The organism is Lysinibacillus sp. FSL M8-0355 (assembly GCF_038008985.1).
Lineage (GTDB): Bacteria > Bacillota > Bacilli > Bacillales_A > Planococcaceae > Lysinibacillus > Lysinibacillus fusiformis_D.
In genome coordinates, this window is record NZ_JBBPAI010000001.1 from 2133845 (window position 1) to 2249187 (window position 115343).

127 protein-coding genes, 3 pseudogenes and 2 riboswitches (2 of these 132 running past the window's edge) are annotated in these 115343 nt (G+C 37.1%); of the genes and pseudogenes, 106 read left to right on the top strand and 24 right to left on the bottom strand.

Annotated elements, in window-relative coordinates:
- From MKY46_RS10375 to MKY46_RS10430, 12 genes and pseudogenes are all read left to right on the top strand, one after another.
- Positions 1-420, top strand: the 3' portion of a protein-coding gene (locus MKY46_RS10375) for a HAMP domain-containing sensor histidine kinase (protein WP_080717069.1). 1026 nt of this gene lie to the left of the window's left edge; the window shows 420 of its 1446 coding nt (coding positions 1027-1446); its start codon lies beyond the left edge, outside the window; the stop codon is at positions 418-420.
- Positions 421-515: 95 nt separating this feature from the next.
- Positions 516-2252, top strand: a complete 1737-nt coding sequence (locus MKY46_RS10380; protein ID WP_340834113.1) for a methyl-accepting chemotaxis protein — start codon at positions 516-518, stop codon at positions 2250-2252.
- Positions 2253-2504: 252 nt separating this feature from the next.
- Positions 2505-3581 (top strand): EAL domain-containing protein, encoded by a 1077-nt coding sequence (locus MKY46_RS10385; protein WP_036122537.1) that lies wholly within the window; start codon positions 2505-2507, stop codon positions 3579-3581.
- Positions 3582-4213: 632 nt separating this feature from the next.
- A pseudogene (gene rpmG / locus MKY46_RS10390) lies at positions 4214-4362 on the top strand (50S ribosomal protein L33).
- A gap of 151 nt (positions 4363-4513) precedes the next feature.
- Positions 4514-4657: pseudogene (locus MKY46_RS10395) on the top strand (GTP-binding protein); the annotation flags it as partial.
- A 634-nt stretch (positions 4658-5291) separates the two neighbouring features.
- Positions 5292-6893, top strand: coding sequence for a nickel ABC transporter substrate-binding protein (gene nikA / locus MKY46_RS10400; RefSeq protein ID WP_036122534.1), 1602 nt, complete (start codon positions 5292-5294; stop codon positions 6891-6893).
- 5 nt (positions 6894-6898) lie between these two features.
- Complete coding sequence (gene nikB / locus MKY46_RS10405; protein WP_036122530.1) at positions 6899-7837, top strand: nickel ABC transporter permease; 939 nt, start codon at positions 6899-6901, stop codon at positions 7835-7837.
- Positions 7837-8643: an ABC transporter permease gene (locus tag MKY46_RS10410; RefSeq protein ID WP_036122528.1), complete on the top strand. Its 807-nt coding sequence runs from the start codon at positions 7837-7839 to the stop codon at positions 8641-8643. The genes nikB and MKY46_RS10410 overlap by 1 nt, the downstream gene beginning before the upstream one ends.
- A gap of 16 nt (positions 8644-8659) precedes the next feature.
- The gene (locus tag MKY46_RS10415) at positions 8660-9520 is read left to right on the top strand and encodes an ABC transporter ATP-binding protein (RefSeq protein ID WP_036122525.1); all 861 of its coding nucleotides are present in this window, start codon (positions 8660-8662) and stop codon (positions 9518-9520) included.
- Complete coding sequence (locus MKY46_RS10420) at positions 9517-10332, top strand: ABC transporter ATP-binding protein (protein ID WP_051891653.1); 816 nt, start codon at positions 9517-9519, stop codon at positions 10330-10332. Before MKY46_RS10415 ends, MKY46_RS10420 begins: the two co-directional genes overlap by 4 nt.
- Positions 10329-11534, top strand: a complete 1206-nt coding sequence (gene cntE / locus MKY46_RS10425) for a staphylopine family metallophore export MFS transporter CntE (protein ID WP_051891652.1) — start codon at positions 10329-10331, stop codon at positions 11532-11534. The genes MKY46_RS10420 and cntE overlap by 4 nt, the downstream gene beginning before the upstream one ends.
- Positions 11535-11986: 452 nt before the next feature.
- Positions 11987-12595: a YpjP family protein gene (locus tag MKY46_RS10430; protein WP_036122522.1), complete on the top strand. Its 609-nt coding sequence runs from the start codon at positions 11987-11989 to the stop codon at positions 12593-12595.
- 198 nt (positions 12596-12793) lie between these two features.
- Here MKY46_RS10430 and MKY46_RS10435 read toward each other — a convergent pair whose 3' ends face one another.
- The gene (locus MKY46_RS10435) at positions 12794-13243 is read right to left on the bottom strand and encodes a DinB family protein (protein WP_036122517.1); all 450 of its coding nucleotides are present in this window, start codon (positions 13241-13243) and stop codon (positions 12794-12796) included.
- Positions 13244-13889: 646 nt separating this feature from the next.
- Positions 13890-14558 (bottom strand): hypothetical protein, encoded by a 669-nt coding sequence (locus tag MKY46_RS10440; protein ID WP_230593818.1) that lies wholly within the window; start codon positions 14556-14558, stop codon positions 13890-13892.
- Positions 14559-15625: 1067 nt separating this feature from the next.
- Between MKY46_RS10440 and MKY46_RS10445 the strand changes: the two genes are divergently transcribed.
- Positions 15626-16150 carry a hypothetical protein gene (locus tag MKY46_RS10445; RefSeq protein ID WP_036122515.1) on the top strand — a complete coding sequence of 175 codons (525 nt, stop codon included), beginning with the start codon at positions 15626-15628 and terminating at the stop codon, positions 16148-16150.
- Between the two features lie 129 nt (positions 16151-16279).
- Here MKY46_RS10445 and MKY46_RS10450 read toward each other — a convergent pair.
- Together MKY46_RS10450 and MKY46_RS10455 are read right to left on the bottom strand one after the other, a co-directional pair.
- Positions 16280-16435 (bottom strand): annotated as a pseudogene (locus tag MKY46_RS10450) (alpha/beta fold hydrolase); the annotation flags it as partial.
- Positions 16436-16961: 526 nt separating this feature from the next.
- The gene (locus tag MKY46_RS10455; RefSeq protein WP_036122512.1) at positions 16962-17360 is read right to left on the bottom strand and encodes a hypothetical protein; all 399 of its coding nucleotides are present in this window, start codon (positions 17358-17360) and stop codon (positions 16962-16964) included.
- Positions 17361-18026: 666 nt separating this feature from the next.
- On the opposite strand from MKY46_RS10455, the gene MKY46_RS10460 reads away from it, so the two are divergent.
- The 5 genes from MKY46_RS10460 (at position 18027) to MKY46_RS10480 (ending at position 23659) form a co-directional block, all read left to right on the top strand.
- A complete protein-coding gene (locus MKY46_RS10460; RefSeq protein WP_089932218.1) occupies positions 18027-18920 on the top strand; it encodes a TetR/AcrR family transcriptional regulator in 894 nt (297 codons plus the stop codon).
- A 541-nt stretch (positions 18921-19461) separates the two neighbouring features.
- Positions 19462-19908 carry an HTH domain-containing protein gene (locus MKY46_RS10465; RefSeq protein ID WP_340834119.1) on the top strand — a complete coding sequence of 149 codons (447 nt, stop codon included), beginning with the start codon at positions 19462-19464 and terminating at the stop codon, positions 19906-19908.
- A 310-nt stretch (positions 19909-20218) separates the two neighbouring features.
- A complete protein-coding gene (locus tag MKY46_RS10470) occupies positions 20219-21535 on the top strand; it encodes a spore germination protein (RefSeq protein WP_340834121.1) in 1317 nt (438 codons plus the stop codon).
- The gene (locus tag MKY46_RS10475; RefSeq protein ID WP_340834124.1) at positions 21532-22623 is read left to right on the top strand and encodes a GerAB/ArcD/ProY family transporter; all 1092 of its coding nucleotides are present in this window, start codon (positions 21532-21534) and stop codon (positions 22621-22623) included. The genes MKY46_RS10470 and MKY46_RS10475 overlap by 4 nt, the downstream gene beginning before the upstream one ends.
- Positions 22601-23659, top strand: a complete 1059-nt coding sequence (locus MKY46_RS10480; RefSeq protein ID WP_340834126.1) for a Ger(x)C family spore germination protein — start codon at positions 22601-22603, stop codon at positions 23657-23659. Before MKY46_RS10475 ends, MKY46_RS10480 begins: the two co-directional genes overlap by 23 nt.
- A gap of 65 nt (positions 23660-23724) precedes the next feature.
- On the opposite strand, the gene MKY46_RS10485 is transcribed toward MKY46_RS10480, so the two are convergent.
- The 4 genes from MKY46_RS10485 to MKY46_RS10500 all read right to left on the bottom strand — a co-directional run bounded on the left by MKY46_RS10485 (position 23725) and on the right by MKY46_RS10500 (position 26617).
- Complete coding sequence (locus MKY46_RS10485) at positions 23725-24378, bottom strand: FusB/FusC family EF-G-binding protein (protein ID WP_340834129.1); 654 nt, start codon at positions 24376-24378, stop codon at positions 23725-23727.
- 243 nt (positions 24379-24621) lie between these two features.
- Positions 24622-25806 (bottom strand): tyrosine-type recombinase/integrase, encoded by a 1185-nt coding sequence (locus MKY46_RS10490; protein ID WP_249645745.1) that lies wholly within the window; start codon positions 25804-25806, stop codon positions 24622-24624.
- Between the two features lie 105 nt (positions 25807-25911).
- Positions 25912-26100 (bottom strand): hypothetical protein, encoded by a 189-nt coding sequence (locus MKY46_RS10495; protein WP_340808919.1) that lies wholly within the window; start codon positions 26098-26100, stop codon positions 25912-25914.
- Positions 26101-26119: 19 nt separating this feature from the next.
- Positions 26120-26617, bottom strand: a complete 498-nt coding sequence (locus MKY46_RS10500) for a helix-turn-helix domain-containing protein (RefSeq protein WP_058843121.1) — start codon at positions 26615-26617, stop codon at positions 26120-26122.
- Between the two features lie 193 nt (positions 26618-26810).
- On the opposite strand from MKY46_RS10500, the gene MKY46_RS10505 reads away from it, so the two are divergent.
- The 3 genes from MKY46_RS10505 (at position 26811) to MKY46_RS10515 (ending at position 27704) form a co-directional block, all read left to right on the top strand.
- Positions 26811-26984 carry a hypothetical protein gene (locus tag MKY46_RS10505; protein ID WP_157492948.1) on the top strand — a complete coding sequence of 58 codons (174 nt, stop codon included), beginning with the start codon at positions 26811-26813 and terminating at the stop codon, positions 26982-26984.
- 158 nt (positions 26985-27142) lie between these two features.
- A complete protein-coding gene (locus tag MKY46_RS10510; RefSeq protein ID WP_058843122.1) occupies positions 27143-27373 on the top strand; it encodes a helix-turn-helix transcriptional regulator in 231 nt (76 codons plus the stop codon).
- Between the two features lie 115 nt (positions 27374-27488).
- Complete coding sequence (locus MKY46_RS10515; protein WP_249645744.1) at positions 27489-27704, top strand: hypothetical protein; 216 nt, start codon at positions 27489-27491, stop codon at positions 27702-27704.
- Here MKY46_RS10515 and MKY46_RS10520 read toward each other — a convergent pair.
- Positions 27690-28037, bottom strand: coding sequence for a hypothetical protein (locus MKY46_RS10520; protein ID WP_058843124.1), 348 nt, complete (start codon positions 28035-28037; stop codon positions 27690-27692). The genes MKY46_RS10515 and MKY46_RS10520 overlap by 15 nt on opposite strands.
- Positions 28038-28175: 138 nt before the next feature.
- Between MKY46_RS10520 and MKY46_RS10525 the strand changes: the two genes are divergently transcribed.
- From MKY46_RS10525 to MKY46_RS10780, 52 genes are all read left to right on the top strand, one after another.
- On the top strand, positions 28176-28532 hold the full coding sequence (locus MKY46_RS10525) for a hypothetical protein (protein ID WP_340808920.1): 357 nt from the start codon (positions 28176-28178) through the stop codon (positions 28530-28532).
- Positions 28533-28566: 34 nt separating this feature from the next.
- Positions 28567-28917, top strand: a complete 351-nt coding sequence (locus MKY46_RS10530) for a hypothetical protein (RefSeq protein WP_340808921.1) — start codon at positions 28567-28569, stop codon at positions 28915-28917.
- A 287-nt stretch (positions 28918-29204) separates the two neighbouring features.
- Positions 29205-29372 carry a DUF6906 family protein gene (locus MKY46_RS10535; RefSeq protein ID WP_157492949.1) on the top strand — a complete coding sequence of 56 codons (168 nt, stop codon included), beginning with the start codon at positions 29205-29207 and terminating at the stop codon, positions 29370-29372.
- A 238-nt stretch (positions 29373-29610) separates the two neighbouring features.
- Positions 29611-30522, top strand: a complete 912-nt coding sequence (locus tag MKY46_RS10540; protein WP_340808922.1) for a rolling circle replication-associated protein — start codon at positions 29611-29613, stop codon at positions 30520-30522.
- Positions 30519-31274 (top strand): ParA family protein, encoded by a 756-nt coding sequence (locus MKY46_RS10545; RefSeq protein ID WP_340808923.1) that lies wholly within the window; start codon positions 30519-30521, stop codon positions 31272-31274. The genes MKY46_RS10540 and MKY46_RS10545 overlap by 4 nt, the downstream gene beginning before the upstream one ends.
- A 44-nt stretch (positions 31275-31318) precedes the next feature.
- On the top strand, positions 31319-32287 hold the full coding sequence (locus MKY46_RS10550; protein WP_340808924.1) for a ParB/RepB/Spo0J family partition protein: 969 nt from the start codon (positions 31319-31321) through the stop codon (positions 32285-32287).
- Positions 32288-32345: 58 nt separating this feature from the next.
- Positions 32346-32585, top strand: a complete 240-nt coding sequence (locus tag MKY46_RS10555) for a hypothetical protein (RefSeq protein ID WP_058843130.1) — start codon at positions 32346-32348, stop codon at positions 32583-32585.
- A gap of 32 nt (positions 32586-32617) precedes the next feature.
- Positions 32618-33157, top strand: coding sequence for a Holliday junction resolvase RecU (locus MKY46_RS10560; protein ID WP_340808925.1), 540 nt, complete (start codon positions 32618-32620; stop codon positions 33155-33157).
- 208 nt (positions 33158-33365) lie between these two features.
- Positions 33366-33680, top strand: a complete 315-nt coding sequence (locus MKY46_RS10565) for a hypothetical protein (RefSeq protein ID WP_340808926.1) — start codon at positions 33366-33368, stop codon at positions 33678-33680.
- A gap of 117 nt (positions 33681-33797) precedes the next feature.
- A complete protein-coding gene (locus MKY46_RS10570; RefSeq protein WP_340808927.1) occupies positions 33798-34379 on the top strand; it encodes a hypothetical protein in 582 nt (193 codons plus the stop codon).
- 24 nt (positions 34380-34403) lie between these two features.
- Positions 34404-34634, top strand: coding sequence for a hypothetical protein (locus tag MKY46_RS10575; RefSeq protein ID WP_340808928.1), 231 nt, complete (start codon positions 34404-34406; stop codon positions 34632-34634).
- Positions 34631-34921, top strand: a complete 291-nt coding sequence (locus tag MKY46_RS10580; RefSeq protein ID WP_340808929.1) for a hypothetical protein — start codon at positions 34631-34633, stop codon at positions 34919-34921. The genes MKY46_RS10575 and MKY46_RS10580 overlap by 4 nt, the downstream gene beginning before the upstream one ends.
- Before the next feature lie 28 nt (positions 34922-34949).
- Complete coding sequence (locus MKY46_RS10585; protein ID WP_340808930.1) at positions 34950-35144, top strand: hypothetical protein; 195 nt, start codon at positions 34950-34952, stop codon at positions 35142-35144.
- Positions 35145-35186: 42 nt separating this feature from the next.
- Complete coding sequence (locus tag MKY46_RS10590) at positions 35187-35909, top strand: phosphoadenosine phosphosulfate reductase domain-containing protein (RefSeq protein WP_340808931.1); 723 nt, start codon at positions 35187-35189, stop codon at positions 35907-35909.
- A gap of 42 nt (positions 35910-35951) precedes the next feature.
- Positions 35952-36233: a hypothetical protein gene (locus MKY46_RS10595; RefSeq protein ID WP_340808932.1), complete on the top strand. Its 282-nt coding sequence runs from the start codon at positions 35952-35954 to the stop codon at positions 36231-36233.
- Complete coding sequence (locus tag MKY46_RS10600) at positions 36230-36550, top strand: hypothetical protein (protein ID WP_340808933.1); 321 nt, start codon at positions 36230-36232, stop codon at positions 36548-36550. Before MKY46_RS10595 ends, MKY46_RS10600 begins: the two co-directional genes overlap by 4 nt.
- A gap of 65 nt (positions 36551-36615) precedes the next feature.
- Positions 36616-36900, top strand: coding sequence for a hypothetical protein (locus tag MKY46_RS10605; RefSeq protein ID WP_340808934.1), 285 nt, complete (start codon positions 36616-36618; stop codon positions 36898-36900).
- Between the two features lie 57 nt (positions 36901-36957).
- On the top strand, positions 36958-37683 hold the full coding sequence (locus MKY46_RS10610; protein WP_340808935.1) for a hypothetical protein: 726 nt from the start codon (positions 36958-36960) through the stop codon (positions 37681-37683).
- Positions 37684-37735: 52 nt separating this feature from the next.
- On the top strand, positions 37736-37924 hold the full coding sequence (locus tag MKY46_RS10615; protein WP_249645730.1) for a hypothetical protein: 189 nt from the start codon (positions 37736-37738) through the stop codon (positions 37922-37924).
- A gap of 173 nt (positions 37925-38097) precedes the next feature.
- A complete protein-coding gene (locus tag MKY46_RS10620; RefSeq protein ID WP_249645729.1) occupies positions 38098-38304 on the top strand; it encodes a hypothetical protein in 207 nt (68 codons plus the stop codon).
- A gap of 53 nt (positions 38305-38357) precedes the next feature.
- Complete coding sequence (locus MKY46_RS10625) at positions 38358-39362, top strand: DNA cytosine methyltransferase (protein WP_249645728.1); 1005 nt, start codon at positions 38358-38360, stop codon at positions 39360-39362.
- Positions 39363-39414: 52 nt separating this feature from the next.
- Complete coding sequence (locus MKY46_RS10630; RefSeq protein ID WP_249645727.1) at positions 39415-39843, top strand: ASCH domain-containing protein; 429 nt, start codon at positions 39415-39417, stop codon at positions 39841-39843.
- A gap of 35 nt (positions 39844-39878) precedes the next feature.
- Positions 39879-40133, top strand: coding sequence for a hypothetical protein (locus tag MKY46_RS10635; protein ID WP_340808937.1), 255 nt, complete (start codon positions 39879-39881; stop codon positions 40131-40133).
- A gap of 265 nt (positions 40134-40398) precedes the next feature.
- Positions 40399-40947 carry a hypothetical protein gene (locus tag MKY46_RS10640; protein ID WP_340808939.1) on the top strand — a complete coding sequence of 183 codons (549 nt, stop codon included), beginning with the start codon at positions 40399-40401 and terminating at the stop codon, positions 40945-40947.
- Positions 40948-41299: 352 nt separating this feature from the next.
- The gene (locus tag MKY46_RS10645; RefSeq protein WP_340808940.1) at positions 41300-41530 is read left to right on the top strand and encodes a DUF2829 domain-containing protein; all 231 of its coding nucleotides are present in this window, start codon (positions 41300-41302) and stop codon (positions 41528-41530) included.
- A 20-nt stretch (positions 41531-41550) separates the two neighbouring features.
- Positions 41551-41754: an Acb2/Tad1 domain-containing protein gene (locus MKY46_RS10650; RefSeq protein ID WP_340809807.1), complete on the top strand. Its 204-nt coding sequence runs from the start codon at positions 41551-41553 to the stop codon at positions 41752-41754.
- Positions 41755-41792: 38 nt separating this feature from the next.
- Positions 41793-42263 carry a WDGH domain-containing protein gene (locus MKY46_RS10655; RefSeq protein WP_340808941.1) on the top strand — a complete coding sequence of 157 codons (471 nt, stop codon included), beginning with the start codon at positions 41793-41795 and terminating at the stop codon, positions 42261-42263.
- Between the two features lie 142 nt (positions 42264-42405).
- Positions 42406-42690, top strand: coding sequence for a hypothetical protein (locus tag MKY46_RS10660; protein WP_340808942.1), 285 nt, complete (start codon positions 42406-42408; stop codon positions 42688-42690).
- Between the two features lie 123 nt (positions 42691-42813).
- Positions 42814-43401, top strand: coding sequence for a helix-turn-helix domain-containing protein (locus MKY46_RS10665; RefSeq protein WP_340808943.1), 588 nt, complete (start codon positions 42814-42816; stop codon positions 43399-43401).
- Positions 43402-43407: 6 nt separating this feature from the next.
- Positions 43408-44769 (top strand): phage terminase large subunit, encoded by a 1362-nt coding sequence (locus MKY46_RS10670; protein WP_340808944.1) that lies wholly within the window; start codon positions 43408-43410, stop codon positions 44767-44769.
- Between the two features lie 32 nt (positions 44770-44801).
- Positions 44802-45218 carry a hypothetical protein gene (locus tag MKY46_RS10675; RefSeq protein ID WP_340808945.1) on the top strand — a complete coding sequence of 139 codons (417 nt, stop codon included), beginning with the start codon at positions 44802-44804 and terminating at the stop codon, positions 45216-45218.
- A gap of 251 nt (positions 45219-45469) precedes the next feature.
- Complete coding sequence (locus tag MKY46_RS10680) at positions 45470-45715, top strand: hypothetical protein (RefSeq protein WP_340834132.1); 246 nt, start codon at positions 45470-45472, stop codon at positions 45713-45715.
- Positions 45716-45718: 3 nt separating this feature from the next.
- Entirely contained in the window at positions 45719-47791 is a 2073-nt protein-coding gene (locus MKY46_RS10685; protein WP_340808947.1) for a portal protein, read from the top strand.
- Entirely contained in the window at positions 47788-48864 is a 1077-nt protein-coding gene (locus MKY46_RS10690) for a hypothetical protein (RefSeq protein WP_249645718.1), read from the top strand. Before MKY46_RS10685 ends, MKY46_RS10690 begins: the two co-directional genes overlap by 4 nt.
- 19 nt (positions 48865-48883) lie before the next feature.
- Positions 48884-50038, top strand: a complete 1155-nt coding sequence (locus MKY46_RS10695; protein ID WP_249645717.1) for a phage major capsid protein — start codon at positions 48884-48886, stop codon at positions 50036-50038.
- 145 nt (positions 50039-50183) lie between these two features.
- Complete coding sequence (locus tag MKY46_RS10700; RefSeq protein ID WP_340808948.1) at positions 50184-50759, top strand: recombinase family protein; 576 nt, start codon at positions 50184-50186, stop codon at positions 50757-50759.
- Between the two features lie 58 nt (positions 50760-50817).
- A complete protein-coding gene (locus tag MKY46_RS10705; RefSeq protein WP_340808949.1) occupies positions 50818-51234 on the top strand; it encodes a hypothetical protein in 417 nt (138 codons plus the stop codon).
- Positions 51235-51249: 15 nt separating this feature from the next.
- Positions 51250-51825, top strand: a complete 576-nt coding sequence (locus MKY46_RS10710) for a phage adaptor protein (RefSeq protein ID WP_249645714.1) — start codon at positions 51250-51252, stop codon at positions 51823-51825.
- A gap of 9 nt (positions 51826-51834) precedes the next feature.
- Entirely contained in the window at positions 51835-54657 is a 2823-nt protein-coding gene (locus MKY46_RS10715; RefSeq protein ID WP_340834133.1) for a hypothetical protein, read from the top strand.
- A gap of 88 nt (positions 54658-54745) precedes the next feature.
- Entirely contained in the window at positions 54746-56074 is a 1329-nt protein-coding gene (locus MKY46_RS10720) for a hypothetical protein (RefSeq protein ID WP_340808951.1), read from the top strand.
- 24 nt (positions 56075-56098) lie between these two features.
- Positions 56099-56410, top strand: coding sequence for a hypothetical protein (locus MKY46_RS10725; protein ID WP_340808952.1), 312 nt, complete (start codon positions 56099-56101; stop codon positions 56408-56410).
- A complete protein-coding gene (locus MKY46_RS10730; RefSeq protein ID WP_249645710.1) occupies positions 56410-56574 on the top strand; it encodes a hypothetical protein in 165 nt (54 codons plus the stop codon). The genes MKY46_RS10725 and MKY46_RS10730 overlap by 1 nt, the downstream gene beginning before the upstream one ends.
- Positions 56575-56876: 302 nt before the next feature.
- Positions 56877-57458 (top strand): phage adaptor protein, encoded by a 582-nt coding sequence (locus tag MKY46_RS10735; protein ID WP_340834135.1) that lies wholly within the window; start codon positions 56877-56879, stop codon positions 57456-57458.
- A complete protein-coding gene (locus MKY46_RS10740; RefSeq protein ID WP_340808954.1) occupies positions 57451-58872 on the top strand; it encodes a hypothetical protein in 1422 nt (473 codons plus the stop codon). The genes MKY46_RS10735 and MKY46_RS10740 overlap by 8 nt, the downstream gene beginning before the upstream one ends.
- A 1-nt stretch (position 58873) precedes the next feature.
- Positions 58874-59920 (top strand): hypothetical protein, encoded by a 1047-nt coding sequence (locus tag MKY46_RS10745; RefSeq protein WP_340808955.1) that lies wholly within the window; start codon positions 58874-58876, stop codon positions 59918-59920.
- A 15-nt stretch (positions 59921-59935) separates the two neighbouring features.
- On the top strand, positions 59936-60379 hold the full coding sequence (locus MKY46_RS10750) for a hypothetical protein (RefSeq protein ID WP_340808956.1): 444 nt from the start codon (positions 59936-59938) through the stop codon (positions 60377-60379).
- A 71-nt stretch (positions 60380-60450) separates the two neighbouring features.
- Entirely contained in the window at positions 60451-62118 is a 1668-nt protein-coding gene (locus tag MKY46_RS10755; RefSeq protein ID WP_340808957.1) for a hypothetical protein, read from the top strand.
- Positions 62099-62725, top strand: a complete 627-nt coding sequence (locus tag MKY46_RS10760; protein WP_340809809.1) for a VgrG-related protein — start codon at positions 62099-62101, stop codon at positions 62723-62725. The genes MKY46_RS10755 and MKY46_RS10760 overlap by 20 nt, the downstream gene beginning before the upstream one ends.
- 39 nt (positions 62726-62764) lie before the next feature.
- On the top strand, positions 62765-69973 hold the full coding sequence (locus tag MKY46_RS10765; RefSeq protein WP_340808958.1) for an LPD38 domain-containing protein: 7209 nt from the start codon (positions 62765-62767) through the stop codon (positions 69971-69973).
- Between the two features lie 146 nt (positions 69974-70119).
- Positions 70120-70395, top strand: coding sequence for a hypothetical protein (locus tag MKY46_RS10770; protein ID WP_249645702.1), 276 nt, complete (start codon positions 70120-70122; stop codon positions 70393-70395).
- Positions 70396-70397: 2 nt separating this feature from the next.
- Positions 70398-70658, top strand: a complete 261-nt coding sequence (locus tag MKY46_RS10775) for a phage holin (protein ID WP_249645701.1) — start codon at positions 70398-70400, stop codon at positions 70656-70658.
- On the top strand, positions 70658-71377 hold the full coding sequence (locus tag MKY46_RS10780) for a peptidoglycan recognition protein family protein (RefSeq protein WP_249645700.1): 720 nt from the start codon (positions 70658-70660) through the stop codon (positions 71375-71377). Before MKY46_RS10775 ends, MKY46_RS10780 begins: the two co-directional genes overlap by 1 nt.
- Before the next feature lie 320 nt (positions 71378-71697).
- Here MKY46_RS10780 and MKY46_RS10785 read toward each other — a convergent pair whose 3' ends face one another.
- Together MKY46_RS10785 and MKY46_RS10790 are read right to left on the bottom strand one after the other, a co-directional pair.
- The gene (locus MKY46_RS10785; protein ID WP_249645699.1) at positions 71698-71904 is read right to left on the bottom strand and encodes a helix-turn-helix domain-containing protein; all 207 of its coding nucleotides are present in this window, start codon (positions 71902-71904) and stop codon (positions 71698-71700) included.
- Between the two features lie 90 nt (positions 71905-71994).
- Entirely contained in the window at positions 71995-72243 is a 249-nt protein-coding gene (locus MKY46_RS10790) for a hypothetical protein (RefSeq protein ID WP_249645698.1), read from the bottom strand.
- 178 nt (positions 72244-72421) lie between these two features.
- Between MKY46_RS10790 and MKY46_RS10795 the strand changes: the two genes are divergently transcribed.
- A complete protein-coding gene (locus MKY46_RS10795) occupies positions 72422-73135 on the top strand; it encodes a hypothetical protein (protein WP_249645697.1) in 714 nt (237 codons plus the stop codon).
- A gap of 456 nt (positions 73136-73591) precedes the next feature.
- Here MKY46_RS10795 and MKY46_RS10800 read toward each other — a convergent pair whose 3' ends face one another.
- Entirely contained in the window at positions 73592-74146 is a 555-nt protein-coding gene (locus MKY46_RS10800) for a hypothetical protein (protein WP_249645696.1), read from the bottom strand.
- A 462-nt stretch (positions 74147-74608) separates the two neighbouring features.
- Here MKY46_RS10800 and MKY46_RS10805 point away from each other — a divergent pair, with 462 nt between their 5' ends.
- Positions 74609-75247: a class I SAM-dependent methyltransferase gene (locus MKY46_RS10805; protein WP_340834137.1), complete on the top strand. Its 639-nt coding sequence runs from the start codon at positions 74609-74611 to the stop codon at positions 75245-75247.
- Here the strand turns inward: MKY46_RS10805 and MKY46_RS10810 are convergent.
- The gene (locus MKY46_RS10810) at positions 75237-75482 is read right to left on the bottom strand and encodes a hypothetical protein (RefSeq protein ID WP_340834140.1); all 246 of its coding nucleotides are present in this window, start codon (positions 75480-75482) and stop codon (positions 75237-75239) included. The genes MKY46_RS10805 and MKY46_RS10810 overlap by 11 nt on opposite strands.
- Before the next feature lie 392 nt (positions 75483-75874).
- On the opposite strand from MKY46_RS10810, the gene MKY46_RS10815 reads away from it, so the two are divergent.
- The 8 genes from MKY46_RS10815 (at position 75875) to thrS (ending at position 82043) form a co-directional block, all read left to right on the top strand.
- Positions 75875-76273: a MarR family winged helix-turn-helix transcriptional regulator gene (locus tag MKY46_RS10815; RefSeq protein ID WP_089932212.1), complete on the top strand. Its 399-nt coding sequence runs from the start codon at positions 75875-75877 to the stop codon at positions 76271-76273.
- Positions 76273-76620 carry a DUF3147 family protein gene (locus MKY46_RS10820; RefSeq protein ID WP_036122492.1) on the top strand — a complete coding sequence of 116 codons (348 nt, stop codon included), beginning with the start codon at positions 76273-76275 and terminating at the stop codon, positions 76618-76620. Before MKY46_RS10815 ends, MKY46_RS10820 begins: the two co-directional genes overlap by 1 nt.
- Positions 76621-76635: 15 nt before the next feature.
- Positions 76636-77121, top strand: a complete 486-nt coding sequence (locus MKY46_RS10825) for a GNAT family N-acetyltransferase (protein ID WP_058843178.1) — start codon at positions 76636-76638, stop codon at positions 77119-77121.
- Positions 77122-77169: 48 nt separating this feature from the next.
- Positions 77170-77634, top strand: a complete 465-nt coding sequence (locus MKY46_RS10830) for a hypothetical protein (protein ID WP_340834141.1) — start codon at positions 77170-77172, stop codon at positions 77632-77634.
- A 134-nt stretch (positions 77635-77768) separates the two neighbouring features.
- Positions 77769-78275: a hypothetical protein gene (locus tag MKY46_RS10835; RefSeq protein ID WP_340834143.1), complete on the top strand. Its 507-nt coding sequence runs from the start codon at positions 77769-77771 to the stop codon at positions 78273-78275.
- A gap of 121 nt (positions 78276-78396) precedes the next feature.
- Positions 78397-78729, top strand: a complete 333-nt coding sequence (locus tag MKY46_RS10840) for a hypothetical protein (protein ID WP_340834145.1) — start codon at positions 78397-78399, stop codon at positions 78727-78729.
- Between the two features lie 276 nt (positions 78730-79005).
- Entirely contained in the window at positions 79006-79365 is a 360-nt protein-coding gene (locus tag MKY46_RS10845; protein ID WP_340834147.1) for a hypothetical protein, read from the top strand.
- A gap of 761 nt (positions 79366-80126) precedes the next feature.
- A complete protein-coding gene (gene thrS / locus MKY46_RS10850) occupies positions 80127-82043 on the top strand; it encodes a threonine--tRNA ligase (protein WP_036122474.1) in 1917 nt (638 codons plus the stop codon).
- Between the two features lie 129 nt (positions 82044-82172).
- On the opposite strand, the gene MKY46_RS10855 is transcribed toward thrS, so the two are convergent.
- Together MKY46_RS10855 and MKY46_RS10860 are read right to left on the bottom strand one after the other, a co-directional pair.
- Positions 82173-82643, bottom strand: coding sequence for a hypothetical protein (locus MKY46_RS10855; protein WP_036122471.1), 471 nt, complete (start codon positions 82641-82643; stop codon positions 82173-82175).
- A gap of 174 nt (positions 82644-82817) precedes the next feature.
- Positions 82818-82988: an aspartyl-phosphate phosphatase Spo0E family protein gene (locus MKY46_RS10860; protein WP_036122469.1), complete on the bottom strand. Its 171-nt coding sequence runs from the start codon at positions 82986-82988 to the stop codon at positions 82818-82820.
- 902 nt (positions 82989-83890) lie between these two features.
- On the opposite strand from MKY46_RS10860, the gene MKY46_RS10865 reads away from it, so the two are divergent.
- The 3 genes from MKY46_RS10865 to MKY46_RS10875 are packed head-to-tail and all read left to right on the top strand — an operon-like array spanning position 83891 to position 85391.
- Entirely contained in the window at positions 83891-84478 is a 588-nt protein-coding gene (locus MKY46_RS10865; RefSeq protein WP_036122466.1) for an SMI1/KNR4 family protein, read from the top strand.
- A complete protein-coding gene (locus tag MKY46_RS10870; protein WP_051891650.1) occupies positions 84475-84963 on the top strand; it encodes a GNAT family N-acetyltransferase in 489 nt (162 codons plus the stop codon). The genes MKY46_RS10865 and MKY46_RS10870 overlap by 4 nt, the downstream gene beginning before the upstream one ends.
- Positions 84960-85391, top strand: a complete 432-nt coding sequence (locus tag MKY46_RS10875; RefSeq protein ID WP_036122463.1) for a GNAT family N-acetyltransferase — start codon at positions 84960-84962, stop codon at positions 85389-85391. Before MKY46_RS10870 ends, MKY46_RS10875 begins: the two co-directional genes overlap by 4 nt.
- Before the next feature lie 14 nt (positions 85392-85405).
- Here MKY46_RS10875 and MKY46_RS10880 read toward each other — a convergent pair whose 3' ends face one another.
- Positions 85406-86143: a class I SAM-dependent DNA methyltransferase gene (locus tag MKY46_RS10880; RefSeq protein WP_036122460.1), complete on the bottom strand. Its 738-nt coding sequence runs from the start codon at positions 86141-86143 to the stop codon at positions 85406-85408.
- A gap of 530 nt (positions 86144-86673) precedes the next feature.
- On the opposite strand from MKY46_RS10880, the gene ccsB reads away from it, so the two are divergent.
- Positions 86674-87843 carry a c-type cytochrome biogenesis protein CcsB gene (gene ccsB / locus MKY46_RS10885; protein WP_058843189.1) on the top strand — a complete coding sequence of 390 codons (1170 nt, stop codon included), beginning with the start codon at positions 86674-86676 and terminating at the stop codon, positions 87841-87843.
- Between the two features lie 381 nt (positions 87844-88224).
- On the opposite strand, the gene MKY46_RS10890 is transcribed toward ccsB, so the two are convergent.
- From MKY46_RS10890 to MKY46_RS10900, 3 genes are all read right to left on the bottom strand, one after another.
- Positions 88225-88425 (bottom strand): cold-shock protein, encoded by a 201-nt coding sequence (locus MKY46_RS10890; RefSeq protein WP_036122451.1) that lies wholly within the window; start codon positions 88423-88425, stop codon positions 88225-88227.
- Positions 88426-88653: 228 nt separating this feature from the next.
- Entirely contained in the window at positions 88654-89280 is a 627-nt protein-coding gene (locus MKY46_RS10895; RefSeq protein WP_036122449.1) for a response regulator transcription factor, read from the bottom strand.
- Complete coding sequence (locus tag MKY46_RS10900) at positions 89255-91453, bottom strand: ATP-binding protein (protein WP_036122447.1); 2199 nt, start codon at positions 91451-91453, stop codon at positions 89255-89257. Before MKY46_RS10900 ends, MKY46_RS10895 begins: the two co-directional genes overlap by 26 nt.
- Positions 91454-91642: 189 nt before the next feature.
- Here MKY46_RS10900 and MKY46_RS10905 point away from each other — a divergent pair, with 189 nt between their 5' ends.
- The 12 genes from MKY46_RS10905 (at position 91643) to MKY46_RS10960 (ending at position 102269) form a co-directional block, all read left to right on the top strand.
- Positions 91643-92560: a hypothetical protein gene (locus MKY46_RS10905; RefSeq protein WP_036122444.1), complete on the top strand. Its 918-nt coding sequence runs from the start codon at positions 91643-91645 to the stop codon at positions 92558-92560.
- Positions 92561-92649: 89 nt separating this feature from the next.
- A complete protein-coding gene (locus tag MKY46_RS10910; RefSeq protein WP_036122437.1) occupies positions 92650-93627 on the top strand; it encodes a thymidylate synthase in 978 nt (325 codons plus the stop codon).
- Positions 93628-93714: 87 nt separating this feature from the next.
- The gene (locus MKY46_RS10915) at positions 93715-93993 is read left to right on the top strand and encodes a hypothetical protein (RefSeq protein WP_231744951.1); all 279 of its coding nucleotides are present in this window, start codon (positions 93715-93717) and stop codon (positions 93991-93993) included.
- Between the two features lie 44 nt (positions 93994-94037).
- Positions 94038-94244 carry a hypothetical protein gene (locus MKY46_RS10920; protein ID WP_036122432.1) on the top strand — a complete coding sequence of 69 codons (207 nt, stop codon included), beginning with the start codon at positions 94038-94040 and terminating at the stop codon, positions 94242-94244.
- A 106-nt stretch (positions 94245-94350) separates the two neighbouring features.
- A complete protein-coding gene (locus tag MKY46_RS10925; protein WP_101966627.1) occupies positions 94351-94764 on the top strand; it encodes an Rrf2 family transcriptional regulator in 414 nt (137 codons plus the stop codon).
- A gap of 70 nt (positions 94765-94834) precedes the next feature.
- Complete coding sequence (locus tag MKY46_RS10930; protein ID WP_036122408.1) at positions 94835-95464, top strand: NAD(P)-dependent oxidoreductase; 630 nt, start codon at positions 94835-94837, stop codon at positions 95462-95464.
- A gap of 151 nt (positions 95465-95615) precedes the next feature.
- Positions 95616-97037: an aspartate ammonia-lyase gene (gene aspA / locus MKY46_RS10935; RefSeq protein WP_369802710.1), complete on the top strand. Its 1422-nt coding sequence runs from the start codon at positions 95616-95618 to the stop codon at positions 97035-97037.
- A 174-nt stretch (positions 97038-97211) separates the two neighbouring features.
- Positions 97212-98456, top strand: coding sequence for a methyl-accepting chemotaxis protein (locus tag MKY46_RS10940; RefSeq protein WP_036122401.1), 1245 nt, complete (start codon positions 97212-97214; stop codon positions 98454-98456).
- 602 nt (positions 98457-99058) lie between these two features.
- Positions 99059-99439: a PH domain-containing protein gene (locus tag MKY46_RS10945; protein ID WP_036122398.1), complete on the top strand. Its 381-nt coding sequence runs from the start codon at positions 99059-99061 to the stop codon at positions 99437-99439.
- A gap of 217 nt (positions 99440-99656) precedes the next feature.
- Complete coding sequence (locus tag MKY46_RS10950) at positions 99657-100130, top strand: 8-oxo-dGTP diphosphatase (RefSeq protein WP_051891649.1); 474 nt, start codon at positions 99657-99659, stop codon at positions 100128-100130.
- Between the two features lie 244 nt (positions 100131-100374).
- A complete protein-coding gene (locus MKY46_RS10955) occupies positions 100375-100812 on the top strand; it encodes a GNAT family N-acetyltransferase (protein WP_340834159.1) in 438 nt (145 codons plus the stop codon).
- 322 nt (positions 100813-101134) lie between these two features.
- Positions 101135-101318, top strand: a riboswitch (cobalamin riboswitch).
- Positions 101319-101546: 228 nt separating this feature from the next.
- The gene (locus MKY46_RS10960) at positions 101547-102269 is read left to right on the top strand and encodes a hypothetical protein (RefSeq protein ID WP_340834161.1); all 723 of its coding nucleotides are present in this window, start codon (positions 101547-101549) and stop codon (positions 102267-102269) included.
- A gap of 37 nt (positions 102270-102306) precedes the next feature.
- Here MKY46_RS10960 and MKY46_RS10965 read toward each other — a convergent pair whose 3' ends face one another.
- The gene (locus tag MKY46_RS10965) at positions 102307-102906 is read right to left on the bottom strand and encodes a hypothetical protein (protein ID WP_340834162.1); all 600 of its coding nucleotides are present in this window, start codon (positions 102904-102906) and stop codon (positions 102307-102309) included.
- A 76-nt stretch (positions 102907-102982) separates the two neighbouring features.
- Positions 102983-104920 carry a translation factor GTPase family protein gene (locus tag MKY46_RS10970; RefSeq protein ID WP_340834165.1) on the bottom strand — a complete coding sequence of 646 codons (1938 nt, stop codon included), beginning with the start codon at positions 104918-104920 and terminating at the stop codon, positions 102983-102985.
- A 182-nt stretch (positions 104921-105102) separates the two neighbouring features.
- Positions 105103-105289, top strand: a riboswitch (cobalamin riboswitch).
- Positions 105290-105452: 163 nt separating this feature from the next.
- Between MKY46_RS10970 and MKY46_RS10975 the strand changes: the two genes are divergently transcribed.
- The 3 genes from MKY46_RS10975 (at position 105453) to MKY46_RS10985 (ending at position 109233) form a co-directional block, all read left to right on the top strand.
- Positions 105453-106445: an ABC transporter substrate-binding protein gene (locus MKY46_RS10975; protein WP_036122387.1), complete on the top strand. Its 993-nt coding sequence runs from the start codon at positions 105453-105455 to the stop codon at positions 106443-106445.
- A 50-nt stretch (positions 106446-106495) separates the two neighbouring features.
- On the top strand, positions 106496-107173 hold the full coding sequence (locus tag MKY46_RS10980) for a precorrin-3B methylase (protein ID WP_340834167.1): 678 nt from the start codon (positions 106496-106498) through the stop codon (positions 107171-107173).
- Positions 107174-107244: 71 nt separating this feature from the next.
- Positions 107245-109233, top strand: a complete 1989-nt coding sequence (locus MKY46_RS10985; RefSeq protein WP_340834169.1) for a S9 family peptidase — start codon at positions 107245-107247, stop codon at positions 109231-109233.
- A gap of 97 nt (positions 109234-109330) precedes the next feature.
- Here the strand turns inward: MKY46_RS10985 and MKY46_RS10990 are convergent, their stop codons facing one another.
- A complete protein-coding gene (locus tag MKY46_RS10990) occupies positions 109331-110527 on the bottom strand; it encodes a class I SAM-dependent rRNA methyltransferase (RefSeq protein WP_340834173.1) in 1197 nt (398 codons plus the stop codon).
- Between the two features lie 62 nt (positions 110528-110589).
- The gene (locus tag MKY46_RS10995) at positions 110590-111507 is read right to left on the bottom strand and encodes an alpha/beta hydrolase (protein WP_340834175.1); all 918 of its coding nucleotides are present in this window, start codon (positions 111505-111507) and stop codon (positions 110590-110592) included.
- A gap of 161 nt (positions 111508-111668) precedes the next feature.
- Here MKY46_RS10995 and MKY46_RS11000 point away from each other — a divergent pair, with 161 nt between their 5' ends.
- Together MKY46_RS11000 and MKY46_RS11005 are read left to right on the top strand one after the other, a co-directional pair.
- Entirely contained in the window at positions 111669-112145 is a 477-nt protein-coding gene (locus tag MKY46_RS11000) for a dihydrofolate reductase (RefSeq protein ID WP_036126163.1), read from the top strand.
- Between the two features lie 87 nt (positions 112146-112232).
- Positions 112233-112697: an HIT family protein gene (locus MKY46_RS11005; protein ID WP_340834177.1), complete on the top strand. Its 465-nt coding sequence runs from the start codon at positions 112233-112235 to the stop codon at positions 112695-112697.
- Between the two features lie 13 nt (positions 112698-112710).
- Here the strand turns inward: MKY46_RS11005 and trhA are convergent, their stop codons facing one another.
- Complete coding sequence (gene trhA / locus MKY46_RS11010) at positions 112711-113346, bottom strand: PAQR family membrane homeostasis protein TrhA (protein WP_036126159.1); 636 nt, start codon at positions 113344-113346, stop codon at positions 112711-112713.
- A 275-nt stretch (positions 113347-113621) separates the two neighbouring features.
- Here trhA and MKY46_RS11015 point away from each other — a divergent pair, with 275 nt between their 5' ends.
- A complete protein-coding gene (locus MKY46_RS11015; protein WP_036126157.1) occupies positions 113622-114464 on the top strand; it encodes a DegV family protein in 843 nt (280 codons plus the stop codon).
- A 433-nt stretch (positions 114465-114897) separates the two neighbouring features.
- On the top strand, positions 114898-115343 hold the 5' portion of the coding sequence (locus MKY46_RS11020; RefSeq protein WP_230593921.1) for a GDSL-type esterase/lipase family protein. Its footprint extends 484 nt past the window's final position; 446 of the gene's 930 nt are visible here — the first part of the coding sequence; its start codon is at positions 114898-114900; the stop codon falls past the right edge of the window.

Below are 115343 nucleotides of genomic sequence, written 5' to 3' on the forward strand. Positions count from 1 at the left end.
ACGAAGGACCTCGCTTTTTTTGCATCTCAGAAAAATATTAGAATCATTAACAAAATCCCACCAGATAATTACGTATTTACAGACAGTGATTTATTAGAAAAAGCATTAAAAAATATTATCCATAATGCAATTATGTATTCACCACAGGGAGAAACTGTATATTTAGCATTGACGGAGGATTCAAAACAAAACCAGATTCAAATCCAAATCATTAATACAGGTGTACAAATAAAAGCAGACGAACTACAACAATTGTTTCAGCCTTTTTATAGAATCGAAAAATCAAGAAATAGGAACACTGGTGGAAGTGGCTTAGGCTTATATATTGTCAAACAAATATTTCAATCACTCTCTATTAACTATTCCGTGAATAATATGGAGAATGGTATTCAATTTTTAGTGACATTTCCTGAAAGGTAAATAATTGTTACGAAGGGCAGCTCAAATTTTAGAACCGAATGAAACAGGAATCTTGATTCATTAAGTTAAACATGAAGATGGGAGATAGATAGATAATGAAGATCAGGGCAAAGTTAATTGTGATTACATTAAGCCTCTTATTCATTCCAAGCTTAATTATCGGCGTAAGCAGTTATTATTCTGCTAAAGAGCACTTGGATGATATGGGAGAAAAAATGCTGAAAAATAATGTTGAAATGGCACTTCAGTTAATTGATTCAATGAATTATGCCGTTCAAACGGGAGAAATATCGTTAGAGGATGCTCAAGAAAAAGTAAAACAACATTTAATTGGGGATTTACATAGTGATGGTACTCGTGAAATAACTACTCATGTTGATTTAGGCGAGGACGGCTATTTTGCTATTTACGGATTAGATGGTCAAAGAATAGCCCATCCTTTCTCAGAAGGGAAAAATGCTTGGGAGAGCGTTGATAGTAACGGAATTTATATGATACAAGATATGATAAAAGCAGCAGAAAAGGGTGGGGGTTTTACATATTACGCTAGAGCATTACCGAACCAACCTGATACAGAAGAAGACAAAATAGCCTATAGCGCTTTAGATCCGAACTGGGGTTGGGTGGTAAGTGCTAGTAGCTTCATGGCATCATTTAATCATGGCGTTCAGTTAATTCAACATACGATTATGGTTACACTTGCTAGTAGTGTTGTTATAGGTTTAATCGTTATATTTTTATTTTCAAGACATTTAGCAATTCCAGTTCAGATGGTCACTGATAGTGTTCAAAAGATTGCTAATCAAGATTTAACCTTTAAGCATCTAAAAGTTCAAAATAAAGATGAGTTAGGTCATTTAGCGACAGGAATTAATACGATGACTACAAATTTAAGAGGTATGATTGAATCCGTTTCAAGTTCAGCCGAACATGTGGCAGCTACATCTGAACAACTCACTGCGAGTAGTGAACAAACAAGCATGGCTTCAGATGAAATTACTAAGGCTATTCAAGAAATTTCTACAGGGCAAGAAAAGCAACTGGCTGGTATGGAGGAAGCAAATCATTCAGTTTTACAGATATCATCAAGCATCACAGAAATTACGAAAAATATTAAAGAATTAAGCGATCTATCCATTGAAACTTCTAAGGTTTCTCTTTATGGTAATGAAGTCATTACACAGACAGTGGAACAAATGAATCAAATTAATAGACAGAACATCGTGACGACTGAAGCAATGCAATTGCTTGAAAGTAAATCACAAGAGATTGGTGAGATTATTAATGTCATTACTAGCATTGCAGCTCAAACCAATTTACTAGCTTTAAACGCAGCAATTGAAGCAGCACGAGCAGGAGAACAAGGGAAAGGATTTGCTGTTGTTGCAGATGAAGTGAGGAAATTAGCAGAGGAATCAGGCAATGCAGCTAACAACATTTCTGCTTTAATAGGTGATATTCAAATGAATACACAAAATACAGTACAAACTGTTAATGAAGGAAAAATGGTAGTGGAAAAGGGGATAGATCATGTTGCGAATGCGGGGAAAACATTTGAAGAAATCGCATTTGATGTAGACATGATTAACAATAAACTAGCATCTGTCTCTACTGAAATTCAAGATATTAGTGCGAATACAGACATTCTTGTAAATGAAATATGGAAAGTAAAAGATGTTAGCAATCAGTCATCAAGCTATACACAACAAGTCGTAGCGGCAGCGGAAGAACAATCTGCTACGATGATTGAGATGACATTTGCATCCCGTTCTTTAGCAGAGATGTCACAGGAGCTTCAAAATTTAGTATCAAATTTTAAAACAGATGAATAAATAACGATGGTAAAGGCAGCCATTTAAACTAAATATAGTGAGCTAGCAAATTTCTTGAAGTGGTGATTTGTTAGCTCTTTTTTGTGCAAGTAAAAGAGCTAAATTATCCATTTTTAACCAATTGTTAGTACTCCACATAAACTTCACATTCAATACACGCTAACTACAGATTCACTTTATAAAATATATTATATGTATAGTAATTTTTTGATAATAATTGGAGGTTGAAACTACCCAATTGGAGGAATTAGGATGGAGACTGGGATAACAAAATTTGAATCAAATCGTAAGTTTGTATTGACGAGTATTGAAAATAAAAAATCTTTCGCATTAGTATATATTACAATCATAAGTTGGCATAATGTAGATACTTTTAATTGCATAGATGAGGTTAAGAGAGAATTAGCAATCTATCAAACAGAGGTTGAATGTTACAGAGTATTTGATAAGGAATATATAGTAGTCTGTAATGTTCAGTCGCAGGCTCTTTCCATTATTAATGATTTATCACATATTGATTATGTAAGGACACAATATCTATATGTACAAGATAGAAGACTTCCAGCGTTAAATTACGTTAGACAAGTCTATTCGCAAAATAAGGATAGTTATGCTGTAAAAGCACCCATTTCACAGGAATGTTTACTATCGAAAGAGTTTGAAATCGTTTTCCAACCCATATTGCACAATGATGGGCAATTATCCTTTGAAGCACTAAGCAGGTGGAAATGCGAAGAACTAGGTTCCATATCACCAGGTGTTTTTATTCCGATGTTAGATAATGAGAGTTTGATAAAGTTAACTAAGAATATTATTAATAAAGCTGTTGATTTGTTGAAAAGATATAATGAAATAGTTTATGTCTCGATTAATTTAACCGCTTCATTAATCAATGATATCACTTGGCTAATGGAGCATTTGGATGACATTAATTTTACGAACAATAAACGAATTGCTTTTGAATTAACGGAGGAAACCCTAATGGGAATCGAGGCGAGAGAAAATTTAAAAATTATTCGTGAACGTGGTCATATTTTATTAATTGATGATTTTGGTTCTGGCTATTCCAATTTTCAATATATTTCGCTGTTTCCTCTAGATGGCGTGAAATTAGATAGATTGTTTATTGAGGGCAACTCAAATAAAAAGGTAGTTGCATTGCTTACAAAATTTATCAAAACACTAGATTTAAAAGTGATTATAGAAGGAGTAGAAAGCGTTGAGCAGCTTAATTCCTTATCAGAGGCCGAATATGATTCAATACAGGGCTATTACGTATCTAAACCCCTCACTATAAATGAATTGATGCTATTTATGAATGCTTACTAGATAGACAATGAAGCAAAAAGGGAACTCCAGTGTAACTGCACATATAGGATTAACTTGTAAGACAAAATACACCTTAAAAGGAAATGAAATATTATAAAAAGAACATGAGATTGGTTGCTACTACTTTTGATACTATATTTTCTGCATTTGCAGCAAAGTCCCCAACTCAAATTATTGGAAGTAGTGAATTTGTGGTAGATCAAGTGAGTAACCAGCTAACGCTAATGAGATTTCAAAAGAGAAGGTACAAGTCATTTTTAACTAAGCAGAAGCAGAGACATTAACGAAAGAGGAGGCGATAAAACAACTAGGGCGCTTTTCTGAAATAAGAAAACTCCTTTCTCAAATAACGTAAACAATTCTAATATTTTTGTGTATTTATGATGAGAAAAGCGTAAGTTAATAAAATAACCTTTTTATTTATGAGGTTATTTTAAGGGATTTATCAAAATCTATATGGATTGTTAGCTTATCATTCAAATAAGTGACTGATCTAAAATTAATAAGAAACATCTATCAATTCCAATAAGAATTGATAAATTTTATGAAATATGAAATTAGATCCCTTGACGAAGTAATTATAATGAACTGCCACTCAAAGCGTAATCATTACTAATTATGAAGTGTTAGAAATGAGAGTCAATATTACTTTAGCATGTACAGAAACAGGAGATAAAAATTGTATTACGACTAAAAATAAACGAAATAACCCAGAACGATTAGAATTAAAAAAGTATTCTCCCCGATTAAAACGTGTACGTTTCGCCGAGAAACTAAATAATAAAGTAAAAACGCTTTTAGAAAGATTCGTCAGTAATTTTCGAGTCTTCTAAAAGTGTTTTTAATTTTAAAAAATACTTGCAATATGATTAGAAATATGATTAACTAAAATATGTTTCAAATCGTAATGATTACTATTTATTAGTTTTAACATGGATAAAATCACAGTTACATCATTAAGTGGTTATTTAGGGGCTGGTAAAACAACAATACTTAATAATTTGTTATCGAATACAAAAGATTTAAAAATGGCAGTCATTGTAAATGATATGAGTGAAATTAACATTGATGCCGATTACTTTTAGATAGCATTCATCTTACTTTTATATCCCTCATATCATTAAGCTTTGGAATCGTGTGAGATCCATGTAGAATCCTCTGTTATTAAGACTATGAACTGCTTCCCATTGTAAAATACCCATTTTAAAATAGAGTAATTTTTCTATATTTACATTTAGCTTAATAGTGAAATAACAGTCTAAGAGAGGTACATAAAAAGATTATGAAATAGAAATAAAATAAAGTTCCCAGTAGTATTGCGAGAAATGTTATGAAGGAATTTGGCCTAAAGGTAATACTTATTGAAAAGAGGCAGTCAAATCATGAATAGAAGATACTAATTGAAATGTCTAATGGGCCTATTTGTTTGTTTTTTGGAAGATTAATAAATGAAATACAGAAACATAAAGACTTTGGGTGTTTGGAGTAGAATGAAAATAAATAAAAAAATATTGATAATAGTAATCATTACTATTTATAATGGTGGAGCGACCTGTTCAAAGCGTAATCATTACTTTTTGTGAATTTGAAGGAGGGAGGAATAAATAACATTATTTATAAAAAGAAATCAGATTAGAAATTACTTCTTTTTGTGTGGATTGATTTTAGCATCAATTAAATGGAATAACTATGAATTTAAGGAGACTAAACATGTTAAAGAGAAAATATTTTTTATTTATCCCATTATTTGTTTTACTTTTTTTAGTAGCTTGTAGCGATGATACAGCACCCAATGCTGGTGAAGAAAGTAGTGTTAATAAAAATACATTGAAAATGTCTTGGCCGTCAGATATAGGAGAGGCGAACCCTCATTTATATTCACCAAACGAAATGTTTGCACAGGCGCTGCTATATGATCCATTAGTTGCTTATGGAAATGATGGGACAATATCTCCAGGATTAGCTGAGAATTGGGATATTTCTGAGGATGGTAAGGAATATACATTTCATTTGCGAGAAGGAGTAGTATATTCTGATGGTTCTATGTTAACAGCAGATAACGTTAAACGTAATTTTGAGACAGTTATCGGAAATAGTTTAGCGCATAGTTGGTTAGAGGTAGTAACAGTTATTGATGAAGTTGAAGTAATTGATGAGTTAACAATAAAGGTCTCATTAAAAGAATCATATTATCCGTTTTTACAGGAGTTGGCTTTAATTCGTCCATTACGTATGTTAGGTGACGCTGGATTTCCAGACAGTGGCAATACAGCAGATGGAATCAAGAAACCAATTGGTACAGGGCCATGGATTTTAAATGAAGCAGATGAAAATCATGCTGTATTTACGAGAAATGAAAATTATTGGGGAGAAAAACCCTCGATTGAAAAAGTAGAAGTGAAATATATTGCTGATTCACAGATGCGTATGATGGCTTTAGAAAATGGTGAAATTGATTTAATTTTCGGAAGTTCCCAACTTACTCCAATTGAGTTTACCACATTGAGACAGAATGACGAGTATTTGACTGAAGTTTCAGACCCTCTATCAACTCGTATATTATCTCTTAATACCACTTTTGGTGTAACTAAATATAAAGAGGTACGATTGGCGCTTCAACATGCACTAGATCGACAAACTATTATTGATCATATTTTAAGTGGTATGGAGCAAGAGGCACACTCTTTATTTTCACCAGGATTCCCATATAGTGATATTGAAATTGAAGAATATAATTTTGATGTAGAAAAATCTAAAAAAATTCTAGATAAAGCTGGCTGGATAGTTGATGGAAAAACTGGGATTCGTTCAAAGAATGGTGAAAAGCTTGAATTACTAATGGCTTACAATTCAAGCGACCAAATTCATAAAGCAATATACGAGTATTTACAAGGAGCTTGGAAAGAAGTTGGTGCGGATGTGAAATTGGTAGCCGAGGATAATCAAGTGTATTATGCGCGAACAAAAGCAGGTGAATACAACATAGTAATGAATGATACTTGGGGCGCACCTTATGATCCTCATATGTATATACGTACTATGACAGGAGAGCAACAAATTGGTAACTATTCCATTATGGGAACAGATTCGAGTGACAAACTTATAGAGGAAATTACACGTGTTATTAGATCTACAGATGTAACTGAGCGGGCTTCATTATATGAAAGTATAATTCAAACAATTCAGCAAGAGGCTATCTTTATGCCAATTTCATATAAGCAAAATTATCTTGTGGCAAATGATGTATTCAAAAAAATCAAATTCTCTCCTCAACAATTTGAGGTACCAATAAATTTATATGAGATGAAGTGATAATAATGGCAAAGTACTTTTTAAACCGCTTTTTTAGTATGACTATAGCAATGATTGGTTTAACGTTAATTGCATTTTCACTCATGCGTATTATGCCTGGTGATCCGATAGAGTCATATTATATGGCAAACCATATTCCAGTAACAGATGAAATACTAGAGCAAGCAAGAGAGGAGCAAGGGTTGGATAAGCCCTTGCTCACACAATATGTAACATGGCTTGGTGGAGTATTAAAATTAGACTTTGGAACTTCATATATGAATGGAAACGCAGTTAGTGAGGAATTATTGTCCTATTTTGGTGTTACAACTCAGTTGGCGCTCGTAGCTTTTCTATTAATATTAGTTATTTCTATTCCTCTTGGAATTTTTAGTGCAGTAAAAAAGGGCTCTGCTTTTGATAATCTAACAAGAATGACTATATTTTTCATTGCCTCGATGCCTAGTTTTTGGCTAGGTTTCGTTCTGATTTATGTTGTAGCTTTTAAGCTTAATCTTCTTCCACTTATGGGATGGGGAAATTTAGATGCAATCATTTTACCAGCATTAACTTTAGCTTTGGCCAATGTACCATTTTACATTCGTATGATTCGTACAAATATGATTGAGCAAATGGATAAGCCTTTTATAACGTTTGCACGTGCTAGAGGTATAAGTGAGTCAGCCATTATTCGTAAGCATATTTTTAAAGCTACATTGACACCATTTATAACTTCACTTGCGATGACATTAGGGGTACTTATTGGTGGGGCTGCAATAGTTGAAATTATTTTTTCTATACCCGGCATGGGCCGTTATATTGTTACTGCAATAACAGCGAGAGATTATAACGTAATGCAAGGTTTCATTATGATTATTGGTTTCTTCTACATTATCATTAATTTTTTAGCGGATATAATATGTGCGTTTATTGATCCGAGAATTCGATTAAAGGAGGAATTGTGATGAGAAAAAAATGGGCATTTTACTGTAGTACGTTTCTTGTAAGCATCCTATTTTTTGTTGCGATATTTGGGCCATTGCTTATGCCAAATGATCCTCATTTACCGAATATGGCCATGAAGCTACAAGGTTTTTCAATACAATATCCTCTTGGGACAGATCATTTAGGACGTTGCGTTTTATCAAGGTTAATCGAAGGTGCGAGAGTGTCGTTATTTGTTGCACTCATTGTACTACTAGTCACGCTACTAATTAGTATGGTCGTTGGTATAACTGCAGGCTATGTTGGAGGTTGGATTGATTTAGTCTTAATGCGTCTATGCGATATTTTGCTCGCAATTCCAAATTTTATTTTTGCGCTTATTATTGTTGGTGCACTTGGAGCAGGGATGGGAAATCTAGTAATTGCAATTGTCATTGTAATTTGGGTCGGCTTTGCACGAGTTATACGGAATATGGTTGTGAGTTTAAAAGAAACGAATTATGTGGTTTATGCCAAAATTTGCGGTGTCCCGACTTTGAAAATTATGTGGCGTCATATCGTACCGTTTGTATTTCCGCAAATGCTTTTACTAAAGCTAATCGGTTTAGGTTCAACGATATTAATGATTTCAGAGTTGTCTTTTTTAGGACTTGGGATAACGCCTCCAACAGCTGAATGGGGCATGATGATTAGTGAGAGTAAAACATACTTAATGATAAAACCTGAGTTAATGATCATTCCAGGTGTAATGCTTTCAATAACTGTATTGACTTTTAATGCATTTGGTGATTCGTTAAGAGATTTACTTAATCCAAAATCAGTGTGAGAAGAGGTGAAATAATATGTTAGAGATTAGAAATTTAACTGTATTTATCCATGATAAACAGGTGCTAAATCAAGTGAGCTTATCAGTTCCGAAAGGCAAGGTTGTTGGAATTATTGGGGAGAGTGGTAGCGGAAAATCTGTATTATGTTCGACGATTTTAAATCTTTACCGTAAAGAGCGATCTGCAAAGGGAAGTATTGAATTTGATGGAAAGAGTTTGCTTTCGATAGAGGAGAGAAAAATGCGTGAGGTGCGAGGAAAGGAAATTGGGCTCATTATGCAAAATCCAATGTCCATGTTTAATCCAATTGTGTCGATTGGTGGACATTTCATTGAAACGCTTCAAGCACATACAAAAATGTCTAAAAAGGAAGCAATTGAGAAAGCAAAGGAGCAGCTCGCACTTTTTCAATTAGGTAATGTAGAGATCTTAAACAAATATCCAAATGAACTAAGCGGAGGAATGCTTCAGCGTATCATGATTGCCATTGCAGCAAGCCTTGAGCCAAAGCTATTACTTGCTGATGAACCTACCACAGCACTAGATACTATGACACAACTTGAAATATTAAAGGAATTAAAAAAACTTCATGAGAAAACGGCAATGTCGATGTTGATTGTATCGCACGATTTAGGTGTTATTGCAAATTTAGCAGAAGAAATAGTTGTAATGAGAAGAGGGATTGTAGTTGAGCAAGGTCCCACTTCCCATATTTTATTGCACCCGATTCATCCTTACACTCAAACGCTTGTTGCAGCACGAGATGAGCATAGTAAGTTAGAAGAGCTTGCTGATAAGTATGAAGGTTCAGTATCAGGAGAGCTTGTCTTATATGATCAGAACCACTGGGTGAGAATGGAGGGGACAAACAGATGATCCAAGTACAGCAAGTATCTAAAAGCTATAGTCAATCACGATTTTTTAGGAAGAAAAATTCGATGGTAAAGGCAGTAGAAAATGTGTCGCTTAATATAAAAGAAGGCAGTTGCTTTACGTTGCTAGGACAAAGCGGTTCTGGAAAAAGTACGCTTGGTAAAATGATACTTGGAATTGAAAAGCCAGATGATGGTGTGATTTTATTTAATGGGATAAATGTACATAAAACAACTATAAATGAACGAAAACGATTGCAACAATCGTTACAAGTGGTATTTCAAGATTGTCATAGTGCAGTAAATCCTAAGCTTAAAATCAGAGACATTATTGTGGAACCAATACTAGTATATGAAAAGCTAGATATAAATCAAATAGAGGATCGTGTAGGAAAGTTACTAAAAATGGTTGGTCTGTCAGAAGAGGATATGATGAAATATCCTCAGCAATTCAGTGGCGGACAATTACAGCGAATTACAATTGCACGTGCGATTTCCACACAACCTCGATTGATTGTTTTAGATGAATCAGTAAATAGTTTGGATGTCTTGGTGCAAATTAGTATTTTAAAACTACTCAAACGATTACAGCACGAGTTAAAACTAACTTACTTTTTTATCACCCATGACATACATGTAGCTCGACTTTTGGCAGATGAAATCGCGATTATGCATAAAGGAAGAATTGTGGAACAACTACTGATAGATGAGTTAGAGAATGCAAAACATGTGGCCACAAAAGTATTATTGGATTCACAACTTAAAATCGATTCTATTCACCACCAATTGGACCTAAAAGAGGAGTTGGAATTATGAAAGTAAGTCCATTATCTTTTAGCATGCTACAAAACTACGGCTTGGCAATTTTTTATTTTACGGCTAATTCTGTATTAACTGTCATATTCCCTTTGCAGGCAGCTAATCACGGAATGAAAGAGGCAGAAATCGGTCTGATGATGGGAATCTATATGTTTGTTTGTATGGTGTTACGTCCATGGGCTGGTCAAATGGTATCAAAATACAGTGTCCATACAGTAATGAAATATTTATTACTAGGGCATGTAGCAGCACTCCTTTTGTATGTATCGCTTGGTGTTGAAAGTCTTTATGTTGTGCGCATTTTGCAAGGAATCGTGACGGCATTTTTCTCCATGTCGATGCAAATGGGTATCACGGAGACTTTACGAGATGAAGATAGAGGACAAGGTATGGCAATGTATTCTTTATCAAGTGTCATGCCAGGGTTATATGGACCAGCATTAGCAATGGTTATCTGGGTTCAAGGAGATGTATCTTGGCTATTAATTTTTATTACCTGCTTAGCTTTTGCACCTCTTATGTTTTTCATTAGATCACCATTACCGAAAGTAAAAAAAGAAAATGTATCGTTCACCTTGGAGGATATGAGAAAAGGAATGAAATTAGCTCGTGCGCATAAAGGGTTAATCGTTTCTTCGGGGGTAATGCTTATAGGTGCAAGTATATTTGGGGCAATCTCGACATTTTTACCTCTGTACTTTTTAACTACAAATACAGGGAATGTTGGGCTTTATTTATTTCTGCAGGCTCTAGTTGTTGTAGGGAGTAGATTTATTTTTAGAAAATATATTCCATCTGATGGAAAGTGGCATCCAGGTTTCATAACCCTTATATTGAGTAGCTCTATTATTGGGACAACGATGCTAGCGGCACTTCCTCTTATCGGATCGTTTGTCTATATTAGTGTTTTATTTAATGGAATAGCAGCAGCGATGTTATATCCTACATTAACCACATACATTTCTTTTGCAATTCCGGAGTCACATAAACATGTATTATTAGGGTTATTTTTAGCATCGTATGACTTAGGTTTTTCTTTAGGTGGGATGGTAATGGGTATTATCGTACAATTTGGTTCATATCCAATGATGTTTTCTGCATGTTCAGTAATTGGTTTATTGGCAATTATATATAATTTAACTGCTAGTGGAGAATATACTAACTTAGAACATTGTGATGCCCTTCAAAGGTCCAAGTAAAGAAGTCAATGAGAATGTCCAAAATACCTTCATTTTTAGCGTGACTTCGCTTCAACATCATTATATTTAATTTAAGATTGATTAGGAACTGATATTTTTTAGGATGGTTGAAAGAATGAATGATCAGATGGGTGCTATTTAAGGGCCATACCTAGTAAAGAAAAATGAAAAACCCCAAAAGACTGCATATAACAGGCTTTTAGGGCTTTGTAGGGTACATATTACAAAATAAAAAAATTAGTCCGTGAAGCATAAAGATGATAAGTAACCTAACATTAATAAAAGACCAATACCCATTACGATGCTCATGATTTGTACCTCCTTTAAAAAACCGACACATTATTCATAAATATTGTACAATGAATTATAGAAATATGAAACCTTTTAATGGCGAGAACGTATATAATAATAGGAGAATTACCAATTTGTACATAAAGAGTAGGTGACAAAAAATGAAAACGTGGGTTAAAAAAAGTATAGTTATCATGGTTGCGTTTTTAACATTTGGTTTAATAACGCCTACACATGAAATTTGGGAAGCATTTGATCACAATCCTTCGAACCGTGCATCCATCGGCCCTGAACCGAGGACAAGCACTGCTGTTGCTGCTGAGCATGATGATTATCAAGACGAACAGATACAAATTCAAGAAGAAGAGATCGATTATAATGCCTTACTCCTAGATGCAGCAAGAGAGCAATCGTACATAAAATTTGGCACAAAAGTCGGTCCGAAAATTAGCAATGAATTCGACAGCATCATCTTCCCAAAAATGGAGGAAGCAATTGCGATGACAGTGGCTAATCTTGGCGATCAAAGCGCTGCATCATTAACAATCTCTGAAAAGCCAAGTGGTCATTATGGTGAAAAAATTTTCAATGTCATTAACAATGAAACCGGAGCAGATGTAATCCGTTTCCATGTGCGTACAGAAAAAAGACCACAGGAAGGCTACTACTATAACTTCCACTATCACAGTGCCGAGGACGAATTCATGGTACACCACAACCTTGGCGATATCTATTGGGAAAAAAACACACCACCGAAGTGGTTGTCATAAAAGATGTGAAACACTCGTTTACAATGCGAGTGTTTTTTTATTTGGAAACATTGATATATCAACGTTTGTAGTAAATGTTTTTGTCATAGTCTTTTAGAGATATACAGAGTGGGGGGAGGTAATGAAATATATGTACCCTAAAATCATCATTTTTTGATTTCCTTAGATTTAAATGAATCTAAAGTGATGATTTCATCGTTAAAATAATGGCTTTTGAAATCCATTAATGCGGGCGATAAGCGAGATTTGTCCAACATGATATGCTTCATGCGTATACACATGATTAAACAGCCAATTTAGTGTAGGTACTGAAGGTGGCATCCATCCATCTGAAAATTTAAGAATTTCGACTAATTTATTGAGTTGCGAATCTTCTAATGTATGTAATATGTCATCAGTATAGTCTCTAATTTGAATATAGCTATATAATATATCTTTAGGTGAACAAGCATCGTTAAGATTTAAAATACAACTTTTTTTAAGTCCAATTTCATTCACCCAATAGTCTTCGCTACTTGATATATGAGAAATTATCCAAGCTAGATTATTTGGATAGAAATCTGGTTTCTTAAACCAAAATTCCTCATCAAGATTGTTTAGGTAAGGTATCAAAATTTTTCTAAGATCATTACGATATGGAAGCAGCAAATAAATACATCCTTTCACTTATTAATATGTTTATTATAAATGAATTGATAAGAAGGGTTTTTAGAAATTATAAAAATACTTTATTTCATAGTTCAAGAAGTATATGGCTGGAGAATTAAATATTTGGAATGATCAATCGAAAGAAAATGTGACATAGTGAGGTGTAAATAATTGGACGAAAGATTGACTGAGAAATCAGTAGGTGATTTTAAATACGACTGAAAAACTTTAAACATAAATCGAATGAATTCAATGATTATGATACTTTCTTTGCTTATTGCAAAGCTGTTAAAAGGTTGGGAGAATTAGAAGGTGCAAATGAGTCAAAACTAATTAAAGAATGGTGCAAAGATGATGGAGATGTCTCTGGTGGAGTTTCTCTATAGTAGAACCACCGTATGGTAGAACACCTTTAGACAGCGACGTCTCTAATTAAGTTACGCATTCTAGGAGAATTGTGTTGCCAATAGGAGTAAATGAATTTGAATAGTTTAATGTCGCACTTTGAGGATGAAGGATAGCAAATGGAACATTATTATAAAAACCAGCACTCTGTTTTATTGGCACTATTTAGAACTCTATATAAAAAAATCCCCACTAATACGTTTTAAACGTCCTTAGAAGGGATTTTACATTTATTAAATTATTAGTGGATTAGACATACCATAACATGAGAACCTAAACAACTAGCACAAGCAACAGCACCTACAACATTTCCACCAAATATTACTGACGCACATGCAGCACTACATATTTGTTTTGTTAGTTCAGGGGCATCATACCAATAGTTTTTTAAGCATTCCCATGAATCACTCCAATAACCTGCTTTAGCACTATTAGTTGATAAAAGGGAAACTTCTGAATTTTCATCGAAATAAACTTGTTTATCAATTACCTTATTTGTACTTGCTTCAAGAGTCATACCAAGCATGTCTTCGTTATTTAATGTTGCATAAGTAACATTGATTTCATCATTCTCTACATCTAGAGTTGATCTCATTATGATAAATTCACCGACTTCACCAGTTGTTTTATCATAAGTAGTCAGTAATCGTATATCAAAACTTTCATTGTTCTTTTTATAAGGAATCATCAAACCATCTTTATTCTTACCGTAATCCATATATTCAGTATTTTGCCAATCAAAGTCTTCTCTACTGTATTCACTATGTGTGAACTTCTCTGCAATATCTAAATTCTCTTTTACTTCATTTACGACTACTAAGTTATTAAGAAAACCATTCTTTTCAATTTGCAAAGGTGCTTGTTGTGAACAACTATTACAATCATTATGTTCATTTGTTTCTTTAGCCAAAGCACCTAAATTTACAGATAGGGGTTGAAATGCTAAAAGTATAATCATTACAAAAAGGATTAATTTTTACTTCATTTACTACTCCTTCTAACTTTAAATTTACTTTTTGAAAAATTTGTACCACGGCGTACCTATAAAGAAAACAGCAAACAATAGGATGAGAAAATCATAGGTTTGTATCCCATCTGAAAAAAGGATTAGTAATACGGCTATCAATGCCAATACTCTAAGTAGGACTGATTTTTTCATTTAAGACCCCCATTCTTTTCTGATATTTCGGGAACAGTTTATACACATAAACCATTCATAGAAAATTTTAACATTAAAAATGAATGTTTTCCATATAAATTCCAAATGTTTTTCTTTTATATTATGAAGTTTATTCTCCTCTATTAAATATGTGTAACATAAAGTTTCTGTTTTACATAAGCAGGTAGTAAATTAGAATAGTAAAATTAAAAGTAGACAAGAAGAGTCAAAGTCTAGTTTTTTGAGAAAAGGAGTGTTTTTATTAGAATTTAAGATTTAATAGAGTGATAGATGTCAAAGGATTATTAAAATAAAGTAGATTGTTTCTACATGTGTAAACATCTCTGAAAAAAAGTAGAAAAAAGAGCATACATACCAATTTGAAAAATTAAAGCAGTTGACTTTTCAGAGTATGTTTATGCTCAGAAAGGACAAAAATTAGCAGTTAATAATGAATCTACAGGTCAATTTAACTTTATTACTCAATTGGTAGATTCTAATAATAATATAGGAGATGAAGTATATTTCACTGATACTCAATATAGGACTGTACCAAGTTCTGGTAATTACAGGGTGAAAGTATATTGTAGTGATACATCAATAAAGGAAAGATGTACTGGAAGAGGTTCAGTCTCCCAATAAATATAAAGAGTAAGGATTTAAGTTCAAGTGTTAGTGAACTTAGATCCTTTTTCAATTATATTTTGTAATACAGCTAAATAATTCATACTTTTATTGAAATACTAAATATCGAAGGGAGATTTATTGAAAACAGTTCAGAGATTAATGCTTTATTTTATTGATTGGGGTGTAGCAAAATGGTTAAAAAAGTTTGTAATATTTTATTTATAATTAGTTGCATTTTTATTTTTACCTTTAGTGTTAATGTTTATGCAAATACTCAATCGTCCTCTTTAGTGGATAAATATTCTGAAGGAGGATATAAATCCCTTGACAGTGCTGTTCATGCGTTTGAAAAATACTACAAAACTGAAGTAAAGTTACCAACAATTCCTTCTACCATTTCATTTACACACAAATTCGGTAAATTTTATGTAGATTCTGAATATAATCTGAATACCACTTTAAACTTAATTTTTGTAAATGAACATATAAAAGAGAATATATTTAAAATTGATATTCGGTCTTTAAAACATAAATTGGACTTTGAAGGTGAAAGTTATCCACTCAAAGATGGTAGTAAAGGAGTTTATTTTGAACATCAAATATATACGTTCTTTGTCTTTGAAAAAAATAATTTGCAGTATATGTTCGGCATTCATAAAAAAGGTGCCGATTCCATCAAACCAGAGTTACTTGTTGAAATGGCAAATTCAATTTAGCTTTAAATAAAAACCAGGGACTACTTGTGTACCTGGTTTTTTGAGGAATATCTACATCGTTTATTATCGAACATAACATTACTTCATTTGGTTATTTTTGGTATAAAACTATTCGTTTTAAGTAGAATCAAAAGGCTCAATCATTACAACTTTGTAAAATGGCGATAACTCTTCTACTAGCGGCTTAAAATCAAGTGCTGGTGTTCCTGTCCCAAAACCTGGTAGTAGCACGACTGTTTCTGTGCCTTGTCCTTGAATCAAAACATTCATATTTTTTCCATCCACTAATTTTTCTATCTTTTGAAAATTAATTCTTGATAGTCCTCCAAATGTTCAGTAATGGATAATGGATTAAACTACTATATGAATTTTGAGCGTCTAATTTGTAATAACAGTATACTTAGTCTTCATCTGGTTTGAGAATTAGTGTAAACGGAGGGGGAGGGAGGTTTACTTTAAATGCTGCATCATACCTAATGTTTAAATTCGGTTGAAGCTGCCTCTGTTGGAATTGCTAATGCTTAAGGTTTGCTAGCTGAATTTCAGGTTTGGCTACTTTAAATCAAGACACTTCACCACAATTTTTGCAAAACAACAAAATAAGTCGGGAGCCCGAAGCAATTAAAGATCTTATAGGTCTAACATTTCTATCGCAAGATAATTTTCATGACCAAGCTAACCAGTTGCAAAAGAGTTACTACTACAAGCTCTACAGATTTTCCATAATATCACCTCATTGGGTATAACGTGAAAAAAGCTATAGCTTTTGCAAAGGCTACAGCTTGAAGTCTTACAAACTCATCGCATTCTCCTAACTTTCAAAACTACCTAAAACCATAAAATCTACAATAACGCCACTTACTGGATTTTCTGAACCTAATACACTAATTCCTAATACTGTGACACCACTAATATTTGTAATATTAGCAGAGACATATTTTCCAGTACTATTCTTTTCTCTCATTTGTACTCTTGGTCTTGCATTGATCGATGAATTTGTAGAATATACGCTTGCCACGGCATAGTCAATCGTTGATAATAGTGGATTGCCATTAGCTAATGCATTGTCTGTAAAATAAAACGTAGCTATACCATTTGCGTCTGATGTAGCTTGCCCATAAACAATGCGCCTTTCTTTTTTGGGATTCGACTCTCCCGCTTTAAACACATGCAATAATGTTGGTGCTAGTGTGATGAATTCAATACTCATAGCCTTACCCCTTGTTATATTTTGGCATTATTACTATACTATGAATTTTTTATTCGTTTATTACTTCTTCACTGTCCTTGATGATTCTTGTTTAGAGAGGAAGTTGAAAGAAATGATTGAGTGAACTACTTTGAACAGAATGTGCATTTAAAAATATTTAGTATTACAGGTGGTGAGCCAATGATGAGTAAAAAATCTGTCTAAAATTAAAAAGCTGTAGCGTTGTTACACGCTACAGCTCAAATCGGTTAATGCTCTTTGTTGGTTTAGTCATATAACATTATAACATACTGGAGAGCAAAATGGTGTTAAAAGGATAACAGGTAGCTACTACAGATCATTTATGGGTGATAATAGTAGCTATATTCATGCAAAGATAGCCATGTACGAAATCAAGAGGGATGCAAGTAATCAAGTGTTAATTACAGCAGCTTATTTAGTGGTCAAAATTATAAAATGAAGGCATACGAGCAAGCGATTGCAGAGTACAACAGATGCATCCATGATTCCACTTGCTTAACTCATACTGTTGGAGTCAGTGCCTTGATTTCTCAAATTGTCTCCTAGTAGCATTCATGTTAGAGCTTATGCTAGATTTTGAGAAATTTTGTTTTACTAGTATAATTGGAATATATTCGTTATTGTGTTTTGAGATGGGAGAAATGTATGAAAGATCGTAAGCAAGTGGTCATCGAAGCAACATTGCAATTATTTACTGAAAAAGGGTATCAGCACACATCGGTTCAAGATATTTTAGATAAAGCCAATATTTCAAAGGGGACATTTTATAACTATTTTTCATCCAAAAATGAATGTCTTTCAGCTGTGCTCGAACAAAATCGTCTAGAAAGAAATGTTTTAAAAGAGGAAATTCTAGTCGGCAAGAAAATAGATGATATAGAAGTTTTAGTTGAACAATTAATCGCTTCCTTAAGGATTAAAGAAAAATATAACTTAATGCCTTTATTTCGAGAAATCTCTTTTTTGCATGATGAAGAGTTGCAAAAAATTCTTGCTGAACACCGTTTTTATGAAATCACATGGCTAAAAAATAGATTTTATGATATTTATGGGGAGGATGGAAAGCCCTATTATTATGAGTGTGCAATCATATTTTTTGGTACGTTCCAGTATATATCCTTTTATTGGAATTTAGCAACCAAGACAACAATTGATATAAAAAAGGTAGTCTACAGATCGATAAAGTATGTAGAAAGTTTTCTTCCAGAAATGATTGAGAGTGGAGAAATATTATTAGAGCCAAATGATATGTATTTGCTTGAAATGGATTCAGCGTACAAGCCGATCACAAACGATCAAATTCAAAAGAAACTAGAACTGTTTTATAAAAAAATATCGACGGTTGAGCTTCAGCAAAAATCAACGGAACTAACGACGTTGCTTTTGGATGAAATGAGTAGAGAAAAGCCGCGCATAAGCGTTTTAGAACTCATTATCCAACCATTTCGTAGTTCTTTTTCTGACACAATTTATAAATATGAAGCGGAAGAAATCGCTAATCTTTGCTGGCTTTATATGAAAAGTCCAAACAAAGCATAATGACCAGACCAGCTTTTTCTCATAAAGTTGGTCTTTTTCGTCTATCCATGGCCAAATTAATAGGGCGTTGCAATTACTAATTCAGGAAATATTATTTGCATTTTACATTACAGCTTTATGTAGAAAGGTCGTGATGAAAGTAAGGGGATTATGGTTAACCACAATAAAAGTATTGTTAGAATTAATAAGAATTGTTTTGATTTTTCTCATTTTTGGATGCTTGTTGTGGGGAGGCGTAAGGCTTATTTATACTACTTTACGAATAAATGTCGATGGTACTTACGGAGGCTGGCTAGGAGGAATCGCCATATATTTTTTATTGTTTGTCCTCTATCGTAATAAACTACAATTTTCAGGTTTTTATGATGACCCAAAGCAACAAAAACTACCTAGAAAAATAACTTACATTTTAGTTACTGGCTCTATTTTTCTATTAATACTTCCGCTGTTGCTCTCGATTAAATAGCGTCTTGATTTTATGCATTGCCCCACTTTTACGTGGTATATAATGGATATGACTAAAAGTAAAGGAGTTAGGACGATGCCAGAATTTAAGAAGAGGGCAGAAGTATCTTTTGTCACGAATATATCCCCATTTGATTACCTGAAAGAACAAATACAAGAAGTAGCTGAAAAATTTAATTTCAATCATCTTCAGCTTTCCAAAATAGTTGATTTACCGATAAATGAGCTGGAAAGTTTGCTAAATGGTAAGGGGAATATTACGACTGACCAGCAGGAAATAATAGAGCATAAATTAGCCAAGTTATGTTTTGGTTTTCAAGGTTTTGATGCAAAAGAAAGAGCAACATTGCTCTTGAATGATCTCGTTAAGGATTACATGTTTTCAACAGCAAGTATCGCAAAAATAATTCATGTAGAAGAAAAGGAACTCAACGATTTTAGACAAGCACAAGTAATGGATAGAGAGGCAGAATTGAAAATATGTGTGAATGTGATTCTGCTACATTTTGTTTTACATTACTAATAAGCCCACATCGCCTTTACACGGGAATTGCCAGAAGAGATATAGAAGGATATTATTATCCATTTCATTATGACGAAATGCAAAATGGTGTATTGACAGACAAACTTTGTATACGGATTAGCGGATGATATTTATAGATCGAAATCCTAACCGTTACTCGCGATGACAACCACTCCTTGAAGAGTGGTTTTTTGTTGTTTCCGACCTAATAGGCGCTTTCTGTATATTGAATGTAGCAATAAGTTTTTGTATAAAAATATCGTTTAACTCTCAAAATAAAAGAAAATTTGATTGATCGTGGGGTACTCTAATGAAGAATATGATGATGGAACTGAGCTCTAAGTTTGCAGATCATGATGATTTTTTCGTGGAGGAGGAGCTAATAGATCAAACAACCATCTATCTTATGGGATTTAAAACATTGATTGATTTTGCCAAGTCCAATCTATACATTCGGCAAATGGCTGCTTCATCTGCCTCAGTAGGGGAGCTTTTTACAAACCTTAGTGATCAACTTGATATGGATATTGAACAAATTGTCAATGCTGTGTTGGAGGGGAAATTGATCGTCTTATCTCAAGGAGGACGCCAAAATGCGATAGTTGATCCTATTTCCATCAATTTAACAAGAAGTATTGAAGAACCGAAAAATGAAAGCCCTATTCAAGCTTCTATGGATGCATTTGTTGAAGATATTCATGTAAATGTTGGACTTATTCGAAAAAGGCTGAAAACGGTAAGGCTCTCTCATTGTACCTTTCAAGTGGGCGAGCTAGAAAAACGTAATTTGTCCATGTTATATATCAATGGAAGAGCATCAAGTGATCTTATTGAAAAAGTCAATCAGCAGTTAAAAGAAATTGACACGGATATTGAATCCATTGATGATTTGAACAAGCATTTTGGTGTTCGGAGAGGGAGTCCTGTTAGCCATTTTTTCCCGACAGAAGTGCCGATACAAGCCATTCATGCATTAAAAAAGAATAGAATTGTCCTTTTTTTAGATAATTACCCTTTCGCCCTAGTTTTTCCACATCTATTGCCAGATATGTTTAGTATTGTGAATGATCGAAATTTCCCGTATGTGCTATCATTTATGCTTCGCGTTCTTCGGGTCGTAGGCGCTATACTGACACTCATTCTGCCTGCATTGTATGTCGCGTTAGTATCTGTCAATCCTGAGATATTCAAATTTGATCTTGCATTATTTGTGGCAAAAAGCAGAGAAGGGATTCCTGTTCCTGCTTTGCTTGAAACGATCATCATGGTCGTATTAATTGATTTAATATTGGAAGCGATTGTAAGACTGCCGAAAAGTATTGGACCGACCATTTCAATGGTAGGAGGCGTTATATTAGGCCAAGCAATGGTTGAAGCAAAATTAGTCAGTACCTTATTAGTAATTGTCATTACAGCCATTGTTATTTCAAGCTCGGTCGTAGCAGGTATTCAAAATTCGTTATACATTCGTTTATTAAAATATCCTATTTTAATTTTAGCATCTATTTTCGGCATTCTTGGTATATTTACTGGTTTAGCACTTACTGGCATTTATTTGGCGGGTTTAACTTCATTTCATATTCCGTATACGACATTTCGCTTGAAAAGAGAAGGAGATACTAAGTGACCCATAGGTTTCAAATTGGTATAGTTTTTTTTATTATCCATTTAAGCTTTGGTTTTCTGCTTTACCCTGATCTTATCTATTCGTTGACAGATGCGGGGCATTGGTTAGTCATTTTGTGTCAGGGTGTATTGCAATTAATATTAATTTCACTCTACATTAAAGGTTTGAATTTTTTTCCTAATCAAGATATTATTGATATTTATTTGAAAATGGGCCGTTTGGTTGCATGCATCATCCTGCTACCATTTGTCCTGAATTTAACGGTACTTGTTGCGCTTAATATCCGTACCTATACAGAGGTAATTAATTCCTTATTTTTATTACGAACACCGCATTGGCCAATAGCCTTATTGCTTTATTTTATATCGGCTTATACGGCTACAAAAGGCTTAGGGACAATATTGCGATCTTCCGTATTTATTTTTTTTATGATTACTCCTTTCATACTGTTTATCATTGTCTCTTCTATAGTAAATTTTGATTTTCATAATGGATTCCCAATACAAAATTCATCGTTTGAGTTCTTACTAGATATCCATTTTTACTATCTCATTGGATTTTCAGCATTTTTATTTTTAGGATTCATGGTTTCTAAAAAACCATTGGTATTTCGAGATATTTTTATAGCCTGGTTTTCTGTCATCATGGTTTACTTAGCCTTTGTTTATATACCACTTTTTATTTTTGGACAAGAAACAGTTGTTACCATGTCCTTACCCTTTGTAGTAGCGATGGACTCGGTTGATATTCGTTGGCTCGCTTTTAACCGCCAAACGATGTTCTTTGGTATTTCTTCAATTGGCTTTATGTTAATTTTTAATGCTGTGATGCTTTGGATGATTAGTCAAATTATGCAGAAATTATTCAGCAGGCTTCACGTAAAATCAGCATGGTGGATTATGATCTTTTCACTTATTGGATATACTGCAGGATTATTTATTCCGAATCAGGTTTGGACAAATACATTGATTTTGTTAAATAGAGGGGCTCAAGTTTATTTTATGCTTATGATCCCTGTAACGGTATATATCTATGGCGTTGTGATAAAGAGAAAGGTGACGAACGATGAAAGAAAATCATCCTTGTAGCATGCTCATTATATGTATGTTTTTGCTATTACCTTTTCTTGGCGGATGCTGGGATGTAAAAGATATCGATAAAAGATTACTACCTTTGGTTATAGGTATTGCTAAGGAGAATGAGGACTATCATGTGACGCTGCAAATCCCCATTACACAAAAGGAAAATGAAGTATCAAGAATTGTAACAGGCAAAGCTGATACGGTTTTAAAGGTGCTAGGGGAAGTTCGTACAAACTCTGAAGAAGCAGTGGATTACTCCCATATAGAATTAATTGTCATTCAAAGCAACTTGGCTGCCGATCAAGCGGAATTAAGGGAGCTCATAAAATTTTTAATGGATTCGGAAGAAATCCCTTCGAGAGCATTGTTAACCATAACTGATGATAAAATCGACAAAGTCCTTTCCAACATTAACGATAAATTAGGGGTGAATGCGACTTCCATTTACAATTACTTTAACAAAGGGGCAGGGTGGGCACCTGAGATAACAAGTATTCATATTTGGGAAGTATACCGAAGTCTATTTTCTTATACAAAAGATATTACAGTTCCAGTTGTTCGTGCTGGAAATGATACAGTGTTAGTCTATGAAGGCTCTATGGTGTTGAAAAATGGTGAATTAATGGCAAGAATTAATTCAGATGAAAGCCAGCTAAGTAAGCTATTTCAAAACGCGAATGCAAAGGGGAAAATCGAAAGCCTTGATTTAGCGAGTATTATGGTGGTCAACAGTTCCCTTAAAAATAAAGCCTCTTTGAAGAACAATAAACCCGTTGTGGCAAGTCATTTAAAATTAAAAATCGATATTTTAGAGAGAAAAAAAGATGTGTCAAATGACCAAATTACGAAAGAGCTAACAAAGCTTATGGAAAAACGGTTTTATGATATGTTTGAACAAGCCCAAGCAAATGGGGTGGAGATTTTCGGATTTGGACAACTCTTTCGTGATCAGCTCTCCTATCAAGGACTAAGGAACTGGAGAGAAGGCTTTTATCCTTACTTGAAGGTGGATTTTCAGGTGAATGTGAGTGTAGACTCATAGCTATCTTGTGGCATAAGGAAGGGCAGAAATGTTGCTGGCACAACACTTCTGCCCTTAATCAATCGCTATTTTTTCGTAATGCGCTCAAAAAATTCGACGGTTTTATTCATATCTGTAATATGTTCATTGCACGTCTTACTATCCGCACAAATGTAATTGCTATGGGAGGTAAATGTGCCAACGACCTGTCCTTTGATCGAGGTAGTAAACAAGCCAACATCTGCATGGCGATTACAGATGGCGCAAATGCCACGTACAGTGCTGTTGGCAAATGTGCCTTTAATACCTGCTAGCTGTCCATTTTGATCAAGGACGACGTATTTTCGATGTGTGCCAGGGTCATCCCATGCAAGATAACAAATTTGCTGAAAATCGAGTGCTTCTAGATTTGGCAGCTTTAGCTTTTTCTCCTTTTTAAATAAGGTTTTAAGCGTACTGGCTGTCACTGGCTTGAACGGGATGACATATGGCTTTAATTGTTCTAAAAAGGCATCCCCTTGCGCCCGATCTGTTATAGCAAAAAGTTGTTCAATCAGCTTTGTTTCCGTTGCTGATAACTCTAATTTTGTCGTTACCTCTGTATCCACAAGGCCCCGAACGGCTAGGATGACGTTTTTATCGTTCGTTGTCGTAAGAGCATGTAAAATTTTATTTAATTGCTGTTCTAGTAAATGATAATTAGCGACCGTTAAAAACGGCTGAATTGTTTGTTGTTCCATTTGAAATCTCTCCTGTTTAGTAGGCTATTTTATAAACTTTTGGCCTAAAGAGATCATTCAATTTTAGGTTATTTGTATAACTTAATCTAGACCTCTTTGACCTAAAGAAGACGTTCTAGAGCAAGCATTACAAGTGAATGCTATCATTTCGATCCCTCCTTTAAAGGAAACGTTGATTTATATGGGTTTTATATGAGGTTTTATAATAGGTTGAATTAAACAGGCGACCAATAAGCGACCAATCTACATTAATTTGTTAAATATCTTCAAATCTTTGGCTTTATCTTCATCAGTCAGGTGACCATAAGTGCCTATAGACATATTAACATGTGAATGTCCCAATTGCTCTTGTATTGTTTTGAAATTTACTCCCTTTACAATGGCATAAGATGCAAAGGTGTGTCGCAGGCCATGCAAATTTATATCTTTCAAATCGTTCAATTTAACAAACTTTGACCAAGCTCTGGATAACGAATTGGGGAGTACGGGGTAACCGAAATTGTTAGTATATAATAAGTCCATTTCGGTCTCATCTTCGGTAATAGCAGGACACCATTCATTTTTTCTCTGCTTATCTAATTTTTGTAATCTATGATGAATGGCATATTCTTTAATTTCACACATGAACAATTCAGGTACGATAATTGTGCGAGATTTTTTATTTTTGGGTGGACCAAAGGAAAATGTTTTATTTTTTTCGTTATAGTGCAATTGTTTGTTAATAAAGAGTTTGTTATGCTCGTAATCTATGGAATCGTGCGTTAGTCCTGCAATTTCGGAGCGTCTTAAACCTAACATAAAAGCTAATTTAAATGCTAAGCGATGTTTTGGATTAGCATTGTGCAATTTTTCGAGTAGCAACGCTAAATCTTTTTCATCATAGTGTTTTAATTCACGCTCTTTTTTTTCATTTTGAGGTAACTGTATCGTTTCCGTAGGATTTTCACCGATTAATTTCATATTTAATGCAAATGAAAATATGCTTTTTAATACAATATATTTGTTTTTGAAATTTTTGTTACCTGCATCTAGTTCGTGTTTGAAGTATTTTTCGATGTTAAGTGGTGTTATTTTGTCTAAAATGTGCTTTTCAAAATACGGATATATGGATTTATCGATGATCTTTTTATATTCTGTCTGAGTACGTGGGGCTAATTTACTCAAATGTAAATCTTCCCATAATTCTTTAATGAATCGCCCAACTGTCATCCCTTTAACAATGTTATTGTTCTTTTTCAAATTTTCGCGGGCTTCAATTTCAGCTTCTTTAATAGCATTTTTAATAGCTCTAGTAGATAAGCTTTTTAATCGAACAGTTTTATAATCCCTTATACGTTCCCCGGTTGTTTCGTCATACCCTAATTCAATAGTTATTTTAATACCTGGCTCTCCCTTTTTATTAGGAGGCAATTCAACGTAACTAGACATATTAATTCACCTCATATTAAACCTCATATTTAAAGAAAGAGAGCAAAACCCAGTGAGTTTGCTCTAAATTATTTATTTTCCTCAACAATTAAGTATTCAAAATTTTCAATCTAAATCTAATAGTAATTTCAAATTATTTATTTCCACTTCTTCTGTAATAGTTTTACTAGGAGAAGTGGCATCAAAATCTTTGAATTTATCTTGGCTTTTTATTAAAGATTCAAGAAAGTTAAGTACATAGTCTTTGTTGTTCGGAGTTAGCTGGTTAAATAAATGGAACAATCTATCATTCATCTCTAATTTTACACACCTCTCATCCTATTAAGCCTTTTCTTTGCCCTTGTGAAGCTGATGATGTTCTCGCTTTTTTCTCAGCTTCCAATTCACGACGATAGCTTTCTACTTCTGCCTCAATCTCGTCTTCAACAGTTGTAGAAGCAGTTTCAGCATGCTTGTTAAATATTCCACTGAATAGCCCCATGAGTTCACTGCGTGTTTCGGGCGGTAACTCCATATAACCTCTCATAATATCAATCTCCAACTCTGAAAGGTTATATTCTTTGGCCTTTTCATCTAAAGAGAAAGTTTCCTCCTGTACAAACATCTCGCCTTCGCCAGTACGTAACCATCTTTCAGAAACGCTAAATTCATTACAAATGATTGTTATAGTTCGATCTGTTACAACCCGCAAGTCCTTTTCCATTTTAGAAATATTACTGTTCGTCATTTTTATTTTGTCGCCAAAAGCGACTAAAGATAAACCTAGTTCATTTCTTAACATTTTAATTCGTGTACCTATGGTTGTATTCATTTTCCAATCTTCACCTCCTCTAATTGCATTTTACATATATTTTCGTCCTATGGCAACTTTAAAAAGAGAAATATATTGACTAAGGACGAATATATGTATTATTATGTGTTCATAGGACGAAAACGAGTGAAGATATTGGTTCTTTAACAGTTATTACGGTAGGCTAGCAATTTTTTTGAAAGGAGTGAGGTAAATGAATGTGATCTATGACATCAAAGATGAAGCGGTTTTCGACAATTTAGCAACCAAATTGGAGGACATGACTGAGCAAGAAAAACAAGCTTTCATGATGTTGCTTCAGGGGTATCAAGCTGGTATTCGGGTGGGTTTGCGCATTGCAAAAGGGAATCAAGAAGAGCCAGCTTAGAAAAAATTTATGGCTGTTTTAAATTTCAGAGGATAAATAGTGCATGTCGAGTCTGTAGTAGAAGGAAATAATTTAGTTTAATCCTTAACAATAGTAACTATTAATTTCTTTGATGCTACAGACAAGACATGAACACATCAATTGATGGAGGGAAGAGCATGGAAACGGAGAGCATGAGAACTGTTAGAGGCGTAAAAGCAATTGTGGAATACCTAGCAAGTGTTAATTGTCCGATGGGGAAATCAACTGTAGACAAGCTAATACGGACTAAGGAAATTCCGCACATGCGTTTTAGTGAACGGGTTATAGTTTTTAACCTAGATAAAATAGATGAATGGCTAAAAGGTGCAGATAATCAATCAGAATCAGACCAACAAAAGTTGGGTTGAACCTTATTACAAACAAGTGAATGCGCTGTGATACCAAGTCAATGACGGTATAGTCGTAACTTATAGCTGATGTGACGGTAGCAACGTTAATCCATTTTGAAGGTGGTGAGAGTGAATGACTTTAAAAGAAATGTACGAAATAGGGAAAGTAGAACGGGCTGAGATGCAGGAAATGAATGAGCAATTCATGCAATATAGAAAAGCTCACTCATTGGGTGAAATGAGTGAGCAGGAATACGAAAACAAACGCAACGCACACATAAAGAAAGCAAGAGAGTTGATGAGGCAGATTTCTAGGAAGGAAGCAGAAATGCGCCTAAACACCCACTAGAAAATCATCAAGTTTTCTTCCTATTTTTTTAAAAGAAGCATGCATTTTGTCAATGGTTTCTTCATCATCATAAGCACTAATCTTGTAAGTTATTAATTCGGTGTGAAAAAAATGGGTGGCACTATTTAGTGCAAGTAGTTCATCTTTTTCGAAAGTGTAATTTTCGGCTTCGAATTTAAATTTAGCTAATGTCGTGTTACTTCTGGTACGTCTTTCATCAGATTCGCTACAAGAATATAAATGGCAATTCTTGATAGCCCAATCAAGAGCGGTATTTACTAGTGTTTTATCGTAGTCATTCAAGTCTTTAAAGATGCTAGATGCGTTTATCACTGTATATCACCTCACTTTCTAGGTGAATTATACCAAATATTTGAAGTGTTGTGATACCTAACCGACGAAGGTATAGTCGTAACTTATAGCTGATATGACGGTAGCAACGTCAAACCATTCAAAAGGAGGTGAACCAATATGTCAAATGAAGTGACACTTGAAGCGATTAGAGCATTTGCCAATAAAGTAAATGAGAGTCAACAAACAATGAAAACACTATTTGAGTTAGAAATGAAAATGTATCTTTTTAGTACTACTTCTGAGTATCACAATTTGCGTGAAGTGTTAAATAAAGACGCTAAAGCTCTTGGTATATCTGCGATTCGTCAGAGCAAGTGTGGACTGATGGTTACTTTAACAACACAAGTTTTTGAAAGTTTAAATTTAGAAGTCACTAATACAAAAGATTCGGGCATTTTTATATATTGTGAATCTGATGTAGGTGGCATGGTTTTGAATACTTATAGACTTCAATTAACTATTAAAGGGATTTAAACATCAAAATTTATTTAACATTGGAGGAATGGAAATGCTCAATCAATTACAGCAAGCGTACAACGAAGGATTGAAAAACTTGGTATTCGTGGATTTTTCGAATAAGAAGGTTGCTGGTGAAATGAAGAAATCTGAGTTGGAACTTGCAAATCAAAAGGCATGTTGTGAGGATGTCATGCAAGCCATTGCATTATTAATACGTAAAGGGGATTTTGATTCCGTTCGTGAGCGATTGGGAGCTTTAGAAAAAAGCGTTGATTATATGGAACAGTTGGAGAATCACATAAAAGAACAGCGTCGAAGTAGATTCTATGAAATTGCTAATAGTTTAAGTGAGCAAGGTTGGTCTGCGAAAGTGGTGAAATCCAATGCGAATCAAAATTAGAGCATGGAGAAATATGACGGTGAAACAACGTATTAATTGTTTAAGGTATGTTTCCAATAAAAAACTGCTCAATCGTTGGAGCGATCAAGCAGCTTAAATATACTGATTTATTTAGTCGTGAAAACAGTATATCAAGAAACGGTGCGAGTGTCTACTCGCTTCCGTCAAGCAGTCTATAAATCTATAAAATTCCCCTTTAGGTGCAACAAAAGATGCCCTAAACATTTATAGGCTGCTTGATGGGACAAGTTTTCAACCATCAAAAGAATAATGGAAGGAGCATTGTTATGAGAATAAAACGTCCACGAAAATTCACTCGTGAGGAAAAAATGTATCTCAGCAGTATTCGGCTCAATTGTAATAACTGGCTGTTTGTGTCTGCGGACAAGCAGTATTGGCAAATCAAAAATAGAGAAAAGGGGCACATCAAAAAAGTGCCAGCACCGACAAAATAAAAAAAGTTGCTAAACGCTGGAACGATTAGCAACTTGGTAAAAATTGACGCGCCCACGACAGCGCAACACGTTAATTGACTGATGAAAAGTGTATGTGAAAAGCATACCACGCACATATAAAACAGTCAATTAACGTCCTTGTATGGAGTATTAAGTTTACGACCACGAAGAGAAAAAGTGGAGTGACTCTAACAAACATACTAGGGGCTATAAAGGATTGACTGGGGGATAGAGGCATATGAAGGGTGCTCCGTTTAATGCGCTTAATAAAAGAATCGACATAGAAGATTATGAAGAAATATTCACGGTAGATGAAGATACAATTGAAGATCGCATAGAAAACTTACGTGACAAGCAAATAGTTAAATGTCGAAGAAAGACAATTAAGAGCGGAAATATACTTGAATGTGAAATCTATCCTATTCGTTTGGATATGGGTAAGTGGGAGCGTGGAAAAAAGAAGCAAGATGGCAGAAGTAGCATGGCGCAAAAGAATTTGAATATGAAAAATGCTGTAAAGCACTTTGTAAGATTAGTGAATAGAAACTTCACTCCTGAAGATATTTTTTTGCATCTTACGTATGACAATTTTAATTTGCCTGAAAGTTACGAGCAAGCAAAAAAAGATGTAACAAATTATATACGTCGTATCAAGCGTTATATGCAAAAGATGGGATTAGGAGAGCTTAAATACATCTATGTTATAGAGTTTGCTGATACGGAAGGAAAAAAGGTAAGGGTACATGCCCACATCATAATGAATTTCAGCGACCGCACTATAGCAGAGGAATTATGGGCTAGAGGACGTGCTAATTCACGACAGTTGCAACCGAATGAAAGTGGATTAAAAGGGATTGCTCAATACATGATGAAGCAACAGCGCAAAGACAGCACAAAACGTTATACACCTTCTCGCAATTTGAAACAACCAATTATCACAATAGCAAACAACAAAGTAACAAGAAAACGTGCGGAACGTATTGCACTAAATCAGAATACTGCTCATGAAACATTTGAAAAAATGTATCCAGGTTATCAATTCAATGAAATCAAAGTTAAATATAGTCCTTTTACTTCGGGTGTCTATATATATGTGGAGATGATACGAATTGATAACCCAGTAACAACAAAAAGGAGATTAGATATATGAAAATAATCAGCATTATCAACCTAAAAGGTGGAGTAGCAAAAACAGTTTCAGCTATCAATATAGCTTATACATTAGTAGCGGTGCATGGTAAGCGTGTCTTACTAATCGACAATGACAAACAGGGCAACACGTCAAAATTTTTCGGGCTGTATGACCCATACGGCATAGGACTTGCAGAGTTATTAACAGATAAAAAAGTAGATGTGGATAATGTCATTTTGCAAACAGCTTATGAAGGTCTAGACATAATTACGGCTAACATGAATTTGTTACGTGCAAATAAGGAAATCTTGATGGATTCAGTCCGTCCGCAGCAAACTAGGCTGCGTAAAAAATTGAAAAAAGTAAGAGATCAATACGATTATTGCATCATTGATAATGCTCCCGATCTCAATTTAACGGTTGTCAATGCATTAGTAGCTACTGACGATGTACTAGCACCGATCAAAATAGATCAATTTAGCTTCGATGGATTAAATGAAATCTTAGAACAGATTGACGAAGTAAGCGAGTTTAATAGTGCCATCTGTTTCAAAGGGTGCTTTGTCACAATGTATCAGCGGAGTAGTGTTAACGAGCAAGGGACAGCATTGTTAGAGCAACAGGGTTATCCAATTTTTGCAACACGTATTAGAAAAACGGTAAAGGTTGATGAAATGACCTTTGCTGGAAAGCCGTTGTTAGAGTATGCGAAGCGGTCAACAGCTTGCTTAGATTATGTAGCCCTGGTGAATGAATACTTAGATATGTGACACATTCGGACACATGTTACATCTTTTAAGAAAGGAGTGCGCAAATGTCGAAATTCAATCTATCACAACTTATGAGCAAGGAATCACAGAAGCAAAGTGTAGCGTTTAAGGTTGACCATATTCCAATTGAAAAGCTGTTTCCGTCAGAAATGAATAAGTACGTAGTAAAGGACGTAACGGAGCTTAAAGCTAGCATTGAACTTCATGGTCTACAACAAAATTTAGTGGTGCGTGAGGTTGAAGGTGGTTACGAGATTATAAGTGGTCATAGACGTTTTAAAGCCATGCAAGAGCTTTATGAGGAAGGTAACGAGGAATTTAAACGTATACCTTGCAAAATACAAAAATCTGTAGACGACATACAAGCTGAATTGCAATTAATTATGGCAAATTCTACAGCTCGTGAATTAACAGATTACGAGAAAACGTATCAAGCTGCCAGACTAAAAGAATTGCTAAGTGAACTGAAGAAAAGTGGTGTTTCGTTCTCTGGAAGAAAGCGAGACATTATTGCACAGCTTATGAACGTTTCCCCTACGCAAATTGCTCGAATGGACAGTATTAACAATAAGCTAATTCCTGAATTGAAGGAAGAATTTAGCAATGAAAAAATTAATTTTACCACAGCATATGAAACATCAAGACTGCCAGAAGAACAGCAGCAAGAAGCGGTTAAGGAATTTAAAGAAGGTAAACCTTTAACGCCAGCTATTGCAAAAGAGATGCAGCAAGAAGTCGTTGAGTCGGAGCAAAAGGAAAAACCAATGACCCATGAATTAGACAGCTATACACTACAATTTGAAGCGATAAAAGCAGGATTAAAAACTTATATGTATGGCTTTAATAATCAAAGTTTTCGAGTGGGAGACAAATTGAAAATAAATGAATTTGACTTTGACAATCAAGTGTACACAGGTAGTTTTGTTGAGGTAAGAGTCACTTATCTTCAGGAAGGTGGCGATGATGGCATTCCAGAGGATTATGTCATCATGAGCATTAAAAAAATTAGATAACAAAATGCGGTTCATTTATTGGACCGCATTCAATTGGTCTTGTAAGGAGCGTTATGCTATGTCAATTGTGCAATTAAGCATGTTTGAATGCGATACAAATATTCAACGTAACGACTATGTTTATAGGCAATTAGAGGCGTTACAAATTGATGGCACATTGCAATTTGGGGATATACGTGTAAGTCGCAATGAAAAATTCTATGTCGTAGCTAAAGAAGCGGAATTTGAAGAAGTTTTTAACGTTTATAAAATTCAAAAATGCTATGAATTTATCAATGAAAAATTAATGAATAAATAAATATAGAAAATCAAGTGAGGGGTTGAGGCGCAATGAGAAAACAAAAGCAATCTTATTCACGTAGCCATGCGAACAGAGGAAAAGTGTTCGAAAATTTAATTGACGGGACAAACAATCAATATCGTAATAACAACTTTGCTGACGTCCGTAAAGTGCCAACGCCAGTGAGGATTGTTGAGGCAGAAGGAAAAAATGTTGAGGGTAAATTTGGTAGTGCGTCATGGGTGGATTATAGCGGTGTGTACAAAGGGCAAGCCATCATATTTGATGCAAAGGAAATCCGTCGTGGCACTAATTTCCCTTTGAAAAACTTAACTAAAAAGCAATATGAGCAATTACGTTCTTGGCATTTTAACGGTGGTAAATCATTTTTATTAATTTGCTTCTGGCTAGAAGGAAAAAACGAACCTGAAATTTATCTGCTTAAATTTGAGCAATTAGAAACTGCTTGGGTAGCTGCGGAACAAGGTGGTGCAAAATCCATACCACTTCAATTTTTCCGAGATCATTGTACTCGAATCAGATCAGGGATATATACAGTTCATTATTTAGAAGCGGTAGGGGTTGATTAATAATGGCTGAATATTGGAGCGCTAAACAAGGATGTTATATCAAGTGTCCAGTGAAGGATTGCAACCACATAGGCATTGTTATTACTGAAGCTCATTGTCGTATGGAACATGGAATGACTCGTGAAGAAATACGGAAAGAGTATGGGTTGCCACACAATGTATCCAGACGTAAAGCAAATTCAAAAAAATAAAAAGGGTGGGCTAAATAATGTTAGAGGTTATAAAAAAACGTATAGTCGTAACTCGAAAAGCTCATACGTGTTTTGGCTGTGAAAATGAAATAGAAAAAGGTAAAAGTGCGGTTTACGTTAATGCCAAAGAAGATGAGCTGCGTACACAATTTCATTTGCATGAGAAATGCAACAAAATGATTATGAAAGATTTATGGTTTGCTGGTGGCGGTCTTTACCGTGGTTGTATTAAAGATGCTAGAAAGAGATCAGAAGATGCGAACGGAATTAAATTTTCTCCTGATGAAGAATTACCATTTCCAATGAAATTCAATAAAAGGGCGGAGGCGTAAGGAATGAAATTTAAAAAATGGTTCTTGTCGATGCCTCTAGAAAAAAGGTTGTATTTAATCAGTAATGCAATTAATGCAGTCGGAATTTTCAAAAGAAGCGGAAGGGACTGAAGAAAAATGGAAACTACAGGGGAAACGATTGTTCACCAAATGCACTTTCATTATGAGCCTCTTGTATTAACTAAGTTGCTTATGGAAATCCATATTGAAAAATTCTTCGATTCTACAGAAGGGAAACGTAAATCTAAAGCTCATAGATTCGCCAACTTTGAATTTTTGAGAACAATGACAGATGGGGAATTAGAATCTATTCTACATGTCTTTGTAGAAAAAGAAGGTTATGAAGAAATAACATTTAAAGACACTGAACATGATTTTAATTCGATATACGAAATTGTTTATGGATTACAACGTTTTAAAGACTTAGAAAACGATTTCATCAAAAAAGGATATGCAGGGAAAGGTGTGTTCGATGAAAAGGATAAGAAATTTTATCCTTGTAGCTTTGCAGGGCATTGGGCAACCATTACCGCAGTTATAGAAGCGCAATATCCTCACTTATTTAACGCATTCAGTGAAATGTCTATTTTTAATAACAAAGACAGTTTTGAAGGATTTACAAGAAAAGATATTGATGACTTCATATTGTCCAACTTCATTTTGATCGGTGAGACAAGGCAATTATCGAATTACTTGTAGGTTATATATTCAGGAGGAAGTGTTATGGATAATCCTGTTTTAGTCTTTAAGGGCGAGAAAATCGAGGTAAGGAAAATATTTAATTGTCTTTTTAAACACGAAATAACTGAGGAATTAATACGTGTTTGGTATCAAGATTTTGACGGCTACCTCGTTTATGAAAAATGTCTTGATAGTCTGCGGAAGAAAAGAAAAATTACATTTGGTGAATTATTCAGAGACTACGAAAGAGTTTGGGAGGATGAGTGTACGTGAAGATTGTCGTATCAAAAGAGCAATTTGAACAGGTACGCCAAGTTGAAAAGGTGCTAGGGGTAAAAATAGCTTTAGCACCTGAAGAACAGCAGCTACGTGTCGTTGATAATGTAGGAGGGCAATGGGGAGTTTATCAAGTGCTACGTTGTTACAGAGGCGCAATGAATTACTTTGCCGAAGTGAGATTGATTGAGCCAGCTAAATCGGAACAAGAAGCGGTTATGAAATTCATGGCAAATCAACACAAAATGGCGAAAGAAGGAAAATTAAAAGTCGTGCTTTATTGAAAGAAAATATACAGGAAGGATGAAGAAAATGGATATAAAACAAGCGAAAGAAATTATTAAATATAATTATCCACCAGAGAAATACACAATGCTTAGAGAAGCTTTAGATTGGCTACTTAAAGAAGCTGAGACACTAAACAAAATTAAAGTTGAAGCTGAAGAATTATATGCTGAAGAGATTGATCTATCAGATTTCGGTGAGCGAGTATCGAACATCATTTAATAAATATTTGAACCAAAATGTGCAGTAAGTGAGGTGAAAGAATTGAAAACAGTAGCATGGTTTAGCGGTGGGGTAAGTAGTTTCATTTCGATTTATCTTTTAAAAGATGAAATTGACGAAATTTACTATCTGGATGTTAAAGAACAACATGAAGACACGTACCGATTTTTAAAAGATTGCGAGAAAGCTCTTGGACGGAAATTCACAATATTGAAAAACGAAAAAACGTATAGCGCTATGGAGATTATACGTAAACGTAGATATATTAATGGGCCATCTGGAGCACCTTGTACGGGCGAGTTAAAAAGGAAAGTAAGACAGCATTGGGAGCAAACACAGGATGAATTATTACGCTATGTATGGGGCTATGACAGCGAAGAAAAACATCGTGCGGAACGATTACTACAAACAACGCCAGAGCATGAGCATGTATTTCCGTTGATTGACGCCATGTTAACAAAAGAAGAGGTGCATGGAATGTTGGACAAGTTAGGCATTAAGCGTCCCATTATGTATGACTTAGGTTTTAGAAATAATAACTGCGTAGGTTGCGTCAAGGGGGGCATGGGTTACTGGAACATGATTCGGAAGCATTTCCCGGATCGGTTTATTGCAATGGCTCAATTAGAGCGCGAAATAGGAGCAACTTGCATTAAAGGCATGTATTTAGACGAGTTAGAGCCTAATAGAGGACGCATGGAAGATGAAATAATGGGCGAATGTGGCATCTTGTGCGAACTTGCTTATAGCGCAGTATGTGACTAAGCACAATGAGTATAATTTGCAGTGAAACAAGGGAGGGCAATAATGAATTTTAAATCAGAATATGAAGCTTATACTTATATGTTGATTAAAAGGGACGAATTGAAAAAGCAATTAGACAACACCGATATGCAGATGGCTTTTCTCTTAATGAATATTAGAGAAGGTAATTTCAAAGATTTGGATAGTAAAAAAGGTGCTATACAAGAATTAAATTATTTGATTAATTCTTCTGGAAAAGTAAGTGATATGGCTGCTGAATTGAGCGGTATGGCTCTAAATCTTTTTAATGACTTATTAAGCACTGAAAAGGGGTGCGGAAAATGAACATTGAAGCAATACATCAAAATGCAGAGATAACAAGTACATCGGTATGCGGTAGACACTTCAATCGTGTGGCGATAAGTTATGACGAATTTGCATTTTTAACAGAATTAACAGGTGCAGAAAATCCGTATAAGGGTTATGGGGCTGATCTTATAGAGATGGATTATCATGGTGAATTTATACCATTAATTGAAAATGCACGTGATGCAGCTTTCTACAGAGAAGAACAAAAACTAATTGAGCATGATGAAATAACAGCTTGGAAAGCGGCGAATGGCTTATTCAATGATGAAGAAGAAAATTACTACCACGGTTGATTTATCAGATTTTTATATGTTCCTCAGCTGATAAATATCAGAAATTCACAAAGGAGAGAAGGGAAATGAAAAACGCTACAGTCACAATTAACTACGTAAGTTTCCAATCTATCATGGAGAAGGCAGATAAATACGATGAGTTAGTTAGAACCAAAGAAGACGTTTTAAATAAGAATGATAGTTTTATCGACGTCTTATGCACTTGTCTTGAAAAAGCGAACGAACAAAAGGTTTCTGCAAATAAACAATATTTCATTGCAGAAGGTATTAAAGCAATCTGTGACCGTTTTGATTTTGATTTGAAGAGTGAATATGGAGAATTGGATGAAGGGAAAGCTCCCAAGAAGTAATAAACGAAGCGTATTTCAAATGAGTGTAACAGAAAGAAAATATACAGAGGTGATACCGTGAAAGAATCCGATTTATTTGAACCGTTAAAGATGTTCTTGCACCAAGAAATGGGGTGTCAGCAAGTATATGCTGAGGTCAACGATATAGATGCCGTAGGTAAACATGGAAATGTTTTTATTGGAGTAGAAATGAAAACTTCGCTAAATTTCAAAGTGATTGAACAGGCAATAAGTCGGAAGAGTCTAGTCGATTATGTATTTATTCTTGTACCAGAACCGAAAAATCAACATCATCGCAAATTTATCTTAGATTGGATCAAGGGATTAGGTATCGGGTTAATGTATTATAATGCAAATCCGAGAACCATAACAGAAACTAACGGTGTGAAAATAGTTCATTGGGGAAAGAGACAGCGACGTTCAAAGTATTTCCATATTGCAGATTGTATCAACGATGAAATTCATTTGATGAATATAGGTGGTTCTAAGGGTGGAGAAACAATAACGGAATATAAGCTCACAATCGAGAAAATAAAAGAATGCTTATATTTTCATCGTACAGGGTTGACTATTGATGAGCTTCTGGATAACGTGCAAACTCATTACGCTAATCCTAAACCGTCCACAATGGCTACGTTGAGAGCAAAATGGAATGAAGATTGGCTAGAAATTTTCACAGAAGATAAAAAACTAAAATATCGCATGAAAGAATCTTACCGTGAAGGCTACTGGGAGGAACATAAAGAACGACGTGCAGAAATTCGGGCTAGGAATCGTTCTTAATATTTTATAATGTTCGTTTCGGAAGGAATATTGAATAGGAAGGGTGAAATGAATGTCGCAAACTTTATCAATAAATCACGGTGAATATGATTTTACTAGATTTGAACAGGCAGTAAAGACTCTACAAGAAGAATACGGTTATGAAGGTCTCGCTTGGGATATGGTTGTAGCAAGTGATGACATTGAAATATTAGCGGATTTTTTAGAAGCGGATGGGTTACATGTTGAATTGGAGGGGTGAATGACATTGAGTATCAATGAGCTAATTAAATTACTGCAAGAATCCAGTCTATCGAATAAGGATAGAGAAATGGATATTTGTATAAACGTTCAACATGATAAAGAAATAGAACTTGTAATGATAGATCAATTTTCTGTTCGTATTCAATCCTAGAAAGATATTGTACTGGAGGGTTGCAATTTATGTGTGAAAAAGTTTGCTGGACTTGCGGTCATTTTGCCTTTGGGTGCTTTGCAACAGGTGAATTCAACAATACGGTTAAGGTAGATGACACATGTGATAAGTGGTGTCCAGAAGGTACAGAAGGCACTATAACAGACTATGGTTATGATGATGGAAAAAATGAAGAGTGGTTAAAAGATGATATGTCTAATCTTTAGTTGAAAGAAAATGCGTATCACAAAGAAATGTGTTCTTTTAAGGAAGTGGTGGGGTGATTAAATTATTATCACTATTTGGTGGTATTGGTGCTGATATTAAGGCATTAAAGAATCTAGGAATAAAAGTTAAAACAATTGATTATGTGGAGTGGAAGGATAATAGAGTAAAGGCATATAACGCTATGAATCCATTTAGATACACTCCGCAAGATGTTAGAGGCTGGAACTTAAAACCTGATATTTTAGTACATGGATCACCTTGCCAAGATAATAGCGCAGCAAATCTAAACGATGATAAAGGTCGTTCAAAGTTGATGCTTGAAACGATTCGGATCATTCGTGAAATGGGTGAATGGCGACCAAAAGTTGTTATTTGGGAAAATGTACGAGGTGCGTTGTTTAAAAAGAAACGACCAATCTTCAATGAGTATTTGCGTGACATGGAATCATTAGGATATACAAATTCATATCAGGTATCGAATGCAATGGATAGAGGTATTCCTCAAACAAGAGAGCGAGTATTTTGTATAAGTATTTTAGGGAATAATGCTTTTGATTTTAATAAGGTTAAAAAGAAACCATTAAGACCAATGAGTGAATTTAAACAACTTGATAGCGAAATTGAGAACATTGAAAAATATGTGGTTAATGCTCCGTCAATGTTAAGAAGATTAGAAGATTTAGCAAGCTCTGAGGAAATTGAGCGTAATAAAACAAAATTCCGATATGTAAAAACAATTATTGATGTCTGCAATACCATTACAGAGCGTCCTGATCGTTGCCCTAGTGCTGGTGTGTTTAAAATGGCTGATGGTCGTTATAGATACCCAACTGAGCGAGAGTGGTGGAGATTGATGGGATTTGATGACGAGGATTTTGATTTGATGCTAAAAGAATTTCCGCAAAAAGAAAATTGTCGTAGCGCTACACTATATGCGTTAGCAGGAAACAGCATAGTTGTACAAGAGTTAGAGGCGATATTTGAAGTCATTCTGAATGAGGATTATGCTACTGATTTGATTACTGATACAAGTGGTCAATTACAATTGATTTGCTGAATGTATTCTGAATGTATTGAGGATATTAATCATGAACAGGAGGTCATAAGTTTTGAAAGCCGTCACTATTAAACAACCTTGGGCTACATTAATAGCGTTAGGTGTAAAGAAATTCGAAACACGATCATGGCAAACTAAACATCGTGGACAAATTGCAATACATGCAGGTAAGTCAATTGATAAAGATGCATGTAACGAATACTGGATTAAATCAACTTTAGTTGAACACGGTATTAAATCCTTCGAGGAATTGCCTACTGGGGTGGTGATAGCTGTAGCTGATTTAATTGATTGCTATAAAGTCAAAGCTACAGTAGGTTTCGTATCTGTCTTATCTAAAGGAAAAGCATTGGATGGGTTAGAGGTGGCTTTTGGTGACTATACAGAAGGACGTTACGCATGGGAGCTTGCTAACTTACAAGTATTATCCGAACCGATAGCAGCTAAAGGGAAACTAAGTTTATGGGAATGGCAAACATAAATAGGAGCGGTTCATAAGTCAGGAGGAATGATGAGGTGAAAGCAATACGTAAGGAAATAAGAAGCCGTAGAGCGAAATTGATTAATCAGCAAGACCATGTTTTCTACTTTGGATGCAAAGGATGTCCCAAACGTAGAGCATATAAACCATCTCAAAAATGCAGGGGTTGCAAAGTGTATAAGCAGTTAAGAAGCATAGGTAAAGAATTAGAGCAGATTAGTAAAGCTCGTAGATGGTCGAAGAAAAACCCACAAAATTCAAAAAGAGAGTGTGAAAAAGATGGAAGATGAAAATCTGACGAGAGAAGAAATGCTAGCATATCTTACAGCATTCGGACGATTAGTGCCAGAATACTATGAGAAACTAGATGACGAGAAATTAAAAAGGGAATATGAAGAAACAAGAAGTGCGTAAAAAAAGAGCAGCAGATACACACCTACTACTCAGCCAAATTATACAAGGTAATTATAGCATAAAAAAGAAAGTGTTGTAGTTACCTTGATATGCAAATGAAATATAGGTCGAAAATTTGAACACTTCATAGGAGGTAAAGCTATGGCAGAACAAAAGACAGCGGTTTTAACAACTGAGCATATTGAGGTGATTTCTAGGGCTGCGGCAGTAGTAGCAATCGAACAATACAAATTAGAGGCACAAAAAGAAGAAAAACAAAGACATGACCGTCGATTACGTAACGTAAAGCTGTTATTACGTAATTACCGTAGTTTCGTAAAACTTGTTGCTGACGTACAAAATGACATTGTGAAGTTAGACCGCAAACTCATAATTGATGAACTAGACACGGATGATTTCGCTGTAGAAGCAATAAAACGTTCTAAAAGACGAACACTAGCCATAATTAAATTTCTTGATCGAATGTTAAATGTTTATAAAGAGATGTGCGAAGAAGCAGTATTAGATGAAGAAGTGAGGCGATATGATACCATTTACCATTTATACCTTGCTCCTGTTAAAAAAACACATGCAGAAATTGGTGAAATTCAGTTTTTAACCGAAAGAACTGTTTATAATGATGTGAAAAAAGCCTATGAGGACTTGACAGTATTGATTTTCGGGGTGGATGGTTTACGATTTCGACTCTGATATGTCGTTTCAAAAACACTTCATATTATTTTCATTATTAACAATGTATGATGATAGTGTAAGACTAATGTGTATATCTGGTAGCGGAGGAAATTAGTATTTTTATAACTGAAAGGGGTGGTTATCATGTGAAATATAACAATGCCTTTTTGTACAGACAAACTTACTACTGTTAAAGTGCACGGAAATGCACCTAAACACAAGCTATCGTTGCAAAATAACATGGTGTCGCTCTACCGTGAGTCGGAAATGAGCACTCGACAATTGAATATTTTACCGCAGTAGACAAGCCTTATCCCTAGCACGGTAAGGCTTTTTGTTATTTTTAAAATTAGAAGCGGAGGTAAATACAATGGATTTTGGTCAAGCAATTGAAGCTTTAAAGTCGGGCAAGAAAGTAGCTCGAAGTGGTTGGAATGGTAAGGGAATGTGGTTAAAGCTTATTCCATCTGGTAACGCCACGTTTCAGAGTTATCCTATGCAGGATTGTATTGGTATGAAAACGGCCGATAACTTAATGCAACCAGGTTGGCAAGCTTCACAAGCAGATATGTTAGCGGAGGATTGGGAGGTAGTTGAATAATGCCAGAGCAAAAAAAATCTATTAATCCGCAATTTGAAAATAGCTTTATGTACCATGCTCCAAAGGAAGGGCAACCAGAAAAGTATGAAGCAATTCGTGAAAAAATGAAGGAACTAGCATATTTGATTGACGATCTATGCCCAAACAGTCGTGAAAAATCAGTTGCCATGACTAATTTAGAAACTGCAATGTTTTGGGCAAATGCTTCAATCGCTCGCAATTAAAGCATATTGCAAGAAGCTTTAGAAAGGAGGAATAAGAGGTGTTCAAACAATTATTTTGTTCACATGACTTCCGTTGGGATTCTAATGCATTTGGTGATGCTATTAACGCTTGTAATGGGAAGAGAACTATTTTGAAATGCTCTAAATGTGGTAAATATAGAGCAATCAATCAAATGTTAGTTCTAGCACTAAATGCACCTGAGTATACGTCAGACGGTTATCATTCTTTTGAAGAATTATATCTTCATCGGATGGTCTTATTTGCAGCTATATGTAAGAAAAATAAATCAATTTGCTGGAAATCTAAAAAGCATCATGATGATACTATGTACGACAATTATTTTATTGTGGGAATAGATACTCCAAATGGTCAGTTTACGTATCATTATCATCTAAAACATTGGAATATGTTTGATGTGAAAGAACTAGATAACGCACCTGTTTGGGATGGTCATACCAGTGATGATGTTATACGTCTTTTACACTTAGTTGATTATTTTGAGGGTTAGTTTAGCCATTCTATGCGAGTGGCTTTTTTCTTTTTATTTTGGAAAGTGAGTATCTGGCAAGGCTTACCCCCTTTTCCTTGCTAAACGGTACTTGCTTTTGAAAATAAAATTTATGTATCCAATTAGAGAGGCGTGAAAAGGAATGAAGTATCGGAAAAAGCCAGTAGTCATAGAAGCGATGCGGTTAGAGAATAATTATAATTCGATTGTAAATGTTGTAGAGTGGGTTGAAAATATTGACATGAGTACAAGTGTCATTGGAATGAATGCGACAGTCGCAAATATTCAAGATCATGGTTTTTTCATCAATACGCTAGAAGGTAAGATGAGAGCGGATTTTGGTGATTACATCGTAAAAGGTGTAGCAGGTGAATTTTATCCTTGTAAACCTGATATTTTTGAAAAGACATATGAAGCTGTTGAATAACGTTGTTGTGAGAGTAATTGAGACGGACGATGTATCACCTACACGTTCCTCAATTGCTCTCATTGTTGTTTGATGGATAGAAAAAAGAGCAAATAGCGTAAAGAGGGTGATGCCATTGGGAAAATGAATAAGGCTAAGACCAGAGGTAAATACACTGAATGGCTTACAAAAGAAGGTTTATTGAAGATTGAAGGTTGGGCTAGGAATGGCTTAACAGATGAACAAATAGCCCATAATATGGGAATTAGTCGTTCCACATTAAATGAATGGAAAAGGAAGTATTCGGACATATCGGACACCCTTAAAAGAGGTAAGGAAGTCGTTGATATAATGGTAGAAAATTCCTTATTGAAGCGGGCTTTAGGTTACGAATACTTGGAGCGAAAATTTGCTCAGGTGGAGATGGCGGCGGAAGAACACTATGTAAGAAAACAAATTGCTGTTAATCAATACAAGCTAGATCACCCAGAAGCGACATTGGAAGAAATAAAGCTTGTTGAAATGAGTGTATCGAAATTTAAAAGTGTGTTGGTAGAGGAAAAAACGAAAGAAGTAGCACCTGACGTAACTGCTCAAATTTTCTGGTTAAAGAACCGCAAGCCTGACGATTGGCGAGATAAGCAACAAAATGAAATTACGGGTGCTGGTGGCGGTCCAGTGGATGTATTGTTTAACATTCCTAGACCTCCTAAAAAGGGTGAGAAGGGGTGATGAAGGATGACGCAAACCATAACCATTGATTATGAACCAAACGAAAAACAAGCCCTGTTTCATGCGTCTGACGCAGACCAGCTAGTATACGGTGGTGCAAAGGGTGGCGGTAAATCATGCGCTATTGTCATGGAGGCATTAGCGTATGGTATCGAGTATCCGGGGGCTAAGATATATCTATTCCGTGAGACTTATGACGACTTAGAAGCCAATCTAATCAGTGAAATGAAAGCTAAATGGCCCAGCGAACTGTATAAGTACAACGAGTCAAAACATATAGCTACTCTTTATAATGGCACGAAAGTTATGTTTCGTTTTATAAGTAGTAAGAAAGATGCTGATAGGTATCAAGGGCGTTCAATGGACTTTGTAGGAGTAGATGAGTTAACGAAGTTTGATAAAGCTTGGATTCAAATACTCTTATCTTGTTTGCGTTCACCAAAAGGATTTCCGCCACGTTTTAGAGGTACTTGTAACCCTGGTGGTCGTGGTCATGCGTGGGTAAAAGAGGATTTTGTCCTTGGAACAAACTACGGTGAAAAAATTTTAATTGACCCAATTACAGGTGGGAAAATGCAGTTTATTCCTGCATCTGTATATGACAATGTTGTTTTAATGGCGAATGACCCTAACTACGTAAAGCGGCTAGAGCACTTGCCTGAAAATGAGCGTCGTGCTTTCTTGCATGGGGATTGGGACATATTCTCAGGACAATACTTTACGGAATGGATACGTGAAAAGCATGTCATTAAGCCGTTTGAAATACCTGACCACTGGCGTAAGTGGCGTGCAATGGACTGGGGCTTTAATGATAATTGTTCTATTGGTTGGTATGCAGTAGATGAAGAAGGGCATGTTTACAAATACCGTCAACTATACGTGCGTGAAATGCTAGCATCTGATATAGCTAAAAAGGTTGTTGAACTATCGCAAGGTGAAAAAATTAGATATACGGTAGCGGGGCATGATTGCTGGCAGAAGCGAGGTAATGACAATGCGCAAGGTGAGTCGATTGCTGAAACTTTTGCGCAAAATGGTGTACCGCTAGAAAAGGCAGATATTTCTCGTATCGTTGGATGGCAAAGGTTGAGAGAGTATCTTAAAGATGCGCCAGATGGAGAGCCTTGGTTTATGGTCTTTGAAAATTGTGCGGATACAATACGCACCATACCGATGATGATTTATGATGAAAAAAATGTAGAAGATTTGGATGATTCATTAGAAGATCATGCGGTAGATGAAACAAGGTACTCGCTTATGTCTAGACCAATAAAGTCTAAGACTGCACCAAGCAATGAAACTACAATAGGTAAACTTAAAAAACAAGCAATTAAAAAAAGTAAGCAGCACACTAAGCGATTGATTTAGTGTGCTGCTTTATGTTTTAAGGAGGAATTGGTTTGAAGGTTAATCAAGTACAACTATTCGAAAGAGGTTACATTAATCGCTGTTCAACATATGCTTGCGGTGAAAGGGCAACTAAATACGTTGGTCGCCCTGATGCACCGTTAAATGTATCCTATGTGTTGTGTGATAAGTGTATAGATGAGTTAGTTCAATCAATTCGGGCACAATATCCAGTTGAAACGGAAGCTACAAGCCCATCGGTAAATGTGGGTGAGTTGGTTGAAGTAGCGGTTGATGCTACAAGTCCATCAGTACATGCGGAAGGGTTAGCTGAAGCAGTAGCTGATGCTCGTACACATGCGGAAGTAAACAAAGTCGTAGAAGAGTATGATTTGCAAGGCATACCAACTAAAGCAGAGGGAGCAACTGTCCAAGCACGTAAGGATGCGATATTAAAAACAGTGGAATGATGTAGCATTTTTCTAAAAAAAGACTAAGAAATTTTATGCATTAAAACTTGGGAAATAATTTAGAGCAAGCCTTATAAAGCCCGATAAATCAACAATGTATAAAATCATGCATAATCAATAAAAATGGAAGTTTTAAAAACGCTGATATAACAACGTTTGCAGAATATATAACTTCCGGAAACTATTATTATGTAAACCTAAAACTAATATCATATTCAAAATTTGAATAAGAAAACAAAGGGATGAAGCAAATGATTAGCTCAGTTGTGATTATTGTACTGTTACTTGTTATCTTGCTACAAGCGATTATCCATAGCAGGGAACGAAAGGACTTATACACTCGACTCATGGCTCGTGATCTCCACGAATATACGTACATTACAAAAAACGGTGGAGATGATGAGAACAGTAACAAACCAAAACGAGGCACTAACTTACTGCAAAAACGAATTAAAACTTCATACCGACGGTTATATGGTGAAGATAGGGAGGTGTGATGATTGGTAGTAGGTGCGATTAAAAAAATGGTTACAGGAATTAAAAACGTTGGTAGAAGTCATGAGGACAAGTACGATGACCAAATAGCAGAATTTGTTCAACAAGAATATGAGCGTCGTAAATCAGAACGTTTGCCTTTTGAGCTTCAATGGCGACTCAATACCGAATTTTTAAATGGCAATCAGTTTTTAGATATTGACCCTACGTCTGTTTCTATTCAAGAAATCCCGAAACTATATTGGTATCAGGAGAGAGAAGTATTTAATCAGATGGCTACGATTTATGAAACACGTGTGGCTCAATTATCAAGAACGATACCGATGCTTAAAGTACGTCCAGCATCACAGGAGGACGGTGATATTTCCGCTGCAAGGGTATCATCGAGTTTATTGCAGTCAACGTGGTATGACGGGAATATGGATGTCATATGGGATGATTTATGTGCTTGGACAGAGTTAACGGGTACAGCACTCATTAAGAATGCTTGGAATAAAGATAGAGGTCGAACAGTCATGATAATGAGAGTGCCGAAAGAGCAGCAAGAAAACAAAGCTTCAAATGGAGATACAGAACAAGCAAGCGAAATGCTTGAAGGTGAATATGAAGAAGTTGAATTGAAAGAGGGAGATATGGACGTCTGTATTGTGTCGCCATACGAATTTTTCCCTGACAATAACTATGCTGCTTCTTTGCAAGCCTGTCATAGCATCATACACGCTAAAGCATATGACATAAGGGACATAGAAGAAATATGGGGCGTCCAAGTAGAACCTGAAAAAGTCGATGTTATGTCGCTACAACAAATGCAAGCAGGATTGGGAGGCGTTGGTTACAGTGTCGGTGGATACCGAGGGAAATCAATGCAATTAAAAAATCATGCAGTTGTAAAAGAATATTATGAACGCCCGACAAAGAAATATCCAAACGGGCGTTTTATTGTGGTTGCAAACAAGAAAGTGTTGTCTTTGAGTGAGTTGCCTTACAAGGTAGGTGACGATGAGAAGCGGGATTTCCCATTTGTTTTGGCACGATCAATTAAAAAGCCTGGTCAATTTTGGGGTGCATCTGTACTTGAAAGAATTATACCAATCCAACGTAGATACAACGCATTACGTAATCGGAAAGCTGAGTATCTAAATCTTGTCGCTATTGGGCAATGGTATGAGCCTGAAGGGGCATTGGATGAAGATGTTGAGTTAGATAATAGCCCAGGTAACATAATCCGTTATCGTCCAGCAAGTGGAAAACCAGAGCCTGTATCATTCCCTAACTTACCAGCGTCGTTTGAGAACGAAATACAGACACTTTTAAACGAATTTACAGCTATTTCAGGTGTGTCTGAGCTTTCTCGATATTCCCAAGCTCCAAGTGGAGTTAAGTCAGGTGTTGCACTTTCCATAGCCAATGAACAGGATAATACACGTATAAGCAATACTGCCGCAAATTTAGCTCAGTGTGTAAAGCTTATGGGCAAACAGTGGTTGAGATTGTACCGACAATTTGTTCAAGAGCCACGAGTTTTGCGTACTGTGGGGCGTGATAAGGATGTGGAAGTGTCCGATTGGACCGTTTCGCAATTAAAGTCCGATGACGTAATTATTGAAAATAGTTCGGCACTTGCCGAAACACCAGCTCAACGCAGGCAAATGGTATTCGATATGCTTGGCGGAGGTTTGTTTAACAAGGAAGAAGCGTCCCCTATAAGCAATGAAGCCAGAGAAAAAATACTTGAAATGCTCGAATTTGGGAACTGGGAAGGTAGCATGTTGGAAGTGCACCGCTTGCAGGAGCAAAAAGCGAAGCGTGAAAACATGAGATTTAAGCAGGCTCAACCAACCTTGCTAAATGATTATGACGACGATGCACTACACATTGAAGTGCATAATCGTTTAAGAATGAGTGCGGAATATGAAGATTTATTAAATTCGCCGCAGGGCTTAGAGATTGACCAAATGGTAAGAGAACATATTGCTATGCACGAACAACGTATCGTGATGCGACAAATGCAACAGTTACAACAACAGATAGCCATGCAACAGCAGGCTCAACCAATTAATGGAGGTAAAGAAAAATGAAATGGAATTGGATGAAACAACCGTTTGAAACGTATATGACATTGGATTTACAGTATTTTGCTGATGGGGATGGACATCCGTTTGCGGCAGAACCAACACCGCAAGAGCCACATCCTTTTGCTGATGATAATAACAGCACATTTTCACGTTTTACAGAGCAACCTAATCCTTTGATTAGTGATATTCAATCTCCTGAAACCTCTACATTGCAAGGAGGTGAACAACAGCAACAGATTGTAGGTGATGGACAAGAGCAACAAATACAACAACAGCAACCACAAGATGAAGTTCTAAAGTTTGGTGAGCGTGAAGTGAAAGTATATGGTGACGATGTAAGAGAGTTGTACCAAGACTACACTCAATTAAATCAAAACCTCCAAATGCAATCGCAAGAATTAGAACAAGCACGTCAGTTATTGGGACAATATCAGACAGTGATGCAACAGCAACAGCAACAGCCGATGCAGCAACAACAAGTCCCACAACAACAAACGATTGATCCAACACGTATGCAACAGCTTCATGAAGAATATCAGGAACGTATGTATGAAAATAAATTTGAAGCGGATAAATGGTGGAACGAACAGCCTGAAGTCCAAGAAATCGAACGTCAACGGATTGAGGCACTTGTTCAGCAGCGTGTAAATGATGTGGTTGGGCCAATACAACAGGAACGTGAAATTAACCAACAATTAACAGATGCAAAAGCACGTTATCAAGATTTTGATGATTACACTGATACTATGCAGACATTATTGCAAGAAAATCCACAACTAGCAGAGTTGCCTAATGCAATTGATAATCTGTATTTTATGGCTAAAGGACGTGCAGCCCAACCATCTCCGCAACCAGAACAACTTTTGAATGATGCAAGCTTCCAACAACAAATCATTCAAAATGAACAAATTCGTAATATGGTATTACAAACCTATCAACAAACAAAGTTGCAAACTCAACCCCCAGTAGTTATGGCGCAACAAGTATCTCAAACTCCTACTAGCTTAGGAGAACATCGTCCACGCACAATAGCTGAGGGGTCAAAAGCGGCTAGAAAACACTTTGGAATGGAATAATTATAAGAGGTGAAGGAATATGACAAACATGAAACAAGCGCAAGAAGCATTAAAACTTTATTACTTACCGGGACTTCAATATCAACTAAATAACGCAAACCCGATTCTAGCAGTTATGGATCGTGACCAAAAATCTGTTGTGGGTTCAGAAATTCGAATGGCTCTTAGATATGGTCGCCATGGTGGTATTGGTAACCGTACAGATGATGGGGATTTGCCAACTCCACGTTCACGCCAAACAAAACAAGCCAAATGGGAAACAAAGAATATATTTGGGCACATTCAAATTTCTGATAAAACAATGCGAGCGTCCAGAGGTGATGGGGCTTTCATTTCTTTATTAGAGGCAGACTTAGAAGATGCGTTAACTGATGCGAAGGATGACATAGAACGTCAGCTTTTTGGTGATAGTACAGGGAAAATGGCTACGTGTGGTGTAAATACGGCTTCTAATGAAATAGAGGTTGACGATACTAGGTTTTTTGCGGAGGGACAAATTGTTGACATTGTAACGGCTGCTACGGGTGTTGTGTTGGCAGATAATCGTGAAATCACAGTGGTTGACGATGCAAATAATACTATTACAATCACAGGTGCGCCAGTAACAACGGGTAATACAGATATTGTTACTCGTGCTGGAAACTTTGGATTAGAGTTAACGGGGTTAGATGCTATCTTTACTCCTGATAACGTGTTGTATGGTATCGACAGAACTAAAAATAAATGGTTTAATCCAACTGTTGTTAATAACGTGGGCACTATTAGTGAAGTGAAGATTCAAGAAGCGATTGATGAAGCGGATCGTCGAGCTGGTGGTAAAGTTAACTTGATGGCAACGACGTATGGTGTGCGTCGTGCATATCAAGAGTTGTTATTAGCTACTAAACGTACTACAGACACGATGAAGTTAAAAGGCGGCTATGATGTATTGCTTTATAATGATAAACCAATGACAGTTAGTAAATACGCTCCTGAAGGTGTTCTTTACGGTTTAGATATGGATACATTTAAGCTGTATCACATTATGGATTGGAATTGGTTAGATGAAGATGGTGCAATTTTATCACGTGTACCAAACAAAGCAGTTTGGTCAGCAATCTTAGCACGCTACATGGATTTGGGTATGAACAAGCCTGCTGGTTCATTTAAAATGAGTGGTATTACAGAAGCGTAATTTTTTAAAAAAAGGAGAGGGGAAACCTTCTCTTTTTTCATATTCTCATTATCATAACTCAATAGTTTTGACAATGGACTCCTGACTTGATAAGATAGCATCATAATCTTTATCAAAACTTATTATCATAAGTGGAGGGGTTAATATGACAAAATACGGTTATGGTCGAGTATCGACTGTTAATCAAGATTTAGAAGCGCAAATTCAAGCGTTACAGCATGAAGGTTGCGAAGAAATACTAACAGAAAAATTTACTGGCACTACAACAGAGCGTCCTATTTTCAATGATTTACTATCACAATTAAGTGAAGGTGACACGTTGGTTGTGACAAAGCTAGACCGATTAGCACGTAATACACGTGAAGGTATTGAAGTGATTGAGAAATTATTTGCAAAGAATGTGAAAGTGCACGTGCTTAATGTAGGGCTGCTAGAGAATACAACTATGGGTCGCTTCTTCCTTACTACACTATTGGCAGTTGCGGAAATGGAGCGTAATCTTATCATAGAGCGAACGCAAGAGGGTAAGGTAATCGCTAAACAGCGTGCTGATTTCAGGGAAGGTAGACCAAAGAAATATACAAAGAAGCAACTCGACCATGCACTTAAACTTCTGGAAAGTAATAGCTATAAAGAAGTTGGAGCCTTAACGAATATTTCGATAGCGACTTTAGCGCGGGAAGTTAGAAAAAGAAAAGAATCAAAAATGATAAACGATTGAGCTTAAATGTTCAGTCGTTTTTATATTGTACATAAATGAAAAGGGAAGGTGTTTCTAGGTGAAAGAAACAAAAAGAAATCAAATACAAGCGGTATTATTCAAGGATCATGATTTAATTCTTATTGAAAATGATGTATTCAATATATCTAGCCGCATTGATGATTACGACAAAGGTATGTTTATTGTATTTAATAAAAGAAAAAAGGCATTTGAAATCCATAGCCTTGAATATGCTCCTATGATCGCTTCTCCTAAAGACACATTCCAAACAACCATACCATATAAAGAATTAGACATTAGAACGCTACATCACGTTTACGATAATGACATTAAAGTACACGGACGAAAGATATTTGAACGTATTGAAAGACAAGAAGAAATGAATGAAAAACAAAAGCAACGGGAGTATAAAAATTGGTTGCGTGCTGTGGCTAGTGAAACAAAATCCATGTTTGCTAAAGATGCTTGGCTATAGGGAGGGGGTGAGAAGATGAAGCTGAAGGATATTCTGCTGGATGTAAACTTGATGATTCCTAACAGCATAAGCGATGAAATAAAAGTGCGATGGCTCAATGAAACGCAACGGCAATTGTATCGTGATTTTGGCTTTCCAGATACTTCATACGCCTTTGCTCAACAGCCTAATGTAGATATATACCCACTTCCTGAAAATTGCTCTAGGGAGCGGATTTTAAGTGTAACAGTTGATGATTTAGAGTATGACTATGTTTCTATGACTGAAGATTTACAAGATAGATGTTGGACAATAATTGACGATAATATTTGGTTTTATCCTGTGCCAGTACAAGAAAAACAGGTATCAATAGTTTATAAGCCTGAACCTAGAGATATGCGGTTGGACATGCAAGAAGAAGAACCAGAATTTCCGAAAGACTTTCATGAGATTCTAACTTATGGCGTAGCGTTTCGGGTGGCACGGTCATTGCAATTGCTAGATATAAGCGGGCAAGTACAACAGCAAATGTATGCGTTGCAAGAAGAAGCGAAACGGAAGCTACGCCCGAACAATCGGAAAAGGGTTGTACAGACAAGATTATGGAGGTAGGTGAGTAGAATGACGAAGGTTGCTGCTGCAACAAGTAAATCAGCTCAAAGATTGCTAGAGTTCCAACAAAACAACGGATATTTAAATGATGTTCGTTTGGAGTCTTTTGGATTTTTCTTAGACGACTATGTTATCTATGGTGGAAATTTAACATTTGATACGGTAGATGTTTATAAAATTTTACTGGATGAAAGTATTGTTTCGTTGAATGACCAACTATGGAGAGCATTTATAAAAGAGTTTCGTATCACAAAGTACAACACAACTTATTATGTGGGTTTTCTGGACGAAAAGGGTTATGTGTTTGGTGAGACAGAGCCATTTGAAAACTACATGCGACTATGGACAATTCCAGTAGACGCAAATGGAATTATAGGTGTACCTGTTGACCACAGAAATTTATACGGTTATTTGAAATTGAAAGCTAAATATGATGGTGTTTATTTGAATGTAGACGAAGTGCATGAAGCAATCACAAATGCCAATAGTGCTGCTGATAAGGCTAATCAAGCTGCATCGGATGTTCAAAGTGCTGTAGATGCAGCACAAAGAGCTGCTTATGAAGCTCAAGAAGCAGTAATAGCAACAGAAAGAGCTATCGAAAATGTTAATTCATCTTTAAACCAAATAGATCAAGCTATTGAAGCTGTCAATGTAGTTATTGATGAGTCTAATACAGCTACAGAAAGTGCTAATCAAGCAGTTCGAGATATTAATATTGTTAAAGAAGATTTGAGTAGTACTGTGACTGAAAAATTGAATGAAGCGGATATTGCTATTGCTAATACAATTGAAGCGGCAGATATTGCAGTCACAAATGCAGTTGAAGCTACTGAAGTAGCTATTGTAAATGCAGTTGAAGCGACAGATACAGCTAATCAAGCGTCTGAGGCAATAAAAGGTTGGGGCAATAAGCGACAATGGAATAATACAACTGTGTATGAAAAAAATAATATTGTGACATTCAACGGCTCTACTTGGCAAGCGGTGCGTGAAAATCAAGGAGTTGTACCAACAGAAGGGGAAGATTGGTCTTGCCTTGCTCAAAAAGGTATTGATGGTACTGGGGCAGTTAGTTCGGTAAATGGAAAGTATCCTGACGAAAATGGCAATGTCGAGTTAGAGCTTCAGCAAGATGCTGTTCAGAAGGTCAATGGTAAAAGTCCTGATGCAACAGGTGCAGTAACATTAGATGCATCAGATGTCGGGGCATATACAGAAAGTGAAACAGATACACATATTCAGAATCTAAAAGATGTACTTGAAGCGTCAGGGTATGCGGCCTCAGACTTGAAAAACATCACAGAAACTGAATACTCTCAAATGGCAGTTAGTGGTCAGTTTTATGTCACTGCTGATAATTCTGCATTCTTGCCCACGCAAGAACCGTACTTCGGTAGTGTGTACCTAAATGAAGATAGCTTTAACACGTTGAAGTTGCTTGAAGTTGTTAAAATCTCATCAGGTATTACTTATACACGTGTTATCACTCATGATGGCACAACTAATATTGCTGACACTGGATGGATTGAAGGTGGCGGAGGTTCAGATGGAAGTGGCGGAGGAATTACTAATATAAACCCATTGAAGCTTGCTACAACCACTGAAAATCAAAAATCATGGAATATACCTAATGGTAACTATGACCCTTCTACAGACTCGTTATTAGTGTTTCACAACGGGGTGTATCTTCCGACTTTATCATGGTCAGTAACGGGTGTAGCACCAAACTATGTACTCAATATTCCTGATAATCCAATGGTAGCTATTACGGATAACAACGTATCTATTGCAATCTTTAGTAACATGCCGTTCGGACCTACTGAAACAATTACTGGTACGCGCATTACACCATTGACTATAGGCATGGATCGCTTAGAACAATCAGTACAAGATTTAATTAATAGTGGTGGTGCTGAGATTGTAAACAATCTTACTACTGACGATGCTAATAAAGTTTTATCAGCAGCTATGGGTGTAGAAATAAAACGTCAGATTGATGCCGTACCTACTACTTATTTCTCTACCTCATTAACACTTGATGATGAAACTAAAGCAGCTACATCTAAAGCAGTGAAGCAGTTAAATGATGAGAAGTTTAATAAATCAGGTGGTACAATGTCAGGCAGTCTTATTATTGATAAGTCTGTACCTGACATTACATTGCAATCAAGTGCGTTAGATGGTACTAAAAAGAAATTTGTAATAAGAACGTTGACAACGCCATCCAATAATGAGGTAGAGGCAAACATGTTGGTAAATGGTAATGTAGCCTTGAGGATTTTAGGCAATAAAAATGTTCAGTTCATGGACAATTCAAATGTATGGACTAGCCTTCAAGATTTAAAGCAATCTGTCGTTGATGGGAAAACTAAAGTCTCTGCTGCCATCACGACAAAGGGTGTGAATACAGCAGCAGACGCAACATTTGATACACTGGCAACAAACATTAATGCTATACCAAGTGGTAAGAAGTATTTAGCAGGTAACATAGTGTCAACAGTAGGTAGCATGACGGCATTTAACTATGCCGATGGTACTAATGCAGGGTTGCAATATTTTGTAGAATTAACCTTACCATTTGAAGCGGAGATAATTGTTCTGACTTCATTTAACAATATTAGCGTTCAATCTATGTCAGTTTTAATAAAAGAGTCTGACGGAAATTCACCTAATATTGTTAAGATGTCTGCATACAATGCCAATGCTAGTGGTGGTAAAACAAATATGAACTTTAGAGCATATACGTCAATATCTGCTAGTAGTAGTACGTATAGGATACCTATCTATTCAGATGGTTTAACTTATCGTTTTAAAGCTTACTCAGTATAAGGAGGGAGAAAATGTACACTCAAAATAATCAAGTATTCTACGAAACAGGGACAGGACGTATGAAGGTATTGTGTAAAGGAGGATTTGCATGGCATACGAAGGTAATCAATTAGCATTAGGAAACGTGAATACTGAACTACAGCAAATGATTGAGCAGGGTGGTCTATATAAAAACATAGATCCCCTTGAAGCAACTAACGGACCTAATGATTACCCTACAGGAGAATCATTTTTTGCAGATACTAACCTCAATATTGAATCGTGGAGGACAGCGACAGGGGTTGATGCAACATTTACTAGATTGTTTGTTATTACACGTGTAGACAAGCACAGACTACACACATTCCAAGACATCATACTTGCATCACCTACGATGATTAAACACTTTGTACGCTATAATTTAAACGCTATATGGCTAACACCATATGAAGTAGGTGGCGATGATGCTCCTGAATATGGTGTAGAACGTATTAATGATAATCACGCTATCAGGCGTTTTCCTGTTTATACTGAGTGGGCAGGTAATGTTAATCAAGAAGCTTTGCAATATAAGTTTCCTGACGTCCCTCTAGTTGGTTTAATCAAGATAAGAGGTTCTATACCATATGAATCAGGAATAGCAGCAGGTGGTGGGGTAGAGGCTGTTTATAATGTAAATAGAGGTACAGCAGGTTCTACAGCCATAGGCTCAGACCTTAACATTACACATTTGTCTAGCAATTTTGCTAACAGGTTTTTTATGGGTACATCAATAGGTGTTGTAGGTGATTTTAGACCGTATATTTCTATATTAAAGAAAGCTACTGCTAATCCTTTGTATATGGAATTCGAACTTATTACTAGTAATGGTAATGCAGGTGATATATTAGAGGGTATCACTTACAATCTAATTACATCTTACGATTCACCTAATACAACACCACCTCAGCAATCAATTTTTACACATGTAGGTAATAGTAAGCAGAACTTAGCAACCGCTATTACTGGTAAGGGTGTAACTACCTCAGCAGACGCTACGTTTGCTCAAATGGTTGCTAACATTAATGCTATACCTACAGGAAAGAAATATGTATATACATCACTAAATTTTGGTTATGTTCAAGGTTCATTTGAATATGCAGCCTCAACAAGTACAACTACTATGTATTATGCATACCTTGATTTACCTGCCGATTTTGATGTAGATTTGATTGAAATGCGAAGTACGTCAGGGGACAGTTATGAAATACTAATTTCAACAGCAATTGACTTCTATTATAATAATGGCACTATGAAGGTAATGAGGTTTAATGGTAATGCTAATTCATCTACTACTTATAATTTTAAAATTAAGAAGGATACAGCATTCCCTAATAGATTTGTGGTTGCATCTTTAGTGGGGGCAATGACTTATGTAGTGAGAGCATATGCGAAGTAAGAAGTAATGAGAGGAGAAGGAAATATGTACACACGAGGTAATCGAGTATTCTATGACTCTACGGGGATGAAATTATGGGAAACAGGAGAAGTATGGGAATCAACAGAGCCTATGGAACACCAAGAAATTAAAGGTGAAATTAAGTATGTGGATTTAGAGGTCAAGTACTATGACCCAACTAAATGCTTCATAGCAGCAATAAATCCAGAAACAAAAGAACCTATTTTTGAATTTTATCCAGCTCCAGAACCGACAGAAGAGCAGTTGCGTATTAAAGAATTAGAAGATGATATTTTATTATTAAAAACAGACAGTGAAGTAGGAGGAATTTTATAATGAATGGAATTAATCAAGTTGTAGTAAGAATTGCAGCAGAACGCATTATTTCAGGTGGTTTAAATCCAAAGACAAGTCAAGTATATGTCATTGATGATGTTACAAACGAAGATTACCGTGTCGCTGTTGAGGATTATATCCTAGCAAATACTGAAGGTATATAGTTAGGTGAAATTGAGTGTCCTTATTTACAGGATGCTTTTTATTTTACCTATTTAGAGGCAATTGAATTGATAAAGTGAATATTGAATGAATACTTATTCGTTCTAGCTTCCCAAAAGTACAATTATGTAAACTAAAACAACTATTGAAAAGCTGTTAAATCAATGTTTTGTAATGTCGTTGGAAGTAGTATTTATACAATATTTTATGCATGGCTTCAAAACGTAGTATTTACGCATGGTTACTTAATGTAACTATAACAGTACAATTGATTACAAATGCATAAAAGAATGGGGGTGTGATGGTGTTCACCTTGCAACAAATTATTAAAGAAGCGGATGTGCGTGTACCTAATCCTTTTGATATTGCACAAAAAATTTCTTGGTTGAATGAGATCAATGTAGAATTTTTTGAAATTGTTCGTATACCCAAAGTGTTTCGTTTTATGATTACAGGTGGAACAGACACTTATTCATTACCATCTACAATACGTAGTCACGCTATAGAAAATGTTCGTAATCAATCGGTAATGTACGAATCTATCCAATATGAGAAAGTACAACCAGGTCGTAATTATTGGAATTTGGATGATGACACGCAGCAATTAACGTTATTCCCGAGACCAACTGTAAATGCCGAAGCAATCATTAGTTACCGTAAAAAAACTGAGTCAACCTATTTAACAAGTGATTTATCAGCAAAGCCAGATGCTCCAATAGAATTTCATTGGGCGTACATCTTAGCTTTGTGTGAGCGCATTGCTAAAGCAATGAATGATGTGCCGTTAGCTAATAATTATGCTAATGACTATCGAGGACAATTAAGTTTAGCTCAGGAAAGATACAAAAATCGTTCTGAAGTTACAGGGGGCGGTGTAAATGGTTAATCCTCAACGATTGTGGGGAGAGATACAAGGTATTCAATCACCTGAAATCATTCGTCAATTTGGGGGCATTAGTTCGGGGGATGCCTTTTCTTTGAACGATAGCATCATGGTGAAGAATAAAAATATTAGTACCAAAGGTGTTCCAGCCGCAAAAGTCCGTTCGGGTTTTATTAAACTAGGAAATTTAGTTGCACCAGTGACAGGGATTGGTTTGTATAAAGAAAATCAATTGAATGTAATATCAGGCGGTGTCTGGAAGTGGTGGAATGAATCGTCTTGGAGTGATTTAGCCTCGGGGCTAAACAGTAGTGCGAAATGGAGTTTTACAAACTTTAAGGGGAATTTTTCAGATGTGGCATTAATTGCATCGAATGGCGTAGATGCAGTTAAAGTGTACGATGGCACAACGATAACTGATTTAGAAAATGCACCAACGGGCTTGAATTTTGTGACAAGTCACGAAAACCGTTTATATGGAGCGGTAAGAAATGAATTGCATTACTCAGCTTTGAGAAAACCTACGGATTGGAATACAGTAGACCAGTCAGGACAAATTGTGATTGAAAATAAGGGTGGGGAGAATATAAGTTGTGTGGTAGGAGGGACGGGGAAAATCGTTGTATTTTTACCACACTCCATGCATGAACTATACGGAACAGGCCCAATTAATTTTAGGTTGCAACTTATAACTGAAGAAATTGGATGCGTAAGTCATCAAAGTGCCGTCATGGTAGGAGGAATATTGTTTTTCCTTTCGCATGACGGTATTTATCGTTATGCAGGAGGGGCAATACCGAAAAAGGATTTTTCCCTAAAAGTGCAAGAAATCGTAAATCGTATAAATAAAAATGCTTGGTCTGCTGTAGCTGCTGGAACTGACGGAGAGCGATATTACATCAGTCTGCCGCTAGATAACGCAACAGAACCGAGTATAACGCTAGAATATGATCCTGCATACGACATTTGGAATATTTGGGATGTGGGACATGTTCCAATGGTTTATGGCAGAAAACAAGAGAAGATGTGTATTGGTGTGAAAGGTGCAGTATTGCAAATGGGCGGTACGGATGATGCTGGAATTGCAACACCGTATATGCTAGAGACAAAGCCATTCTCCTATGGCTCGTTAGCGGCTCATGCTCGGTTGTATCGCTTGTGGATTGTTGCCGATGTACCAATAGGAGCAACAATGAATATTTATATTTCGAACCAACAACAAGGTGATGCAGATTGGTCGTTGGTTAAAACAATAAATGCTGATACGGCTATTGTAGCTATGCCGATTTATATTCCTGTTGACAAAAGTTTTTATGCGAATTGGATGCGAATAAAGATTGAGGGACAAGGGCAAGTGGTCATTCATGAAATAGCTCGACAGTCGAAGATGTTCCGATTTGGAATAGGAGGGGGATAATATGCCTGTTCCTAATTTTTCTCCTGTTATTGGTACGAACTCTGAGGAAATACTGGATTCTCTAGAAAAGCAAAGGAAAGAATTGCAATGGCTGTTACAATCCTTAGACACCACAAATGTAAAAGAACTTAATGCAGAAGTGATTAATGCGGGGAGAATTTCGGCAAAACATCTAAGGGTTGGTTCAGACACAGAATTTGAAGAAGGTTATGATACTCGTGCGCTTTTTGAGGTAACGAACGATAGGATTACAGCGAGTGTAGAAGCAATAAATGGTGAGATAGCAACTTTGACAATTGAATCAAACCAGATTAAGACCAGTGTAGTCGATTTAGAAAATAACTTGTCATCTAAAATCACTCAAACAGCTAACAGCATTAGGAGTGAAGTTGAAGCGGAAGTTACAACCATTAACGGAAATATAGCGACAACCAATTATAATGTTTCAATGGTGAACCAAAAAGCGGATGAAATAAAGGCTACTGTATCGTCTCAATCAACATCAATATCCAATTTGGGAACACGGGTTACTAGCGCAGAATCTACAATAAGTCAGCAGTCTTGGCAGATAAGTCAAAAAGTATCGCAAACGGATTATAATGGCAACACCATCGCATCGTTGATTAATCAGACGGCAACTAGCGTTAAAATTCAGGCGCAAAATATTGACCTATATGGTGCTGTAATGATAAACGGTAGTATTGAAGGTTCTACTGATATCCGAGTGAATAGGGATGCGTATATAGGTAATAACTTGTACTTAGGCACATCTGGTTGGGGTGGTAAATCAGTTAACTTTGGTGGTGGTAACGGGATCTACTACAATGGAGAGCAAATGACTTTTTCAGCGCCTTATCTAAACTTTGATAGTGTTAATAGTACCTTAAATGGTTATAACACGATTTACGGCACGTTGAACGTACCTTCAACAACTAATTTGTCAGGTCTTGTTCGTGCTGAATCATCAGGGATTGGAATCTCTGTTTCTGGCGGTTATTTATATGTAAAAGTCTATGGTAGTACAGTAGGTTCAGTTAAATTAACTTAAAAGGAGCGTTTTTTTATGGATGAATATATTATTCTAATGCTTAACGGTAGTGTTCCAGTAAGAGTTTCAGGAGTGAACTTAAAATCGCTAGAAATCATAATTAATAAACCAGAATCTTTTGCTGTTAGAATCGGTAAAAAGAGTATGGTTAAAAACCTAATTGCTGCGGTTGTGAAAAAAGAGGCAATTGCTGGAGCGGATGATCGTAACCTAAAAGTGGTAGTTAGGGATGCTGTTACGGATATATCTTTCTTTACTTCAGCCCAATCAGATGCAATTTTAGACTCGTTAACAAACGATATTAATAAAAAAGCTTTTGCTCTTGTTGGTGATGAAATATTAATTAATCGTAGTTGTTATCAATATGCTGAATTCAGTGATAGGATTACCGAAAGTGATGATAAAGAAGGTGAAAAATCACATATTGTTGGTGGAGATGAAACGCAAGCAGATGCTTAGCGTTATTTTTTATTTTACAAGACGGATTAGGAAGGTTGGTGAGTGTGGTGGTAAATAGTAGCGCAGACCTAATGCAACAAAAATTAAAAGAAGCAGCACAAAGGCTTAAAGATTCTAAGGCGAAAGCAAATGCAAATCAGGGAACGAATATGCCGAATGGTGGATTAGCATCAAATAATCAAAATGCCGTTAATAACAAACTACCTAATCAAAATAATCAAAGTGTCCAATCGGTCACAAATGCCCCAAGTGTCGATGAACGATGGCAGTCTAAACAAACTGTACCAGATTATCTAGGGATGACAACAGATATGATACAGAAAGCATTATCAGGGGCTACCAGTGGTTCACAATACTATGACCCTTCCCAAGACCCTGTTTATAAATCTATGGTGGAATTAAGTCAGAAACAAGCGGATGCCGCAGGGTTGCAAGCTATGGAATTGCTCAATGAAAGAGGTATCTTAAATAGTGCTGTGACTACAGATCGTTTAGGACAAATAAAACAGGGTGCGTCAGATGCAGTGTTAGCATCCATTCCGGGGCTTGCTGCAAACTTTAACAACAAGCAGTCACAAAGCGCAGCGTCATTACAGAATCTATTAAGTTCAGTAATCGGAGCTGGTCAATTCCAACAAACTTTCGCTGAAGATAATCTTCGATATGACAAAGGTTTTGATGAAGATAAACGTCGTTACGATAAGCAATTTGCTTTAGATGAAGCAGCGGTTACTGGTAAATATTTAACTCAGGGAACACAAGATGCGGTGCAAGCAATATTAAATGCCAAACAGATAGCAGAGAACCCTAGTGCAACATTGGAGCAGCGTAAAAAAGCGAATACAGACGCAAATGCAGCTCGTCAATTATTAGTTTCGCAAGGTGTGGATGTTAGTATGCTTGGCGCTGATTCTTCGTACCGCCAAGCGATGAACGCTTTAAATAGTCTTGGTGGTGCAGGGATGAACACTATGGAAAACCAGAAGATGAAAGCCAATAATGCTCTTGCAGTTGGGGAAATGACAGGTAGTTATACACCAACTGGTGCTCAATCTTTAGTAAATGAGTTGTTACGCCTAAAACAAGAAAATGAAAAAGGTGGCATTACTAAAAGTGAGAAACTAGGAAACTCGACTAGAGCGCAACAACTTCGTTCTCAATTAAGTTCCATGGGCATTAATGCAGATGCATTGTTTGGTGCGAATGTAACTGCACAACAAGCGGCTGCTAATGCAAGTCGAATGAGTACACAAACTGAAGCAGCACGTCAATTTAATAGTGAACTAGGATTGAAGAAAGATCAATTAGCATTTGAACGAGATTCGTTTGGTCGCAAAATGGATTTTGAAGAAAATTCATTTGATAGAAAAATGAATTTTGAGGAACAGCAAGCAATGATAGAAGCGGATTTAAAATCTAGAGGTTTAGATTTAGATGCAGCTCGCATTGAGATTGATCGCTTTGCTACACAATCAGAAGTACAGTACAAGCAACAATTAGCAGACCTCGAAATCAATGCTAAGACAGCAGAACAAAATACCAATGCAGCCATTGGTGAAGCGTTAAAAGCTAAAAATATAGGTGAGGCGATAGCTTTTATTGCTGAATCAGCTTCTACATGGTCACAAAATGGTGTCAATGTGAAATCGGTATTAGATTCTTTAGAATACAAATTCCCAGGAATCAAAGACGCTGCTACTACTTCTGGTTCGAGTAAGTCTGTTTACGGTACTCCCTAAGCAGTCCTCCACCTCGAGTGGAGGCTCTCATAGTGGTTTAGGTTCGCTTTCAGCAAAGTATGAATCTAGTGGAAATCCGGGTACTGTAGCGCATACAAAAGGTGATATAGGTGGAGCTTCATATGGAACATATCAGTTAACGACTGCTAGTGGACATGCTCAAAAATTTGCTAATCAATATGGCGGTGCATTAAAAGGGTTAAAAGCGGGTACGGCAGCATTTGATAAAGCTTGGAAAGCTGAGGCATCTAAAAATCCTGAAAAATTCCAAGCGGCGCAACATGATTACGCAAAACAAACTCACTATGATCCTGCTGCTTCTAGATTCCAAAAAGCTACAGGTATAGACCCTAGTAAAGTTCCAGCAGCTATACAAGATATGATTTGGTCAATAGGTGTACAGCACGGTGCTGGTGGAGCGTTTACGATTTTCAAAAATGCAGGGGTTAAAAGTGGTATGTCTTGGGAAAACGTTTTGAAGCGAGTCTACAATGAACGTATGAAAGTGAATGTTTATTTCAAATCTTCACCACAAAATATAAAAAACAGTGTATTGAATCGTTTTAAAAATGAGTTAAACGATGCTTTATCTATGTTAAAACGTTAGCAGATTGCTAGCGTTTTTTCTTTTGAAGGAGGAATAGGGATGGCATTTAGTTATGAAGAATGGAAAAAACGTGACCAGCAACGTTTGAAGGCAACACCTACTATGCCTTCGATGGAAGAGTTTAATGGCACTCGTTCTAAGGCGCAATTGATTTCGAAGGGATTAGGTGATGCTACGTATGAAAATCATGCGGCTAAACAATTAGCGAAAGCAATGCAAAAAACAGCAGGAGAACAAGGTCGAGCGGCAAACACAAAAGCGTTGTTAGAGGATACTAAAAAAAGTTCATCTCAACAAAAACAATCAGACTCTCAAAAGTCAACCGAGAAAAAAGAAAAAAAGAAAACATTTTGGGAGAGCATGGTCGATGGGTGGAATGCGGCGAAGAAAGATACAACAGAAAAATTACCTAGCGATTCTATGTTGGGAGGCGCTCTTGTTCATGATAATAAAAACGAAACTCTTCCAGCGAAAATAGGAACAAATTTACGGGCTGGTACAGGCGATTTTATCGGTCAAATAGGCGGTGCTTTAGATTATTTGGGCATGGATACAGTTGGTAAAGGGGTTTCTGACTTTGGTAAAAATATAGCAGAAGGATATGGAGAAGCGTATAAAAATGGCAAGGAATTTACATGGAGTAACTTGCTTGACCCAGAATACTACGCAACAAATGTAACTAGACAGTTACCGCAGTTAGGGACAATGTTGCTTGGTGGTGGTGTTGGTATAGGTATTAAAGGAGCTACAGCTTTAACGAAATTACCTACACTTGCTAGGACAATTGCGGGGGTTGCAGGTGGTACAGCAGCAATGACCACGTTAGAAAGTGCAATGGAAGCGGGTTCTGTTTATGAAGAAGCTAAAAATCGTGGGATGGATGAAAAGGCGGCAAAGGAAGCGGCAGATGAGACATTCAAAAAGAATTTAGCTTTAACGGGTAGTACAAGTGCACTTGAACTAACGCTTGCTATGACTCCTTTAACGAAAGGGCTTTCTAAGGTTGGGCTTGGGCGTGTTGGACAATTAGGTGCAACTACAGCAGGGGGAGCAATGACTGAAGGTGTCCAAGAAGGACTCCAAAATAAAATCTCAGCAGAAGCATTGGGAGATGAATTTAAGTGGACTGACCCTAATACAGTTGAAGCTATGGTAATAGGTGGTTTGCTTGGTGGAGTGGGCACGGGTGGTATGTCGTTATTACATTCCGAAAGTGTAAAAGGGGCAAGTAATCCATCGGAGACGCAAAGTAATTCGCCTAATAGTAGCTCGTTAGATGATATTACCCAACGGACTATTAACTCCTTATCGCAAGAACGTAGAACGGAGTTTGACGAACTAGTAGATTCAGCAAGGCAAGGTGGAAAATCATTTAAAGAAGCGCAATTAGAAGCTTTAGAAGAAATGGCTAGCAAGTATGAAGATGTTCAGGAATCGACGGGACAGAGCGCACGAGAGTATATGATTGATAAGGAACTGGAACGTCAATCTGGTGCTTTAAATGGTGTGTCAGCTATGGAACGTAATTTAAAAGAACAAAAGCAAAGAAATACACTAGAATATACATTCGATGACAATTCACCGAGCTATAAATTTAATCCCCTTGCAATAGCTGAAAAAGGGCAAGCAATTGAATTACCAGGTGTAAGGCAAGCTTCGTTACAACAGCCGAATATTAGTAATGAACAAGTGGTGTCGCCTCTACAGTTGTTGCAACAAGCTTTGGAACAACCTCAATCAAACAATCAGGCAGGGCTTGCACAAGATGTTGCGGCTACAATGAATTCACCATTGCAAAATGAGAAGATTCAGCCAAGTCCGCAACAAGGGATAAGTGAAAATTTGAATATTAACATGCCTGAGATGACTAGTCCTGTTAATAATATTGTGCAAGAACAAGATAATATTCAGGTAAAGGAAAGTGCTTCTAAACAACCAAGAGAGCTGTTTGAAAGCCTAGAAGCAGGAGATGAAGTAAAGTTAAAAGGTACACGAGCGGACACTACTTACACTGTAGTAGAAGATGATGGAGGAAAACACATTCAAGTGGAAACTCCGAATGGTCGTACGATAAAGGTTGCACGTGCCTCTGTTGAACAAGTGAACATGCGAAGAAGTGAAGCGAATGTGTTGGCTGATCCGATTGAAGAAATTGAATATGGTGACGAATTAGATAACGACAAGTATGAGTCTCAACAACCTATGGATAAAGAAATGGTGGGGGACATTCAATTACCTCCTAATTTCAAAAAAGGCCTAGTTGATTCTGTAAATGAGATGATTGAATCAGATGGTATGACTGTAGAAGAAGCTGTTAATGAATTGCGTAATGATGAATATTACCAAGAAAATGCGGATTGGTTAAAAGCATTTGATAAAGTAGTTGAGAAAACGTTCAATTATCGCAGTAAAGAAGTACATTCACCGCAAGACAATGAATCAACTATGCAGAAGGAAAGTGAAAACATTCTTTCGAATGAAGTTGAGGGAAATCAGGAAAAAGCTGAGCCTTTAGTTGAAAATCGAAATGAACGAGAGAAAGTAAATACGCAAGAGGTATCGCAATCTAAAGTGGTCGGTGAATCTGGTAAGGCGTATACGGAAGCGGGTACAGAGATTAAATTCCGTTATGAGGTTATAGATGCAAAACAATTAATAGCTTCACATGATACGGCTCTACGTACAAATCCTGATTATCCTGCTGAGTTACAACCACGAGACCGAAGTCGCCAAGCGTCAAAACAACAAGTAACAACGATGGCACAAAAGTTAAATCCTGAATTAGTAGTAGAGTCGGCTAAGGCTTCAGATGGTGCACCGATTGTATCCGAGGACTACACGGTTGAAAGTGGTAATGGTCGTGCAATAGCGATGCAAAAGATGTATCAAGAGAACTATGATACGGCAAATGATTACAAGTCTTATCTAGAAAGCCATGCAGAAAAATATGGTTTAGACAAAGCTTCAATTGAACAAATGGAACAACCCGTTCTGGTGCGTGTGCGTACAAATGAGGTAAATCGCCAAACGTTTGTTGAAGAAGCAAATGTCTCTAATGTTGCGGCTATGAGCGCAACTGAACAAGCTGTCTCAGATGCAAAAAAACTAACTAATAAGGTTATGTACTTGTTCAGTCCTTCAGAAAATGGTGATTTGAATGTAGGGAGTAATAGAGCTTTCATATCGCAATTCATTCAATCTGTAGTGCCACAAAATGAACGAGGGTCATTAATGACTGCTGAAGGTAATCTTAGTCAGGATGGTTTGAGACGAGTACAAAACGCCATTCTAGCTAAAGCCTATGGTAATAACGATGCGTTGTTATTAATGATTGAATCGAACGATAACAATGTTAAAACATTAACGAATGCCATGTTACAAGCAGCTCCAACTATTGCTAATGTAAAAGAAAATATAGACGCTGGTACTTATTTCAATGAAGATGTATCGCCCGATTTTGTAGCTGCTGTAGAAAAATTTTCTGAGTTACGAAAAGAAGGTGTAACAGTCGAAACCTTTTTAAATCAAGCTTCTTTATTTGATGATGGTTTATCGAATGTGTCGAAAGAGTTGTTACAACTTTTTGATAAAGGAGTTGTACTAGAAGGGAAAGCAAGAAAAAGCACAAAGGCATATAAGAGTTTGTTAGAAGCATATGCAGATGTGTTGAGAAATTCGGGAAATCCTAATCAAATTAGTTTATTTGAAAAGAATGCACCTACTAAAGAAGAATTATTTGAAGCTGCCGTAAAGAAGGTGAGTGCTGATACGGACGATGTACAAACCGATTTATTTGGTGATGAGACCAGAAGTAGTGAAAGAAATAATAAATCGAGTGGACGAAGCGCACAAAGTTCAAATACAGAAACATTCGTTAACGCAAGGCAAGGGAAAAGAAAAGAAGATCAAGTAACACAAGGTGAAACTACACGAGTTGATATTCTTAAATACATTAAAGATAAATTCCAAGTACGTTTAGATGTTGGGCAGTTCCGTCAAAAAGCAAAGGGTATTTATAAAAATAAATTTTCTATTATCCGTACAAAAGATTATGGAGATTTCGAAGTTATAGCCCATGAATTGGGACACCGATTTGATATTCGTCATGGATGGTCAAGCGATCCTGAATTAAAGCAAGAGTGGATTAATTTTGCTGAAGCCAATTTAGAACTTCCTGAATCTATGACGCCTTTGCAAAAGGCTAAAGAAGGTGTTGCGGAATATTTCCGTCAATACTTATATGCTGAAACGGAAGCGAATGTAGATTATCAGGAATTGAGTGACCAACTTCATCAAAAAGTTGCTGAAGGACTTGAAAAAAGTAAATGGTCAAAACCATTAGAAAGCTTACAAGCTAAGATGATGGACTGGATGAATCGTGATGCTGAACAAGAATTGAAAGGCGTTGTATCTTCCATTGGGGACGGGAAGAACAAACGATTAACACCTAAACAATTCATTACGAAGTGGTACGCCAGAGTATTTGAAAAAGAGCATCCAATATACAATGCCTTAAAGCAGATAGAAAAGGAAACAGGACTAAAATTTGAAGGACGTAACAATGCATATGAAATGGCTGTATTGACACGTGGTACTGTAGCAAGGGCTGCAACATTTATTAAAAGAGAAACATTTAATAGTGTCACAGGTGAACGCACAGGAGAGTCATTAGAAAGTATTCTAAAGGATGTCGATGATGTTGAATCATTTGGGCGTTATCTTGTGGCGAGACATGGATTGTACCTGATAGAGAAAAAAGGGAAAACCAAAACGCCATTAAGTCCAGACTTGATGAGGCAGTATTTAGAGTCAGGCAGTAGATACGAGGCACAAGCCGAAAGGATTTATCAGTATCAACATGAATTATTGCAAGTATTAGTAGACGGCCATCTAATTCCAAAAGAATTGCCAGGCAAGTTGAAAGAAGCCTATCCGTACTATGTGCCATTTTATCGTGTTATGACTGAAACGGGAGAAAAAGGTAAGGGTGGTTCTGGTGGAGGAAGTAGTCAACAATACACAAACCAGCAACAAGGAATAAAAAGAATGACAGAAACGGGATCAGCAAGGAATATAGTTAATCCTATAGAAAGCATTATCCGTAACACGCATCTTTATTTCGGTCTATCTGATCGAAACGCTGTTGGGCATGCGATGGGAGAGCTAGCTAATCCTGATAGTGAGTTTGCAGCCGAAGTAACTAGAGACATCATAGAAGAAATTCCTAGCAAAATGAAACTATACGAGGGACAAATTAAGCAAATTCAAAAGTCGCTTTTAGATGCAGGCTTAGAAGCGGATATGCTAGAAGATTTGGACATGGAACAAACGTTTAAAGTGTTTGAACCAATGTTCAAGCCTAGTGCTGCCAATAATGAAATCTTGGTTTGGAAAGAAGGTAAACCAAAACTTTATAAAGTGCATGATGATTTACTTTATAATGCTTTAATCGCATATGACAACCGTGCTATCTCGGAAGTAATGGGTGTTTTTTTCAAACCATTTGAAAAATCAAATAACCTTATTCGGTCAGGTATTACTGCGAGTCCGTATTTTACTGTACGGACGTTTTGGCGTTCATTAGCTCAAATTTTAGTCAAAACTGAGGCGACAGGATTCAATTATGTTACTCACCCAGCACGTGTAGCAAAAGCTTGGGGGTCTGTTTTGAAATCAGTATTTTCAGATGTAAATTCGAAAATTCCTGAGAGCAAGGCTGTTTCGGAATGGTGGAAATCTGGCGGTGCTCAATCTACTTTTATTTCAGTGGAAAAACAGTATTTAAACAAAGAGTTAGATAAAATCGCATTAAATAAAAAAGCGATACATTATCTTAACAGTATGAAAAAAGGAACTTGGAAAGAAAGAAAAGCATTAAATTGGTATATAGTGAAATCTACAGTTAGTTTCCCGTTTAAAGTATTACAGACTTTTAATGATACATTAGATCAAGCGTTAAAGTTAGCTGAATATCAAGTTGTAAAGAAGCAAACAGGTAGTAAGCAAAAAGCTGCACTCGCTTCCCGTGAAGCAGATGTGGATTATAAACGCTTTGGAAGTGCGGTACGGGAATTTAATAAAATCACATTATTCTTTAATGTATCTTTGCAAGGCCCAGATAATATTGCAAGAACATTTGCTAAACATCCTACACGAACATCGATTCGTGCGTTGACACTAGTAACATTGCCTACTTTGCTGTTATATGCATTGAACCGTGATGATGAAGAATATCAAGAATTAGATTCATGGGAAAAAGATATGAATTGGATGATACCTATGGGTGGAGGGGAATTTGTGAAAATACCAATACCATTTGAATTGGGTGTGTTATTTAAAACTATTCCTGAAAAACTATTTGGTGAATTTTTAGATTCATCTAGAGATGAAGATAAACAAAATTGGGATAAGATTTATGGAAATGCCCTATCAACCATGACACCACCTTTGATGCCCACTCTTGCTAACGTCTATTATTCTTATGTATTTGAAAAAAATGCAAACTTCAAAAGAGACTTTGTACCGATGTCTTTACAAAAGCTTCAAAAGCCTGACCAATATAACGAAAATACATCTGAAATAATGAAGTTTCTAGGAAGGAAGTTAAATAAATCACCAATGACACTTGAAGAAACATTTAAAGCGCAGTTTGGGCAAATGGGGCAAGGTTATTTGTGGGGACTAGACAAATTACTTATTACTGCGGGTGTTGTTGAAAAGCCAGATACAAAGGGCTTGAGAAGGAGCTATACAGAAAGGTATCTAACTTCTAGCGTCAATGACGGTGGTACAAATTCTATAACGCAGTTTTACGAAGAACTAGATGAAAAAGAAAGAGATTATGCTTCGAATGGTATTAGGTATTCGCCTCCTGAAGATTTAAAGTTGTATCGAAAAGTGCAAGATGATATGAAAACTTTAAGGAAATTACGTGATGCAATGATGTATGATCGCTTAAAGGATGCGAACGGTCAATCATTTTCAAAAGAAGTCAAAAAAGAGCACATTGAAACAATCAACACTGCTCTGCGAGATATGGCAAGAATTGCACGTGCTCAGGGTGACAAGCCAAATAAATCTGAAGAAGCTATTATGAAAGACTTAGATAAAGCTATTTTAAATAAAGATAATCTAGATAAGGCAATAATTATGCTAGAGGATTATGAAAAGTACTTGAAAGCAGTTGAAAAAGAACAACGTGAAAAAGCAAAACAAATTCAGAAAGAAAGAGAAATGCAGAATCGGTAAAATTAATAACATTCCATGACCAGGACACGACAAGAGTTCTGTTCATGTTTATATAGATACTTTTAAACACTTTCATTAGCGAAGGTGTTTTTATTTTGCTCTATGGGAGTAATAGAGCTGGAAAGAGGAAGGCTTGGTGATGTTAATTGACAGTAGAATTAGGTATTGTCTTAACAATTTTATCGCTAATTGTAGCGATACAGGGATATCAACTTAATAAGAATAAAAGCGTTAAAGATGATGAAAAACAATCAGCAGAGGTCAGTGCACTACTTCAATACATTAGTAAAGGTGTAGATGATATTCGGATTGATATAAAAGCTAATGAGAAACAAGTGCAAGTACTTACTGAACGTGTTACACGGGTAGAAGAATCGCAAAAATCATTTCACAAACGATTAGATAAAGTGGAGGGAAAATAATCATGAAAATTAATTGGAAAGTACGCTTAAAACACAAACCATTTTTAGTATCACTGTTCGCATTTTTGTTATTACTCATTCAACAAGTAACGACAGCATTTGGATACAGTTTACCTGAAGCGGTTGGCGAACAAGCCACTGCTATTTTTAATACCATTCTAAGCATTTTGATTTTGTTAGGTATTGTAATAGACCCGACGACTAGTGAGGTTAGTGATAGTGTGCAAGCTTTAAAATATGAAAAACCAAAGGATGATGAATAATGAGTTATACAATCGAAAAACGGCTAATGACAGGATTACCTAATTATTTATTAAAGGCTGTAAGATATGTAATTGCTCACGAATCAGGAAATCCGAAAAATACTGGGCCTGATGCTTTAGAAAATGAAATCACTTTTATGAACCGTAATAAAGCTAATGCTTTTACCTCACATTGGGTAGGTGATGGAGGTAAGATTGTACAAGTTGCGCCTGTTAATCGTTTGCAGTACGGTTGCGGTAATGGAAATTCATACAGCTATGCTCAAGTAGAGCTAGCCCGAACAAACAATAAAGACCAGTTTAAAAAAGATTACGCTGCGTATATTTGGTTGTTAAGAAATCTTGCAAAAGAGGCTGGTATACCTGTTGTGTTAGATGGAACAGGTAATGGCATTAAATCACACCGTTGGATTACGGACAATTTAGGAGGAACAACACATAGAGATCCGTATTCATACTTAGCAAGTATGGGGATTACAGAGGAACAATTCAAAAAGGATATTTTGAATGACATTGACAAACCAACACAAACAGAAAAGGACGATGATATTATGAAATTTACTAATGATGCTCCAAAGAAAGCCGTACGTGATTTTTTAAAACAAGCTGTAGATAAAAAATTAATTGATAAGTCTTGGTTAGATAAATTTGATAATGGAACTATGACAAGTGGAGATTTTGATGGTTTGGAAATTATAATTAAACAGCGAAGTAACTAAAAATGTAAATCCCGAGATAGCTTGATTGCTGTCTTGGGATTTTTTTATGAATTCAATTTTTCTGCTTTTTCTTTATGGATAAGGTTCGAAACATTTGCAATTTTCATTATTACATACACTAAAAGTGCGGCTTTTATGAGACCTAAATATTCAAGATCACCTAAGATGAACCAAATAACGTATACTCCTACAAGTAAAATTGCTCCGTATTTATTCATGCATAAAAAAGACAAAGTGACAATTATAATTGTTAAACTCAAAGCCATAAGGAAACCTACTCCCTTTTATTATTGATACTTAATACCATTATATTACCAATTTTAATATTTTGGAATACTTAGGTTATTAATTTCATCAGACAGTTGCAAACCTTCCGATCCATGCGCCTCATATTTCATTCTCCATACTTGAAATGTCTGTTCGTTTAATGAAAATTCTTTACATAATTCTCTAATAGTATAGTGACCTTCTTGGAACAATTGAAGGATATGTATTTTTAGATTGAGTGAATGTCTACTTCGCCCCATAAAAATCCCCCTACAATAAACAGATTTTATTTTTTCATCTGTCTACTATAGGGGGAGCATATCATTAATTTGAGCCTGGGGTTTTTTCTATTAAATTTTAAAAATAATGAAACCTATTATTGTCAATGCAGCTAAAATAATGACACTAGAAAATAGTGTAGTTTTGCTATCTTTGTAAGATTTAATACCAATTATAATTAAATTTATTGCAATTATTAAAAAGACAATATTTGTGAGCCACTCAAATGATTTGTTAGTAAATGAAATTATTAATAGGATTACACCAAATATTCCAAGTGTTATTTGTAATTTGTCGATACGGTTATAATTTTTTTTCATAATTTCCCCTCTTTTATTATTAAGGATTATATTTAAAATAATATACTAATAAAATTAGAATGCAACTATAATATGGAAATTTATTTTAATAAATTATAGATATTCTGTTTGAATTTTACAAATGTGTGTGATAAGCTACTAATTGCAAGTAAAATTTGGAAAAATAGGAGGGATTTTAATGAAAAAAACTGCAGCATATGTACTTGGCTTTTCTTTAATAGCTTCTCAATTATCGCCAGCATTAGCAAAAGCTTCTGATACTAATGTAGTTGATTACAAATCCAATGAAGAAATAAGTAAGTACTTGAGTGAGGACTTAGATTATAAAGTCGAAAAAAATGTTTCTGAGAATGTTGATCGAATTGAAGCGAAAATTGGTGAAGAATATGTAGTAGCAATATTTGATAGAGAAAATGGTACGGTTACTATTGACGGAGAAGTAGTAGCAACAATTAAAGAAACTTCAGATGAATCGTTTGATGGTTCAGAAAATAAATTATTACCAGGAGGGATAAGTACATATAATTTTGCTGGTTATCCTGAATACACTATCGGTACTAAAGATTGGGGTTCAGGAACATGGAATATTAATAAAAACAAGACCTCCGTTATTTCTTTCGCAAAAGGAGCTACAGTAGTAGCTATTACTGCAACACTAATAGCGGCATTTTTAGATGATAAACCGAGTATGAAAGATGCTGCTATAATTGCGGCTGCTGCGTCTCTTTATGCTCTATTTGCAGAAACTCTTTCATTTAATGTATCATTTAAGGGTACGACTGATAAGTATGATTCTTATACTCACCGAGATAGCATATATGTTTGGAAAAAAACAGGAGGCGTCAGTGAGGGTATTTTCAAAATTTACTTTAACTACTGGACAAATACTTAATAGGAGTTTAATTGTAAAAACAAAACCGCAGGGCAGTTCGCCTTGCGGTTTTGTTTTTACAACTCTTCTACGTCAATGTAAAGTGCGTGAGTAAGTCCTCATGCATATTTTTTTAACTTCAACAAAATATTTAATATCTCGAATCATTCTGTAATTTCAACAAAATCTTTTTTGTGTCCAGAATTTCAATTGTTAATTACAATATTTACTATTAAATGCTTTATGAAATTAAAAGGTACCTGAGTTATTGATGAATATTGGTTTGTAGGCAATAAATAATTAAGATCAAATCCTGACCATCCAGCAGTAAATATAAATACTAATGTGATCTATGTTTGTAAAATGTCACCACCTAGTAAGAGACTATATAATAATTCTTATTTAACCAGAATGCATACAAAATTATATGAGGGATTATGGAGTACGCTGCAATAAAAATTGATCTTCTTCATGAATTTATTTTATCTTCTTCCATTCATCAGTAAATGTTTTATCTCCGAAAAGTCTATCTAAATATACTTCTAATCCTTTTAAATCCAACATTTCATAAGCACCAAAATGAATATGAAAATATTCATAACTAAAATCGCTGACCTTTCTTTTAAACCTTCCTGAAAAGATTTTAACAAGTTCTTCAAAATCATCAGTTTTAACTTCTAAATAATCTTGAATAGCAGAGTAATGATACCAAGAAAGTTCATCATGAGATTTAAAACCGAAGTTTCTAACTAGAGATATATCTTGCATATTCAAAATATCTAGATAATATTTGAAAACTTTATTTCTAGTTTGAAGGTTAGGAGTTTTTATGACCATTAAAATAAAAGTAAAAAGAAAGATTTCATTTCTTAAAAAGTCCTCCTTTTTAATTAACTTCTGTCTGAGTATGTACCTTTGCAACTTATTTGAGCTAGGTATTTTCTTGTAACCAAAAGCTTTCCATATATGATAGGATTTAGTGTATTTCAATGACTCATCCATAATATTCTCAGTATAGTGAACTAATTCCATAGTGCAACACCACCTAAAAAGTATAAATTCACGCATATTCAATAAAGATAAGACCACTCTTAGTAAGAGTGGTCACTTAAAAATTGAGCGACCAAAAAGGCGACCAACTAGAAAGATTTAAATAGTTTCAAACAACCTATAACAAACAAAAAAATAAGAGAAAACTTAATATATAACAGAAATGTCAACCTAAAAAGTATTAAAAACCTTCAAGTAACCACTAATGAGCATTACAAGTGAATGCGTTCATGTCGATTCCTCCTTGAAAGAAAACTACGATTATTATAACATCTTTTGACATTTTGATAAATGCTAAAGCTCTACTTATTTTCTGAATTGTTTGATAGGTAGAAAATTGGTATAATGGTCTAAATTGGTTGACAGAGGGGGACTTTTTATGAAACAGATGACTGCATGGAAAACAACGCTTACTTGGAGAATTTATCAATTGTAGGAGGCATTATGATACTCAATAAACAAGGCTTTGATTTATGGGCGGACGGGTATGATCAAACCGTGCAACTAAGTGAAGAAAATAATCAATATCCATTTGCAGGCTATAAAGTGATTTTAAATAAAATTTTTAATGAAGTAATGGAGGTTCCTGCTTCCACGGTTTTAGATATTGGCTTTGGGACAGGTGTATTAACAGCGAAGCTTTATGAACATGGGCACGCCATCAATGGCCTCGATTTCTCATCCAATATGATCGCCATTGCGAAGGAAAAAATGCCTCAGGCCAACTTAATCGAGTGGGACTTAACGAAAGGCTTGCCACCAGCGCTATTACAGCAATCATACGATGCCATTGTTAGTACGTATGCGCTTCATCATTTTACAGATGAGCAGAAGATTACGTATATTACACAATTACTACGGCAGCTAACGCCAACTGGTAAAATATTAATTGGCGATGTTGCCTTTGAAACAAGAGCGCAGCTGGAACAATGCCGTCAAGACAGCAAAGGTTACTGGGATGATGATGAATTTTATTTTGTCCATGAGGAGCTAAAAGCCTCGTTACAGGATATTTGTCAGCCTAGATTTTATCCGCTATCGCATTGTGGTGGGGTTTTTGTGATAAAAGCTATTACGAGATAAAATGACAGTTCTTCTCCACATAAAAGGAGCTATCGAATGGATAGCTCCTTTTCCCTGTTAAGCAAACATCGACAAAATATATTTGCCAGATAGCATAGATAGTGAGTGCACTCATGACAGAGATGCCTGGTTTAAACCAGCTAAAGGCTAGCATAGTAAATAACAGCATGCCAACCGCTCCAAAAACGGTGTTTTGTAAGACGGTATGAAAGGTATCTTCCTTCCTATTTTTCATTTGCATGCCTATATTAATTATAAGCGTGAGTATTGGCAGGCTGTACAAAAATCAATACTTAGATTGGCTTAGCAGCAACGCTAACACCATAATGGTGCCACCTACTAAAAAATAGAGAAAGTATAACATAGGATGCCCTCAATTAAATTTAGAATAGAATAATAATACTGTGGAAAATGTTTGTGTGTACAATTACCTCTTCATCCTATTTAGCAAAATATGCAGAAAGATAGGTGGGGACAAAAAATAGAGAGACTATTTCTGAGAAGGCGTGTCTCACTCAATCTATTCAAAAGAAATATCTGAAAATATAAACTTTAATAAGCTATCTTTTAATATATCGCTCTATACGATATAATCGCATAAAGCGATATATTAAAGGAGTTAGCATGATGATTAAAGAGATAAATGACTATTTTACAACGATATTCTATCATCTACATACAACACATGAGGATGTTATTTCCCATCAAAACGTACGTATTTTACAGATGATTCAAAAGGAAGAGGAAGTCACGGTGCGTGATATTGCAGGATTATTAAATATTTCTCATAATACAGCATCAGAGCATGTGAAAAAGCTAGAGCGGCATGGCTGGGTGACGAAAGAACGAGGGCGTGACGACCAGCGTAAAGTGATACTTCATTTAACAGCACAAGGTCTACAGGTGCTGAAGAAAAACTCGGAGTTAGATGATGCTAAGCTACAGCAAGCCCTTCATCAGCTAACTGAACAAGAACAGCAAGCCATCCTCCAGGCATTTCGACGTCTAAGTGAGGTGGCAAAATAATGTATACATTTTTTAAAATCCTGAGCTCAGCAGCCATCATTGGTATTGTGACAGAGGTGGCACGAAGGTTTCCTACCTATGGCGGAATTATTGCCGCATTACCATTGGTCAGTATTTTAAGTATTATTTGGCTAACGGTGCAAAGTGAGCCAAGTGAGCATATTCAGCGCTTTACAGTGGGTGTCATCGTTGGTTTACCAGCAACGATGTGTATGCTTTTTGTTATTTATATGGCGATGAAATCCTCGATGCATATTGTACTCGCGATTGGTCTCGGTGTGCTGTCATGGGCTGTGTTCCTAAGCATACAAAAGGCCATTGCAGGTGTTTTTCATATTTCGATGTAAAAGGGGGAGTTTTATATGACAATTATGGCTATTCATCAAGTGCCAAAACAAGAGGTAAACCAATTTTTTCAGGAGCATTGGGGTTCGACCGAGATGGTCATTTCCAGTGGTATCTATAATTGTAGTGAATTAGACGGCTTTGTTTTTGTAAATGAGCAACAAGCAATGATTGGTTTGATCACCTACATTATACGAGAAAGGGACTGTGAAATCATTTCATTAGATAGTACAGTCGAGGGCAAAGGCATTGGGACAGCTCTTGTGAAAGCCGTCGAACAGACAGCGGTGGAACAAAACTGTGCAAGCATTTCTTTAATTACCACAAATGATAATTTGCATGCCTTAAAGTTCTATCAAAAACGAGGGTATTGTTTAATAGAAATACTGCGTAATGCAGTTGAAAAAGCGAGGGTCTATAAGCCTTCTATCCCATTACTCGGCGATGACGGCATTCCGATACGAGATGAAATACGTTTACAAAAACAACTTGACTTCCAATAAGTCAGGTTGTTTTTTGTTATACTGTGGATGAGGAAAGAGAGGGAAAGCATGAAAAAAATACTATTTATTTTAGTACTGAGTGTGCTTGTGGTCGGAGCTGTTTTTATGATTTATCTCAAAAGTAATCCACCACTCGCCATCGAAAGCTATACAAGTAAGCAGGGGAATGAGGCAGTCAAAATCATTGCACTTGAGAATAAGGGCTTGCGTGATATCAAGCTAACACAGCTACTTGTCAATGACCAGCTTCCTGAGAGTACAGAGCTTGTCATTAGTAAGTCAGAACCATTCGAGGCGGAAACTAAGCTAGAGGGAAATGAGCATCTATCCTTTCATAAGTTATCACAGCGTACGATTTTACCTCGGCAATACATAGATCCACAAGCCATTGGCAAGGAGCCTCAGCATTATGCGGTTCAAGTCCAAGCTCCTGATATCAGGAAAATAACGATTCAATATGAATATTTAAAAATACCTTTTACGCTAACTGCCGAGCTACAAGCATACAAATAACCAATTGCAGAGCAAATTTTGTCTTATCCTTTATGCCTGTGTCAATTCCTAAGATTGTTTGATGAAAAGCACCTATCCCTCCTAAATCATGGTAATCTTATAGTAACAGCAATTGTGATACTAGGAGGGACCTAATGGCATTTATCATTTGTGGTATAGTACTATTTATCTGTGTTATCACTGTGGTTTTAGTGTTTAGGAAAAAGTTTTCAAAAAATGATATTATGCTTGACGTGACAGCCACCTGTGAAGGGAGAAATGAAGACAATCAAGCAATTATGAAAATATATTTTACGTATTCCATTGGTCGTCTTGTCACAAGGAAACGAGATATCATAGGTAGTATTGAGTGGTCTGAAGGGTGGATGCCTGTCAGCTATAACTTAAAAGAGCATGGTGTTTATCGTGAGGAAAAACTTCTCTATGCAACGAACGAGCAGTATTATTCTACCTTTGAAATCAATGCGACGAATGCTATTGATGAACAAGGTCGAGGAGAGGGCTATGTTGTCCTTGTACTGGAAAAGCCGAATCCTTCTCATATGTCCAGAGCAGGTGTTGTACTAGCTGTCACTGCCAATATGGTTACCTATCAATTAGCAGACTCAACCAGCTGGCACAATGATGTGGTGGTCCATTAGCTATCCAATTTATTGGATAGCTTTTTTGGTGCTTAAAAGTAAATTTAGGCCGTTTATGGAACCAAATGGTGGGAATATCGTATAGAAAGAGGAAGGACTTGTAGGGTGAAGGAGGATATGGATGTCCAAATGTTCAAGCAATAGCTGTGACTTAAAGCTAGTCGCAATCGATGAGCAAATATGTGCACTTTTACAGCAACGTAAAGAGGTATGCAGTCATACCCCAGGTTTTCCCTCAGATGAAATCATTTCGGAATGGGCACAGCAATATGGTTTCGATCACACTTTTTTAGCTATGTTCTTTCACTTAATGAGAAGAGAAAAATACTATAATCCAAAAGTAGAACCAACAGGCTTCCGTCACCATATCCCTGTGTTACAAACGGTAGAAAAGGGAGGGCGATTGTATACGCTTTCTTCTATTCGTCAATATGAAAATGCCAGTATTGTGTAGTTATTAGTTGATTGGGATGAGCAGCAAGAACCAGAGCAAACGATTCAACAAAAATTAGAGCGAAAACATCTTGGTCTATTCATTGATGAGTCCTATGAATGCCAAATTAGAGGTACAAGAGGCTCGAATGGGCATGAAAGCAGTACATTTATAGTGACGCCACCCTTGCCAGAAGATATCCAAGGATTTGATTTTGTTTTTACACAATACGAAGATGTTTTTGAGGAAAAACCTACAGGATGGGCTGTCACCATACATGGTTAGGAGGAATGTTCAATGAAAAAATGGCTTTTTCCATTGGTCATCGTAGTCATTCTAGTAGCGGCCTGTCAAAGCCCTGAGCAAGAGGTGCACTATATTGCCAAAAGTGAGCATTGGAAAGCAATCTATCACAGTAATGGTGATGAGGGCTTACGCTTATTTTATCTAGGGAATCATGATGATCTAGGACCTTTAGAAATCACGATTGAGGGGACAAAAGAATCCCAAAGTTTAAGCGATGTTCAGTTAAATAAAGATGGCTATTATTCCTTCACAAAGAAAGAAAGTGAGAAAATGTTTAAACGAGAGGCAAAGCCAATGATTCATGTGCAATGGCAATCTGAGAGCGAGACTTTAGAAGTGAAAAATCATTAGGAGATAACAAAAATATGCGAATTGAACAACGCGAGGATGTAGTCATCATAAATGGATTGGAGATTGGTGGATCTATTCAAAAAATGCACCACATGTCAAACTCAGATTATTTATGATGACACGTTCGATAGTTATTTTTGTGCAAGCTGTAATGAGTGGCTTGAGGAGGCATGTGAAGATCCGCATTGCACCTACTGCGTCCAACGACCAAACTCCCCATTGTCAGACAATCGCTAAATTTTTTTTATTTTCATGTTTGACAAAAAATCCACGATTCGTTATAGTAATTAACAATTTCATACAAAAATGAAATAAGCAATGATAAGGACAAGAGATTCGATTAACCATTTTCAGAGAGGGAAGCACTGGCTGCAAGCTTCCTAATGTTGTGATCCCATCTTACTACCTTGGAGCTGTGCTTGGAAACTTGCACCGTCTTTTGCTACGTTATAGCAAAGTCAATGAGCCACTAGCACATAAACTAGTGGGAATTTGGGTGGAACCACGGGTAATCAACACATACTCGTCCCTTCTTAGGGGCGGTTATGTGTTTTTTTATTTTGATTCAGCAAATATTTTTTGTATCGAAAGCATAGCGGCAGATATAGAAGGCCCTTTCCGAAGGGGAACGGAATCAAGATAAAAAGCCTCTGGCGGATGTCCTAGATTTTGAAGAGTAGCTTTTCGAGCTTGCTTGAAAAAAATCAGGACACAATACCCTGAGGCGTAAATGATTTTATAACAAAAAAGGAGTAGAGAACATGTCAAATCAAGATATTCACATTCAATTTCCAGATGGTCAACAGCAAACTTTTACAAAAGGCGTGACACTAACCGATATTGCGCAAGCTATTCGTCCTGAGCTTCGCAAAAAGGCAGTAGCAGGAAGTGTTAATGGAACCATCGTTGATTTGACGCACCCGATTACAGCAGATGCTCAAATTTCATTGTACGATGCAAGCTCGAAGGAAGGAATCGAGGTTATTCGCCATTCAACAGCTCATCTATTAGCTCAGGCGATTAAACGACTTTACCCCCATGCCCAATTTGGGGTAGGACCAGTGATTGAAAATGGTTTTTATTATGATATAGAGATTGCAGATACGCTAACACCGAGTGATTTGCAGCGAATTGAGAAAAAGATGAAACAAATTGTGCAGGAAAATGTCCCGATTCACAGGCGCGAAGTGTCACGACAAGAAGCCAAACAATTATTTGTGCATGATGCGTTAAAGCTAGAACTGTTGGAGGCAATACCTGCGAATGAGACAGTAACGATTTATGAGCAAGGAGAGTTTTACGATTTATGTCGCGGCCCTCATATTCCATCCACAGGTAAGTTGCAGCACTTTAAATTAATGCAAGTGTCAGGTGCGTATTGGCGTGGCGATAGCAACAATCAAATGCTCCAGCGTATTTATGGAGTAGCTTTTGCCACAAAAGAAGAATTGCACAATCATTTTGTATTTTTGGAGGAAGCGGAAAAACGGAATCATCGCAAGCTAGGCAAAGAACTATCGTTATTTATGTTTTCAGAGGAAGCACCTGGCATGCCTTTTTATTTAGCAAACGGTCAAATTTTACGCAATGAGCTGGAATCGTATTTGCGCAATCTACAAGCGAAGTATGACTATAGAGAAGTACGGACTCCACTGATGATGAACCAACGTCTATGGGAGCAGTCGGGACATTGGGACCACTATAAGGATAATATGTATTTTACACAGGTCGATGATCAGAGCTTTGCCTTAAAGCCTATGAACTGCCCTGGTCATATGCTGATTTTTAAAAATTCCTTACACTCTTATAGAGATTTACCCATTCGTATGGCGGAATTTGGGCAAGTGCACCGACATGAATTTAGTGGAGCCTTGAATGGTCTATTACGTGTACGTTCATTTTGTCAGGATGATGCCCATATTTTCGTAACACCACAGCAAATTGAAGATGAAATTGCCTTGGCATTAAACATTATTGATGAAGTGTACAACGTCTTTGGCTTCGAGTATACGATTGAATTATCGACACGACCAGATGATTATATGGGTGATTTGGCTTTGTGGGTTCAAGCGGAGGGGGCACTGGAAAATGTCCTCAAGAATTTAGGTATTGCCTATACGATTAATGAGGGCGATGGGGCATTCTATGGACCGAAGATTGACATCCATATTAAGGATGCCATCCAGCGCAGTCATCAGTGTGCAACGGTTCAGCTCGATTTCCAGCTACCGGAGAAATTTGATTTAACGTATATTAATGAAAATAATGAAAAAGTAAGACCTGTTGTTATTCATCGGGCAGTGTTTGGCTCGATTGACCGCTTCTTAGGTATTTTAATTGAACATTTCAGCGGGGCATTTCCGACTTGGCTTGCACCACAGCAAGTACTAGTGATTGGTGTAGCAGACGTGCATCAAGCTTATGCTAAGCAAGTAGTAGAAGCTTTACAACAGGAACAAATTCGTGTGCAATTAGATGATCGTCAAGAAAAGCTCGGTAAAAAGATACGCGAAGCCCAATTGCAAAAAATACCGTATATTATTGTTATTGGTGATCGAGAGGTTGCCAATCAAAGTGTAGCTGTACGTAGACATGGTCAGCAAGATTCCACTGACAAAACACTACAGCAGTTACGAGATGAAATAAAGACAGCCATCCAACAAAAAAGTTTATCTTAATAGTCAGCTATAGAAAAGAAAGCTTGCTTTGAATGAAGAACATTCGAAGCAAGCTTTTCAATTATTAAAATTATTTATTTCTATTTTTTGAAATGACTACTAGAATCTACATGATGTGCATACAATGAATTAAAGGTGCTTGGTACTTTCTTGAAAATGCGAATGTCCCAGTAAAATTTCCTGGGTTTCAGCGTCGATGACAAGAAATTTGCGATAGGTCTCATCGGTATTGTGCTGAAAGGATGCTAAAAAATAAACTTGTCGATTGGGATGAATAAAAGTATGTTGAGAGAGGTCTATTGTTTCCTGTTTACCATCTGTTTGTAAATAAAAGCTCTGTGTCGCATTTGCTACATCTTTAAAAGCTATCTTTTGACGAATATTCAATGAAGCATTGGTATATTCCTCATAAATTGCACGATTAAGCTGCTGATAAAATTCGTCCTCATCACGAAACGATTGAAATTGGTTGTTTGGATATTGATATAGTGTGTTTATTTCAGTTGGTGTGCAAAGTGTGGGTGTTGTATGGTCTACTGAATGTTGAGGTGGCAATATTATTTTGGAAACAACCATAAAAGTTAAGAAAAATACGTGCATCGTTCAACCTCCAAATGTTTTCTTATCAAAAACATCGCCTAGTTTTTCTTACTCTATACATAAAAACGCTGGCTAGAGGGAATGCATGTATCATCCTGGATAAAACCAGCCAAAGAAAGTTGGTCTGGCTTTATCACTATCTATTCTTTCTTCTATATATATGCCTCGTTATGATTAGGAAGCTTGTGCTTGTTTTAAATATCTATTAAGTAGGACATCCAATTCTTGACTGTAATCTACTACGGTAGGGTGGGTGAAACCAAGATCCTTTGCTTTTTTATACATAATTCTACGTTTGATCTCAATTTCCGCCTTCAAGAATTGTTTAAGTAATAAGTTTACCAAGATATTTTCCTCCTAATTTTTTTATCCATATTCTTGAAATACATTTTTTATGACCTCGATTCAACTTTCTCATTGTATATCACTTATATTAAAAAAAATGTCATATTGTGTATCATTTCTCAAATTCGTAATTTAGTCATAGATAAGAACCTTCATCCTATTTGATTTTAAAGAAAAAATTTATCTATAATAGATAAAATATACTAATAATTCCTCCCTTTATTGAATTGAATATGAGACTTAAAACCCTATCGGCGGAAAATGGTGGGGTTTTTAGCTTGCTGTAATTTAGAAAGTATTAAGAGAAAAAATGAGAAACTTTAAACCTTTTATACTATGCAAAAAGTTGCTGTTAGAGATCGAATTTTCCGATAATTCAGCGTGTTATTCATATCTTGTCACATTTTAGCAAATTCCCTTTGATGTTGTTTAGAAATGTGGACATTTCATTTTGTATGGTGAAATGTTGAGAATTTTTGAAATTAATGGAATAATAAATGAGAGGCTTGAGGTGATGAGGAGTATGGTGAAAAACACGTTTATATCGTATTTTTTCAAGTTTACTAGCCGTATGTAAAAGAGAGGAGCCTTCACAGGAACCGATCATTGTGTATGGCATTCAGAAGATATAGCTGTGTAGCGGATGTATCCTTGGACAATAGGGAGCGCTATGATGGGTTTCTAAATGATGGGAGAGTAAACCTTTTCACCAGAGGAAATATTGCTAATAATGTTCGAGTTTGTGGAAGAACCTCGTGTTGGTAACTTCCCGTCTACTGCGTTTTTGCACTCATCGGCACAATGCCTTCTTCATGAATACTTACATAATAGCAGGTAGCGTTTAGAGAATGGTAAATGTTTATGCTAAAATATGTCATAGATTACGAGAGAGAGGGATTACCATGCGTACCACTTATTTTAAAAATTTATTACAGCACTTACCTGAAGAAGAACAACAACAATTGCAACAGGCAAATGGTGCAACTGACGCCCATATTGAATCATTGCTAGAGATATTTCCGCTTTGCCCGCAATCATTGCTGGAGCTATTACGGGATGTCAATGGTACTTATTATTGTCGGCATGGTCAAGAAACAATCTGTGCCCTTGTGCTAGGCTCTGATTTAGGGGATTATCCGTATTATTTAAAGTCAGTGGAGCAAATCGTGGCAGACTATCATGACAAGCGTGAAACGATTTATGAACGTTATCAAGATTTTTTAGATTATGTCGAAGTGAATGACAAGATTAATATGCATGTGCCGATAAATGAACGTTTATGCTTTGCTGATTGCATGAATAATGGTGGAACCTCTAGCCTGTATATTGATTTTTCACCAAAGGAAGGCGGACAAGTTGGGCAAGTGGTCCGTTATGTGCATGATCCTGATAGTTTTGAGGTAATTGCCGCTTCCTTTGAAGATTATTTACAGCAACTTGTAGAGGGAGGTTATGAATTCACTGCTATTTACGAGGAGGAATTCGAATGACCATGCTGCTCATGTTCCATGAGGACAAAGCACAAACTTTAGTAGAACAATACACCCTAACAGAAGAACAGCTGCGTTATACAAATTCCCCAAAAGATAGCATTGAACTTGCGAAGCAGGATAATAGTCGACATGCCATTTTAGCGCTGGTCAGTAACAAGCTAGTCACTTTTTTTGTCTTACATGAAAAAGAAGGAGTGAAGCCTTATTCCTCCAATGAACAGGCGTTGTTAATTCGCTCCTTTTCTACGGATTATTATGAGCAGGGCAAAGGCTATGCTAAGAGGGCACTCCAATTATTACCTGATTTTGTTCGCAAGCATTTTCCACATATCAATGAGCTAGTACTAGGTGTAAATGTGCCAAATATAGCAGCTCAGAAACTTTATAAGAGGTGTGGTTTTGTGGATGAAGGCAGACAGGCAAAGGGGATTCGAGAGGAGCTAAAAGTAATGAGCTATTATATGAAGGAGACTCAAAATTGAGCCATATAAAAGAGGCAAGAATGGAGCATTTACAAGTACTTTGCACAATCGATCAAGAAGTGATTGGAGATGCATCCAGAACGGAAGAAATTCAGCAAGCAATCGAAGAGAAACGCTGTCTGCTATACCAATCCACCGATAATATTGCGGGGTTTCTGCTATTCACCAATGACTTTTTTGGCTATAGCTTTATTTCCTTAGTCATTGTTAAGCCGTCAGAGCGTAGAAAAGGCGTCGCGTCTGCCTTAATGAAGGCTTATATGCAAATGGCTAAAACGTCAAAAGTTTTCTCCTCTACAAATCAGTCCAATAAGCGGATGCAACAACTTTTTCACAATTTAGGCTTTGTCAAAAGTGGTGTTATCGACAACTTGGATGAGGGAGACCCAGAAATTATTTATATGAAACAAGCCTCACCACAAGCATAGGGTGAGGCTTTTGTTTATTTTTTGACTTTAATAAATAAAAAGGATGGTCTGCGTAGCTCCTTTTCAATAGAAGGAAGCTGTTGAATGGCCTCTTTGCTTGGGATAGGTTCAACGATTTTGTCAATGGATAACCCGTGCGTAATTAAGGTATTCATCATCGTTGCTATCGTGCGATGATATTTGACAACGCCATCCACCAACCATGTTTGCTGACGTAAGCCCTCTTCATGGTAATGATCCACTGCGTAATGCAAACGGTTATGGCTTTCGTCATAAATCCAATTATCTTCCATAGTGTGACGAGCCGTAGCAATAGGATGCTCCACAGAGAAAATAAATACCCCATTTGGCCGAAGCATTTGCGCAATTTGACTAATTACCTTATCGAAATCTTGGACATAATGAAGAGAAAGGGAGCTGGTTATACAATCAAAGCTATTTGAAGGCGCTTCATAATCCTCTATGGCTTGCAGCTGATAGTCAATGTGTGGATGAGCATGCTTCTGTTTGGCAATAGCTAACATATTGCTCGAAACGTCTAAGGCTGTCACATGCTTAGCGTGATGCTCCAGACAATATTGTGCGAATTCACCCATACCACAGCCAATATCAAGTATTTGTAAATTCGTTAATGGTGGTAGTAAGGACTTCATAGTGGGTTGTTCCAAAAGACCATTATAGTTATACGTTTTTTCTCGTAAAGCCTTGTATTGGTTGAAAAAAATAGGATTATCATAGATATTTTGTTTCATTAATAAACTCCATTTTGTGAAACATAACGTTATGTCAAGTGTGCGCATTATAATTGTCTCATGTGGCAATAAAAAGATATAGACTTTTATTACAATTCTTTGTAAGATGTAGATAGAGGCATATCATTTTTTGATAACAGTTAATTCCCATCTATTTACAAATTAGATGGTTTATTTTTTTAGAGAGCACTAATGAAAATTAATTGATGTCCAGTCTAACTAAGTCGAGCAGTTTCTCCAAGCTTCCTACATCATTTTTTTCTTCACTATCACTATTCTTTGCAGCAACTGAGTCACTACTTCTGTTTATAGTATCCACCAATGTCCATTTGCGAATGGGAGTGAAGTCCAGCATATGACAGGCTGATTTCATACCTTCTATGGATAGATTTGTTTTCCTTTAATGTCATAAAAATGTAACAATTCAAAAAAAGAATTGATTTAAAGGGAAAAGATGACACTTCTTGCAATCTATAACGTTCTTAATAGTTGGAAGCAAATTCCGAAATAGAGACGTTGGAGGGATTCGATTGAATCAAGAAAGCTTATTATCCATTAGTAGCAATGCTTTATTTATTGCCTTTATTCTCTTGCTTATAGCAATTGTGCCATTAGGGCTTGCTGTCAAATCAAAGAGGAAAATGTTCGGCAGGCTAGGTCTGCTTCTCACTTCTGTAGCCTTTGCCTTACAGCTTGTGTACTTTGTTGTGAGGTGGGTGGCGGTGGACCACGCACCCGTGAGTAATATGTATGAATTTATGACATTCTTTGGCATTATGCTCACAGGAAGTTATTTGATTATCCATTTTTTATATAAGCAGCTCGTCGTCGGCTTATTTACCATTCCTGTGTCATTAATCATCCTTGGCTATGGAAGCGTTTTCGCAAAGGAGGTCTCACCGCTTGTGCCATCCCTACAAAGTCACTGGTTAACTATTCATGTTATGACGGTAGCTTTTTCCAGTGCCATTTTATCGGTCTCCTTTGCCACAGGTTTGATTTATTTACTAAGAACGTTGGATGTTTCTAAAAAATCCATCAGTACATATAGTTTAGAATTTGTCTTGTATTGTTTAGTTGTCGTAATTGGCTTTATTGGTGTATCAACTGTTTTCAGCGTTGCCGCAGAAGAGGTGCAAGTTCAATTTGACAATTCACAAGGACAGCAAGAAAAAGCCACCTACTCCATGATGCCCTTGATTGTTAACAAGGGTGCGGTCACAAAAAATGGTGAAGGAATAGGCATAGTAGAAATAACGAATAAAATAGATGCCAAGAAATTAAATTCAATTGTCTGGGCATTTATCGTCGGCACGATTTTATATGGTGTGATTCGATTGATTACAAGAAAATCGATCAGTGCCGTATTAAAACCATGGACAAGCCGTGTACAGCCACAATTAATGGACGAAATATCTTATCGCGCTGTCGTCATCGGCTTCCCATTATTTGCATTAGGTGGTCTTTTATTCGCCATGATCTGGGCCCAAATTGCCTGGAGTCGCTATTGGGGCTGGGACCCTAAAGAGGTTTGGGCATTGATTACATTTTTGTTCTACGCAGCCTTTCTTCATTTCCGCCTATCCAAAGGCTGGGAAGGGGAGAAAACGGCTTGGTTAGCCATTATCGGCTTCGGCATTATTGTGTTCAACCAAGTGTTTGTCAATTTAGTGATTGCCGGCTTACATTCTTATGCGTAGGCAGGGTGAGCTGAGCCTTTCATGTGATTTTATGGAGGGGTTTTGGGTGACATGATTCTCGTTGTGGGAATGAAATGATCCTAGTTATGAGGGAATTGCTCTAAAGAGTGTGTCAAGTACTCAAAGCCACTCCAAAGTGTATGAAAAGCGCTTAGAAAACCCGCTCCATGGAACAGTGCTTATTTTATAAACTGGTGGTTTCATCGTTGGGCATTGTCGTTTTGTTTAGGGCACTGCCGTAGATACGGTGCTGTTTGCTAGGCAGTTTCCAATTGCCCATCAGGGAGAAATGTCTGTACCTGTGCAATCATAAGACAAACAAAAAAGAGACATCCGAAAATGGATGTCTCTTTTTATACGCACGTCTATGTTAAGTGAAGATTATAGTTTCACTACATTCGTTGCTTGAGGTCCGCGGCTGCCTTCTTCTACTCCGAATTCAACTTTTTGGCCCTCTTCTAAAGTTTTGAAGCCATCTGTTTGAATCGCTGAGAAATGTACGAATACATCATTGCCACCTTCAACTGCGATGAAGCCAAAACCTTTTTCTGCGTTAAACCATTTTACTGTACCTTGTGTCATGTAAACACCCTCCCAAAAAAATTCAACAATCAATTGCTTCCATCACATATAAAAACGTTTTCAAAAGCTCTTATACCAGTTGAATCTGCGTTTTTAATCATCGCAATGAAGTAATGTAATTATTAACTATATTATAGTACAGAATTGTTTGTATATCCAGTAAATTCCGTTTTTAGTAAGAAAAAATTTACATTTGTCATCTATTAGTAATATAACGATAGCGTCTCACTAATCTATCCATGCTTTTTCCTTGGCAACAATCACAGCCTCTGCGCGTGATTCTACACTTAGTTTCACAAATAGCTTTGATAAATAATTTTCTACAGTGCGCTGGGTGACGCCGATAGCAGAGGCGATGGCTTTATTCGTACAGCCTTGGGCAACGAGCTGTAAAATTTCCTGTTCTTTGTCGCTCAGTAATACCTCCTGTTGAACATTAGGTAGGTTGGCTCGTTGCTGGACAAAGTCTAAGAAATCAGCTGCCAGTAATATTTCGCCTCTTAGCGCTGCCTGAATCGTTTGGATGACCTGCTCCTTTGTCGCCAATTTTGATAATAGACCATCAATCTTTTTTTCAATTAACAGCTCATAGTAATCAGAAAGCTCGTAGCCTGTATAAAGAATAATAAGTGCCTCAGGTTGCTTTTTCCTAATCATTTCTGATAGTTGAATGCCATTAATAGGCTTCATATTAATATCGATAAGAAATAATTGAAAGCTTTCCGTCTCCATTCTTGGTAAAACGGCGGCACTATCCTGCTCCGTTTTGATTTGAACATTGGCTAAATCCTGTAGCAATGTTTTCGTACCATCTAAAACGACAGGATGGTCATCTATAATAAGTATGTTCATCATATGAATCACCGTCCTCTTGTATTTGTATAAAAATATGCATGCCTTCCTTGTGGCTCGATTGGATGGTGATGTCACCATTAAAAGCACGGACACGTTCACGAATGCCATTAATGCCCATTGAAGCAGAGGACTGAATTAAATCGTCAATGTCACAGCCAATTCCATTATCATCATATTGAAGGATAAAGCCCTGAGGTATCGCCTGTAATTTTAGTGAAACCTCGGTTGCCTCGGCATGCTTGATTGCATTATTGAAAAGCTCCTGAACGAGGCGATAAACCACAAGGTGGAGCGTGACATCCTGGAAGTGCACCCGGTCAATTTGAGCGTCTAATAAAAAGTCAGCACGTATTTTTACCTTTTGAATCAGTTTTTTTAAGGCCATTTGTAAGCCAAAGGTATCCAGGAGTGGGGGACTTAAGTTCTCGCAATATTCCCGTAAGTCCTTTGTTGCATTTATTAGCTGTTCCCGAATAGCTAGTACGGTCTCCTTTTGAATAGTAGGAGAGCTAGCAAGAACATCGAGTTCTCTGGCTAAATGCAGTTGCTCCTGCAAAATGGTATCGTGTAATTCTTGTGCTAAAATACTCTTTTCCTTCTCAATAATATTCCATAGCAATTTATCGAGCCAAGGAAGCGGCGTATCACTGGTGTTTTTCATATGCTGAATTTCGCGTACTAAATCTTCAATTTGCTGTAAATTATTAATAAACATCGATACATACAGTGCCAGCAATTCTAACCAAAGAAGCTCTTCCTTTTGAAGGGCATGTCGTATTTCTAGTAAAATTTTTTCATCCCCAGCATCGTGCAACAACAATTGGGTATAGTTGCTACCAAACTTTGGAGAAGGGGTTTCTTCTGTTATCGTACAGATATGGAATGCAGTTGTGCCTAGCTTCTCGGTAATTTCATATTTAAAACGATCCAATAACTCTTGTTGGTTTTTGGCTTTGCCCATACGTTGCACTGCTGCATATAGATTATGTACATAATTTCCAGTAGAAGAAAAGATAATTTTTCTATACTTAAAATCGATGCGTTCTTTAATATAGAAGCTAGCAATGATCACCATGAAAATTAGTAAAAATATACTTGTGACATGGACGATGGATAATTGACCTAAGAATAAGAGGGCAATCCCCGCAGTCGATAACAGAGCGCTGAAAAAGGCCAGTGTGGAATAATAGCGCAAACGTGATAATTGGTATTCAATATCAAATAATCGTTCGTTTACCTGAATGAACAGAAACGAGAACGGTATAAATAATAGAAATAACGCAGCAATTTCGGCATGTAGTAATGGCCTATGCCCTAAAATTTCAGGTGTGACGAAAAATAATAAAAAGGGTAAAAATGGTACAATAAAAGCAATGGCAATCAAGCGAATTTTCGCCAATTTCGTGCGTAAATAACTCGTTAATAAAATATAAATAGCATAAAGCACAAGAACCGCAAATAAGCTTAAGTTCAAGATAGGCATTATTTCACGTAAAGCTGGCACGTAGCTTTCAATAAGAGAACAGCCAGGAATGATAAACGGTAGAACATAAAGCCATTTGCTGTGAGGATAGGTCCATCTGATTTGTAAGTAACGGAAAAAATGCTGTAAAAAATGGATGAAGAGCACTAAACATAGCACAATGCTAATGCCAATGGTAATCATTCCAATCAGATTGCCTCTTGCCGAAGCGCCAGTGCTTATATAGCCCATGGAGCAGGTTAATAAAAATAAGACCAATAAAAATGTCGAGATGTTATCTTGATTGCGTCGCCAGACATAAAGTGCAACGCTGAAAGCTAAAAGAAAATAAAAGATCGGAAAGAGAATTTGCAAATATAATTCTTCTGGCATATCACTGTGCTTCACAGCAATGCTTTCAATGGTCCCATCAGACTTTTGAATCGTTAAGGTATTGGCACTTCGAATGATGGCATATAACTGAACAAAGCGATTCTCCATGGCTGGTTGTCCATCAATGGCCACAACGATATCGCCTTTTTCAATATTTTTTTGCGCAGCCCAGTGAGGATAGTAGCTATCTATAATGACTGGTTGACCGTTTGTCGTATCGAGAGTGAGGCTAATAAAGGGTGTTTTGATAGTAACGCCTAATACATAAATGCCAAGTATTAAATATGTAAGAAAAATAAAATATGTCCATTTTTTCATTGGGAAACCTCAAATTTGTGTATGATAATAATCTCCTATATATTATCGCTAATTATTGATAAATTTGGAATACCGAAATAACGTGTTTCGGAAAACCACTATTGCCTTTTCGGAATAACGAAATAGTGTTTTCGGACATGGCTATGATACGGTGAATTTAATTATTGTGACGAACAGGGGGTCTATTGCGTGAAAAAAGGCATTTGTACATTTATTCTTTTTTTCCTCATCGCTATGATTACCATTCCATTGACCACGAAGGCCAAAATGGTGAATCAAGATAAAGTCGAGGTAGAAATCGGTCTCATTGGTAGTGATCATCATTTTGTCTATAAGATTCCGAAGCATTTACATAAGGATATGCCCTATACAGACATGAAAAACGGTATTCAAGCTTCCTTAGCTAGTCATTGGGACATTGAAGAGGCCCGTTTCGAAGCCAATAAGTCGGATGTTGCCTATACCTTTTATATTCAGGATTTATTTCAAGAAAAGCGAGATGGCCAGCTAAAAGTAGCAATCCCATATCGTAATTTAGTAGGCATGTTTGGGGAGCAAGATCCCATTCAATTGCGTATTTTAGCGAGTAAATTATCGAGTTGGACTGTCAATACAAAGGACTGGACAGCGTTTGGCTTTATGGAGCCTTTTACTGTTTTAAGTGAGCGTGAATATGTTTATGAGGGAGCAGTTAATGATTTATTAAACCAGAGGGTTGGTCATTTTGATGGCACGATACAAAAAAGTCAATTGCTATTATACAGCATCATTTATTTTTGCTTTATGGCAGTCCAACTGCTTGCTTGCATGATTTTGTCTAGGCGTTTAAAAAGAAAAATCATCGAAAATCCAGACAATATGCACCAGTTCCGTAAACTTAATTATCTGTATCAATTGTTACCGATTTTGATTATAGTTGCCCAAATCGTATTCCTCGTGTTATCGGGCTTGATTACAGCATTCGGGCTTTACTTTAGCCCTGGCATTGATTTATTAGTCATCGTTGGACCGATTTTATTGAATATTATCTTATTGCCTACTTTTTTCGTCACAACCGAGAGTGAAATTTCACGGGAGCTCAATAACAATTCCTACCATTCGGGCTGATGACAGCTTTATTCAACATTTGACATACGAAAATCCGCTATGTAATGGTATAATGGTCAACAGCAAAAGTGAGGAGTTGTTGAACAAAAATGATGCATCCAGAAATGGCGTACTTAAATTTACTACAACATATATTAGAAAATGGCACGAAAAAAGAAGATCGGACAGGGACAGGTACATACAGTGTCTTTGGTTATCAAATGCGCTTTGATTTAAGCAAAGGTTTCCCACTTTTAACGACAAAGCGTGTCCCTTTTAAGCTGGTAGCGAGTGAATTATTGTGGTTCATTAAAGGGGATACGAATATCCGTTATTTATTGCAACATAATAATCATATATGGGATGAATGGGCATTTAAAAAATGGGTGGAATCAGATGCCTATACAGGACCTGATATGACCGATTTTGGCCGCCGCTGTTTAGTGGATGAGTCGTTTAATGCCTTGTATCAAAAAGAGCTGGCTTCATTTTGTGAGCGTGTCTTAACGGATGACGACTTTGCGCAGCAATACGGCGATCTCGGCAATGTCTATGGCAAGCAATGGCGTCATTGGACTACATCTGATGGCCAGAGCCTTGACCAGCTACAGGATGTTATTGATCAAATTAAGCATAATCCTGACTCACGACGTATGATTGTGAATGCGTGGAATCCTGAGGATGTTATCAATGCGGGGGCAAAGGGCAGTAAAGCGGCATTACCGCCATGTCATGTGATGTTCCAGTTCTATGTGGCGAATGGTAAATTAAGCTGTCAATTAATGCAACGAAGCTTAGATACATTATTAGGCTGTCCGTTCAATATTGCTTCTTACGCTTTATTAACGCATTTAATTGCACATGAGTGTGGACTAGAGGTTGGCGAATTTATTCACAGCATTGGGGATGCTCATATTTATGCGAACCATGTGGAGCAAGTGAAAGAACAGCTATCACGGGAGCCAAAGGACCTACCGACATTGCACATCAATCCAACTAAAACATCGATCTTTGATATAGAGCTTGAGGATTTATCCATTGAAGGATATGATCCGCATCCAGCTATTAAAGCACCGATTGCCGTATAATCCTAGCAGCAGCCGTCTTGGTTGCTGTTTTTTTCAAACGAAGCACTAGGTCTAACGATTTGTTTTACTAAATAGGTAAGCAGTTGGATGACTGGACGAATAGTAGTTGATTATAGTAATTATGGGATTACTAGCATTATTTGGAGCGAGTCAGTCCATTATCGTGTAGAGGTGAAAGTTGTGAAAAATACAATAGTACTTCAAGCAGATGAATGTGAGCGGCAGCCGAGTCATCAACGGCAAAAACAGGGTGCTACACAACAGGTGTGTTCTTGTAACACGAAGAAATTATCACAGCAGCAAATTCACGAAATGATGCAAATCATCGAAGAAATTCGTTTGAAAGGCTATAAAGAAACACTATAAATGTAAGCGCCTTCTAAGCTATAATGGCTGTGGAGGTGTTTTTTATGAATGTAATTTTTGTCGATTCATTTTCTGGAGAAGAGTTATTACATACGGTGTCACATGATGTGGCAGGTATATTGGCTGCAACTCAGGGAGAAAGTGTGACATTTCCAGTCGGTCATTTCAAATATGAATTTCATAACTTAGATTTTTATGATGACAATGGACAAATACGTCAGGAATTAGTGATATATGTGAAGAAAATATAAACGGCGTATTTGATGTAACAAAACGGAGAAAATAAATACAGGTGACAAAAGGGCTTGCTTTTTTTTGCACCTGTAACTATAATGGTTACAACAGGTGGTGATACATATGGTGAACAGTCGATTTTCGGTGGCGATCCATATTCTTTCTCTCATTGCTACAACATCTGATAAAAGCTTACTCACGTCCGACTATATGGCTGGGAGCGTGAATACTAATCCCGTTGTTGTAAGACGTATGATTGGCGTTCTAAAAAAGGCTGGCTTACTGTCATCACATTCGGGCATGGCTGGCTATGAGCTATTAGTCGAGCCAAAGGATTTAACACTTTTAGCTATTTATCAGGCGATGAATGGGCCAGAGCAGCTTTTTGCGATTCATGATGAGCCAAACCCAGCGTGTGCAGTAGGGCGGAAAATCCAACATACATTGGAAGGTGTCTATACATCTGTTTGGCAGGCAATGGAGGAGCAATTACAAGCACAGACGCTACAGGATGTGCTGGATCAACTTCGTGCTTAGACGGAGATGGTCTTTTTGTATCCAACCTGTAACTAAAATAGTTACAACTAAATTTGAGGAGGAATAAATAATGAAAATTGCCGTAATTGGTGCAACAGGGAAAGCAGGACAAAAAATAGTAGAGGAAGCGTTACAACGAGGTCATGACGTAACAGCTATCGTTCGTTCAGCAGCTAAAGTGACAGCCGCTATTCCAGTGCTTGAAAAAGATGTCTTGGATATAACAGCAGAAGATGTGAAGGGCTTTGATGTCGTTGTGAATGCATTTGGTGCGCCAGCAGGACAAGAACAGTTACATGTAAAAGTGGGCCGTCATTTGATTTCGATTTTCAAAGGGATTGCTACAAAATTAGTTGTTGTAGGTGGTGCAGGTAGTTTATTTGTGGACCCAGAGAAAAAAGTGCGTGTGATGGAAACACCAGATTTCCCAGCAATGTACTTAGCGACAGCGCAAAATCAAGGACAAAATCTAGAGGATTTACAACAATCCTCTATTACGTGGACATTTATCAGTCCATCAGCATTTTTTGATCCAGAAGGACCACGTACAGGTCACTACACAGCAGGTGTTGACCATTTATTAGTCAATGACGCGGGTGAAAGCTATGTCAGCTATGCTGATTATGCGGTTGCTGTCGTAGATGAATTAGAAAATCCACAGCATGTAAATAGCCGTTTTACAGTGACATCGAATAAATAATAAAGGCAACCGAGCGTAGGAAATGCGCTCGGTTTTTAGCGATTTCTTTGCTTTTTTGAAGGATTTTTTTCGTTTACAGAAAAATGACTGTTTACAATACGACTTTTATTAGCTACTATCAAGTGTGAGTATTACATAAAAGGAGACGACAATGATGTCAACACAACGTATAGAAAAAGATTTTTTAGGTGAGCGCGTATTACCAGCAGAGGCTTATTACGGAATTCAAACATTACGTGCAACGGAAAACTTCCCAATTACAGGCTACACAATTCACTCTTCACTTATTAAGGCGATGGGGATTGTGAAGAAAGCAGCGGCTTTAAGTAATATGGAAGTACACCTATTATCAAAAGAAATTGGTGAGGCAATTGTCGAAGCAGCACAAGAAGTAATTGATGGCAAATGGGATGCAGAATTTCTTGTAGACCCAATCCAAGGTGGAGCAGGTACATCCATCAATATGAATGCTAATGAAGTCATCGCCAACCGTGCCCTAGAAATCTTAGGGAAAGAAAAAGGTGACTATCACACAGTAAGCCCAAACAGTCATGTTAATATGTCCCAATCAACAAATGATGCGTTCCCAACAGCTATTCATATCGCTGTTTTAAATTTAATAGATGAATTATTAGTAACGATGGATTATATGCAATCGGTTTTCCATCAAAAAGCAGAGCAATTTGCACATGTCATTAAAATGGGTCGTACGCATTTACAGGATGCCGTGCCAATTCGCTTAGGACAAGAGTTTGAAGCTTATTGCCGCGTGATTAACCGTGATATCGTACGCATTCGTCAAACACGTCCAAATTTATATGACGTGAACATGGGTGCAACGGCTGTTGGAACAGGTTTAAATGCCTTCCCAGATTACATTAAATCCGTTGATGAGCATCTTGCTGAAATTTCTGGTTTACCATTAAAAGGTGCGACACATTTAGTGGATGCAACACAAAATACAGATGCTTATACAGAAGTATCAGGCGCTTTAAAAATCTGTATGATTAATATGTCTAAAATCGCTAATGACTTACGTTTAATGGCTTCAGGTCCTCGTGCAGGCTTAGGAGAAATCCTTTTACCAGCTCGTCAACCAGGATCTTCGATTATGCCAGGTAAAGTCAACCCAGTTATGCCAGAGGTACTGAACCAAGTTGCCTTCCAAGTGATTGGTAATGACCATACGATTTCACTAGCATCTGAAGCTGGACAATTAGAATTAAACGTAATGGAGCCTGTTTTAGTGTTTAACTTAATTCAGTCCATTAGCATTATGAATAATGTTTTCCGTGCGTTTACGGAAAATTGCTTAAAAGACATCGAAGCAAATGAAGAACGCATGAAAGAATATGTAGAGAAAAGTGTAGGGGTACTAACGGCTGTCAACCCACATATTGGCTATGAAGTAGCAGCACGTCTTGCGCGTGAAGCAATTCTAACAGGTCGTTCTATTCGTGAGCTTTGCATTGAAGAAGGTGTCTTAACAAACGAACAATTAGACTTAATATTAGATCCATATGAAATGACACACCCAGGTATTGCTGGCTCTAGTATCATGAATTTAAAATAATTCCAACATCAAGACTGTAGACATGCTTTACGAGCTGTCTATAGTCTTTTTTTATGCAGTCATCAATAGGCTTGTGTCTTTGTTCTTATAAAAGAGAGCGTATCCTTATGATTTTTAGGATTTTTCAACTATAATAATGGTATGGAAGACATATTTTAGTTGGGGGAATTTGGAATGAGTTTACGAAAAAAGAGTTTACTTGGCTTTGCAGTTTTAAATGTCTTAATGATTATTATTCTCTTTATTGATTTAGCCAATGTAACGACATTAGAATGGCTTTCGACTGTATTAACCATCGTAGGAATAGCCATTACATTAGCTTACACCGTATATGTTCATTACAAAGTGATACAGCCTATCAAACAATTAACAGAGGCTGCACAGGGTATTACGGCAGGCCAATTAGATACAGTTGTCATCGAGGTTCGTGACAAGAGTGAGATTTCTCAGCTAGCGCAATCCTTTTTAGAGATGCAGGAACAATTACGCACAATGACACAAAAAATTGCGCACAGCTCTACAGATTTATCAGCAAGCATCGAAGAATTATCCGCAAGTACGAATGAAATTACGGTAGCTGTGGAAGAAGTCGATCAACAAATGGAGAAAACGTCAGAGGGCTTGAAGCAAGCGGCACAATCTGCCAATGATAGTGCTAATGCTATGCAAGAAACTGTCGATGGAATCGGACGAATTACGGAAGCCACTCAGGATGTGTTTGATCATGCAAAAGATGCCAATGAGATTGCAGGAAATGGAGCGAATATTTTACATGTGGCGAAGGAACAAATGAAATTTATTTCTTCTTCAACCGAAAAAACGAGCGGACTCATGCAGCAATTATCCAATAAAATGACAGATATTAAATCGATGACTGAGATGATTACAGCTATTACGGACCAAACGAATTTATTGGCATTGAATGCCGCCATTGAAGCAGCTCGAGCTGGAGAACATGGGAAAGGCTTTGCAGTTGTGGCAGAGGAAGTGCGTCAATTAGCAGAGCAATCCAAGCATTCTGCTGCACAAATCGTGGACTTAGTAGTGGGCATTGAAACTGACACGAAACAGGTAGCATCCTCAGTGGAGGAGGATTTAAAAAATGTTCAGCAGGGTGTCTATGTCATTGATGAAGCAACAAAATCCTTTGGCACGATTTCACAGCATGTTAGTCAAATGACGAGCCAGCTTGAGGATATTTCAACAACAGCTGAACAGCTTTCTAGCAGTGCCAATGAAGTAGCTTCCTCTGTGACAACGATTGCTAATGGTATGGGTAAGCTATCGCATTATACAGAGGCTGTTTTACATTCAATGGATGAGCAAACAGCCTCAATGCAAGCTGTCAATCATGTGACACAGGATTTAAGCGTACAAGCTGATAATTTACAAAAGCTAACAAATCAATTTCAGGTTTAAGCAAGAAAAACATATTTTCAAGGTTTTTTAGCCCTGAATAGTTATCTAAGAACAAGATGATTTTGCCTCCACAGATAGCTATGCACAAAGGTGGTTTCAGGCGATAGATAAGTAATTTGAAATGCACTTCCTGTCATTAGAATGGGAAGTGTTTTTTATTGGCGGACCAACGTAATTAATTTCTTAGTGAAATCCTTAGAGATCACGTAGATTGTATGCGTAACCTTAACCTACATTCAGCTACTGATTTGTCCTTTTTCACCTTACCAAAGGTGATAGCCATATTTGTTTCTAGCCGTATCCTCTATTTACACCATATTGACAACACCTTCATTTTGGCAGCTGTTGCCATCGCTTCTTGGAATAATTTGAGTGATTCTTCATTCCCATCCTCTTTAAAAAAATCGCTATTTACCTTACCAAAAGAGATGCTAACCTTAATCAGCTTCCTCTCTTCATCACAGCCTAAACAAATGCTAGTAGAGAGCCTATGATTACGTGCAATGCTTCGCCTTTATAGACTCAATAAAACCATTATTTCCTGTCGTAGCGCTATCTTCTTTGTAATACATTAAATAAATGACAATGAAAGGGGCCAGGAGATGGGCTTATTTGATGGATTAATCGGCAATGCGAGCGAGGTGAATTTAGAAAAATTACAGGAGGAGGTCCGTGATTTATTGATTCCAAACGAAACAATCAAAAATGCCTATAAAATTATAAGAGACACGTTTATTTTTACGAATAAACGATTAATCCTTATCGATAAGCAAGGGGTGACTGGCAAGAAAACCGAATATCATTCCATCCCCTATAAAAATATCGTTCATTTTTCAGTAGAAACAGCCGGGACATTTGATTTAGATGCAGAGCTCAAAATATGGGTGTCAGGCAGTTCGTTACCGATTCAAAAAAACTTCAACAAGGCGACGAATATTTACAAAGTGCAAAGTGTTTTAGCGCAGTATGTTTTGGGGACGTAATGTATGGTACTAAAAGCCCGCATTTATGCGAGGCTTTTTTGTTGTGCAAAGAAAGGATGATAAAGATGAGGAAATACCTTGTGAAGGGTGTAAGGGATTCCAGTTCCGATTACGAAACAGGCACATAATGTAGAGAAGGTGTTAAGAGATAATGAAGTTGTTTAACTAAGAAGGACACATATATGGTAATATTTATTTAAAAAAGATGGAGTGAATTATGAGTAATTCTATTAATTATAAAATATGGACGGTGTGTATGATTCAAAGTGAAGAGAAGGTTTTACTTCTGGATAGACAGCACGACCATTTCAAAGGTTTTATTCCACCGGGTGGTAAAGTTGAATTTCCTGAAAGTATTGTAGAAAGTGCTATCAGAGAAGTAAAAGAAGAAACGGGGTTAGAAGTTAGAAACCTTATTTATAAAGGGCTTTATGAATATGTTAATCCAGTCGCAAAAGATAGATATATGATATTTAATTACATAACAAAGGATTTCGAGGGTGAACTCTTGAAAGATGCTCCAGAGGGGAAAGCGGTTTGGGTAGATATAGAGAACGCATATAAACTTCCTATGCAGCCATCGATACGGAGAAGATTTCCTTTATTTTTTCAAGATGGAACATTTGAGATTCAAGTTGAATGGAACCACGAAGAAAATAAAGAAGGGAAAGTTACTATACGTCACACCTAAAACTTGTTATTGGACTGACAGGGGGCAATCGTTCAATAGAGCAGTCGCTTTTCAATAACATCGAGGTCAGTTCAATACATATATATGTGAAGAATAAATAATGGGGCTTAAATTTACCCACTTTGTTAAATAGTTTAACTTTCAATATCTAAATGGTAGAGAGGGATTAAGAATAGCTAGAGAAAATTCTAAAATAAAAGGTGCTTGACCGTCCTTTTGTTTATTTAACGAACGGTGCATATTGTTGAAGAAGAAATTTTATAATAGTGATTTATTAAAGAATAGGGAAGCGGCAGTAACCATGAACTACATAATCAGATTAGCGAATGAAAACGACTTATCGGGTTTATGTGATAGTAGAAATAATAAAGATCTATTCACGAATTATTTAAAGCAATTTGCAAAAAAGGAATTATATTTGGTAATTGCTGAACAAGACGCACTTATATTAGGTTTTGGAGTTCTTAAATTAAAAGGTACTTTGCTTCCTAAATTAAGTGACCTATATGTAAAAGAGGATTATCGTGGTAATGGTATAGGTTCAGACTTAATGAGGTATAGAGAAAATATTGCAAAGAGTTTAGGACGTTCTGAAATATTTGTGAGTGTTGACCCGATAGAAAATCCCAACATGATAAAGTTAATTAGCAAACACGGTTACGAACCTATCTCTTACCTATAATAAAACCTACACAAGAATTGATTTCAAGAAGTTGTTGAACTAACGGGGCTAGTTGAACAAGATTTAAACAACTTTAAAGAGCCTTCTTAATAATATAATTTTTGTATTTTTTGATTAGAAATAACTTTATTATCACTTTACAGAAAGCAATTAAAGTGATGCTCAGTGTGACATGAGGAAAACCTAGTATTCTATGCATCCATTTTACATGGAATTATTTTGAAATAATTAGTATTTTTTAGCATAAATTGACTTTGGACATACAATACTTTACAATGATTAGCTAAGGAATAGAGAATTTTCGCAAATTTCCTTACCAACTGAATAGCGTGTAGTAATAGGTGTAAATTGCGTGCAATTTACTTAAAAGGGAAGTCGGTGCGAATCCGACACTGTCCCGCAACTGTAAATGTGAGCGACTTTTCAGCAACCACTGTCAAATGATGGGAAGGAGAAAAGTGGCAATGACCATGAGTCAGGATACCTGCCTGTTACGAGTACACACCAGTAACCTACGAGGAATAGGAGGTGGCATGTTGACAAAACAGAATGCTCTGTTCGTCACGGTACGTCAAACGCCCAAAGTAAATGAAGGGGTTCGCAATCGGGCTCATTTACACATACTTAGGGTTTGTTTGGCATTGGGTGATGAACGAAGATAAGCGAAGGATTTCCTCAAAAATGGTAGGAAATCCTTTTTGTTTTGACATTATGTACGTAAAGGGGATGCATGTATGACTTCTTTAGATATGACCATTTGTAAGCAGCCACGCACAGAAGTTGCCAAGAAAGCGAAAACAAGAATGGCGGTCGAATCATTGATTGACCAATTATTAGCAACGAAGCTGATCCGCAATGATCGCTTCTTTGAGCAAATTTTATATAATAAAGAAATTATTTGGATACAAAATGGGGATGTGGACGGGCATCTTTTCGCGAAGGCAGCGGTAACCGATCAACTGAAAACGAAGACCAATAGCTTTATGATGTATATGCCGACTAACCCGATTGTCTATGAGGTTAACGGGGAGCCATACCATTTAATTACACGCATTGATTCCACACGTGCCAAGCCCAACCTTGACCGTCTGTCACTGAAGCCAAAGCCTGTTTTAAGTGCAGCGCGTGTCAATGATGTATTATGCTCGATTGTGATGCGTTTTTATGAAACATATATCCATGATTTAGCGCCTCAACATGATAAGTTAATAGCCTTTGTGCAGCAGGAATACGCCCAATTTATTGAAGCGGTTCAGGCATTAAATGATTACCATTTCAACTGGCATCCACGCGGCAACGGTCACGAGCTATTGCTGCAATTAATTGATCAACTGCAAATTTTAAAAAGTTATCCTGGTAAAGTGCTAGTTGATTTCACAAACACGCATGACTACGTGATTGTCGAGCCTGCATACCTTGTGCACAGTTCTACAAAGAAAGCAGTAGGCGCATTATAAACTCAAGCCCTCCATCAAACGGAGGGCTTGTTTTTATTTATTTGAAGGGAGGGGGTAAATACTCTCGTTCGAGCAGCGAATACTCGCGGAAGCAGATGAAATACTCTCGTTCGAGCAAGGAATACTCGCGGAAGGAGATGAAATACTCTCGCTCAAGCAGCGAATACTCGCGGAAGGAGATGAAATACTCTCGTTCGAGCGGGGAATACTCGCGGAAGGAGATGAAATACTCTCGTTCGAGCAGCGAATACTCGCGGAAGGAGATGAAATACTCTCGTTCGAGCAGCGAATACTCGCGGAAGGAGATGAAATACTCTCGTTCGAGCAGCGAATACTCGCGGAAGCAGATGAAATACTCTCGCTCGAGCGGGGAATACTTGCGGAAACAGATGAAATACTCTCGTTCGAGCAGCGAATACTCGCGGAAGCAGATGAAATACTCTCGTTCGAGCAGGGAATACTCGCGGAAGCAGATGAAATACTCTCGTTCGAGCAGGGAATACTCGCGGAAGGAGATGAAATACTCTTGTTCGAGCAGGGAATACTCGCGAAAGGAGATGAAATACTCTCGTTCGAGCAGCGAATACTCGCGGAAGCAGATGAAATACTCTCGCTCCAGCAAGGAATACTCGCGCAAACAGGGTAAATATTCTCGCTCGAAGCAAGTAAACACCCGCGCAAGCAAACGGCTTCGCGCGAGCAGGATTACCTACTTACAGACAATGCATGGCTGCTTGTGCCTCGTGCCAAGGAACAGAATATCCTTTGCCCTTCGCACAAAAGATGCTGGAGGAGCTGTATTCTGGGTCGGCATTTTTATCGTAGCCAATGTGCGAAATAATTTCCTCGGCATTATGACACACATCATAGCCATCAAATTGGAGTGTGAGTGCGCCCTTACCATTGGTATAGGCCGCAAAGGTTGTGCTATAGCTCATTAGGGTGGCGACGGGCGCTCGTCCCGTTAGCACAACATCTGTTTCGGATAAGATGGGGTCATCGAATGTGCCAGCAGCTTGCTGTATGTCGCTCATCATGCGGCCGATAAAGTCGTTCGAAGCCTTCATTTTAAAGCGATAATAAGGTTCAAGCAGGATGTTCTGTGCTTGCTCAAGTCCTTGACGTAGCGCACGGAAACTAGCTTCTCGGAAATCGCCGCCCGATGTATGTTCATTATGTCCGCGACCTGTTAGCAGTGTAAAATGAATATCTGTCAGAGGGAAGCCTGTGAGTAAGCCATGGTGATCACGCTCAAACAGGTGCTTTTCAACAAGGCGTTGGTTGCCTACCGATAAATGATCCGCATGGCAGGCATTGCTAAATGTATTACCTACTCCTCGCGGATTGGGCTCCATTAGTAAATGAACTTCTGCATAATGCTTGAGGGGCTCAAAATGACCATAGCCTGTCACCGTCGTCACAATGGTTTCCATATATAAAATTTGGGGCTCGCCAAAGGAGACCGTTAATGAAAAACGCTTCATTAACACTTCTATCAGTACCTCCAACTGAATAACGCCCATAATGTGCACATGGATTTCCTGGAACTTTTCCTGCCAAACCACACGTAAGGAAGGCTCCTCTGCTTCTAGTAAACGGAAAATTTGTAACACTTCCTTGATATGCTGATGGCCCTCATATTGAACCTTTGCCTGTAGCGTTGGGACAAGCTCATAGGGCTGTGACAGCATAGTAGTGCCGATGCGGTCTCCAATATTGGCCTGACTAAGTCCTTTAACAGCAAAAATCTCTCCCGCTTCAACCTGTTGGACGGTATCAAAGCGACTGCCATTATAGAGGCGAATTTCAGTCACTTTTTCTGTCACTTCTTCAAACGAAAATTCATCCCGAACATGTAAAACGCCCTTGACAGCCTTCATAAATGTTAAACGCTGGTGGCCGTCATGACGAATTTTAAAAACCTCCCCCTCAAACGGTGCATTCACTTCAAAATGGGTGTCTGTTAATAGAGGGAGCTGGGCAAGCAATTCCTTGATGCCCTCATCCTTTAGGGCAGACCCTGTAAAGCAGGGGAAGGCACATTCCTTTTGAATCATGGTCTGTAGCTGAGTAAGACATTGCTCATGCTCCAATGACTCATTCAAAAAGGCATCGAGCAGCTCTTCATTACGCTCAGCCAACCATTCCATGATGCTGCTTGAAACATAATCAGTACGAAGCGGTTCATCGACGAACAGCACCTGCTGGGAACAATCCTTGCGGAGCTGTGTCATAACGGCCTCCACATTGGCTCCTTCGCGATCAATTTTATTGATAAAGAAGAATGTTGGGACATGGTATTTGCGTAAAAGCTGCCACACGGTTTCCGTATGACCCTGTACGCCCTCGACCGCACTAATGATAACAATGGCATAATCCATCACACGAATGGCGCGCTCCATCTCAGGGGAGAAGTCGACATGCCCTGGTGTATCAATCAACGTGTATGTATCGTCGCCTATGTTCATGCGACCTTGCTCGGCAAAAATGGTAATACCACGCTTGCGCTCTAGCTCATGATGATCGAGAAAGGTATCCTGATGATCCACTCGACCACGAGCTTGAATGCTTTGTGTATGAAAAAGTACTTGCTCAGAGAAGGTTGTTTTACCTGCATCCACATGCGCAAGTACACCAATTGTTTTGTACATAACATATCCTCGTTTCTATCTATAGCTATCTTTTCATTGTAACAGAATACTAGCCTATATATTTCTTGTAAAATAGTTCGTATTTTTGTCGAAATAGTGCTAATATAATGATGATTATATATTTAGCAATATACTACTGATTGAGCTACAAATTTTCTTCTGCTAGTCTATCAATAGTATTAACCATTATAGAACGTATTGGTGCAAATGGCATTTGTCATTTGCTTAAAAGGGAAATCGGTGCAATTCCGATGCTGTCCCGCAACTGTAAATGGGGAGTCTGTACAGCATGCCACTGTAGTTTAACTATGGGAAGGCGTATAGATGATGAACCTAAGCCAGGATACCTGCCAGTATGTGTTTTTTGACTAAGAACCACGAGGATGGGGATAGTGATAAAGGTAATGTACCGTTTTTTCACTATGCTACTCTCTTGGCGACAAGAGGGTTTTTTTATGCCCTTCCCACGAATCCTGGTAGCAAAGAAGTCTTTGATTTCTTTCTATAGATGAACAACAAAGGAGAAAAGGACATGAAGAAATGGAAAAGTTTATGGCTGGTGATGGTCATTGCCTTGGTCGCTGTTTTAGGGGCTTGTAATGCAAAGGACAAACCTGAATCAGCAGCGCAAGATGAGAAGGTTGAGCCATCTGAGGCAGCAACGGAAGTAACCATTGACAATAATGAAACAACTCAAACATATAAGGAAGCACCTACAAAAGCGATTAGTTTAAATCAGCATGTGACAGAGATTATGCTAGCGCTAGGCTTAGAGGATTCCATGGTAGGCACAGCTTACTTAGATGATAAAATCTACGAGCCCCTACAAGAAGCATACGATAAAGTGCCTGTGCTTTCTGATCAATACCCAACGAAGGAGCAAGTAATTGATGCCGAGGCTGATTTCTTATATGCAGGCTGGAAGAGTGGCTTTGGTGAAAAGGGTGTTGGAACACCGGAAGAGCTTGAGGAGTTAGGCATTCATACGTATTTACATACGGCTTCCAATATGACAAAGCCAACACTAGAGGATATTTTCACTGATATTCGTAATATCGCAAAAATTTTCCGTATTGAGGATCGTGGAGAAGCCTTAATTGAGCAAATGACGCAAGATGTGGAGGCAATTCAAGCTAAATTACCAAAAGATAGTGAGAAATTACGTGTTCTCGTATTTGATAGCGGTGAAAAGGATGTCTTTACAGCTGGTCAAAACTTTATGAATGAACTAGTGTCAATCGCTGGTGGTCAAAATATTTTTGGTGATGTGGAATCAGGCTGGACAACCGTGTCGAAGGAAGATGCGGTAGACCGTAATCCCGAGGTAGTTGTCGTGATCGATTATGGTGAAACAACGGCCGAACAAAAGATTCAATTCTTAAAAAATGATCCAGCATTAAAGGAGATGGAAGCTGTTAAAAATGATCGCTTTGTCATCCTGCCACTGTCAGCTGCGTCTGAAGGCGTTCGTGCGGCAGAGGCTATTGAAATTTTAGCGAAGGGTTTCTATCCTGATAACTTTTAAAATTCCGAGCTAGCATTGTGCTAGCTCCTTTTTCATAAGGAGCGATATCAATGAATGCATTTCAGAAAAACGTACCAGATCAAACATTTGAAACACTTAATCGTCATGGCGAATTTACACGCTTAGCTGTCAGCCCAGGTATTATTAATAAGCATTATACGCCTGCACAATTTCAAAAAATAGCAGAGATTGTTGGCGAAAAGGGGGCGATTAAGTATTCGGCCTCCTATAGTATTTTAGTGTCCATTCCAACGAGTGCTGTGACAGAGGCTATGCAAGCCTTACGAGAAGTGGGTCTTTATGTTGCACCATCAGGACCCATCATCGCGATGAAGGCCTGTGATTTTTGTGATGGTGAAAAGATGGAGGCTGCTCCGATAACCGAACAGCTTTATCATGCTTTAGAGGGGATCGAGGTACCTGCAAGAGTACGTGTTAACATCAATGGCTGTGCGTCAGCCTGCTACAATGCAGTCTATGATGATATTGGACTCGTTTATCAGCAGGAGAGCTTTGATGTTTACTTAGGTGCTGTACCGATGGGGGCAAAGGCGCAGGCGGGCACGTTATTTGCGAAAAAGGTAGGTGTCGAGCACATTGAAGATTTTTTGCTACAAATGATGAACCTTTATAAGGAACATGCTCGTCCGAATGAACCCTTTTTTAAATTTTATCGCAGAACAAAATCAACCGAATATTGGGAATTAGTAAAAAAAACAATTAACTAGCAGGAATATTACTTAGGGTGTCGAAGTATTGTAGTAGAGTACAGAAAATGACAATACAAAGGAGCAAGAACATGACATCGAAACAAGGGATTCAACCAGAAGATCTTTACCACTTGAAATCAGTAGCCGATCCACAGCTCTCACCTGACGGGACTGAGGTAGTTTATGTTGAGACACGTATTGATGAGAAGAAAAAAGATTATGTCTCGAATTTGTTTTACATAAACCTGAAGAACAAAACACCACAGCAATGGACATTTGGGGAGGATAGAATAAGTTCTCCTATATGGTCACCTGATGGTAGTCAAGTTGCGTTTTTATCCACTAGAACAGGCAAGTCGCAAATTTATGTTCTTTCAAAAGCAGGCGGAGAGGCAAAGCAGGTGACATATTGTAAAAATGGTGTGACATCACCTGTGTGGTCACCATGCGGCAAGAAAATGGCCTTTTCTATCAAGCTAGGTAAAGATGAAACGATTTTGGATAAGGTAACGGATGAAAAGAAAGAAGAAAAAGAACTAAAGCCTCTAGAAATAGACAAGATGAAACATAAATCGGATGCTGCAGGTTTTTTGGATATGGAGCAGTTTAGTCAAATTGCGATCGTCCATTTAGAATCGGGCGAGTTAGAGCAAGTGACGAAAGGAAACAATCATGTCCATCTTGGTACATGGTCACCTGATGGTCAATATATGACGTACTTAGCTGATGTAGCAGAGGATACAGATTTTGCATTTAAGAGCGATATCTATTTATTAGATGTAGAAACAAAGCAAGCGCGTCCGTTAACAGAGGGAACAGGTATGTATTACCAAACGTCATGGTCTCCAAACAGTCGCTTCATCTCTTTCATAGGTAGTGAAAGAGAATTTGAAAATGCTACACAAGCAAAGCTATGGCTCTATGATTTGCAACAAAATCTGCTGACATGTGTAACAAGTGAATTTGACGCCCCTATTGGGGATTTTGCAATCGGCGATTTTCTTCAAGGTGTGGTGTCACCACGTGTTCAATGGTTGAATGATAATCATAGCTTCTACTTCCAAGTAACAGATCACGGTAATGCTGCGATTTATTTCGGAAATATAGATGGTGAAATCTATCCAGCTATTCACGATGATCAATATGTCTATGGTTTTTCACTTGATGCACAACATGATCAAGCAGTCGTAGCCATTAGTACAACGACGAATCCTGGCGATTTATTTTTCGTCAACCTAAAAACGGGTGAAAAAGAACAGCTGACGTCCATCAATGAAGAATTTTTAAAGACAAGAGCATTAGCTGTTCCAGAAGCCATTGAATTTGAGGGAGCAGAGGGCTGGAAGGTAAATGGTTGGATCATGAAGCCAGTTGGTTATGAGGAAGGGAAAAAATATCCTCTAGTGCTTGAAATTCATGGCGGGCCACATGCGATGTATGCCAATACTTATTTTAATGAGTTCCAAATTCTAGCTGCACAAGGATTTGCGGTGCTATATACGAACCCACGTGGCAGTCATGGCTATGGTCAAACGTTTGTTGATGCAGTGCGTGGTGATTATGGTGGCAATGATTATGAGGATCTAATGGCGGCTGTGGACTATGTGCTGGAGCACTATGATTTTATTGATGCAGACCGTCTTGGAGTGACAGGTGGGAGCTATGGCGGCTTTATGACCAACTGGATTGTTGGCCAGACGAATCGCTTTAAAGCAGCTGTGACGCAGCGCTCTATTTCGAACTGGATTAGCTTTTACGGTGTCAGTGATATTGGGTATTACTTTACAGATTGGCAAATTCTTGCGGGACTTGACGATATCGAAAAGCTTTGGCATCATTCACCGCTGAAATATGTCAATAATATCGAAACACCATTGCTCATTTTACACGCTGAAAAAGACTATCGCTGTCCAATTGAGCAGGCGGAGCAATTATTTATCGCCTTAAAGCATCGTAAAAAAGAAACAAAATTCGTGCGCTTCCCTGAGTCCAATCATGAACTGTCAAGGAGCGGAAAACCAACTTTAAGAATCAATCGACTTGAATATATTCGCGATTGGTTTGTGAACTATCTATAAGTAGTATTCAGAGGTGACTTAAGAAATGAATTTCTTAGGTCACTTTTTTATATAAAAAGACAGAATCATAAAGAAATGATTCTGTCTTGAATTCCTGTTAGTCCATTTTTTGAATAAAGACGACCTTCAAATAATTAAATTCAGGGTATTCACGTGAAACACGGAAATCCTTTGGTAAACCGTATTCCTCTACAATTTTATAGCGTGTACGGGTTTCTTTAAATGCTTGGTCAATAAAGCCTTTGAACTTTTTCATCCCAAAGCTAGCATTATTTGTGGAAGCGACAATGATGCCATTTTTAGCGGTAATAGCAATGGCATCCTTCAGTAATTTAGGGTAGTCCTTTGCTGTTGAAAATGTCATTTGCTTCGTACGGGCAAAGCTAGGTGGGTCTAATACAACAAGATCAAATTGTAAGGCGTGACGCTGCGCATATTTAAAATAATGGAAAACGTCCATTACTTTAATATCCTGTGCTTCATAATCAATTTGATTCACACTGAATTGCTCAATGGTTTTGGCAAGACTGCGTTTAGCTACATCCACACTTGTTGTTTTCATGGCGCCTCCTAGAGCAGCTGCCACTGAAAATGCTCCTGTATAGGAGAATGTATTGAGCATGTTTGTATGGTTTGCATAACGCTCACGAATAGCCAAACGTACCTCGCGTTGATCTAGGAAAATCCCCGTCATCGCTCCGTCGTTTAAATGAACTGCGTATGTCATACCATTTTCCTTCACCATGATTGGAAATTCACCAGGCGTGCCCGCCACAAAATCATCCTGTTCAATATACTGCCCTTTGCTATCAAAGCGTTTTTTCTCATAAATAGCTTGGTAGTTCACCGTCTCAGCAAGCGCCTCATATACGACATCTTTCAAGGAGTAAATGCCCTCACTATACCAGCTCACCATGTAGTAGCCATTAAAAAAGTCAATCGTGAGACCGCCGATGCCATCTCCTTCACCATTAAATACACGAAAGGCTGTTGTGTTTTCATTGTTGAAAAATGCTGCACGATTGTCGATGGCTTTTTTGAATTTTTTCATGAAAAAAGTCTTATCGATGGTTTCGTTCACGTCAGTTGTTAGCACCCAGCCAATCCCTTTATTTTGAATACCGTAGTATCCTGTACCAATAAAACGATTATGGTGATCCATGAGCTTGAGAAGCGTACCTTGCTCAGCAGGTAGGCGTCTTGCATCGACCGCATCCTTTGAAATAAGGGGATAGCCTTTTTTTAATTGCTCAGAATAGGGCAGTTGTATTTGTAATGTCATTGTTTGTGTCATCATGTCATCCTTTAAAAAACGTTTTGCTCTATTATCGCACTGTTTGAGCTGGATAGCCAAACTTATTTCAAGAATTCCACAATTTTTGCCACCGTTTCGTTTGTGGCATCTTCAAAATAATTCATTTTACTGAAATAACTATGAATTAGACCTGGCATTGTGACATGTTCTACTACAACGCCACCAGCTTTTAGTTTTTCTGCATAGCTTAGTCCTTCATCATAGAGAACATCGGCCTCAGCAGCTATGATGATTGTTTTAGGCATGTTACGAACATTCTCTAACTGAAGAGGGGACACGAGCGGGTTTGTAAAGTTTGCTTCATCTGTATAATGCTGAGAGAACCACTGCATGCCCTGTGCATCTAAGCCGTAGTTTTCACCAAAAAGCTGATAGGATTCCGTTGTAAAGTCGACATTTGTCACGGGATAGATTAGTGCTTGAGCTTGTAACGCTGGACCACCCAATGTAGTAGTTAAGTAAGCAACAACGGTAGCTAAATTTCCACCTGCACTGTCCCCAGCAACAGTTAAGCGATTGACATCTCCACCAAAGGCTTTGATATGCTCAGACACCCATACTAAGCTATCGTAGGCATCATATAAGGGAGTTGGGAAGGGGTATTCTGGTGCTAAACGATAGTCTACTGATACGACAATCGCCTGTGCTTGGTCTGCTAATAGCTGACAGCCTGCATCGACAGACTCTAAATTGCCGTAAACCCAGCCACCACCATGGTAATAAACAATGACAGGTAATGTTTTGTCAAGGACAGGCGTATAGAAACGAAGTGTAATGTCAGCTCCATCTCGCACCGTAATATTGTAATCTTTGATGGATGCTAGCTTTGGTCTGTGTGGTGATTGCCAAAGCGTAGCTGTGCGCATTGCTCTTGCTTCCTGTGGGGTAACTTGGTAATAAGGTGTGCCCGTATGCTGGGCTTCAATATAATGAACAGCTTCTTTTCTTAAAGTAGTCATCTTCATCATTCCTTTATCGTGACGTTGGATATCTCTATTATAAACTATTCATATAATTTTACTATGATTTAATTTTATAAAAAGAAAATTCATTCATAAATGAGGTGAAATACGCTCATTATGTTTATAATAAAAAAGATGAAAGTATTTGGAGGGACAGTATGATTTCTTTAATTGTGGCACATGATGACAACCATGTCATTGGTTATAACAACGGGATGCCTTGGCATTTACCAGGAGATTTGCAGTATTTTAAAGAGAAAACAATGGGTAAGCCGATGATAATGGGACGTAAAACATTCGAATCCATTGGTCGTCCACTTCCAGGGCGTCGCAACATTGTCATTACGCGCGATGAGAACTACCAAGCGGATGGTATTGAAATCGTGACAAGCTTAGAGGAAGCATTAGCACAAGCTGGAGATGTACCTGAAATCATGATTATTGGTGGTGAGCAAATTTTCCGTTTAGTAATGGAGAAGGCAGATCGTTTATATATTACAAAAATTAATCATGCCTTCCAAGGAGATACCTATTTCCCAAGCTATGAGCAGGATTTTATTGAAATATCATCAGAAAAGCCTGAAACAGCACCAGAAGGCTATACATTCCAATATCAAATTTTTGAACGTAAATAGTGGTGAGACAAGCGCGGTTTTAGTAGACCGTGCTTATTCTGTGTTTAGGGGAGATTCGATGGGAAAATAACATTATTGAGTGGAGAAATGGCTCATGTTGATTGTTTGAGCTGTGCAATCACAAGTGGACAAATTGAACCCAATGGAGGTGTTGTCGTTGAAACGGATTATTTTCACGCTCACCAGGATGTAGCGTACCCCATAAAGGGATTAGTCATTTTAGCTTCAAAACGTCATATTCATGGCTTTGATGAATTAAAAGAACATGAAAAAATGGACTATATTAACCTCTTAACAACAATTAGAAAGGCTCAAAGGGAAGTATTAGGTATAGAATATGTTTATTACTTTTACAATGAAGATACGACACACCACTTTCATACTTGGATGGTGCCTCGCTATGAGTGGATGAATGGATTTGGGCGTTCTGTTGAATCCCTAAGACCAATTTTACTGCATGCTAGGCATAAATTGAATGATGAAGAGAATGACAAAGAGGTAAAGGAAGCCATTGCGCTTTTACGAGAATCCATAAAAAAACGCTCCTTATGAAGGGAGCCTTTTTTTATAAATAGAAATAGACACAAGCATACATAGAAGCACAGCCCGCCAGTACAAAAAGGTGCCAAATCGCATGGTTGTAGGGTAGGGAGCGCCATGCATAAAACATTGCTCCAATGGTATAGAATAGCCCACCTGCTAGCAGCAAAGCAAAGCCATAAAAACCTAAGTAGAGATAAACGGGCTTAATGGCGAAAATAATTAACCAGCCCATACCAATATAAAAAATCAAGGAAAGTACTTCGAAACGATTAATAAAGAAACATTTAAACAGTACACCGAGTACAGCGAGTGACCAAATAATACATAATAATGTCAAGCCTAGTGTGCCACCAACAGCAATTAATAAAAACGGCGTATAGGTGCCGGCAATTAAAATATAAATGGACGAGTGGTCCAAAATAGCAAAAAAGTGTTTATATTTTCCTGGCATACTGTGTAGCAATGTAGACATTAAAAACAAAATGATGACAGACGCACCAAAAATGCTAAAGGTTGTAATATGTAGTGCATTTCCTGTTTGGACGGCTGCTAACAATAAGACAACCAGTGCCGGAATACTAACAACGAAACCAATACCGTGTGTAATGGCATTCCATAGCTCTTCTTTCCATGATTTATAGTCAAATGAATCCACCATTTGAAACACTCCTTTCGTTCATGTATTTACTATACCCCAATAATTTATTCTTGAACATTTACATTTGTCATATATTTCATATCAAAAATGTCATAAGGCTGTCATATTCTTTGAGGGGCATTGATAGACAAGAGGTGGGCGAAAACGCTATAGTATCCAAGGTAGCGTTTACATGCAAGTTAGGACAGGGCATTACCTAATGACAAATGTCATGTTTACATAATGATTCATTAGTCTATATAATAAATTTTAATGAAGTAAAAGGATGTGTCGAAGTGGGACGAATTCATATAATAACGGACTCAACTTGTGATTTAACAAAAGAAGAAGTAGCACAACATGGCATACATATCGTGCCTTTAACGATTCAAATTGATGGTCAAACATATACAGATGGTGTGGATTTAGAGCCGCAGTCTTTTTTAGGCTTAATGAAAAATGCGAAAAATTTACCGAAAAGTTCACAGCCAGCTCCAGGGAAATTTAAAGAATTATATGATGAGCTTGGGAAAGATGGGGATCGAATTATCTCCATCCATATGACAGGTGGTATGAGCGGAACAGTGGAATCGGCACGCCAAGCGGCACAAATGACAGACGCTGATGTAACGGTCATCGACTCACGCTTTATAGCGATTGGTCTCGCTATTCAACTACGTGAAGCCATCCGCATGCGTGATGAGGGCGCAACCGTAGAGGAGATTGTGGCACGTTTGGACAAAGTACGTGACAATACCTACCTATATGTTATTGTAGATACGCTTGAAAACCTAATTAAAGGTGGTCGAATTGGTAAAGGAAAGGGCTTTATCGGTTCACTTCTAAACATCAAAGTCATTGCCAACCTTGAAGGCGGCGTTTACAACCCTGTATCAAAAGTACGTAGCCATAAGCAGGTAGTCAATTACTTATTTAAACAATTTCAAGAAGACACAGCTGGAAAAACAGTTAAGGCAGTGGGCATTTCCCATGCAGATGGCCTATTAACGATGGGCAATCCATTAAAAGCCTTAATCGAAGAGACGGGTTTTAACGATGTAGAAATTGCATTCACATCCCCAATCATCTCGACACACACAGGCCCAGGAGCCATCGGTTTTATTTATTTTGCAGAATAATAGTGAGGAGCTACTACATAAGTAATTGTAGTGGCTTTTTTTCATGCTTAGATCATATTGGACACATTCGAGAGATGAGCGTTTTGTACGACTGCTTTCTAAATAAGAGCGCTTTACCGCTAAAGAAGAGTAGCTTCGCATTTGCCTCAAGGCTGAGCGGCTTCGAATGAGGCATGAGCGCATTTGCCTCAAGGCTGAACGACTTGGAATCAGATGAGAGTACTGCCATCAAAGGTGAGCGACTTTACTCGAAATAAAACACTTCACCACCAATCATGAACAAACACTAGCTATTCCTATTATAAAGCCACATTACCCAGTGAAGAAACTTGGCAGGAGCACAAAATTATGGAGAACTAAGGGTTAGTCACTTTTCATTGCGGCATGAACTATTCTATAATAGAAGTAATAGAAAGGGATGGAAGGTGGTCAAATGGACATTTGGCGATTTATGTTGTCGTGTTTGACCGTCTTAGTACTAAGTGGTTGTGCAATATCAATCGATGAACCGAATCCGCAAGCAGAACCTGACGGTGAGCAAGCAGGGACGGAGCAAGATATGACGCAGGATGAGCAACAAACAGAGGATGAGGAAAAACCCTCTAAGAATATGTTGACACAAATATTTGAACATTTTTTTGAGCCATCAGCAGAGGATTTATCGCAAATTGATGAAGAACAAGCAAAGCAACTACATTACTTGGCACTTGGAGATTCATTAACAGATGGTGTCGGTGATGAGTATAGTCAAGACGGTTATGTTGGAAGATTAGCAGATTCATTGCTCGCATGGCCCTCGATTTCAGATGTAGATGTAGATAATCGAGGCAAACGAGGTAGACGCAGTGATCAACTACTAAAATTAGTGAAAAAAGGGCA

Coding starts and splice junctions, on each gene's coding strand:
- MKY46_RS10380 (WP_340834113.1), top strand. CDS start 516: ATGAAGATCAGGGCAAAGTTAATTGTGATTACATTAAGCCTCTTATTC.
- MKY46_RS10385 (WP_036122537.1), top strand. CDS start 2,505: ATGGAGACTGGGATAACAAAATTTGAATCAAATCGTAAGTTTGTATTG.
- nikA (WP_036122534.1), top strand. CDS start 5,292: ATGTTAAAGAGAAAATATTTTTTATTTATCCCATTATTTGTTTTACTT.
- nikB (WP_036122530.1), top strand. CDS start 6,899: ATGGCAAAGTACTTTTTAAACCGCTTTTTTAGTATGACTATAGCAATG.
- MKY46_RS10410 (WP_036122528.1), top strand. CDS start 7,837: ATGAGAAAAAAATGGGCATTTTACTGTAGTACGTTTCTTGTAAGCATC.
- MKY46_RS10415 (WP_036122525.1), top strand. CDS start 8,660: ATGTTAGAGATTAGAAATTTAACTGTATTTATCCATGATAAACAGGTG.
- MKY46_RS10420 (WP_051891653.1), top strand. CDS start 9,517: ATGATCCAAGTACAGCAAGTATCTAAAAGCTATAGTCAATCACGATTT.
- cntE (WP_051891652.1), top strand. CDS start 10,329: ATGAAAGTAAGTCCATTATCTTTTAGCATGCTACAAAACTACGGCTTG.
- MKY46_RS10430 (WP_036122522.1), top strand. CDS start 11,987: ATGAAAACGTGGGTTAAAAAAAGTATAGTTATCATGGTTGCGTTTTTA.
- MKY46_RS10445 (WP_036122515.1), top strand. CDS start 15,626: ATGGTTAAAAAAGTTTGTAATATTTTATTTATAATTAGTTGCATTTTT.
- MKY46_RS10455 (WP_036122512.1), bottom strand. CDS start 17,360: ATGAGTATTGAATTCATCACACTAGCACCAACATTATTGCATGTGTTT.
- MKY46_RS10460 (WP_089932218.1), top strand. CDS start 18,027: ATGAAAGATCGTAAGCAAGTGGTCATCGAAGCAACATTGCAATTATTT.
- MKY46_RS10465 (WP_340834119.1), top strand. CDS start 19,462: ATGCCAGAATTTAAGAAGAGGGCAGAAGTATCTTTTGTCACGAATATA.
- MKY46_RS10470 (WP_340834121.1), top strand. CDS start 20,219: ATGAAGAATATGATGATGGAACTGAGCTCTAAGTTTGCAGATCATGAT.
- MKY46_RS10480 (WP_340834126.1), top strand. CDS start 22,601: ATGAAAGAAAATCATCCTTGTAGCATGCTCATTATATGTATGTTTTTG.
- MKY46_RS10485 (WP_340834129.1), bottom strand. CDS start 24,378: ATGGAACAACAAACAATTCAGCCGTTTTTAACGGTCGCTAATTATCAT.
- MKY46_RS10490 (WP_249645745.1), bottom strand. CDS start 25,806: ATGTCTAGTTACGTTGAATTGCCTCCTAATAAAAAGGGAGAGCCAGGT.
- MKY46_RS10495 (WP_340808919.1), bottom strand. CDS start 26,100: ATGAATGATAGATTGTTCCATTTATTTAACCAGCTAACTCCGAACAAC.
- MKY46_RS10500 (WP_058843121.1), bottom strand. CDS start 26,617: ATGAATACAACCATAGGTACACGAATTAAAATGTTAAGAAATGAACTA.
- MKY46_RS10505 (WP_157492948.1), top strand. CDS start 26,811: ATGAATGTGATCTATGACATCAAAGATGAAGCGGTTTTCGACAATTTA.
- MKY46_RS10510 (WP_058843122.1), top strand. CDS start 27,143: ATGGAAACGGAGAGCATGAGAACTGTTAGAGGCGTAAAAGCAATTGTG.
- MKY46_RS10515 (WP_249645744.1), top strand. CDS start 27,489: ATGACTTTAAAAGAAATGTACGAAATAGGGAAAGTAGAACGGGCTGAG.
- MKY46_RS10525 (WP_340808920.1), top strand. CDS start 28,176: ATGTCAAATGAAGTGACACTTGAAGCGATTAGAGCATTTGCCAATAAA.
- MKY46_RS10530 (WP_340808921.1), top strand. CDS start 28,567: ATGCTCAATCAATTACAGCAAGCGTACAACGAAGGATTGAAAAACTTG.
- MKY46_RS10535 (WP_157492949.1), top strand. CDS start 29,205: ATGAGAATAAAACGTCCACGAAAATTCACTCGTGAGGAAAAAATGTAT.
- MKY46_RS10540 (WP_340808922.1), top strand. CDS start 29,611: ATGAAGGGTGCTCCGTTTAATGCGCTTAATAAAAGAATCGACATAGAA.
- MKY46_RS10545 (WP_340808923.1), top strand. CDS start 30,519: ATGAAAATAATCAGCATTATCAACCTAAAAGGTGGAGTAGCAAAAACA.
- MKY46_RS10550 (WP_340808924.1), top strand. CDS start 31,319: ATGTCGAAATTCAATCTATCACAACTTATGAGCAAGGAATCACAGAAG.
- MKY46_RS10555 (WP_058843130.1), top strand. CDS start 32,346: ATGTCAATTGTGCAATTAAGCATGTTTGAATGCGATACAAATATTCAA.
- MKY46_RS10560 (WP_340808925.1), top strand. CDS start 32,618: ATGAGAAAACAAAAGCAATCTTATTCACGTAGCCATGCGAACAGAGGA.
- MKY46_RS10565 (WP_340808926.1), top strand. CDS start 33,366: ATGTTAGAGGTTATAAAAAAACGTATAGTCGTAACTCGAAAAGCTCAT.
- MKY46_RS10570 (WP_340808927.1), top strand. CDS start 33,798: ATGGAAACTACAGGGGAAACGATTGTTCACCAAATGCACTTTCATTAT.
- MKY46_RS10575 (WP_340808928.1), top strand. CDS start 34,404: ATGGATAATCCTGTTTTAGTCTTTAAGGGCGAGAAAATCGAGGTAAGG.
- MKY46_RS10585 (WP_340808930.1), top strand. CDS start 34,950: ATGGATATAAAACAAGCGAAAGAAATTATTAAATATAATTATCCACCA.
- MKY46_RS10595 (WP_340808932.1), top strand. CDS start 35,952: ATGAATTTTAAATCAGAATATGAAGCTTATACTTATATGTTGATTAAA.
- MKY46_RS10600 (WP_340808933.1), top strand. CDS start 36,230: ATGAACATTGAAGCAATACATCAAAATGCAGAGATAACAAGTACATCG.
- MKY46_RS10605 (WP_340808934.1), top strand. CDS start 36,616: ATGAAAAACGCTACAGTCACAATTAACTACGTAAGTTTCCAATCTATC.
- MKY46_RS10615 (WP_249645730.1), top strand. CDS start 37,736: ATGTCGCAAACTTTATCAATAAATCACGGTGAATATGATTTTACTAGA.
- MKY46_RS10640 (WP_340808939.1), top strand. CDS start 40,399: ATGGCAGAACAAAAGACAGCGGTTTTAACAACTGAGCATATTGAGGTG.
- MKY46_RS10645 (WP_340808940.1), top strand. CDS start 41,300: ATGGATTTTGGTCAAGCAATTGAAGCTTTAAAGTCGGGCAAGAAAGTA.
- MKY46_RS10660 (WP_340808942.1), top strand. CDS start 42,406: ATGAAGTATCGGAAAAAGCCAGTAGTCATAGAAGCGATGCGGTTAGAG.
- MKY46_RS10665 (WP_340808943.1), top strand. CDS start 42,814: ATGAATAAGGCTAAGACCAGAGGTAAATACACTGAATGGCTTACAAAA.
- MKY46_RS10670 (WP_340808944.1), top strand. CDS start 43,408: ATGACGCAAACCATAACCATTGATTATGAACCAAACGAAAAACAAGCC.
- MKY46_RS10680 (WP_340834132.1), top strand. CDS start 45,470: ATGATTAGCTCAGTTGTGATTATTGTACTGTTACTTGTTATCTTGCTA.
- MKY46_RS10690 (WP_249645718.1), top strand. CDS start 47,788: ATGAAATGGAATTGGATGAAACAACCGTTTGAAACGTATATGACATTG.
- MKY46_RS10695 (WP_249645717.1), top strand. CDS start 48,884: ATGACAAACATGAAACAAGCGCAAGAAGCATTAAAACTTTATTACTTA.
- MKY46_RS10700 (WP_340808948.1), top strand. CDS start 50,184: ATGACAAAATACGGTTATGGTCGAGTATCGACTGTTAATCAAGATTTA.
- MKY46_RS10710 (WP_249645714.1), top strand. CDS start 51,250: ATGAAGCTGAAGGATATTCTGCTGGATGTAAACTTGATGATTCCTAAC.
- MKY46_RS10715 (WP_340834133.1), top strand. CDS start 51,835: ATGACGAAGGTTGCTGCTGCAACAAGTAAATCAGCTCAAAGATTGCTA.
- MKY46_RS10720 (WP_340808951.1), top strand. CDS start 54,746: ATGGCATACGAAGGTAATCAATTAGCATTAGGAAACGTGAATACTGAA.
- MKY46_RS10725 (WP_340808952.1), top strand. CDS start 56,099: ATGTACACACGAGGTAATCGAGTATTCTATGACTCTACGGGGATGAAA.
- MKY46_RS10730 (WP_249645710.1), top strand. CDS start 56,410: ATGAATGGAATTAATCAAGTTGTAGTAAGAATTGCAGCAGAACGCATT.
- MKY46_RS10740 (WP_340808954.1), top strand. CDS start 57,451: ATGGTTAATCCTCAACGATTGTGGGGAGAGATACAAGGTATTCAATCA.
- MKY46_RS10745 (WP_340808955.1), top strand. CDS start 58,874: ATGCCTGTTCCTAATTTTTCTCCTGTTATTGGTACGAACTCTGAGGAA.
- MKY46_RS10750 (WP_340808956.1), top strand. CDS start 59,936: ATGGATGAATATATTATTCTAATGCTTAACGGTAGTGTTCCAGTAAGA.
- MKY46_RS10755 (WP_340808957.1), top strand. CDS start 60,451: ATGCAACAAAAATTAAAAGAAGCAGCACAAAGGCTTAAAGATTCTAAG.
- MKY46_RS10765 (WP_340808958.1), top strand. CDS start 62,765: ATGGCATTTAGTTATGAAGAATGGAAAAAACGTGACCAGCAACGTTTG.
- MKY46_RS10775 (WP_249645701.1), top strand. CDS start 70,398: ATGAAAATTAATTGGAAAGTACGCTTAAAACACAAACCATTTTTAGTA.
- MKY46_RS10780 (WP_249645700.1), top strand. CDS start 70,658: ATGAGTTATACAATCGAAAAACGGCTAATGACAGGATTACCTAATTAT.
- MKY46_RS10785 (WP_249645699.1), bottom strand. CDS start 71,904: ATGGGGCGAAGTAGACATTCACTCAATCTAAAAATACATATCCTTCAA.
- MKY46_RS10790 (WP_249645698.1), bottom strand. CDS start 72,243: ATGAAAAAAAATTATAACCGTATCGACAAATTACAAATAACACTTGGA.
- MKY46_RS10795 (WP_249645697.1), top strand. CDS start 72,422: ATGAAAAAAACTGCAGCATATGTACTTGGCTTTTCTTTAATAGCTTCT.
- MKY46_RS10800 (WP_249645696.1), bottom strand. CDS start 74,146: ATGGAATTAGTTCACTATACTGAGAATATTATGGATGAGTCATTGAAA.
- MKY46_RS10805 (WP_340834137.1), top strand. CDS start 74,609: ATGATACTCAATAAACAAGGCTTTGATTTATGGGCGGACGGGTATGAT.
- MKY46_RS10810 (WP_340834140.1), bottom strand. CDS start 75,482: ATGAAAAATAGGAAGGAAGATACCTTTCATACCGTCTTACAAAACACC.
- MKY46_RS10815 (WP_089932212.1), top strand. CDS start 75,875: ATGATTAAAGAGATAAATGACTATTTTACAACGATATTCTATCATCTA.
- MKY46_RS10820 (WP_036122492.1), top strand. CDS start 76,273: ATGTATACATTTTTTAAAATCCTGAGCTCAGCAGCCATCATTGGTATT.
- MKY46_RS10825 (WP_058843178.1), top strand. CDS start 76,636: ATGACAATTATGGCTATTCATCAAGTGCCAAAACAAGAGGTAAACCAA.
- MKY46_RS10830 (WP_340834141.1), top strand. CDS start 77,170: ATGAAAAAAATACTATTTATTTTAGTACTGAGTGTGCTTGTGGTCGGA.
- MKY46_RS10835 (WP_340834143.1), top strand. CDS start 77,769: ATGGCATTTATCATTTGTGGTATAGTACTATTTATCTGTGTTATCACT.
- MKY46_RS10840 (WP_340834145.1), top strand. CDS start 78,397: ATGTCCAAATGTTCAAGCAATAGCTGTGACTTAAAGCTAGTCGCAATC.
- MKY46_RS10845 (WP_340834147.1), top strand. CDS start 79,006: ATGAAAAAATGGCTTTTTCCATTGGTCATCGTAGTCATTCTAGTAGCG.
- thrS (WP_036122474.1), top strand. CDS start 80,127: ATGTCAAATCAAGATATTCACATTCAATTTCCAGATGGTCAACAGCAA.
- MKY46_RS10855 (WP_036122471.1), bottom strand. CDS start 82,643: ATGCACGTATTTTTCTTAACTTTTATGGTTGTTTCCAAAATAATATTG.
- MKY46_RS10865 (WP_036122466.1), top strand. CDS start 83,891: ATGCGTACCACTTATTTTAAAAATTTATTACAGCACTTACCTGAAGAA.
- MKY46_RS10870 (WP_051891650.1), top strand. CDS start 84,475: ATGACCATGCTGCTCATGTTCCATGAGGACAAAGCACAAACTTTAGTA.
- MKY46_RS10880 (WP_036122460.1), bottom strand. CDS start 86,143: ATGAAACAAAATATCTATGATAATCCTATTTTTTTCAACCAATACAAG.
- MKY46_RS10890 (WP_036122451.1), bottom strand. CDS start 88,425: ATGACACAAGGTACAGTAAAATGGTTTAACGCAGAAAAAGGTTTTGGC.
- MKY46_RS10895 (WP_036122449.1), bottom strand. CDS start 89,280: ATGATGAACATACTTATTATAGATGACCATCCTGTCGTTTTAGATGGT.
- MKY46_RS10900 (WP_036122447.1), bottom strand. CDS start 91,453: ATGAAAAAATGGACATATTTTATTTTTCTTACATATTTAATACTTGGC.
- MKY46_RS10910 (WP_036122437.1), top strand. CDS start 92,650: ATGATGCATCCAGAAATGGCGTACTTAAATTTACTACAACATATATTA.
- MKY46_RS10915 (WP_231744951.1), top strand. CDS start 93,715: ATGACTGGACGAATAGTAGTTGATTATAGTAATTATGGGATTACTAGC.
- MKY46_RS10920 (WP_036122432.1), top strand. CDS start 94,038: ATGAATGTAATTTTTGTCGATTCATTTTCTGGAGAAGAGTTATTACAT.
- MKY46_RS10925 (WP_101966627.1), top strand. CDS start 94,351: ATGGTGAACAGTCGATTTTCGGTGGCGATCCATATTCTTTCTCTCATT.
- MKY46_RS10930 (WP_036122408.1), top strand. CDS start 94,835: ATGAAAATTGCCGTAATTGGTGCAACAGGGAAAGCAGGACAAAAAATA.
- aspA (WP_369802710.1), top strand. CDS start 95,616: ATGATGTCAACACAACGTATAGAAAAAGATTTTTTAGGTGAGCGCGTA.
- MKY46_RS10940 (WP_036122401.1), top strand. CDS start 97,212: ATGAGTTTACGAAAAAAGAGTTTACTTGGCTTTGCAGTTTTAAATGTC.
- MKY46_RS10945 (WP_036122398.1), top strand. CDS start 99,059: ATGGGCTTATTTGATGGATTAATCGGCAATGCGAGCGAGGTGAATTTA.
- MKY46_RS10950 (WP_051891649.1), top strand. CDS start 99,657: ATGAGTAATTCTATTAATTATAAAATATGGACGGTGTGTATGATTCAA.
- MKY46_RS10960 (WP_340834161.1), top strand. CDS start 101,547: ATGACTTCTTTAGATATGACCATTTGTAAGCAGCCACGCACAGAAGTT.
- MKY46_RS10970 (WP_340834165.1), bottom strand. CDS start 104,920: ATGTACAAAACAATTGGTGTACTTGCGCATGTGGATGCAGGTAAAACA.
- MKY46_RS10975 (WP_036122387.1), top strand. CDS start 105,453: ATGAAGAAATGGAAAAGTTTATGGCTGGTGATGGTCATTGCCTTGGTC.
- MKY46_RS10980 (WP_340834167.1), top strand. CDS start 106,496: ATGAATGCATTTCAGAAAAACGTACCAGATCAAACATTTGAAACACTT.
- MKY46_RS10985 (WP_340834169.1), top strand. CDS start 107,245: ATGACATCGAAACAAGGGATTCAACCAGAAGATCTTTACCACTTGAAA.
- MKY46_RS10990 (WP_340834173.1), bottom strand. CDS start 110,527: ATGACACAAACAATGACATTACAAATACAACTGCCCTATTCTGAGCAA.
- MKY46_RS10995 (WP_340834175.1), bottom strand. CDS start 111,507: ATGACTACTTTAAGAAAAGAAGCTGTTCATTATATTGAAGCCCAGCAT.
- MKY46_RS11000 (WP_036126163.1), top strand. CDS start 111,669: ATGATTTCTTTAATTGTGGCACATGATGACAACCATGTCATTGGTTAT.
- MKY46_RS11005 (WP_340834177.1), top strand. CDS start 112,233: ATGGCTCATGTTGATTGTTTGAGCTGTGCAATCACAAGTGGACAAATT.
- trhA (WP_036126159.1), bottom strand. CDS start 113,346: ATGGTGGATTCATTTGACTATAAATCATGGAAAGAAGAGCTATGGAAT.